This is a genomic window from Bradyrhizobium sp. CCBAU 45389 (assembly GCF_028128625.1).
In the GTDB taxonomy this organism is placed as follows: Bacteria; Pseudomonadota; Alphaproteobacteria; order Rhizobiales; family Xanthobacteraceae; genus Bradyrhizobium; species Bradyrhizobium liaoningense_B.
Window position 1 is genome coordinate 1 of record NZ_LBIY01000086.1, and the last position, 82,500, is coordinate 82,500.

The following is an 82,500-nucleotide window of genomic DNA, read 5'->3' on the forward strand; positions in this document are numbered from 1 at the left end:
ACACTGCTGGGGCCCGGCGTCACGCGACGCCGCGGCCAGCCGCGCGCCTAGCCTGTGCGGTAAAATACGCGCTTACAGATGACACCCGTGACCTGACTGACCGGATCATGCGCGGCAACGCACTTCAGTTCTTTCGGAAGGGACATCGAGAGAATGCGACCCAGCCGTGAAGGGTGGACAATCGCTTTGAAAGTTTGCCGATGTTCTGCGTCGGGCAACGACTTATAGCAACTGTGCGAAATCGCGTTTAGTCCTGGCGGCAAGATCGTGGTCGAGGAGCCGGGCTATGGCATCCCAAGTCACGGCGAACCTCGTTCACGGAGAGAAAGGCCGCGATGAAGTCGCAGCAAATTGGGTGAAATGATCGTGAACAAAACGTGTCGAATCATATGCCATGGCAAGAGAGATCAATAACTTAGAAGGCATCCGCGGCGTACAGAAACAAGGGCTTCCAACAGTCGGGATCGTTCATGCCACGAGCCTGGGAATTTCCTGTTCTACCAATCGCAACAATCGGGTGTTGCGCCTCCACGCAACCACCGGTGTTGCGCTATCGGCGCAGGTGACTCGGAAGGGTTGCCTTTGGGTGCCTCAAGCCTGCGCGCCTCTCTTGATCGGCGACACCTTCTTGGGATCGACCCAGTGGTCGATCCGGTCAGCCCAATGCTGCATCAGCTTCGTGCGCGAGCCGATTAGCGCGAGCGGTCCGTGCCTCTTGTACAGACCTTCCACAGTTGAGTTGTCGAGGTGCGCAAGCTGCAACTCGACGACATCGCCATCCCACGCCTTGGCGTCCTTGATCTCTTCATGGTGAGATAGGGTCGAGAAGGTAGTCCGGAAACCGTGGGCACAATGGTCAGTCTTGGTGTCAATACCAAGCAGACGCAAGCGCTTGTTGAGCGTGTTGTTTGATAGCGGCGCGTCCTTTGAACAGGAAAACGCGTACCGGCGATGGCCGGTCAGCTTCCGAACGCTGCGCAGGATTGCGAGTGCCTGCCGTGACAAAGGAACGACATGATCCCAACCGGTCTTCATCTTGGTGGCCGGAATAGTCCAGCGTTCGGCATCCCAGTCGATCTCGCTCCACTCCATTTCATTGACCATGCCGGGGCGGGGAATAGTCAGCGCATCGAAGCGTAGGGCAAGGCCAACAACGTCACCAAACCGCGCTCTCGTCCATGGTGCGATGATGAGCTTGAAGACGCGCGTCACGTCACGTGGCTCGGTAACGCCGGGACGCGGTGTCGAAATGTTCGCAATCATTTGCCCGCGCAGATTGCGGAATGGATTGTAGCCGTCGCCCTCGACATCGGCATAGTCGCAGATTTGCTCGCCGATGCTGCGCACGCGGTCGCGGGTTTCCAGCTTTCCCTCGGCTTCGTATGAGCGCATGAAAGCGAGTACGTCCGGACGCTTGATGTCCTGCCTGCAGAGCTTGCCGAAGCGATTCTTGACGTAACCAACGCGGATCTCAAGCACCTGGATAGTCTTAGGGTCGCGCACCGCGACGATCCTACCGCGTTTGACTTTCTCCACCTTCTTCTTCGCGAGCCACTCGTCGGCCCATTGCCCGAAAGGCCGGGCGGCCGCCTGCCTATGCTTGTCGAGCTGCTTCTCGGTGCTTGGGTCTTTGCCGTCCTTGAGCAGGACTTTTGCCTTGTCGCGCTCGCGCCGCGCGTCGGCGAGCGAGAACGTGCCATCCTTGCCGTTGCCGTAAGGGCCAATGGAGTAGGTTTTTTGGCGCCCATGTAAGCGGTAGCCCATGCGCCAAAGCTTGGAAGCGGCACTGCCGGGCCTGCTCTGGTCCGGCGTGACGAAGAGATAAAGGCCGCCGCCGGTCACGTCGGAAATCTTGGCGGGACTCCACGCGCCATTGTCGAATCGCGGTCCGGCAGCGCGGCAATCGACGTCGGTTCTGATCTGCTCGGGATTGAAGCGCTCGCCGTCGTTCTTGCGGGCCATCTGCTCAATTCCTTCGTTCGGAATAGCGAAAGTCACCGTGAACGTTTGTTCTCCCGACGTCAACACGATACCAACAAAAATACCAACAAATCGAGCGGCTGGGAGCGGACGAGAACAAAGGGTGACGAACACCGATGTGCGCGAAAAGGCCTCTTTTTCAAGGGCTTCCGAGCAGTGTGCGGACGGTTGCGAACGCTTTAGAACGGGCTTGAACAGCCTAGTTGGTGCCCCTGGCCGGAATCGAACCAGCACTCCTTGCGGAACTCGATTTTGAGTCGAGCGCGTCTACCAGTTCCGCCACAGGGGCCCTCGGTCGGCCCGGGAGGCGTCGCGAAGCCGGCGGACTATAGCCATGGACAAGGCGGGGTCAACCCGCGCCAAAGTGATCCCGGCCGTTCTCGACAGCCGCATGGGCTGGAGTTAGAGGCTTGAGAAGCGCGAGACATGCTACGAGGCCGCCGTGACCACCCAGAGTGCCGCAATACCTGCGTTCAAGCCGGCGGCGGCAAACCCTGCGCTGGCCGCCTCGCTGGCGGTCACCCTGATCGCGGTCGCCACGATCGCAGGCGCCTGGTTCTTCCAGCTCGTGCTGGAAATCCTGCCCTGCCCGCTGTGTCTGGAGCAGCGCTACGCCTATTACCTCGCGATCCCGCTCGGTGCGCTGACGGCGCTCGCGGCACGCGCCGGCGCACCGCGGCCGCTGTTGCTCGCGGGGCTCGCGATCCTCGCGCTGGCGACCCTCGCCAATGCCGGCCTCGGCACCTACCACTCCGGCGTCGAATGGGGTTTCTGGAAGGGCCCGACCGATTGCTCCGGCCCCGTCGTCAATCTCGGCAGCGCCGCTGATCTGCTGTCGAAGCTCGACACGGTGAAGGTGGTCCGCTGCGACGAGGTGCAGTGGCGCTTCCTCGGCCTCTCGCTCGCCGGCTACAACGTGCTGATCTCGCTCCTGATGGCCGCGATCGCCGCGTGGGGATTTGTGCGGACGGCGAAGCGCGCGTAGCAGCCGTAGTACCTAGCTGCCGTAGGGTGGGCAAAGCGAAGCGTGCGCACCATCTCCTCATGGCGAGGATCCCGTCAGAAAACGTGGGCACGGCGCTGCGCGCCCTTGCCCACCCTACGAGAGCTCGGGATGAGGAGAGTTAGCTAATCATCCACATCGTCTTGCGTGCGCCCGAACAGGTGCACGATGCCCGGCGTTGCGATCGTCACGAACACGAAACGCGACAGGTGATGGGCCCCGACGAAGATCGGGTCGATATGCAGCGTCAGGGCCAGCGCCAGCATCGCGTCCATGGCGCCCGGCGCGAAGGCGACGACCACGTCGGAGAACTTCACCTGCGTGGTGAGTGCGACGATGCCGACGAAGATCGCGGAGACGGCGATGGCCACGGCAAACGAGCCCAGCGCCGCGTTGATGTGGCCGGCGAGCGTCTTGATCCGCATCCGCGCGAAACGGCTGCCGATCAGCGCGCCGATGCCGACCAGCGCCACGCCGCGCACCCAGTCCGGCAGGCCGCCCTCGACCCAGCCCGTGCCATGGAGCACGCTGGAGGCGATCATCGCGCCGAACATCCAGCTTGCCGGAAACTTGACCAGCCGCAGGAAGAGCGCCGCGGCCAGGGAGGCTGCGACCAGCTCCACGAGGCCGAGCGGCGAGGCAATCGTCGTCGTCAGCGACGGCGCGGCCGAAGGGGCCACGCCCGCGAGTGCCAGCACCATCGGCAGCGCGGCGGTGAGGATGATGACGCGCATGGTCTGCACCACCGCGATGCCCGGCAGGTCGGCGCCCCGCTCGACTGCCAAGATCGTGATCTGCGACAGTGCGCCGGGGCTGCCGGCGAGGAAGGCCGAGGTGCGGTCCCAGCCATGGATGCGCTGGAGGTAATAGCTCGAGCCGAAGGTCGAACAGAACGTGGCGAGCGCGAGCAGGCCGATCGTGAGGGGATAGGCGCTGACCTGCTGGATCAGATGGCGCGAGACGACCGAGCCCAGCGAGATGCCGAGCAGCACGAGCACGGTCTGGGTCAGGATCGGCGGCAGCGTCAGCTGGCGGCCGGCAATCGCGGCGACGCCGACCGCGATCATCGAGCCCGAGATCAGGCCGCCGGGAAGATTGGCGAGGAGAAACACCAGACCACCGGCTGTGCCGATGACGAGCGTTTCCACCGTGCTCAGGATCTTGGCACGGCTCGGCCATTCGAACGGCAGGGAGGCGGTGATTTGCTTCACGCCGCCTTATCGCAAATCAGCGAGAGGCGCACAATTGCGGCCAGGTCATGCGCGCAATGCGCACGCCTCTCACGGATGCCGGCGAACCGTATTGTGCCGGATTTACTTCTTGTCGGCGGCGGGGGCGGCGGTGCCGGCCTTCGCTTCCTTCATGCACTCGCGGCGAAACTTCTTGCGCTCCTTGCCCTTCAGTCCCTTGGCGTCCGCCTGCTTGGAGCATTCGAGCGACTCGGCCGAGCGCTCCTTCGGCGCTGCCTTCTTGTCGGTGGTGGCAGCGGCATCGGTCTTGGCAGCCGGCGCTGTGGCCTGCGCGAAGGCAGCGCCGGAGGCGAGCAGGGAGACGAGGGCGGCGGCGGCGAGGCGAGAGGCGAGGGTCATGATGTTGCACTCTTCTTGCGAGAATTGCGAAGGGCTGGAACGTCGGCTTGCGATGCTGAACGCGACATGAATGATTTGAACGGCGCGATCACTATATTTTTGCGGCGAGAGCCATCGTTTCCTTGTCGCGAGCCGGTGGCACGCTAGGATAGCAATCCTCGTTTCACTTCCCCCCAAGGGAAGCGCAAGGGAAGACCAAGGAGGAGATCAGGGATGACCAATCAGACAAAATTGCTGTGTGCGATTGTGGCGTCAGGTGTCGTGGCATTGATGGCCGCCGCACCGGCGCAGGCGCTGACCTCGCAGGAGTGCAGCGCGAAATATCAGGCCGCCAAGAAGGACGGCTCGCTGGGCACCATGAAGTGGAACGACTTCCGCAAGGCCCAGTGCGGTGCCGATGCGACGCCCGCCGCTGCGCCGAGCGCGGCTGCTCCGGCTGCGCCTGCCGCTCCCGCCGAGCCGAAGCAGGCGAAGAAAGAGGCGGCTCCTGCTGCCGCGCCGACGCTGCCGGCCGGACCGGCGATCTATCCGAACGCGGTCGATCCGAAATACGCCAAGGAGCCCGCCGGCAAGGCGCGCCTGCACACCTGCGTCGACCAGTACAATGCCAACAAGACCACCAATGGCAATGGCGGCTTGAAGTGGATCCAGAAGGGCGGCGGCTATTACAGCGAATGCACCAAGAAGCTGAAGGGCGCCGCCTAAGCTTCGACAACGGGATACGATGGCCGGAGCACAGCTCCGGCCATTTTCGTTTGGTCCTAGTCCAGGAGCTTCTCGGCCGACTTCGCCACGAGCTGCGAACGCTTGCGCGGGCCGCGCTCGACGAACAGCAGGCTCTGGCCGAAGATGAAGCAGTAGAACAGGAAGGCCTGCGCCTCGGCCGCTTCGGCCTCTAAGCCGGTCGCGCGATAGAGTTCGGCGACGTGCTTGAGCCGCGCTGCATCCACGCTCGCTACTGCTGCTGCGGCGTTCTCGTCCGAGCGGGCCCATTGCCGGATCGCAAGCTCGATCGCCATGCCTTCCGGATTGAGCCGCTCGGAATAGAGCTGGATCACCGCCTTCAGCCGTTCGCGGGGCGCCTCGCCATCGAGGCTCGTCTGCTGCGCGATGGACGCCGCGCGCCCCTCGCGCCAGCGTTCCAGCATGGCCTGGAGCAGCGCGGCGCGGTCGGCGAAGCGGCGGTAGAAGCCACCCTTGGTGACGCCGAGATTCTTGGCGAGAACCTCGACCCTGACACCCTCGACCCCAGAGCGGGCGAGCTCGGCGAACCCCGCCTCGACCCAGACATCGCCCTTGCCGTCGCTCATGAAGGAAGCCTCACCGGTTCTTGATACGGTGCCGTATTGCTAACGCAGGACAGCCCTGATACGCTACCGTATCAAAAATCAAAGGGCAGGAGGATTGGCGATGGAGCGGGAGGCGACCTATCGCGGCACGGTCTATCCGTGGCAATGCGACCATGTCGGCCACATGAACATCATGTGGTATGTCGGCAAATTCGACGAGGCCAACTGGAATCTGTTCGCCCGCCTCGGCCTGACGCCGAGTTACCTGCGCAACTCAGGGCGCGGCATGGCCGCGGTCCAGCAGAACATCGCCTATAAGCGCGAGCTGCTCGCCGGCGACATCGTCGAGATCCACAGCCACCTGCTCGAGCTCCGCGATAAGTCGATCCGTTTCCGGCACGACATGAGGAATGCCGAGACCGGGGAGATTGCCGCGACGTGCGAGATCACGGGCGTGCATATGGACCGTCAGCTCCGCAAGTCCGCGTCGTTCGCCGATGCGATTCGCGAAGCGGCCTCGAAGCATCTTGCCGAACCAGCCGAGGCCTGAACCATGGCCGCCTTCGAGCCGAAAAATCCGGGCTATCGCGCGGCGACTGTCGCCATGTTCGACGCCCAGCCGGCGATGCGCACGCTCGGCATCGTGATCGTCCGTCTCGCGCCGGGCGAGGTCGAGCTGGCGATGCTGCACGCGCCGGCTCTCACACAGCAGAACGGTTTCATCCATGCCGGCATCATCACGGCTGGGCTCGACAACGCCTGCGGCGTTGCCGCCTTCACCCTGATGCCGCAGGGGGCCGACATCCTCACGGTCGAGTTCAAGACCACGCTGCTGGCACCCGCCCGCGGCGAGCGCTTCGTCTTCAAGGCCGAAGTGGTCAAGCCCGGCCGCACCCTCACTTTCTGCGAGGCAAAGGCCTTCGCCGAGCATGACGGCAAGACCACGCTGATCGCCACGATGACCGGGACGCTGATGGCGATGCTGCCTCGCCTTGCCGCTTCGCATGAACCGCGCGCGTCGCGCGCATAGCGGCGATTGACGAGCCTGGCCGCTCCGGACTGCTCCTATCCTGTTGCTGGCGTGCGCCCGCCTTGCGCTGCTTACCTGAACGCGTTGGTGACCTCATTCCAGGTACCGCTGGCGATTACACTGCTGGTGCGATGACATCGCCGCCGCGACACTCTATATGTTCGGTAACAATTCCCGGTCCTCAGCCGTATTTGCCGAAGATGGGACCGAAACGGGGCGAGATATGACTGGATTTGGGAATAGGGTGCCGACCAGGCGTGCGGCGCTGACGCTGATCGGGGCGGGCGCGCTTGCGGCGGGCGGCATCACTTCTGCGCTGGCAGCCGCCGGCGATGACGAGGTGCTGACCGAAACCAAGGTGCTGCGCGATCCCGACACGCCGGTCGCCGGCAATGCCGACGGCAACATCACGATCGTCGAATGGTCCGACTACAATTGCCCTTATTGCCGCAAGCTCGAGCCCGAGCTGCGCCAGGTCGTGCAGGATGACGGCAAGGTGAGGCTGGTGATGAAGGACTGGCCGATCCTCGGGCCGGTCTCGGTCACCGCAGCGCGGACCGCGCTCGCGGCCAAATTCCAGGACAAGTACCACCAGGCCCATGACGCCATGATGGGCGTCTCTTCGCGTCTGACCGAGCCGCGCATCAACGAGCTGCTCGCGACCGCCGGCGTCGACATGGACCGGTTGAAGCGCGATCTCACCGGCCATGCCAAGGACATCGACGCCATCCTCAAGCGCAACAACGAGCAGGCAGAGGCTTTTGGTTTTCGCGGCACCCCGTCCTTCATCGTCGGCAAGTACCGCGTGCCCGGCGTGCTCAGCATGACCGAATTCGAGCAGGTCATCGCCGACGCCCGCAAGGCCAAGATGAACTGACGCGCATCGTTGATCGCAGCCAACACAAAGGCGCCGCCGCGAACCCGCGACGGCGCCTTGTTCATGTCGCTCGAACGAAATTATTTGGACGAGATCCGGACCCAGTCCTTGTGCGCGCGATCGCGCAGCGCTTCCCAATCGGCCTTGGCGACATCCCAGTTCACGATGGTGCGATTGGTGGTCGCGACCTCGCCATTGGCGACCGACGAGGTCTGCATGGAGTCGTAGACGTAGACGCCGCCCGCAAGCAGCAGCGCGCCCAAGATCATTCCAAAAAAGGTTCTCATAGCAAGCCTCCGGTGTCGCGCCGATAACGTCGGCACCGCGCGATGGTTCCGCGGCCATGCGGCGCATCTAAGGAGAGGTTGTTCATTCTCCGTTCAGCCATGCCAGCAGCTCCGCATTGATCTCGCGCGGATAGGTGTGGCTGAGGTCGTCGATCTCGCGATAAGTGACATTGACGCCGGCCGCTGAAAGCGCGGCCTGGGTCTGTCGCGCGGTCTGCACCGGAAACATCCAGTCGAGCTTGCCGTGGGTGATGAAAACCGGCAGGCCCCGCATGCGCTCGGCGTCCGCCATCTCCGCCATCAGCGGATGGAAGGTGGCCGAGACCGGCGCAAGATGGGTGAAAGGCGAAGCACTCTCGAGACCGGTGACGTAGCAGAAGGTGCCACCGTCGCTCATGCCGGTCAGCAGCATGCGCGAGGCGTCGATATTCCAGCGGTTGCGGACGGTCTCGAGGATGCGCATGAGATTGGGCGTGTCGGCGTCGTCGCCCATCAGCGCCCAGGTCGGACCGGTCGCGGTTGGCGCCACCAGGATCGCGCCGAGACTGCGCGCGTCGCGCAGCCAGCTCCACAGAAAGCCGCGGCCGTTGCCGCTGCCGCCATGCAGCGCCATCACCAGCGGCATGGCGCGGTCGGGCCTGTAATATTCTGGGACATAGACCGAGAAGCCGCCGCGGCTGCCGAGCTCGTTGTGGTCGTGGAAGATGCCGGTGTGCTCGCTCGCCTCCATTTCCAACCGCGAGAGCAGATCGCCATTCTCGCGATTGGCGGCGTTGAGAAAGAAGCTGCTCACCGGCGGAAACTGCACCGCCAGCGGGTAGAGTGCCTCCAGCGCGCGGGGCGCGTGGCGCAGTGCGCGAAACACGGCGACGAGATCGCCATTGCCGCGCTCGACCTCGCGGATGCCGGCAAAGGCGGCGAGTGCCTCGTTGCAGGCGCGGTCGAGCCGTTCGCGCAGGCCGGCGAATTGCTCCGGCCATTCTCCGATCGCCGTGTGGGATGCCTGCAGCGCCTCGTCGGGTGTGCCGATCGCATTCATCACCGAGGCGAAGGCCGGCGGGTGCAGGTGCCGCTGGAAGAAGCCGAGCGCTTCAAGTGCATTGAGCAGCGGCGGCAGCACGGCCACGATGTCGTCGATCACGGCCTCGCTCATCGCGGCGTCCCTGGCTTGGGGTCAATGCAGCTTCGGTGCCTTCAAAAGCCTGAAGCGGTCGGTCGAGGTCACCGTGACGTCGAAGGTGACGCCCTCATGGTGCACGGTCAGCGGCACGTCGACGCCGGCGGCGCCGAGAGCCCACATCTTCCTGTAGAAGGCAGTCTGGCTCGTGACCTTGTCGCCGTTGACGGCGAGGATGACGTCGCCGGTCTTGAGTTCGGCGAGTGCGGCCGGGCCGTTGGCGGAGATGCCGATCACCACCACGCGGTTGTCGATTTCGGTCGAGTAGAGCCCGAGCCAGGGGCGCGCCGGCTTGTTGACGCGACCGTATTTGCGCAAGTCCTCCAGGATCGGCTTCAGCAGGTCGATCGGCACGATCATGTTGACGTGCTCGGCCTTGCCGTCGCGTTCACGCTCGAGCTGGAGCGAGCCGATGCCGATCAACTCGCCGCGCTCGTTGAGCAAGCCAGTGCCGCCCCAGTTCGGGTGCGCCGGATAGGTGAAGACGGCCTCATCCAGCAGATATTCCCAGTAGCCGGCGAACTCCTGCTTGGCCACGATCTGGCTTGCAACCGATCGCGTGCGGCCGCCGGCGCCGCCGACCACGACGCGGTCGCCGATGCGGGTATCCGCCGAATTGCCGAGCGGCAAGGGTTCGACGTCGAGATGACCGAGGGCTTGCACGAGGCCGAAGCCGGTGACGGAATCGAAACCGAGAGCATGCCCCTCGACGACGCGTCCGTCTGCGAGGTGCAGCCACACCGATTCCGCCTCGGTGATGAGATAGCCGATGGTCAGCACCAGCCCGTCGTCGATCACGACGCCGTTGCCGGCCCGTTCGGTGCCCAGCGTCTCGGCGCTGAATGCGTCCGGCGGGACGATGGCGTGCAGGCCGACGACGGACGCGAGCGCGCGGTCGAGATCGAAAGCGTAATCGCTCGCACGCGGCTGATTGGCCGGCGGCACTCTCCATTCGGTCAGGGCGGGCATGGAGTTCTCCTGCTGAGTGCATCGCGCCGCCATTGGCGCGGGACGACGCGCGAAGCACGCACAATTTAGGCCGGAGAGGGCCGTCTTGAAAGCCTCGCTCCTCAACAATTCCGGCGAACGCCGCAGGAAATCTTCGAAACGCTCGGAAACGCCTCGTGCACAGGGGGCGGGCAACCGCGCGATCCGGCACCGGCCGCATGGCTGCTGTCCGGCGAGGTGCTAGGCGGGCTGCAATGAAGCTGCTAACCATTGCCGCTTCGTTTGACCAAGGGATCACGGACCGAAGCATGGATAACCGCAGCGACATCTGGCGTGGCGTCGACACGATCAAGGCGCGTTTCATCGACCTCAGCGACAAGGTCTGGGGCACGCCCGAGGTGTGCTACACCGAGGCGCGGTCCGCCGCCGAACATCTCGCCGAGTTGCGTCATCAGGGCTTCCGCATCACCGAGAACGTCGCCGGCATACCGACCGCGCTGATGGGGGAGTGGGGCGAGGGCGGACCGGTCATCGCCTTCATGGGGGAATATGATGCGCTGCCGGGCCTCAGCCAGGAGGCGGGCGTTGCGGAACACCGTCCGGTTGAGACCGGCGGCCATGGCCATGGCTGCGGTCACAACCTGCTCGGCTCCGCCGCGCTGCTCGCTGCGACCGCAGTGAAGGACTGGCTCGCCGAGAACAAGGTGCCGGGCCGCGTGCGCTATTACGGCTGCCCGGCCGAAGAAGGCGGCGCGGCAAAGGCCTTCATGGTGCGCTCCGGCGCGTTCGAGGACGCCGACATCGCCATCACCTGGCATCCGCACAGTTTCTGGGAAGTGGCGGTGACGCCGTCGCTCGCGAACACGCGCGCCGACTTCATCTTCACCGGCCGCACCTCGCATGCGGCGGCCTCGCCGCATCTCGGCCGTTCCGCGCTCGACGCCGTGGAACTGATGAATGTCGGCGTGAACTACATGCGCGAGCACATGCCGAGCGATGCGCGCGTGCACTACGCGCTGCTCGACACCGGCGGCATCGCGCCCAATGTGGTGCAGGCGCATGCGCGCGTGCGCTACTCGATCCGCGCCCGCGATCTGCCCGGCATGAACGAACTGGTCGAACGCGTGTCCAAGATCGCGCAGGGTGCTGCGCTGATGACCGAGACCAAGGTCGAGATGAAGATCATCTCCGCGGTCTCCAACATCCTGCCGAACGCGCCGCTGGAGCAGGCGCTGCACCGGGTCATGGAAGAGCTCGGACCGCCGCATTTCGATGACGCGGACAAGAGCTTTGCCACAGAGATCCGCGCGACGCTGAGCGACAAGGACATCTCCTCGGTCTACTACGCGATCGGCATGGAGCCGACCGATCGGCCGCTGGCCGACTTCCTGGTGCCGCTCGATGCCAAGCGCAACCCGCTTGTCGGCTCGACCGACGTCGGCGACGTCAGCTGGGTGGTGCCGACCGTGCAGGTTCACGCACCCACGGTTGCAATCGGAACGCCCTTCCACACCTGGCAGGTGGTGGCGCAGGGCAAGAGCCCGCACGCGCACAAGGCCATGGTGCAGGCGGCCAAGGCGATGGCCGGGCTCGGCATCAAGGCCCTCACTGAGCCGAAGCTGATCGAGGCCGCGAAGGCGGACCTGGTGAGGCGGACGACCAAGACACCTTATGTCTGCCCGCTGCCCGACCACGTCGCGCCGCCGCTGACTATGTCCGTGGCGTAGAATTCCGTCTCGATACTTCGTCTGATCCGGCGAACAAATTTTCCGCAGTGCAGCGCGGTTTCCGGCGTGTTTCGGCGCCGGATTGCCGAACGCTTGGGCTGCGGAACACGGTTTTGCCCAACGGACAGCCAGAAGACCGTTTGCATACACACGGTCCCAGTTGACGTGCCCCCTAATCGGTGTGCCATCTACCGCCAGCCAAACTCGGCGGCCGCGTCTTGCGGCCGCCTGCATCCATACGGGAACCAGACGGGGGACAACCATGCTGGATAAAGAACTGCGTTCGATGATCGGTCAGGTGAAGGACGGGCGGATGGATCGCCGCGGCTTCATCAAGCGCCTCGCCGCGGTCGGTCTCACGGCTCCCCTGGCCAACCAGATCCTCGCGCTCGGCGGCGTCGCCATGGCCGAGGGTGCTTCCACCTACAAGCCGACCAAGCGCGGCGGCGGCGGTGCGCTGAAGCTGCTGTGGTGGCAGGGCCCGACCCTGCTCAATCCGCACTTCGCCACCGGCACCAAGGACCAGGACGGCTCGCGCCTGTTCTACGAGCCGCTGGCCTGTTGGGATCCGGACGGCAACATGAAGCTGGTGCTGGCGTCCGAAATTCCCTCGACCCAGAACGGCCTGCTCGCCGCCGACGGCAAGTCGGTGACGTGGAAGCTGAAGCCCGGCGTGAAGTGGCATGACGGCAAGCCGTTCTCCGCCGACGATGTCGTCTTCACCTGGGAATACATCATCGATCCCGCGACCGCCGCCGTCACCGTGGCGACCTATCGCGACATCACGGTCGAGAAGGTGGACGATCTGACGGTCCGTCTCACCTTCAAGAAGCCGACGCCGTTCTGGGCGGATGCCTTCGTCGGCGCAACCGGACAGGTTCTGCCCAAGCACCTGTTCGCCGAGTACAAGGGCTCCAAGTCGCGCGAGGCGCCGAACAACCTCGCGCCCGTCGGCACCGGCCCCTACAAATTCATTGAGTTCAAGCCCGGCGATCTCATCCGCGGCGAGATCAACAAAGACTATCACATGCCGAACCGGCCCTATTTCGACACGCTCGAGATGAAGGGCGGCGGCGATGCCGTCTCGGCCGCGCGTGCGGTGATCCAGACCGGCGAGTATGATTTCGGCTGGAACATCCAGGTCGAGGACGACGTGCTGCTGCGCCTGGAGAAGGGCGGCAAGGGCAAGACCATCTACGCCGTCGGCGGCGACACCGAATTCATCGCGCTCAACTTCACCGATCCCAACACCGAGGTCGACGGCGAGAAGTCGTCGATGAAGACCAAGCATCCGCTGTTCTCGGACCCTGCCGTGCGCAAGGCGCTGTCGCTGCTGGTCGATCGTGATTCCATCAAGAAGGCGATCTACGGCCGCGCCGGCCGCACCACCGCGAACTTCCTCAACGGTCCGGAAAAGTTCGTCTCCAAGAACACCTCCTGGGAGTTCAGCATCGAGAAGGCCTCGAAGATTCTGGACGATGCCGGCTGGAAGCCCGGCGCGGACGGCATCCGCGAGAAGGACGGCAAGAAGCTGAAACTGCTGTACCAGACCTCGATCAACGGCCCGCGCCAGAAGACGCAGGCGATCGTCAAGCAGGCCTGCCAGAAGGCGGGTATCGACGTCGAGCTGAAGTCGGTCGTGGCCTCGGTGTTCTTCTCGTCGGACGTCGCCAATCCCGACACCTACGCGAAGTTCTACGCCGACATCGAGATGTTCCAGATCCCGATGAGCCAGCCGGATCCGGCCCAGCACATGCGCCGCTATCATTCGAGCAACGTGGCGACGAAGGAGAACAAGTGGCAGGGCACCAACTTCCCGCGCTTCGTCAACAAGGACTATGACGCCGCGATCGATGCCGCCGATGGCGAGATGGATCCGGTCAAGCGTGCGGCGCTCTACATCAAGGCCAACGACATCCTGTTCCAGGAGACCGTGTTCGTTCCGGCACAGCACCGGCTCAAGGTGGAGGCGGCCTCCAACACGTTGCGCCCGGTGATCTCGGGCTGGGCCAACGAGACCGACAATCTGTTCGACTGGTACCGCGAGGAATGATCCCCCAGCTCTAGACGGGGCCTTCCCTCATGAGTCAATACGTCCTGCGTCGCCTCCTGATCGCGATTCCGAGCCTGCTCGGAATCTCGGTCGTGCTGTTCGTCGTGCTTGCGCTCGCCCCCGGCGACCCGTTCTCTGAACTGGCGACGAACCCGAACGTGCCGCCCGAGGTGCAAGCCGCACTTCGGGCCAAGTTCGGTCTCGACGATCCGATCCACCTTCGTTACCTGCACTGGCTCAACGCCATGCTGCACGGGGACTGGGGCTTTTCCTTCGTCAGCCGGATGGACGTCGACACGCTGATCCTCCAGCGCCTGCCGGCCACGCTCTACGTGATCGGCTCGGCGCAGATCCTGGCGCTGCTGATCGCGATTCCGGTCGGCGTCTATGCCGCGACAAAGCCTTATTCGCTGTTCGACCAGATCGCCAACACGCTCGCCTTCGTCGGCTTCTCGCTGCCGACCTTCTTCACCGGCATCCTGTTCATCCTGATCTTCTCGGTCACGCTGGACTGGCTGCCCTTCGTCTACACCACCGACATCAAGGCCACCGGCATCCATTGGGTGCTGGAGATGATCCGTCAGGCCATCATGCCGGTGGCTGTGCTCGGCCTGTTCCAGGCGGCGTCGATGACGCGCTTCGTGCGCTCGGCGATGCTCGACGTCATCAGGCTCGACTACGTCACCACGGCGCGGGCCAAGGGCCTCGGCCAGGCCACGGTGATCGTCAAGCACGTGATGCGCAACGCCATGATCCCCGTGGTCACGCTGATCGCGCTGCAGATGCCTGCGGTGTTCGGCGGCGCCATCGTCACCGAGCAGATCTTCCGCATCCCCGGCATCGGCTCGCTGCTGATCTCCTCCATCCTTTCCAACGACACGCCGGTGGTGATGGCCGTCACCTTCGTCTTCGCGTGCCTCGTGGTGCTGTTCAACCTCATCGCGGACGTCCTTTATGGCTGGCTTGACCCTCGCATCTCCCTCCGCTGAGCGGGGCGTCTACTCGCCCTGGCGCGAGACGTGGCGGCGCTACAGCCGCCACAAGCTCGCCGTCGTCAGCGCCTTCCTGCTCCTCGTTCTGGTGCTCGCCGTCGTGGTCGGGCCCTTCGTGTGGCGCGTGAAGATCAACGAGATCGACATCGTCGCGGGCATGCAGGGCCCCTCGCTCGCCCATCCCTTCGGCACCGACGATCTCGGCCAGGACATTCTGGCGCGCATGATCTATGGCGGCCGCATCTCGCTCGCGGTGGGGCTCGCCGCGATGCTGGTCTCGGTCTTCATCGGCACGCTGATCGGCGCGCTCGCCGGCATGTCGCGCGGCGCGCTCGGGCACGGATTGATGTGGCTCACCGACCTTTTCCTGTCGCTGCCGCAACTGCCGCTGCTGCTCCTGCTGATCTATCTCTTCCGCGACGGGCTGAAGCAGGTGTTCGGACCCGAAGGCGGCATTTTCATCCTGATCGTCCTCGTGATCGGGGGGTTGCGCTGGATGCCGGTGGCGCGGCTCGTGCGCGCGCAGTTCCTGTCGATCCGCGAGAAGGAGTTCGTCGAGGCGGCCCGCGCGCTCGGCGCCAGCCCGGTGCGGCAGGTGGTGCGGCATATCCTGCCCAACGCGGTCGGCCCGGTGATCATTGCCGGCACCATCGACGTCGCCGCCGCCATCATCGCGGAATCGACGCTGTCCTTCCTCGGTCTCGGCTTTCCACCCGACACTCCGACCTGGGGACGACTGCTGTATGACGCCAAGGACTTTCTCGACATCGGTCCGCACTGGGCGCTGTTCCCGGGCGGCGCGATCTTCATCGCTGTGGTCGCCATCAACTTCATCGGCGACGGTCTGCGTGACGCGCTCGATGCGCGACGGGTGATCTGATGGCGCCGCTGCTCGAGATCAAGGGCCTGAAAACCCACTTCTCCACCGATGACGGCATCCTGCAGGCCGTCGACGGCGTCGACATCTCCATCAACAAGGGCGAGACGCTCTGCGTCGTTGGCGAATCCGGTTGCGGCAAGACCGTGACCGCGATGTCGATCCTGAAGCTGATCGCGATGCCGCCGGGCCGCATCGCGGCCGGCCAGATCATCTTCGAGGGCCGCGATCTCGTGCCGCTGACCAGCAATCAGCTCGACGAGATCAGGGCCAAGGAGATCGGCTTCATCTTCCAGGAGCCGATGACCTCGCTCAATCCGGTGCTCACGATCGGCGAGCAGATCGCCGAGAGCCTGCGCCGGCATGAAGCGGTGACGAAGAAGCAGGCGCTCGAGCGCACCATCGAGATGCTGAAGCTGGTGCAGATCCCCAACGCCGAAGGCCGCGTGCACAATTATCCGCATCAGTTCTCCGGCGGCATGCGCCAGCGCGTGATGATCGCGATGGCGCTCGCCTGCAAGCCGAAGCTGATCATCGCCGACGAGCCCACCACGGCGCTCGACGTCACCATCCAGGCGCAGATCCTCGACCTCCTGCAGGACATGAAGGAGCGCTTCGGCATGGCGGTGATGCTGATCACCCATGCCATGGGCGTCGTCGCCGAGACCGCGCAGCGCGTCGTCGTGATGTATGCCGGCAAGGTGGTGGAGGAGGCGCCCGTCGACGATCTCTTCGGCGATCCCCGTCACCCCTATACGCAAGGCCTGATCCGCTCGATCCCGCGCATCGACCTCGACAGCGAGCACAAGACCCGGCTGGAGGCGATCGGCGGCTCGGTGCCGATCCTGATCAATCCGCCGGTCGGCTGCCGCTTCGCGCCGCGCTGCAAGTTCGCCATGAACGTCTGCATCGAGAAGGAGCCGCTGCTGCGCGAGGTCTCGCCCGGCCATCGCATGGCCTGTCACCTCGGCGATACACAGTTGGGAGCCGCGTCATGAGCGAACCCTTGCTCCGCGTCAGCGGCCTGAAGAAACATTTCCCCGTGCTCGGCGGCCTGTTGTCGCGCCAGGTCGGCAGCGTCTATGCGGTCGACGGCGTGTCGTTCTCGGTCAATCGCGGCGAGACGCTCGGCCTCGTCGGCGAATCCGGCTGCGGCAAGTCCACCACGGGCCGCTGCGTGCTGCGCTTGATCGAACCGACCGACGGCGAGGTCACCTTCGACGGCCAGGACGTGCGCAAGCTCGGCGGCAACGATCTGCGCGCGATGCGGCGGAACATGCAGCTGGTGTTCCAGGATCCGTTCGCCTCGCTCAATCCGCGCATGACGGTCGGCGCCATCCTCGGCGAGGCCTTCACCATCCACAATCTGGCCTCGTCCGCCAAGGAGCGGGAGGAGCGCGTCGCGGGTCTCTTGGTCAAGGTCGGCCTGAAGGCCGAGCACATGCGCCGCTATCCGCACGAATTCTCCGGCGGCCAGCGTCAGCGCATCGTGATCGCGCGCGCCCTCGCGGTCGAGCCGAAGCTGATCGTCTGCGACGAGCCGGTCTCGGCGCTCGACGTGTCGATCCAGGCGCAGGTCATCAACCTCCTGGAAGACCTCCAGGCCGAGCTGAACCTCACCTATCTCTTCGTCGCGCACGATCTCTCGGTGGTCGAGCACATCTCCGATCGCGTCGCCGTGATGTATCTCGGCCGCATCGTCGAGCTCGCCAAGGCCAGCGACCTCTACCGCAATCCGCAGCATCCCTACACCAAGGCGCTGCTGTCAGCGGTGCCGGTGCCCGATCCAAAGCTCAAGCGCGAGCGCATCCGCCTCAAGGGCGACGTGCCGAGCCCGATGAAGCCGCCGTCGGGCTGCCACTTCCACACCCGCTGTCCGATCGCCCAGCCGCGCTGCGCCGAAAGCGCTCCTGAGCTGAAGGAAGGGGCCGGCGGGCACTTCGTGGCGTGTCATCTGGCGTAATGGTGCAGCGCGCCATGCGCAGCAGGCGCCTTTACGCTGCCGCTTAATTTGATCCGGCAGGCGGGGAATAATTCGAACGGGCGAGTTGGCGGCGTCCTGCACGCCCTCCGCGTCGTAGCGTCGCATCGTCAGGAACTTTCTTGCCAAAGTCCGGCGCAAGTCCTTGTCTTCTCCTTACAAAAAAAAGGCGATCCGTCACGGATCGCGCTGAGGGAGGACATCATGACGAAGACGAGCAAGGACGGCGCGTCGACGCGCCGCCGTTTTCTCAGGACGGCCGCAGCCGGAGCGGCCGCCACTGTCGCCGCGCCAACCATCGCCCTGGCGCAGGGGCCGATCAGCATGCGTTGGCAGAGCACCTGGCCGGCCAAGGACATCTTCCACGAATACGCGCTCGACTACGCCAAGAAGGTCAACGACATGACCGGCGGCGACCTCAAAATCGAGGTGCTTCCCGCCGGCGCCGTGGTGCCGGCCTTCGGCCTGCTGGATGCGGTGTCGAAGGGCACGCTCGACGGCGGGCACGGCGTGCTCGCCTATCACTATGGCAAGCAGAACGCGCTGGCGCTGTGGGGCTCGGGTCCGGGCTATGCCATGGATGCCAACATGCTGCTCGCCTGGCACCGCTATGGCGGCGGCAAGGAGCTCCTCGAGAAGCTCTACGCCTCGATCGGCGCCAACGTCGTCTCGTTCCCATACGGACCGATGCCGACCCAGCCGCTTGGCTGGTACAAGAAGCCGATGACCAAGGTGGAGGATTTCCAGGGCCTGAAATTCCGCACCGTCGGCATCTCCATCGACGTGTTCACTGGCCTCGGCGCAGCGGTCAACGCGTTGCCGGGTGGTGAAATCGTTTCGGCGATGGACCGTGGCCTCCTGGATGCGGCCGAATTCAATAACGCTACATCCGATCGCGTCCTCGGCTTCCCGGATGTTTCCAAGATCTGCATGCTCCAGAGCTACCACCAGAACGCCGAGCAGTTCGAGATCATGTTCAACAAGACCAAGTTCGACGCACTGCCGGAGAAGATGAGGGCGATCATCGCCAATGCCGTCGACGCGGCCGGCCAGGACATGGCCTGGAAGGCGATCGACCGCTACTCCAGGGACTACGAGGAGCTGCAGACCAAGGACAAGGTCAAGTTCTACAAGACGCCGGACTCGATCCTCCAGAAGCAGTTGGAGGTGTTCGACCAAGTGGCCGAGAAGAAGTCGGCAGAGAACCCGCTGTTCAAGGAGATCGTCGAATCGCAACTGGCCTTCGCCAAGCGGGCGACGCAGTGGGAGCAGGATACGGTGGTCAGCCGCCGCATGGCCTACGCCCACTATTTTGGTCCCAACGCCAAGAAGAAGAGCTAGCAGGCTCATCGCACGATCGAAGCGTCATCCGGGACCACAACCCGGATGGCGCTTGTCTTGTCTCTAGGCAGCAGTAACGCAGGATTGGCGGTGGCAACGCACATGAGTCCGCAGCGCCTTCTGTACACCATTGACGGGATCAGCACGTGGACCGGCAAGGTCGCGGCCTGGCTGGTCGTGGGCCTGATGGCGCTGGTCTGCGCCGAGGTCTTCAAGCGTTACATCCTCAACATGCCGACCGCCTGGATCTTCGACGCCTCGAACATGCTGTATGGCACCCTGTTCATGATCGCGGGCGCCTATACGCTGGCCCAGAACGCGCATGTTCGCGGCGACTTCCTCTACTCCTCGATGCGGCCGCGCACCCAGGCGAGCCTCGACCTCGTGCTGTACCTCGCATTCTTCCTGCCCGGAATTGCCGCGCTGGTCTATGCGGGATGGGACTATGCGCTGGATTCCTGGCGCATCAACGAGCATTCCAACGTCACCGCCGAGGGGCCGCCGGTCTACCACTTCAAGTTCATGATTCCGCTCGCGGGCGCTCTGGTGCTGCTGCAGGGGGCAGCCGAAATCGCCCGCTGCGTGATCTGTCTCAAGACGGGCACCTGGCCGAGCCGGCTCGCCGATGTCTCCGAAATCGACGTCATCGAGGAGCAGCTTGCGCACAGCGAACATGTCGACGAAGAGGCGCGGAAGGCAGCGATCGCACGCGCGCAGGACATCGAGGAAAGCGCGCGGCAGCGCGGCATGGGCGGGGACCTGCAGGGATGATCAGCGATCCGGCACTCGGACTCTTGATGCTCTTCCTCATCGTGGTCGTGATCATGATGGGCTTTCCGACCGCCTTCACCCTGATGGGGCTCGGCATGTTCTTCGGCTTCTTCGCCTATCACCGGGCGGGCGAAGCATGGGGCGACAACCACATCTTCGACCTGATGGTTCAGCGCACCTATGGTGCGATGACCAACGACGTCCTGATCTCGATCCCTCTGTTCGTGCTGATGGGCTACGTCATGGAGCGCGGCGCGCTGGTCGACAAGATGTTCTACTCGATCCAGCTCGCCTTCCGCCGCGTGCCTGCCTCGCTCGCGGTGGCGACGCTGATCGTCTGCACGTTCTGGGGCATCGCAAGCGGGCTCGTCGGCGCGGTCGTGGTGTTGATGGGCGTCATCGCCTTCAATCCGATGCTGAAGGCCGGCTATGACGTCAAGCTCGCCTCCGGCGTCATCACCGCCGGAGGCACGCTGGGCATCCTGATTCCGCCCTCTGTGATGATCATCGTCTACGCGGCCGTGGCCGGACAGTCGGTGGTGAAGCTCTACGCGGCGGCGATGTTTCCGGGCTTCTTCCTGGCCTTCCTCTATCTCGTCTACATCGTCGGCTGGGCGCTACTCAATCCGAAGATTGCGCCGAAGCTTCCCGAAAGCGAAATCAGGGTTCCGGTCCGTCCATGGATCGTCACGCTGCAGCAAGCCTATTCACGCAAGGTTCTGCCGGCGCTCGTTGCGGCGCTGCTGGCGCCCCGCAGGATCGTCAATGCCGGCGTCGATGGCGCCCGCGTCACCTATTCGACGCTGGTGCAGAGCCTCGGCTACGCGCTGGTGCCGCTGGTGCTCACGCTCGCAACGCTCTGGGCCGCCTGGTGGTACGTCGTGATCCACCAGCAGGCCGACATTCAAACGCCGGTCGCGGCCGCGACGCAGCAACAGCCGCGCGCGGAGGAGACGCTCCAGCCGCTCGGCGCGGGCGCCCAGCAGCAGGAGAGCGCCGAAGAAAAGCTCGAGGAGCTCGGCGGCGCCGCCAGCCGGTCGGAGAGGGCCACGACCAACGGGCCCGAGGTGCTCCAGCAGATGGGCAGTGCCGAGCTGCGGGGCAAGACCACGGCCGCGCCCGTGGAGTCCGGACCGCCGCCTGAGTTCTATACTTACTTTGCCGTCGTCGTCGGCATCTGCGCGCTCATGCTGCTCTATTATTACTGGACCATGGAGGCCGAGCAGTTCGAGGTGTTGCGGCTTCTGGTCATGTCCGTGATGCCCCTCGGCATCCTGACGGTGGTCGTGCTCGCCGTGATCCTGTTCGGCATCACCACCGCGACGGAATCGGCGGCAGTGGGGGCGGCCGGCGCCTTCCTGCTCGCGTTCCAGGCCAGGACGCTGGACTGGAAGCGCACCAAGGAGGCGGTGTTCCTGACCGCCAAGACCACCTCGATGGTGTGCTGGCTTTTCGTGGGCTCGGCGCTGTTCTCGGCGGTGTTCGCGATCCTCGGCGGCCAGGCGCTGCTCGAAAGCTGGGTGCTCTCGCTCAACATGTCGCCGGTGCAGTTCATGATCCTGTCGCAGGCGATCATCTTCCTGCTCGGCTGGCCGCTGGAATGGACCGAGATCATCGTGATCTTCGTGCCGATCTTCCTGCCGATGCTGAAGCACTTCAACATCGATCCGGTCCTGTGGGGCGTGCTGGTCTTCGTCAACCTCCAGGCCGCATTCCTGTCGCCGCCCGTGGCGATGTCGGCGTTCTATCTGAAGGGCGTGGCGCCAAAGCACGTCACGCTCAACCAGATATTCTCCGGCATGATGCCCTACATGCTGATCGTGATCGTCTGCATGGTGTTCATGTACATCTGGCCCGGCCTGACGCTGTGGCTGCCGAACTATCTGTACGGAGGCTGAGCATCGAACGTCTCAGGGCTTCGCCGGCCTGGAATCCATGGGCGGCATGGATTCCCCGGCCGCTTCCTGGAGTAGGCGGAAAAATTCATTTCGGACTGTGAAGCATCTTACACCACATGGCTCCGATGGTGCTAGAATGGCCGCGCTACTTGCTTGAAGGAGGCCCCGATGCTGACACCCTTCAACAGGCCGTACTGGGAACAGAGCGCCCGTGACTGGACGATGAGGCTTGGCGCGCTCCTGCCCCAACCGCGGCAAAAGCCCGCCGAGCCCAAACCACAGCGGCCCCCATGGCGGCACTTCGACGATACCCATCATTGGGACGCGACCGCAGAGGAATGGGTCCCCAATCACGACAGGTGATCGCGCCGGGGCCGAGCCTGCCTGGACGCCTTCACCGGCGTTACGATGTTACGCATATTCATCCATGCAGCAGGCCATATTCCGAGAGGGCCTGCCTGAAAGTCTCCACCGACGTATGGTGATGCGCGAACAGCCCCGCCTCGCGCGCGCCGGCAACATTGGCCATGAGATCGTCGACGAACAGGACGGCCTGCGGCATCACGTTGAGCTCGGACAGGCAGCGGCGATAGCAGCGCGGGTCCGGTTTCGCCGTCTTGAACCGGGCCGAGGCGTAGATTTTCGAGCCGAACAGCGGACGCAGATCGGGCAGCAGCGTATCGATATGGTCGGCGACCAGCGTGGTATTGTTGGTCAGGACGGCAACATCGACGGTCTCGCGCAGGCGGCGGACGATCCCCAGCATCGCGGCATTCGCCTGCATCGAACGGCGCCGCGCCTCCACCCACTCGTCGAGCGACAGCGGGTAGTCCATGCGTTCGCCGAAGCCTCGCAGATAGTCCGCAGCATCGAGTGCGCCGGAATCGCCGAGCAGCTCGAAGCCGCTGTCCCAGATCGCCTCGTGGATGAACGCGCTGGTCGTCCCCGCCAGCTCTGCCAGGCAGGCGACGCGCTTTGCCCTGTCGTAGTCGCAGAGCACATTGTCCATGTCGAACAGGACGAGCTTGATAGGGTCAGTCACGGCAACACTCTCGGATCGGCCGAACATCCGGCCGCGACTGCAGTCATATCCTGCCCGAATACTGAGGACAAACCCGGGATGTCTCTACGGTTGTGGTGGGCGGCGCGGCGTCCGCCGCATCTGGTGAGAGGTCGATCCCGTCATGCGGTCCTCGCGGGCCAGGGCACGACCTGTCCCGACATCACCAACCGGTCACGGCCGCTGTCCTTGGCAGCGTAGAGCGCGCGATCAGCAGCCGCCACCAGCGTGCTGGAGTCCGCCGTGGTTTCCGATGGGAGGCTTGCCGCGGCGCCCACGCTGACGGTCACCAGGCGAGAGGGCGGGTTTTGCGCATGCAGCATGGCGAGATCGAGCAGCGCCCGGCGAATCGCTTCGGCTACTTCGGCGCAGCCGTCCGGGCCGGTGTTCGGCAACAACAGGGCGAACTCCTCGCCGCCGTAGCGGGCGGCAAGATCGGCGGGGCGCCTGGCGTGAGCGGATAGAATCCGGCTCAGCGCGCGAAGGCACCCGTCGCCCGCCAGATGCCCGTAATGGTCGTTGAACTTCTTGAAGTGATCGACATCGATCAGCAGGAGCGAAAGCTGCGTGCCGTCGCGCCGCGCGCGCGCCCATTCATCAGTGAGGCGTTCGTCGAACGCGCGCCGGTTGGCAAGGCCGGTGAGGCCATCGGTCGTTGCCAGCGAGGCGAGCTTGTCCTGAAGGTCCTTCTGCTCGGTCATGTCGCGCACGACTGCGACGACCCCGTCGATCTCGCCGCTGTCCGAGGCCAGGGTCACGTGCAGCGCTGCCTCCGCCCAGATCTCGCCCTTGTCCCGATGACGCTGGCGATAGACGAACCGCGCTTCCTCGGCCTCGCCATTCTTCAGCGCGGCAATGGCTTGCTCGACGCGTTCCAGGTCCTCCGGGTGAATGCCGGCGAGGGCCGAGGTCGCCAGCAATTCGTCGGCGGACCAGCCGGTGATGCGCGCGCATGCGGGAGAGACGTAGAGCAGCCGGTTGTCCAGGCCGATCCTGGTGACCATATCGCTGGACTGCTCGGCCAGCAGGCGGAAATTCGCTTCCTTGGCGACCAGGGCCTGCGCCATGCGCTGGCGCTGCACCAACTGCCGGACCAGGTAGGAGCCGATCAGCGCGATCAGCAGGACGAGACCGAGGACGAAGGTCATGCGCGCGATTGCCGCGCGGCGCCAGGGGGCAAGCACGTCGTCCTGGGACTTGCTCGCCAGCACCATCAGGGGATAGCGGCTGCTGCGCTGATAGTAACTCAGCCGCTGCACGCCATCGAGCGGCGACTTGAAATAGTAGACCGCCGCGGCGGGACGGCTTTTCCAGGTTTTGAACAAGGGCGCATTGGACAAGTCGCGTCCGACGAAGGCGCCGCTCTCGTCGCGGCTGCGCGCCAGCATGATGCCGTCATTGTTCAGCAGCGACGCCGAGCCGTTCGGCCCGACGTCGAAGCGCTCGTAGAATTTGACGAAATAGGCGACGTCGATCGTGAGCAGGGCGACGCCGGCGAAGCTGCCGTCGGGATGGTCGATCCGGCGCGACGCGGTGATGATCCACTGGCCGCCGGAGCGGCTCTTGATCGGCCGTCCGATCAGCGTGCCCTTTTCCGGCGAGCTGCGGTGCTGCCGGAAATATTCGCGGTCGCTGTTGTTGAGTCTGGAGAAATCGATTTGCTCGGTCGTGGCGAGCCAGCGGCCGGTATCGTCATAGACGAAGATGCCGCGGATGCGGTCCGATGACTTGCGGGTCGGCAGATAGGTCTGGAGCTTCGCGATCGTGTCGGGACCCATGCCGTCGAGTTCGAGACGGTGGACCAGCCCGACCAGGATCGTGTCGGCGAGCTCGAACGTATCGTCCGCGTGCTGGACCAGCGAATGCGCCAGGTTGGCGACGTCGATCTCGGCGTTCCTGAGATCGGCATTCCGCGCCTCCCATTCGCGCCAGGCGCTCAAGCCGAGGATTGCGACGCAAATCAGCGCGACGAAACCCGCCGCCCAGAGCGGAAGGCGCGTCTTGCCGAGTTCGCGGCTCGTGACCATGAGGCTTGCTCCAGATCGGCGCAAACCTCTCACTTTGGACTTAACGGCCTGTTGCAATATCCGCGATGATTGTGCGCGGTCCGTATTCAACCGGGCGAGGGTCGATAGATCTTGATCGACTCTCGTCGGCAGATGTTAACCACGCCGCCCCGGTGTGACGGTCTTGCCCGGCATCGGCCGCGTCATCCCTCCAGCGTGAAGCCAACGCGTAGCGTCACCTGGTAGTGGCGCACGGCATTGTTCTCGATATGGCCGCGCGTCTGCACCACCTCGAACCATTTCATCTCGCGGACGGTCTTGGCGGCGCGGCCGATCGCGTTCTTGATCGCATCCTCGATCGAGGTCTCGGATGATCCGACCAGTTCCAGGATCTTGTAGACGTGGTCCTTCTCGGCTGTGGGCATGAGACGTCTCCCCTTGTGCTGTGGCGGGCCCGGATACCGCTCCCGCGGTTTGGAGCGTCGGGCCTCCCCTGTGAACGGGCACCCGCGCGTCGGGTTCCGTGCCCGGCGATGGCCAGCATGCACCAGCCGAGGTGGAGCGGCCAGCACCCGCCTGCTAAGCGCTAGCCATGGATTCGGCCCGGCACGACAGGACGATCGGTGCTCTCTGCCTCTGCGTGACCGCGATCGGCTGGGCGCTGAACTGGCCGCTGATGAAGCTGCTGCTCCAGCAATGGCCGCCCTTGTTTGCCCGCGGGCTCGCCGGTGTCTGCGCCGCGGTCATTCTCGGGGCCCTGGCGCTGAGCCGGAAGGAGGCGTTTGCCGTACCGCGCGAGGCGATCCCGCGGCTGCTGTTTGCGACCCTCACCAACGTCTTTGCCTGGATGGGGCTCGGCACGGTCGCGATGAAATACGTGACCGTGAGCGAGGGGGCGTTGCTCGCCTACACCATGCCGATCTGGGCCATGCTGTTCGCCTGGCCGGTGCTGCACACGCGGCCCACGTTGCGGGATGTCTTCGGGCTCGTCCTCGGCGTCGCCGGCGTTGCGCTGCTGCTGAGCGGCAATGGCTTCGCGTTCGGCGCCGACAAGCTGCTGGGCATCGTCCTGGCGCTGCTCTGCGCCATCCTATTCGCGCTCGGCAATGTGCTCAACCGCAAGCCGCTGCCGATGCCGCCGCTGGTCGTCGTCGCCTGGCAGGTCGGGCTCGGCTGCGCCACCATGCTGCTTCTCGGCGTGCTCTTCGAGCATCCGGATGTCTCGGCGATCACTCCGCTGGGCTTCGGCTGCTTCATCTACATGACGCTGGTGCCGATGGGCCTCTGCTACGTCACCTGGTTCGAGACGCTGCGTCGCCTGCCGCCGACCGCGGCGTCGACCGGCATGCTGATCGTGCCCGTGATCGGCGTGATCTCGGCCGCAATCATCCTCGGCGAGCCGCTGGGCCTGCGTGAATGGGCGGCGATGGCGCTCACGCTCGGCGGCGTGACGCTGGCATTGCAGCGGGCCTAGAGACGCTGTTGTGCGGTTTGCGGCCGGGCCGGCGCAGGTTGTCCCCGGCTCCACAGCAATTTTAGCAGGAGAAGCAGCAGTGCCATCAGCGCGAAGCCGCCAATGGCGGGTGTGAAATGCCGACTGGGATCGACTTGTGCGGCCAGCCGCGCCGACTGTAGCAGTCCATAGGCGCCCGCGAGCAGGATCAACCCGTACATCCAGCTGCGCTCGCGCGGGCTCGCCAGCCCGGCGAGATCGGGCAGGATCAAGGCAAGACCGATCCCCAGCATCGGCAGGTCGTAATCATAGGCGTAAGGGCTGATCATCACCGACAGCATCACCGTGATGCCAAGTGCGAATCTGGACGACGTACCACGTGCCGTGCCGACGAGGACGGCGAGCAAGGCCAGCCCCGCAACGGTTACCTGTCCCCAGAAGGCGATACTTGCCGGAAGACCGGCTTTGGAGAGCGCCGCATAGGTCGAGATCATGCGATAGAGCGGATAGGAGCCCTGCTCGAGATAGCTCGCCGATTCCCTGATCGCGCCCAGCCAGGCCGCCCAGATCTGCCAGCCGAACAGGAGCGTGCAGAGCAGCGAGCTCGCCAGCACGACGACTGCTGCGGTCGCAAGCGCGACCCAGCGCCGCGTCGCCAGCAAATAGACGCCGACGACAATGGCAAGGTGCGGCTTGATCACCATGGCGCCGAGCGCAAGGCCCGCGAGAAGCGGCCGCCGTTCGAGGTTGAGGCAGACGAGCGCGATCAGCGCGCCGGTGAGAAAGCCGTTCTGCCCGGAGCCGATGGTGATCACCAGTGCCGGAAACAGGATCACCAGCGCTAGCGCGAAATTCGCGCCGGAGATCGTGCGCAACACTGCAAGATAGAGCGCGAGTGTTGCGGTCGTGAACAGGAGATAGGCGACGCCGACCGGCAGCAACGCGAACGGCGCGAGCAGGAGACCGTATTGCGGCGGATAGGTCCAGGGCATGAAGCCGGTCGTGCCGCCGGCGGCCTCCATCTGCATCTTCAAGAGGGCCCCGAAGTGATAGACTTGGTCGACGTCGCCGCGCCAGACGCGCTGCGCGACGATGTGGAAGGCGTCGAAATCGGCGAGCTCGCGGTCCGTCCAGCCGCCCCAGCGGGCGAACCAGAAGGTCTTGAACGCGATGACCGCCGCCAGCGCAGCCAGCACGAGACGCAGATAGGTCGCCCGCTTCGACGGCGAGAACTGAACCCCTTCCAGTGTTTCGGCAAGCATGGCGGCGGCAACCTCGTACCTGACGGATTGGCGACCGGCCGGGTAGGTCCGCAGATCCCTGAAAAGCTGCCATTGGAGGCTTAAGGGACCGTAACGAATGTTGAAGGAAGCCGCCCCTGGCGATGTGGGAACGCGAGAATCTGCCCGGGTTCGTCATCAGTCCTGTGCCGGATGACAGGCTTCCCGGCCGCGGCCGATCGGCGTGAGCGGTCGAGATGTCTTTGCGAAATCGCCCGCAGGCGCCCGATGGGTGCGCTTGCCCGTTCAGGGACAGGCAAGCTAATTTCGGTGAGGTTTCCTGGCATGTTCGATGTGCGGTGATGATCGACCGTTGGACGAAGGGCGCTCTGGTCGCGATCGGTCTGTCGGCCGTGCCTGCGCCTGTCGTCGCGCAGGACGATCTCGGTGATGCGCCCGGCACGATGTCGCTGCAAGTCACCACCGATCCCTCCACGATCGAGTGCCGCAGGCTGGAGACGGTCAATCCCGCCTCGCTTGCGTTCCTGACGCTGCGCCGGACCTTCAACGACGATTTCAACGAGCATCCGCTCGCGACAGGTCGCTGGGTACCGCATTATGCCGGCGGCGCGGCGTGGCCCGAGGCGCGCTATTGGGGCGGCGACGGCTCCGACTTCAAGCGCAAGACCAGCGCCAATGGCGAGCAGCAGATCTATGTCGATCCGCGCTACGCCGGCCGTGGGGCGGCGCCGCTCGGGCTCGATCCGTTCGAGGTGAAGGATGGTGTGCTGTCGATCGTGGCCAGCCGCACGCCGCCGGAATTGAGACCCGTGCTGTTCAACAACGAGTACATCTCCGGGATCCTGACGACCCAGGGCTCGTTCGCGCAGAAGCACGGTTATTTCGAGATCCGCGCCAAAGTCCCGGTCGGCCATGCGGTGTGGCCGGCGTTCTGGATGCTGGCGGATGACGGCGGCTGGCCGCCGGAGGTCGACGTGCTGGAAGGCCGCGGCGAGCGGCCTGGCAATCTCGTCATGACCACGCACTGGCGGATTCCGTCGACCCAGAAAATCCAGTCCTGCGGCTTCGATTTCGCAGTTGGCGATGCGTCGAGCACCTTCCACAATTACGGTGTGCTGTGGGCGGAGGATCGCCTGGTCTATTTCATCGACCGCAGGCCGGTCTCCGACATCAAGGTGCCGATCGGCTTCGACGATCCCATGTACATGATCGTCAACCTGGCGATCGGATCGAAGTTCTTCCTTGGCGTCGGACCGGTCGATGCGGAATCGCCGCCGCGCGTGGCATTCGAGATCGACAGGATTTCCGTCTATCAGATCGATATGGAGCAGGCGCGGAGATAACGATGTCAGCTGATGTCTCGCGGCGCGAATTTGCAGGGCTTGCGGGTCTCGCCGCGCTTGGCGCGGCAATGGACGCCAGGGCTGCGGAGACCACTCCGGCCGACCGACACGCACCCGCGCCTTTCCCGAAGGATTTCCTGTGGGGCACAGCGACCTCGTCCTACCAGATCGAAGGCGCCGTCAACGAGGACGGGCGCGGCAAGTCGATCTGGGACACCTTCAGCCACACGCCCGGCAAGATCGAGGACGGCTCGACCGGCGACCGCGCCAACGAGCACTATCACCGCTACAAGGAGGACGTCGCGCTGATCAAGGCGCTCGGCGTCAAGGCCTACCGTTTCTCGATCGCCTGGCCCCGCGTGTTCCCGGATGGATCGGGCCAGCCCAATCCGAAGGGGCTCGACTTCTATAACCGCCTTGTCGACGAGCTGCTCGCGAACGGCATCGAGCCCTACGCCACGCTGTATCACTGGGACCTGCCGCAGGCGCTGCAGGATCGCGTCGGCGGCTGGCAGTCGAGCGATACGGCGAAAGCCTTTGCCGACTATTCAGCTTACGTCGCCGCGCGCCTGACCGATCGCGTCAAGACCGTCTTCACCGTGAACGAGGTCGGGCGCTTCGTGAATTTCGGCTATGGCTGGGGCATCGATGCGCCCGGCCTGAAGCTGTCGACCGCACAGCTCAACCAGGCCCGCCATCACGTCGCGCTGGCGCACGGGCTTGCCGTGCAGGCGATCCGCGCCTCCGGGCGTGCCGGCACGAGAGTTGGTGCAGCCGAGAACATCGCCGCTTGTGTGCCGGCGATCGCGACGCCGGACAACATCCGCGCCGCCGAGATCGCGACGCGCGAACTCAATGCCGGCTTCCTCGGCGTGGTGCTGGAGGGCAAGTACACCGACGGCTTCCTCGCCTATGCCGGTGCGAACGCGCCGAAATTCACCGCGGAGGAGTTGAAGATCATCGGCACGCCGAACGATTTCGTCGGCCTCAACATCTACGCGCCGCAATACTATGTCACCGCCTCGGACCGCGCGCCGGGCTTCCACGTGCTGCCGTTCCCGACCTCGTTCCCGCACATGAATTCGGAATGGCTGCGGGTCGGCCCCGAGGTGATCTACTGGGCCCCGCGCCTTGCCGCGAAAATCTGGAACATCGAGACCATCTACGTCAGCGAGAACGGCACCTCGTCCGAGGACAGGATCGCTGCCGACGGCCAGGTCTACGACCTCGACCGCATCATGTTCCTGCGCAACTACCTGACCCAGATGCAGCGCGCGATCACGGAAGGCGTGCCGATCCGCGGCTACTTCCTGTGGAGCCTGATGGACAATTTTGAATGGATCTTCGGCTACGGCAAGCGCTTCGGCCTCTACCGGGTCGACTTCGAGACGCAGGCAAGGGTGCCGAAGCTGAGCGCGGCGTTCTATCGCGACGTGGTGGCGCGGAATGCGATTGGGGTATGAGACCGGCCTCTACGGATCCAGTTCCGTATCCCAGTACAGGTAGTCCAGCCAGCTGTCGTGCAGGTAGTTCGGCGGGAAGAGCCGGCCGTTGCGGTGGAGCTGGTGCACGGTCGGGGCGAACGCGGTCTGGCGCGGAAACATCTTGGCTTGCGCGGGCGTGAGGTTGCCCTTGCGCAGGTTACACGGCGAGCATGCCGCGACCACGTTCTCCCAGGTGGTCTGGCCGCCTTTGCTGCGCGGAATGATGTGATCGAACGTCAGGTCTTCGGGCGAGCCGCAATATTGGCAGTTGAAGCGATCGCGCAGGAAGACGTTGAACCGGGTGAAGGCAGGATGGGTGGTCGGCTTGACGAAGGATTTGAGCGAGACGACGCTCGGTAACTGCATCTCTAACGTCGGACTTCGTACCGCCTGATCGTAATGGGCGACGATGTTGACGCGGTCGAGAAACACCGCCTTGATCGCGTCCTGCCACGACCACAGAGACAGTGGGTAGTAACTCAGCGGCCGGAAGTCCGCATTCAGCACCAACACCGGCCAACTGCCTTGCGAGACATGTGCGTTCAAGTAACGCTCCCGGCCTCCAATGTACGCTGCGAAGCAGCATGTACTGACATACTACATGCAGCGTGACGGGATTGTGAAGCCCGTCGAGAGACTTATTCAGCCTCAGCCAATGCGGCGGCGGGGTGGCGAAGCGCCCAAAAACGCCGTGATTCGGGGAGGGCGGGCGAGGCCGGGACGGAACCGCCGGGCGGTCGCCGACGCCTCATTCCGGCACCCGCTCCAGTTTCTGCAGGCACCGCGTCGCACGCACCACGGCGGGCACTTCCTCGTCCGGAAAGCTCGCCTTCCAGTTGGTGACGCCGACCTCGCCGACATAGATGTCGCCCCTCGAATACAGCGCGATGCCGTGCGGCGCCAGGAATTTGCCGCTGGCAACGCCCGGACCTTCCTCGCCGCCGAGCCGCGCGATGCGTTTGCCCTGCGCATCGACGATCGACAGCCGCGGGCCGAGATTGGGCACGTTGCGGTTGATGTCGAGGCCGGGACCGAGCTCGCCGATCACGAAGGTCGGGCGCTTGGCCCCGCCGCAGCAGCACAGCGCGCAGGGCCGGTGCAAATTGTTCCACTGCGTCTCGTATTTGCCCTCGCCGTCGAACACCTGCACGCGATGGTTCTCGCGGTCGGCGACATAGACCCAGCCGTCGGCATCGGTCGCGATATTGTGCACGATGTTGAACTGGCCGGGATCGGTGCCCGGCTCGCCCCAGCTCTTGATCAGCTTGCCGTCGGGCGTGAACTTGTGCACGCGCGCATTGCCATAGCCGTCGGAGACGTAGATCTCGCCCTTCGGCGACAGCGCGGTGTGGGTGCAGCGGTGGAACGGCTCGCCGCTCATGAACGGCGCCGGCTTTGCGGGGATGCCGATCGTCAGCAGCACCTTGCCGTCGGTGGTGCATTTGCGCACGGTGTGGTCGCCGTCGTCGGTGCAATAGAGATTGTCGTCGCCGTCGATATGCAGGCCGTGCGCGCGGGAGAACAGGCCTTCGCCAAAACTGCGCAGGAAGTTGCCCTCGCGGTCCAGCACCACCATCGGATGGGCGCCGCGGTTGAACACGTAGACGCGGTCCTTGCTGTCGACCGCGACCGAGGCGACGTCGGTGAGCGTCCAGCCGTCGGGAAGTTTCGCAAAGTTTTCGACGACGCGGTAGCGGTGCTCGCCGGTGCCGAGAATGGCTGGCATTGATTTCTCCTCTTGTCATTCCGGGGCACGCGAAGCGTGAACCCGGAATCCATCGTACGGCGGTGTCGGGGATAAATGGATTCTCAGATGCGCAATTGCGCATCATAGCTCGCGCTTCGCGCGCCCCGGAATGACGGCTGTGTCTACGTCCGCCCCAACAATCCTTCCTCGATCGCCTTGATCTGCAGCGCGAGATATTTCGAGTTGATGCGGCATTGCGCGAGGCTGCCGGCGATGAACCAGAGGCCGGGCTGCTTCGTACGCGCATACATGTTGCGCAGTTCAAAACCCTCGCCGAAACCCCAGATCGGGCCGACGCGGTCGGCGATGCCGTCGCCGAACAGCTTTCGCACCAGGTACTCCTGCGGCTTGTAGCCGGTCGAGAGAACGATGAGGTCGGCGGCGATGGTCGAGCCGTCCTTCATGCGCGCGCCCTCGGCGACGAAGCTCTCGATGTCGGAAAACTGCCTGAGCTTGACCGCGCCCTCGACGATCAGGTTGGAGCATCCGACGTTGAAATAATAGCCGCCGCCGCGGGTGAGGTATTTGAACTGCCAGCCGGTGCCGGCCTCGCCGAAGTCGAGCTTGAAGCCGACGCGCGAGAGGCCGTCGAGCAGCTCCTTGTCGAGCGCCTTCGATTGCTCCGTCAGCATCACATGCGTCTTCTTCGCGAGCGGCGTCGGCATCGAGGCCGCGATCAGATCGTTGTCCTCGAGCGTGCCTTCATTGTAGGTGGCGTAAGCGAGCTGCGCCGACGGCTCGATATTGGTGACGAGTGTCGGCGAACGCTGCACCAGCGTCACCTCGGCGCCGCTGGAATAAAGATCCTGCGCGATATCATGACCGCTGTTGCCGGTGCCGAGGACGATGGCGCGCTTGCCTGTCCAGTTCTCGCCGTCCTCGTAGCGGCTGGAGTGCACCAGCGTCCCCTTGAAAGCGTCGAGGGTCGGAATGTCGGGAATATTGGCGATGCCGCTGACGCCGGTCGCCATGATCACGTGGCGCGGATGCATGGTGCGCTTGCTGCCGTCGGCGCGGCGCAGTCTGACGGTCCAGTGGCCCTTGGCCTCGTCATACGAGCCGCCCCCGAACTCGGTGCCGGTCCAGAAGTTCAGCTCCATGGCATCGACATAGGCCTCGAACCAGTTGGCGAGCTTGTCCTTGGGGATATAGACCGGCCAGTTCGGCGGAAACGGCATGTAGGGCAGGTGATTGACCTGCACCTGGTTGTGCAGGGTCAGCGCGTGATAGCGCTTGCGCCAATTGTCGCCGATCCGGATCCCACGATCGACGATCAGAGTGTCGACCCTCAGCTGCTTCAGCCGTGCCGCGATCGCGAGCCCCGCCTGGCCGCCGCCGACAACCAGCACGGCCGGATCGCGATCGGAATAGTCACGCGAGGCGTTGCGCAGATCGAGCCAGTTCGGCCCGCGGAAATCGCGCGAATAGGCCTGGCCGCGCGGGCGCGAGGTGCCGAGCTGCTCCTCAAAACCTTTCAATTCGTCGAGTGCGGTGAGCAGCGTCCAGGCCTTCAGGTAGTCGGCGTCGGCCGCATCAGGGACGAGCCGCACGATGCCGCTGCCGCGGCCGATCGCAGTCTCAAAATTGAAGATCGCCTCGATGTTGGCCGTACCGGCACGCGTCACCCAGCGCGGCGGCGCGCGGTTCGGAGCGATCTTGAAATTGGTCGGTACGGCCTCGGGCGCAAGTGCTGTCAGCGCCTGAGCGACTGCATCGCGGCCTGCGATCGTCTGCAGGTTCCAGCTCAGCGCCAGCACGTCGCGCCAAAAGCCGTCGCTGAGGAAGAGGCGCTCCAGCGCGGCTGGATCGGGCTTGCCGAGAGTCCGCTCGAACTCATCGAGCCAGGCCTGTGCGGAGACGGAAATATCCTGCGTCTTGTCCAGCATGCGCGACCTCATGGCCGTCTTCGCGGCGTTTCCTCTGAGGCTGACGCTATACTGGTTCGGCTGACGTCAAAAGCGCCTTACCCGAGCAGCGACAGCATATGGCCCTGCTCCGGCGGAATGCGGCCCTGCAGCGTGTCAAGATAGACCTGCCGCACCGCCTCGGGCCCGCGGCCCTCGACCACGGTCAGGCATCGCTCCAACATCGGCGCGAAGCCGGCCCAGGCCGCGCCAAGGCGCTGCTCGATGCCACCCGGACCCCATTCCTTGGCGCGCTTGCGGATGTGGTCGGGGGCGAAGAACCAGCGTGGCTTTGCGCCGGGCAGGACGCCTTCGTCGGCATCGGTCGCACGATGCGTCAAACCGACGCGCACCGAGCATTTCATCTGGTCGCCGAAATGCCGGTGCAGCGTGGCGCGCAGCGCGCTGTTGCCGGCCATGTCGACGAAGGCAACCGGCGCGTCTGACGGTAGCGACGTCACGCGGTCATAGGTGACGACCTCGTCATAGCAGCCGAGCGAGGTGACAAAGCCGGAATTGCCTGATGAGGTCAGGCCGATCACCTTGCGGCCGCGCGTGTGAAGCAGATGTGCGAGCCCGAATGCGGTCTTGCTCGATGCGCTCGACAGCAGCACGGCGCGCGCGCCGAAATCATCGTTCTCGGCGAGGAAGTCGTCGACCAGGAACGACAGCATGAACAGCGGCCGCAGAAGCGCCTGGTAGTCGCCCTGCCGCCCGGCGTAAGCGGGATCGCCGCCGACACGCGCATAGGCATTGTAGACGGGCGCCACGCCCTGCCGATGCGCGGCGCCGTCGCGCAAGCCGCGCTTGCTGACGTCGGTCGCCTCGATCACGAGATGCGTCGCCATCGGGAAATAGCCGAACAGCCTCTCGCCGACCGGCACGTTCGGGTGGTTCGAGGCGATCACCTCGCCAAGGCCCCACACCGGAATGTTGCCGAAGCTCGGTGGCGCGGGAAAGATCTGCCAGTATTTCAGCTCGTCGCCCATCACCGCATAGGTGATGTTGTTGGCGGTGAACGCAAAGCGCTCGACTTTGACGAGAAGTGCATCCTGCGGCAGCGCATCTGCCGTGGGAAGCCCGGTTGCGATCGTCTTGCAGGTTTCGAGATTGTCCCGTGCAACGATGAAGTCGGTGGCTGTCATGATGTCGATCCCGGCTCTGATCCGCACCGGCATCTCATCGACCATGCGCGCCCCGTTTGCAACCTCAACATAGTTTTAAACGCTGTTCGTTCGCCTCCGTTAGCGGTGGTTCGCCCAGTAGGGATCGCGCAGCTTGCGCTTGAAGATCTTTCCGGTCGCCTCGCGGGGCAACGCATCCAGGAACTGGACCTCCTTCGGCACCTTGAAGTTGGCCAATCGCTCGCGCAGAAAGGCATGCACCGCGGCGGCGGAGAGCTGCGCGCCGGTCTCCGGCTCGATGCAGGCGCACAGCCGCTCGCCAAATTCGGCGTCGGGGATGCCGAACACGGCGCAGTCGCGCACGCCGGGCATTGCGATCAGCACGTTCTCGATCTCTGCGGGATAGATGTTGACGCCGCCCGAGATCACCATGTCGCGCTTGCGGTCGCACAGGAACAGATAGCCGTCTTCGTCGAGATAGCCGACGTCGCCGACGCTGACGAGGCCGTCGCGCCCGGCCTCGGCGCGCGCCTGCGCCTTGCCGTGATAGTCGAAATCGGGCACCGCCGTCTGGCGCATGTAGATCTCGCCGACCTCATTGGCGCCGCAGATGCTGCCGTCGTCGCGAAAAATCTTGACGATGCCGCCTTCGATGGCGCGGCCGACCGTCCCCGGTTTCTTCAACGCCTCTTCGGCCGAGTGCCAGACCGGGATGCCGGTCTCGGTCGAGCCGAAATATTCGTTGATGACCGGTCCCCACCAATCGATCATGGCGCGCTTCACTTCGGGCGGGCAGGGCGCGGCGCCGTGCACGACGAAACGCAGCGACGAGAGGTCGTAGCGTTGTCTCACGGCCTCGGGCAGCCGCAGCAGCCGGACGAACATGGTCGGCACCATGTGGATATGCGTGACGTGGTGGCGCTCGATCAGGGCCAACAGCTCCTCGGCGTCGAACCGCGCCTGGAGGACGATGGTGCAGAAGCTGCGGAACGCCAGCATGCCGTAGGAGTGCGGCGCCGAGTGGTACATCGGGCCGTTGATCAGCACGACCTGGTTGTCCCGCGGCTTGATGCCATAGGCGATCGCACCGACGCGCTCGGAGGCGGCCGCCTGTTCGGGCTGCATCGGCATCCGCCGCACGCCCTTCGGCATGCCCGTGGTCCCCGACGTGTAGATCATTGCCGCGGCACGGCGCGGCGGCTCCTGCATTTCCGGATGACTGTCGCGCCAGCGATCCCAATCGGTGAGGTCCGCCGGGACTTGAGTCAGCTCGGGGGGAATGGCGAAGGTCGCGGCGAGCTCGGGCGGCGTCGCGACGACGAGCAGGCGGACATCCTCGGGCAGACCCGCGCGGATCTGCGGCAGCAGATCGGCATGGCAGACCAGGATATTCGCCCCGCTGTCGGTCAGGATGTAGCGGACCTCCTCGGCCTTGAGGTGCCAGTTGATCGGCACCACCGGGCTGCCCAGCGCGGCAGAGGCCGCGACCACCTCGAACAGCGCAAAATCGTTGCGCAGCATCATGGCGACCGGAGCGCCCTCGGCGAGGCCGAGCTCGCGAAGCCCGCTCGCCGCCCGCCTGATGCAGGCCTGGATCTCGTCATAGCCGATCCGGCGTTCGCCGCTGATGATCATGGCGTGTCCCTTTTTGCGCTCGAGTCTAGCGATCGTCCAGCACGTCGCCGAACCCGACCCAGCTCTTGCCGTTGAAGCGGCGGAGCTGAAGCTGCTGGAACGGCAGATAGTCGTCGGGGCCGGTGGTGACAGACATGCCCGGCAGCAGCAGCGGCAGCTTCACCTCCTTCAGCGAGGCCGCCTGGCGCATGATGTTGTCGCGGCTGAAATCATCCTTGCACGCCTTCAGCACCGTCATCAGCAGCGTCGCATAGTGATAGCCGGCCGCGTAGTTGGAGTTGGAGAGGTCCGCAGTCGGCATGTATTGCTTCATGAAGGCGAAGTACTCCTTCACGCCGGGATCGCTGGCCCATTGCGGGTCCATCGTGTCCTTCTGGTTGCTCGACGAGATCAGGCCGACCGCGTTGTCGAGCCCGGCCGGCTCGAGGAACGAGATCGACGAGGCCGATGTCGGCACGAAGAACAGCTCGGGCTTCCAGCCGATCTCGGCCACGCCCTTGATCATCTGCGAGGTGAACTTGCCGAGCACGACGCCGAACAGCACGTCGGCGCCCGACGCCTTCAGGGTCGAGAGCTGCGAGCTGATCGTCGGCGCGCTGGTCTCATAGGTCTGCTCCGCGACGATCATGCTGGCGCCTTTCTCGCCGAGCGCGCGCTTGAAGCCGGCGACATAGTCGCGGCCGAAATCGTCGTTCTGGGACAGGATGGCGATCTTTGCGCCGGGCTTGGTCCGCAGCACGTGCTTGGCATAGACCACACCCTCGGATTCGTAGGCGGCCATGCCGGGCATGGTCCACGGATATTTCTGCGGATCGGCCCATTTCGTCGCACCGGAGAGCACGAACAGCTGCGGCACCTTCTTGCCGTTGAGGTAGCGCTGCACGGCGCTGTTGGTGGCGGTGCCGAGCGAGCCGAACATCATCAGCACCTCGTCCTGCTCCACCAGCTTGCGGGTCTGCTCGACCGTCTTCGGCGGCGAGTAGGCATCGTCCAGCGTGATGAACTTGACCTTGCGGCCGTTGATGCCGCCCTCAGTGTTGACCTTCTCGAAGAACGCCTCCTGCGTCCGTCCGATCGCGCCGAAGCCGGAGGCCGGGCCGCTATAGGGCAGGGTCTGTCCGATGCGGATCTCGTTGCTGCCTTCGGCGCGGGCGATCCCGGTCGCGAGTGTCAGCAACGACAGGCCGATCAGTGCGGCTGCCAGCTTCATGATGTCCTCCCGTTTTTCTTTTCTACCAGTTCGAGACGTCAGGCGCTGGCGCGCATCAGGAAATCTTGCCGGGCCTGTTCGAACTCGCCCTTCATCCGGTCGACGAGCTCGGCGACCGGCGGCGCATCTAGGATCTGGCCGATGCCCTGGCCCGAGCCCCAGATGTCGCGCCATGCTTTCGATTTCATGTTGCCGCCGGAGCCGAAGTTCATCTTGGTTTTGTCAGCGGCCGGGAGATTGTCCGGATCGAGCCCCGCGGCGGCGATCGAGGGTCCCAGATAGTTGCCGTGCACGCCGGTGAACAGGTTGGTGTAGACGATGTCGTGCGCGGCATGCTGCGTCAGTGCCGACTTGTAGGCTTCGTCGGCGTTGGCTTCCTGCGTCGCGATGAAGCGCGTGCCCATATAGGCGAGGTCGGCGCCCAGCGTCAGCGCGGAGGCGATGCCGAAACCGTCGCTGATCGCGCCCGACAGCAGGATCGCGCCGTCAAACCATTGCTTGACCTCGCGCACCAGCGCGAAGGGCGACAGCGTGCCGGCATGTCCGCCGGCGCCGGCGCAGACCAGGATCAGGCCGTCGACGCCCTGCTCGGCGGCCTTGCGCGCATGCTTGACGTTGATGACGTCGTGGAACACCAGCCCGCCATAGGAATGCGCGGCCTCGACGATCTCCGCCGGCGGCCGCAGCGAGGTGATGATGATCGGCGCCTTGTGCTTCACGCAGGTTTCCATGTCCTTCATCAGCCGGTCGTTGGAGGCATGGCAGATCTGGTTGACGGCGTAGGGCGCGACCTTCTTGCCGGGATTGCGCGACTTGTATTCGCCGAGCTCGTCCTCGATCCGGCTCAGCCACTCGTCGAGCTTCTCGACCGGGCGGGCATTGAGCGCGGGAAACGAGCCGACGACACCCGCCTTGCACTGGGCGATCACCAGCTCCGGTCCGGAGACGATGAAGAGCGGCGAGCCGACGACGGGCAGCTCCAGATTGTTCTTGAGCAAGGCAGGCAGTGCCATCCGATCCTCCTGATAACGCGCGTCAACGGCCTGCCGGCCGATGGTGAGCGCTTCCATGTCGATTGTCGCGCTGGCGGGGTGTCCGCCGCCCAGCGCTTTGACCCCAATATAAGTTGGACGGCGGACAGGTGATCGTTCAATATTGAACAAGCGTATATTCAGATTTGTACGGAGCCGGCGGTGGATTGGGATCTCTGCAAGACCTTCGTCGCGGTCGCCGATACCGGCAGCTTCACGGCAGCGGCAAAGCGTCTGCACGCCAGCCATCCGACCGTCAGCCGCAAGGTCGCGGCGCTGGAGGCGCAGCTCGGCACAAAACTGCTGGCGCGCGCCGCGGATGGATTCGTGCTCACCGCCGATGGTCGGACGTTGCGCGAGCATGCCGAGGCGATGGCGGCTGCCGCGCTCCGGGCCGAGGCGGCGGTCGGCGCCGGCGGGCGCAAGGCGCGCGGCACGGTCAAGCTGTCGATCGGTGCGACGCTGGCCTCGCACTGGCTGATGCCACGGCTGCGATCCTTCCTCGGCGCGCATGATCACATCCGGCTCGAGATCATCACCCATCCGTTTCCGGCCAGCGTGCGCCGCCGAGAGGCCGATGTGGTGCTGCGGCCGGTCGACAGCGGCGAGGAAAACCTGGTCGGCCGCAAGATCGGCCGCCTCGGCACCGGCTTCTATGCCTCGCGCGACTATGCCGCCGGCCGCCCTCTGCCGGAGCGTAGCGGCGAGTGGAAGGGGCACAGCGTCATCGGCTTTGCCGATCAGGATTCCAACGCGCAGCTGGCGCGCTGGAGCGATACGATCACGCGCCAGGGCACCGTGGTGATGCGCTGCTCCTCGCAGGGCGACATGCTGGCCGCGGTGCGCGCGGGGATCGGCATCTCCGCGCTGTCCTGCTTCGTTGCGGAAAGCTATCCGGACCTCGTGCGCGTCGCGCCGCAGAAGCTCGTCAGTGTCGCCGACCTCTGGCTGCTCGCCCATCCCGATCTGGTCGAGCTGTCCGCGGTGCGGGCCGTGATCGACTTCGTGGCCGAATGCGCTCGCGCCGATCGCGAGCGGCTGCGGGGCTAGAGGTTTTCCGGAAAGGTCATGCGCAAAAAAATTCAGTTTCCGGCGAGCACGCCCTCGCGCTTCTTCACTGCGCGATAATAGCTCCACCACAGATGCGCGGCCGCGCCGCGCAGCGGGCGCCAGGGCTCGGCGAGCGGCGCCATCTGTTTTTCCGTCGGCCGCGCCTTGAGGCCGAGCCCGACCTTGATGCCCTCCTGCACGGCGAGATCGCCGGCCGGCCATGCATCGCCATGCCCGAGGCAGAACAGGAGATAGACATCCGCCGTCCACGGCCCGATGCCGGGCAGCGAGATCAGCGTGTGGTGCGCAGCGTCGGCGTCTTCCTCGGCGAGCACGTCGAGGTTGAGCCGCTGCGCATTGATCTCGCGCGCGAGATGCTTCAGCGTCTTGATCTTGGCGGCGGACAGGCCGAGCCGTCCCAGCCGGTCGGTGCGGGCGCGGCGCACGGCGTCATGGTCGAACGGATCGAACGCGGCCGACAGCCGTCCCCAGATCGCCGATGCGCTCGCGGTCGAAAGCTGCTGCCCGCAGACGATGTGCGCGAGCCCGGTAAAGCCCGGCTCGCGCCGCCGCAGCGCCGGCATGCCCGCGATCTCGAACACGGGCTTGAGGCGCGGATCGCGCTTGATCAGCGCATGGACGGCTTCTTCGAGGTCGGACTGGGTTTCGAGGTGGATGGTCATGGGGCTCGGTAAGCTCTCTCCGGCGTCATGGCCGGGCTTGACCCGGCCATCCATCTCCTATCGTAACAGAGTCATGGAAGATGGATTGCCGGGTCAAGCCCGGCAATGACGGATACACCGAGAACGCATGCCACCCGTTTTCCGATTTGCCCCCAGCCCCAACGGCCTGCTGCATCTCGGCCACGCCTATTCCGCGCTGCTCAACTTCGATCGCGCGCGAGAGACCGGTGGGCGGCTGTTGCTGCGGATCGAGGACATCGATGCGACGCGCTGCCGGCCGGAATACGAGACCGCGATCTACGAGGACCTCGCCTGGCTCGGCATTGCCTGGGAGACGCCGGTGCGGCGGCAGTCGGAGCATCTTTCCGACTATCGTGCCGCGCTCGAAAGACTCTCGGCGCTGGACCTCGTCTATCCCGCCTTCGAAAGCCGGGCCGAGATCGCAAGACTGGTGGCGGCGCGGGAGGCCGACGGGCCGTGGCCGCGCGATCCCGATGGCGCACCGCTTTATCCTGGTAATGGGAAGTCGCTCCCTGCCGACGAGCGGACACGACTGATCGCCTCGGGCGCGCCCTACGCGCTGCGGCTCGACATGGCGGCGGCCTGCCGCCGTGTCGACGGCCTGAGCTGGAACGAGCTCGGCGAAGGACCCGATGGCGAGCGCGGCGCCGTCCCGGCGCGGCCGGAGGCCTGGGGCGACGTAATCCTGGCCCGCAAGGAGACGCCGACCAGCTACCATCTGTCGGTGGTCGTCGACGACGCGCTCCAGGGCGTCAGCGAGATCGTGCGGGGGCAGGACCTGTTTCACGCAACCGCGGTGCACCGCCTGCTCCAGGTCCTGCTCGGCCTGCCGGAACCGGCTTACCGGCACCATGCTCTGATTCGTGACGGCGAGGGCCGGAAGCTGTCGAAATCCAGCCGTTCGACGGGGCTGCGCGAGTTGCGCGCTGCTGGCGCCACACCCGCCAGTGTCCGCCAGCTGGTGGGATTAGGTTAAGTTTCTCTGGGGGTTAGCGAAACGCTGCCGTGACTCCGGGGGTTCCCCCGTGCCATGCTCGGCCGACGGCCCGGGTTCGAAGCGGATACTTCGAAGGGGAATTATGGCGGCGAAAACGCGCGCAGTGCGCACTACGCGGACGTCCAGGCGACCGCCTCGGAAACGGTCCGGGGCGGCCGGGCGGTCGCGCAGGCGCGTCCCCAAGGCTGCCGCGCCAGATGTGGTCCAGGCGGCGCTCGCCGCCTTCGCCCACGAGGTCCGCACCCCCCTGACCGGCATTCTCGCGATCAGCGATCTGCTCGCGACCTCCGATCTCGGGGAGCGGGAGAGGCGCTGGGCCGACACCATCAAGGCGGGCGCCGAGCATCTGGCGAGCCTTGCCACGCTGTTCGTGGACGCTGCCCGAACGGGCAAGGGCGCCGGGAAGGGCGGCAGCACGCTGCGGCAGGATTTGTTCGACTTGCGGGCGCTCGCGCGCAGCACCGGCGATTCGCTCGCCGGGCGCGCCGCGGCCAAGGGGCTCCAGGCCCAGGTCGAGATCTCCGACAAGCTGCCGGGGCTGGTGGTCGGTGATCCCGTCCGCCTGCGCGCCGCGCTCGAGAACCTGATCGACAATGCCGTCAAGTTCACCGAGCAGGGCGGCGTGGCGCTCGCGGTGACGCCCTGGCGTCCTACCAAGACGAGCAAGGGCAAAAGCAAGGTCGGGGTCGCCTTCGCGGTGTCCGACAGCGGCATCGGCCTCACCATGGCCGAGATCAAGCGGCTGTTTCGCCCCTTCAGCCAGGCCAATGTCACCATCGCCTCGCGTTTCGGCGGCGCCGGCCTAGGGCTGTCCTCGGTGAAGCAACTGGCGCGCGCGATGGGGGGCGACATCTCGGTCGCGCCGCGCAATGGCGGCGGCGCCACCTTCACGCTGACGGTGTCGCTGGATGCGGCAGGGCCGGCCAGGTCGGGTAAATCGAAAGGCGAAGCCGAGATGGACACGGTCGCGGCGCTGCGCGTGCTCAGCGTCGAGGACAACCCGTTCGGCCGCGTCGTGCTCAACACCATCCTCACCGAGCTTGGCCATCATGCCGAGTTCATCGGGCGCGGCGAGGATGCCGTGAACCGGCTGGAGCAGGGCGCCTTCGATGCGGTGCTGATGGACATGGTGCTGCCGGGGATCGACGGCGTCGAGGCGATCAGGCGGATCCGCACCATGCCGGCGCCGCTGGCTCAAATCCCCATCATCGGGGTCTCCGGGCGCGGCGAGGACGAGGCGGCCTCGCGTGAAGCCGGCGCCGACGCCTTCCTGGTCAAGCCTGTGTCTCCGCGGGCTTTAGCGACTGCGCTGCTTGAAGCGACACGCCGTGAGGAAGCTGCGATTTGATGATCGCGGCGTTGAGCTCGCCGCCGTAAACGAAGATCGCGGCGATGAAATACAGGAACACCAGCGCGATGATCACCGAGGCGAGGCCTGCATACATCGTCACGTAATTGTTGGCGAAGCGCGCCAGATATTGTCCGAACACGATGCCTGAGATCAGCGACGCCACGATGGTGAAGACGATGCCGGGCATGATCTGGAAGAAGCTCCTCCGGCCCGCCGGCAGCCAGGCATGCAGGATCACCAGCGCCACCACCAGCGCGCCGATGGTGATGCCGTAGCGCAGCCAGGTGAGGATGCTTTCGTTGGATTCGACGAACAGCGGGATATGGCGCCGCGCCGCCTCGATGAAGAGCGGACCGAGCACGATCAGGAACGCCATGGCGAGCGCGGTGAAGGCCGCGACCAGCGTGTAGCCGATCGATTCCAGCCGCAGCCAGTACCAGCGCCGCATCTCCACCACTGCATAGGCACGGTTGAGCGCGACGCGGAGCGCCTCGACGCCGTTCGAGGCGAAGTAGACCGACAGCGCCGCGCCGATCGTCAGCACGCCGGTGCGGGTGGTGGTCAGCACGTCGTGGATTTCGCCCGAGATCGAATCGGCGACCTGCTTGGGCCAGACCTCGAGCATCAGGCTGGCGGCCTGATCGGCGAGTTCCTTGGAGCCGAAGAAGCCGGCGAGCGAGGTCAGCACGATCAGGAACGGGAACAGCGCCATCAGCGTCGACAGCGCGATATGGCTCGCGATCGCCCAGCCGTCGTCGGCCAGGAACGTGTAGAACGCGTCCTCCAGCACGCAGTAGATGTAGCGGATCGCTTTCACGGCTTGCTCCAGAGCAATGTTGCTCTCGCTCCGCTTGCGGCCCGAATTCGCCTCGCCCCGTTTGCGGGCTGCGAGCGCATTCCGGCCTTTCCGCGCAGGCGGGGAGAGGCGAAGAGAACGGGCCGCTCGCGCAAATCTGAAATCATCCAGCTAGCTTCTGATATTATTGGCTTAAAAGCCAGATCGGGAACGCCATGGCGGACCGCCGCACACGGTGTTATCTACCCTCAGATGGCATCTATCCTGAGTACTTTCATCCTGCCGATCGCGGTCGGCGCCGTGGCGTTGGTGCTGCTGCTCGGCCTCGTCAACATGATGCGCGGCGGCTCGCCAGATACCTCGCAGAAGCTGATGCGCTGGCGGGTGCTGCTTCAGTTCGTGGCGATCGTCATCGCCATGGCGGCAGTCTGGGCGATGGGACGCTGAACATGGTGGTATTGAATCGCATCTATACCAAGACCGGTGACGACGGCACGACGGCGCTGGGCTCGGGCGAGCGCCGTCCGAAATACGATCTGCGCATCGAGGCCTATGGCACGGTCGACGAGACCAATGCCGCAATCGGCGTTGTCAGGCTCCATACCCATGACATGCCCGAGTTCGACGCGATGCTCGGCCGTATCCAGAATGACCTGTTCGACCTCGGCGCCGATCTCGCGGTGCCCGAACGTGAAGGCAAGGCCGAGCGGCTGCGGGTGGTCGCGAGCCAGGTGGAGCGGCTCGAGCGCGACATCGACGCGCTCAACGACAAGCTCGCGCCGCTGACCTCCTTCGTGCTCCCCGGCGGCACGCCGGCTGCGGCCTACCTCCATGTCGCCCGCACGATATGCCGCAGGGCGGAACGCGTGATCGTGGAACTGACGGCCCGGCCGGGCGAGCCGGTCAGCGCGGCTGGCATCCAGTATATGAACCGCCTGTCGGACTTCCTGTTCGTGGCGAGCCGTGCCGCTAACCATAACGGAGCCGGAGACGTGCTCTGGGTTCCGGGCCAGAACCGCTGACCCATTTGGACGGCGCATTTCTAAGGTCTAAAAATTGGCCTCTTCGCGCGTTGACCGGGCCGGATCAGGCCTTTAGGTTCCGCGCCAGTTGATAACCCCCCTCCCAAATTGAGTGAAAGAGGATCGATGAAGGTCTTAGTGCCGGTAAAGCGGGTGGTCGATTACAACGTCAAGGTCCGCGTCAAGGGCGATGGATCGGGCGTTGAACTCGCCAACGTCAAGATGTCGATGAACCCGTTCGACGAAATCGCGGTCGAGGAAGCGCTGCGCCTGAAGGAAGCCGGCAAGGCGACCGAGGTCGTGGTGGTCTCCATTGGACCTGCGCAGGCGTCGGAGACGATCCGCACCGGTCTTGCCATGGGCGCCGATCGCGGCATCCTGGTGAAGGCCGAAGGCAATGTCGAGCCGCTCGCCGTCGCCAAGATCCTGAAGAAGGTCGCGGAAGAAGAGCAGCCCGGCCTCATCATTCTCGGCAAGCAGGCGATCGACGACGACTCGAACCAGACGGGCCAGATGCTGGCCGCGCTGCTCGGCTGGTCGCAGGCGACCTTCGCCTCCAAGCTCGAGGTCGAAGGCTCTGACTTCAAGGTCACGCGCGAAGTCGACGGCGGCCTGCAGACCGTCAAGCTGAAGGGACCGGCGATCGTCACCACCGACCTCCGTCTCAACGAGCCGCGTTACGCCTCGCTGCCGAACATCATGAAGGCGAAGAAGAAGCCGATCGCGGAGAAGACCGTCGCCGATTACGGCGTCGACGTCGCCGCGCGCCTCGAGGTTCTCAAGACCACTGAACCGGCGGGCCGCAAGGCGGGCGTCAAGGTCAAGGACGTCGCCGAGCTGGTGTCGAAACTCAAGAACGAAGCCGGGGTGCTCTGATGACGACGCTTCTGATTGCCGAACACGACAATGCGTCGCTCAAGGATGCGACCAACAAGACCCTGACCGCGGCTGCCGCGCTCGGTGCGGACGTCGAGGTGCTGGTGGCCGGCCAGAACGCCAAGGCTGCGGCGGATGCCGCTGCCAAGCTTGCCGGCGTGAAGAAGGTGCTGCTCGCCGACGGCGACCTCTACGCGCACGATCTCGCCGAGCCGCTGGCCGCGCTGATCGTCTCGCTGGCTTCCGGCTATGATGCGATCGTCGCGCCCGCGACCTCGCGCTTCAAGAACGTGATGCCGCGCGTCGCCGCGCTGCTCGACGTCATGCAGGTCTCGGAGATCATCAAGGTGGTCGCCCCCGATACCTATGAGCGTCCGATCTATGCCGGCAACGCCATCCAGACGGTGAAGTCGAAGGACGCCAAGAAGGTCATCACGGTCCGTACCTCCACCTTCGCCGCGGCAGGCGAAGGCGGCAGCGCGCCGGTCGAGACCGTGGCGGCGGCGGCCGATCCCGGCCTGTCGTCCTTCGTCGGTGAGGAGGTCGCCAAGAGCGACCGTCCCGAGCTGACCTCGGCGAAGATCATCGTCTCCGGCGGCCGCGCCATGCAGAGCCGCGAGAACTTTGCCAAGTACATCGAGCCGCTGGCTGACAAGCTGGGTGCCGGCGTCGGTGCCTCGCGTGCGGCGGTGGACGCCGGCTACGCCCCGAACGACTGGCAGGTCGGCCAGACCGGCAAGGTCGTGGCCCCCGAGCTCTATGTCGCCGTGGGCATTTCCGGCGCGATCCAGCATCTGGCCGGCATGAAGGACTCCAAGGTGATCGTCGCGATCAACAAGGACGAGGACGCGCCGATCTTCCAGGTTGCCGATTATGGCCTGGTCGCCGACCTCTACCAGGCGGTTCCGGAGCTGACGGCCGAACTCGGCAAGCTCGGCAAGTAAAACGCGTTCAAAACACCGGCCGGAGGTATAAACTCCGGCCGGTGTTTCATTTTTGAGGCGTTTTCTTTGGCGTGGGGCACGCCTTCGAAGCGATCCAATCTAGGTTTCGAGCCAAGGTTCTGATTAAATCAGGCTTCTGGTCAATCAGACCTCCCGGCTCAGGGGATAGGCAGGGCGCGCTATGCGCGCCGTTCCGGTGGATGACATTATGGCGGCAGTGATCAAGAAGGTCGGCGTGATCGGCGCGGGTCAGATGGGCAATGGCATCGCGCATGTTGCAGCGCTCGCCGGCTTCGACGTGGTGCTCAACGACGTTTCGGCCGACCGCCTCAAGTCGGGCATGGCCACCATCAACGGCAATCTGGCCCGCCAGGTCTCCAAGAAGGTTGTCACCGAGGAGGCCAAGACCAAGGCGCTGTCGCGCATCGTGGCCGCCGAGAAGCTCGACGACCTCGCCGACTGCGATCTCGTGATCGAGACCGCCGTCGAGAAGGAAGAGGTCAAGCGCAAGATCTTCCACGAGCTCTGCGCTATCTTGAAGCCCGAGGCGATCGTCGCCTCCGACACATCCTCGATCTCGATCACGCGCCTTGCCGCCGCCACCGACCGGCCCGAGCGCTTCATCGGCATCCACTTCATGAATCCGGTGCCGCTGATGGAGCTGGTCGAGCTGATCCGCGGCATCGCCACGGATGATGCGACCTTCGAGGCGGCCAAGGAATTCGTCGCCAGGCTCGGCAAGCAGGTCGCGGTCTCCGAGGATTTCCCGGCTTTCATCGTCAACCGCATCCTGCTGCCGATGATCAACGAGGCGATCTACACGCTGTACGAAGGCGTCGGCAACGTCGAGGCGATCGACGCGGCGATGAAGCTTGGCGCCCATCATCCGATGGGTCCGCTGGAGCTTGCCGACTTCATCGGTCTCGATACCTGCCTGTCGATCATGCAGGTGCTGCACGAGGGCCTCGCCGACTCCAAGTATCGCCCGTGCCCGCTGCTGGTGAAATACGTCGAGGCCGGCTGGCTCGGTCGCAAGACCCAGCGCGGCTTCTACGACTACCGCGGCGCCAAGCCGGTTCCGACCCGCTGATCCATTTCCCGGTGCCGTAGGGTGGGCAAAGCGAAGCGTGCCCACGCATTTTTTGCTGCAATGGTGAGATGGTGGGCACGGCGCAAGTGCGCCTTTGCCCACCCTACGGCGCCATTGGTCTCGGCTAGCATCCACTCTGTGACAATTCATGTCCCATTAACCGCTCGCCTCTAGGTTACAGCCGGTACGAGGGTTCGCGTAATGGATATGATGGCGATGGTCAGCACCATGCTGGCCGCTCAGCAAGGCGCGCTGCAGTCGAATATTGCGGCGACGCTGACCAATCAGAACTTGGACATGGAGAAATCCACAGTCCTGACGCTGCTCGGCGCCGGCCAGCCCTCGCTCGCCAATGTCGGCCCCGGCGTCGGCGGCAATCTCAACGTCACGGCTTAAAGCGAGGCGGCCGCTTTACCCGTCGCCGCCCGCAGCAGCTTGAGCGCGTCCTCGCTCGCCCACTCCGCCGGCCCCGCGATCGTCGCGATCTCGCAGCCTTGCGGGTCGACCAGCACCGAGGTGGGCATGCCCAGCGCCCGGCCTATGGCCTTAAGATCCTGAAAAACCTTGGCTTTCTGATCAGTGAAGTAACCGAGCCGGGTCAGATTGGCCTCTTTCAGGAAGGTCCTGGGCTTTTCGGGGTCGCGGGTGTCGATGTTGATCGCCACCACCTCGAAATTCGGGCCCGCCAGCTTGCCCTGGAGCTCGTCCAGCGCCGGCATCTCCTTCCGGCAGGGCACGCACCAGGTCGCCCAGAGGTTCACCAGCAGCGTCTTGCCGCGGAAATCGGACAGCTTCTTCGGCTTGCCGTCGGCGTCCTCGAAGGCCAGGTCAGGCAGCTTCAACGGCGCGGTCGCCATGGTCAGCGCCGCCACCTCGCCATGGGCGAGCGGAGCGATTTTTTGCGCCGTCGCCACCGCCGGCTTGCAGGTCGGATCGCCCGAAGGCGCCCGGCTCAGGCCCAGCCCGTACAGCGCGGCGAAGCCGGCCAGCCCGCCGATCGCCACCGTGGCGATGACGAGGGGGATCCGGCGCGTGGCGGAGGGCTTCTTGTCGAGCATATCGTTTGTCATCCGGTCGCAGATATGGCTATCAGGGGCCTCTTAATACGGCTGGCTGCGGCCAGCAAACGTGGCTAGCGACAGGCAAGGCGTGAGCAGGGGATCATGAGCAACAAGATGTGGGGCGGCCGGTTCTCGGAGCGTCCCGATGAGATCATGGAAGAGATCAACGTCTCCATCGACGTCGATCGTCACCTCTTTGCCCAGGACATTGCCGCGTCCAAGGCCCACGCCGCGATGCTCGCCGCGAAGGGCATCATCACGGCCTCTGATGCGAAAAATATCGGCAAGGGTCTAGACACGATTTTGTCAGAGATCGGCAAGGGCGGCTTCGAATTCAAGCGCGCGCTCGAGGACATCCATATGAATGTCGAGAGCCGCCTGTCGGAGCTGATCGGCCCCGCCGCCGGCCGCCTGCACACCGCGCGCTCGCGCAACGACCAGGTCGCGACCGACTTCCGTCTCTATGTCCGCGACGTTCTCGACGAGACCGATGCGGCGCTCGCCGCCTTCCAGCAGGCACTGGTCGAGCGTGCGCTGGAGCATGCCGGCACCGTGATGCCCGGCTTCACGCATCTGCAGACCGCGCAGCCCGTGACCTTCGGCCATCATCTGCTCGCCTATGTCGAGATGGCTGCGCGCGACCGCGGCCGCTTCCAGGACGCGCGCAAGCGGCTCAACGAGTCGCCGCTCGGCGCCGCCGCGCTCGCCGGCACCTCATTCCCGATCGACCGCCACGCCACTGCGAAGGCGCTTGGCTTCGACCGCCCGATGGCGAACTCGCTCGATGCGGTCTCCGACCGCGACTTCGTGCTGGAGACGTTGTCGGCGGCCTCGATCTGTGCCGTGCACATGTCGCGCTTTGCCGAGGAGATCGTGATCTGGACCTCGCCGCTGGTCGGCATGATCCGCCTCAGCGACAAGTTCACCACGGGCTCGTCGATCATGCCGCAGAAGCGCAACCCGGATGCCGCCGAGCTCGTGCGTGCCAAGACCGGCCGCGTCATCGGTGCGCTCAACGGCCTCCTGATCGTCATGAAGGGCCTGCCGCTCGCCTATCAAAAGGACATGCAGGAGGACAAGCAGGGCGCCATGGAGGGCTTTGCCGCGCTGTCGCTGGCGATCCGCGCCATGACCGGCATGGTCCGCGACCTCGTCCCCGACGAAGCCAAGATGAAGGCGGCCGCCGGCGAGGGCTATGCCACGGCGACCGATCTGGCCGACTGGCTGGTGCGGACGCTGAAGATGCCGTTCCGCGAGGCCCATCACGTCACCGGGCGGATCGTGGCCAAGGCCGCCGAGGGCGGCGTGGCGCTGCACGAACTGCCGCTGAAGGAGATGCAGGCGATCGAGCCGAAGATCACCAAGGACGTGCTCGGCGTGCTCTCGGTCGAATCGTCGGTGAGGAGCCGGACCAGCTTCGGCGGCACCGCGCCGAAGAACGTGGCGTCGCAGGCAAAGAGCTGGGCGAAGCGGCTGGAAAAAGAGCGGAAATAGGGCTGAGGGCAAAATTTCGCTTATGTTTCATGGTCATCCGGCTCTCGCCAGAGCGCGCCAATCTCTGTATGGTGCGGCCCGCGTAGTGGGGATTTCGTCGTGACGTCAAAGTTTCGCCCGGCCGGCTCGGGGTGGGCCATCATTGTCTTGAGCCTGACGGCGCTCGCGCTTGCCGGCTGCGGCCGCAAAGGGCCGCTCGACCTGCCGCCGACCGCCTCCAGCGCGTCCACGGCCAACGTCGCCGCGCCCACCGACACCGAGACCGAAGCCCAGAAGACGCCGAGCGTGTTCAACCCCACCTATGGTGCGGACGCTGCGCCGGCGGCTCCCAAGGGCAAGAAGAAATCGTTTATTCTCGACCCGCTCCTGGACGACAAGCCCGGCCGGTAGGCTGGAGTAACTGAGCCAACGCCATGAACCATTTCGAGTATCGCAACGGCGTGCTGCACGCCGAGGCGGTGAACCTGTCCGAGCTGGCCGCAACGGTCGGCACGCCGTTCTATTGCTATTCGACCGCGACGCTGGAGCGGCATTACCGCGTCTTCACCGAGGCTTTTGCCGGCGAGAAGGTGCTGGTCTGCTACGCCATGAAGGCCAACTCCAACCAGTCGGTGCTGCGCACGCTGGCGAAGCTCGGGGCAGGCGCCGACGTGGTCTCGGGCGGCGAGCTGAAGCGCGCGCTGGCCGCCGGCATTCCCGCCAGCAAGATCGTCTTTTCCGGCGTTGGCAAGACGGAAGACGAGCTGCGGGCGGCACTCGCCGCCGACATCCTCTGTCTCAACGTCGAATCCGAGCCGGAACTCGAGCTGCTGTCGCGCCTTGCGACCGAGACGAGCAAGACCGCGCGGATCTCGTTGCGCGTCAATCCCGACGTCGATGCCGGCACGCATGCAAAAATCTCCACCGGCAAGTCCGAGAACAAGTTCGGCATCCCGATCGTGCATGCCCGCGAGGTCTATGCCCGCGCTGCGAAGCTGCCTGGTATCGAAGTGACCGGCACCGACGTGCATATCGGCAGCCAGATCACCGATCTCTCCAGTATGGAGACCGCGTTCCGCATCCTCTCCGAATTCGTGCAGACGCTGCGTAGCGACGGCCACGACATCAGCCACGTCGATTTCGGCGGCGGCCTCGGCATTCCCTATTACATGGACCGCGAGGCGCCGCCGGCGCCCGCCGCCTATGCCGCCATGGTCAAGCGCGTCAGCCACAATCTCGGCTGCACGCTGATGTTCGAGCCGGGCCGCATGATCGTCGGCAATGCCGGCATCCTCGTCGCCAAGGTGATCTATGTGAAGCACGGCGACGGCAAGAACTTCGTCATCATCGACGCCGCGATGAACGATCTGATCCGCCCGACGCTGTATGAAGCCCATCACGACATCCTGCCGGTGACGCAGCCGGCGAAGGATGCCGCCACGATTACGGCCGACGTCGTCGGCCCGGTCTGCGAGACCGGCGATTATCTCGCGCTCGACCGCACGCTGCCGACGCCGAAGGCGGGCGATCTCCTCGCCATCATGACCGCCGGCGCCTATGGCGCCGTGCAGGCCGGCACCTACAACACGCGCCCGCTGGTGCCCGAGGTGCTGGTGAAGGGCGATCAGTACGCCGTCGTGCGCCCGCGCATCGAGGTCGAGCAGCTGATCGCGATGGACAAGCCCGCGCCGTGGCTGTGAGGCGGTGAGGGGCGGTAAGGCGGTTTAACAACTTCGGTGTCGTCCCGGCGAAGGCCGGGACCCATAACCCCAGGGATTGGTTGCGGCTTAAGCTGGTAACTCCGAGCCTTCGTAATCACGTCTGCCTGTGGTTATGGGTCCCGGCCTTCGCCGGGACGACGAGGAGAGTTTGGGGCACTACTTCCCCGCCAATCCGCCTTTCCCGCCAACCACCACCCCCGCCTTCTTCTCGATCGGCTTGATCGCCGCGGTGAAATCCGACTCCGCGCCTTCCGCGCTGATCACGGTCTCCCATAGCCGCCCGACTGCGTCGGCGACCTCCATCGACAGGCCGAGCTGCTTCATCTCCTCCAGCGCCAGCCGCACGTCCTTCACCATCAATCCCGTGGCGAAGCCGAAATCGAAGGTGCGCGGCAGGACCGAGCGCGGAAACTTGTCGCGGCTTGCGGTGTTCATGCCGGAGCCGGCATTGATGACGTCGATCATCACGGCGGGATCGAGCCCGGCCTTCACGCCCATCACGACGGCTTCCGAGGTCGCCACGATGGCGGTGGCCGACAGGAAATTGTTGGCGAGCTTCATGGTCTGCGCCGCCCCCGGCTTCTCGCCGATGAAGAACACTTTTCCGATCACGTCGAGCGCCGGCTTGAGCAGCTCGAACTCCGCCTTCGGCCCCGACACCATCACTGCCAGCGTGCCCTTTTCGGCGCCGCCGACACCGCCCGAGACGGGGCAGTCGATCTGCACGATGTTGCGCTTGGCCAGGAGGCCGTGAATCTTCGATGCCATCGCCGAGCCGACGGTGGAGAGATCGATGAAGCGCTTTGCACGCTTGCCCTCGATGACGCCGTTCGCGCCCGTGGCAACCTCGAGCGAAGCCTGCAGCGAGGGCAGGCTCGCCATCACGGTCTCGACCTGGTCGGCGACGTCCTTCGGCGACGACGCAGCGGTGGCGCCGCGCGCCACCAGCTTCCCGACGACCTCCTTGCGCGTGTCGAACACGACGAGCCTGTGTCCCGCCTCGATCAGCCGCCGCGCCATCGGGAAACCCATGTTTCCGAGCCCGATGAATCCGATGTCCATGGTGTTTCCCTTTTTCGTTTTCGTTGTTTGTCGGTCTGCGCGCGTCCATCCCCGGTGTCGTCCTGGCGAAAGCCAGGACCCATTACCCCAGGGAGGAGTCGTCAAGGGCGGTCGTAACCACCAGCCTTCGCATCACATCCGACGGTGGTTATGGGTCCTGGCTTTCGCCAGGACGACGGTGGTGAGGGACGGCGCCCCTCACCACAGAACCCTCACGCCTTGCCGTCGATCTCCGCGAACACCTCGCGCGCGATGCGAAAACTGTCGACGGCGGCGGGCATGCCGCCGTAGATGGCGACCTGCATCAGGATCTCGCGGATCTCGTCGCGGGTGACGCCGTTGGTGAGCGCGCCCTTCAGATGCGCGCGAAACTCGTGCTGGCGGTTGAGGATCGCGATCATCGCGATGTTGAGCATGCTGCGGGTCTTGCGCGGCAGCTCCTCGCGGCCCCACACCGTGCCCCAGCAATATTCGTTGAGCATCTCCTGGAACGGACGGTTGAAATCGTCGACGTTCTTCAGGGCGTTGTTGACATAGGCTTCTCCGAGTACCGCTTTGCGGACCTCGAGGCCCTTGTCGTGCATCTTCTTGTCCATGGCGTTTCCTTCGTTGTCCTCAGGTGGCGGCGCGGAAATTACGGGGTTGCGGCGGGCCAGTCACGTCCTCGTGTTATGCGGGAAAAGGGGTGTCTCCCGTACCAGAACGGATGCCTCAGTGCTGCCGTTGTGGTACGCTTCACTCTACCGGGCAACTTGGAGAGCTGATTGAACGGCGTCACCCCCGACCCGTCAGACCCTATCCGCGACGGCGACGCTCTGTCGCGGCTGAAGCTGGCGCAGGCCCTCGACAGGGCCATCTATGCCATCGCGTGGGAGCGTGCCTGGCCAAATCTCGCGCGGCTGCTGACTGTCATCGGCCTGTTCCTGGTGGTGTCCTGGGCCGGTCTCTGGCTGGCGCTGCCGTTCCTGGCCCGTGCCGTCGGTCTCGTCATCTTCGCCGGCATTGCGATCGCCGCGCTGTTCCCCCTGCTTCGGTTCCGCTGGCCGAGCCGCGAGGAAGCGCTGGGCCGGCTCGACCGCGGCTCCGGCATCCGTCACCGCCCGGCCACCACACTCACGGACACGCTGACCTCGCAGGACCCGATCGCGAAGGCGCTGTGGCAGGCGCAGCGCGAGCGCACGCTGGCCTCGCTGAAGCGCATCCGTGCCGGTCTGCCGCGACCGCGGCTCGCGCTCCATGATCCCTGGGCGCTGCGGGCGCTGGTCATGGTGATGCTGGTTGCGACCTTCTTCGCTGCCGGCGACGAGCGCGCGATGCGCGTCGGGGCCGCCTTCGACTGGAATGGCGTGCTGGCGCCGACGAACGTTCGCGTCGATGCCTGGGTCACGCCGCCGCTCTACACCGGCAAGCCGCCCGTCATCCTGTCGGCCGCCAACAAGGAAGCCGCCGCGCTGCCGGCGAGCGGTCCGCTCGCCGTTCCCGCCGGCTCGACCCTGATCGTGCGCTCCTCCGGCGGCAACCTCGATGTCGTCATCTCCGGCGGCCTGAAGGAGGTCGCCCCCACTGAAGCCACGCCCAAGGGCACCAACGAGAAGCATTTTGCCATCACCGCCGACGGCACCGCGCATGTCCGTGCGCCTTCCGGCCAGCCGCAATGGGCCTTTGCAGCGACGCCTGACCGCGCGCCGACGATCTCGCTCGCCAAGGATCCCGAGCGCCAGGCGCGCGGCGGACTCCAGCTCTCCTACAAGATCGAGGACGATTACGGCGTCACCGGCGCCGAGGCGCAAATCGGTTTGCGCGCTGCCGATGGCAAGGATGGCAGCAAGGACGACACCAAGGCCGCCGCGCGGCCGCTGTTCCCGCCGCCGCAATTCCCGCTGGTGCTGCCGAACGCGCGCACCCGCAACGGCGTCGGCCAGACCGTGAAGGACCTCAGCGAGGATCCCTATGCCGGTGCCGACGTCACGCTGACGCTCTCCGCCAAGGACGAGGCCGGCAACGAGGCGAAAAGCGAGCCGTTCAACATGCGCCTGCCCGAGCGCCTGTTCACCAACTCGCTCGCGCGCGCGTTGATCGAGCAGCGCCGCATCCTCGCGCTCGACGCCAACAGGAATTCCGACGTCTACGCCGCGCTCGATGCGCTGATGATCGCGCCCGAATTGTTCACCCCGGATGCCGGCTGCTATCTCGGCCTCCGGAGTCTCGCTGCCCAGCTCGAGGCGGCCCGCACCGACGATGCATTGCGCGACGTGGTGGCGAGCATGTGGGCGTTCGCGGTCACCATCGAGGACGACGGTGTCGCCGGCAGCGTCAACGCCGCGCTGCGCTCGGCGCAGGACGCGCTGAAGCGGGCGCTGGAACGCGGCGCCAGCGAGGAAGAGCTCAAGGTGCTGACGCAGAAGCTTCGCGAGGCGATGGCCGGCAAGGTGCGCGATCTCGCTCGCCGCGCCGAGCAGAATCCGCTCGGGCCCCGTCAGCCGTTCCCGGCCGAGGTCCAGCTCATTCTCGACAAGGCCGTCGAGTTGAAACAGAAGACCCAGAAGGCGACGCCAGATCAGCTCGAAGAACTGTCGAAGCAGCAGGACGCGTTGCGGGAGCAGCTTCAGGCCTATCGGAAGTCGGCAAGCAACCGGGCGAAGGCGGGCAACGACGGGGCCAACCAGTTTACGCGGGACCGGAAATGCGGAAGCTAGCACGCGCGCCAGTCTGCAGGGCGATCTCGATCGCCTGCCTCGCCTTCCTGTTGGGCGGCGTCTCGCCGGCCGCTGCCCAGCTGGATCAGGATCCCGATGCGCTGCTCGACAGCGCCGAAAAGGCGATGCAGGATTCCGGCGACAGCCTCAGGCAGAAGGAATCCGGCAAGAGCCTGAGCAACCAATCCGACGCCATCCAGAAGCTCGAGGAGTACAAGCGGGCGACGGAACGGAGCCAATCCTCCAGCCGTGATCGCAACGTCATCACGCAGCGCGATCTCGACGAGCTGCTGAAGCAGATCGAGAAGGCAGCGCGCGAGGGCAATAAAGAAGCCGCGCAGCGCATGCTCGAGCAGCTCGCGCAGATCATGGAAAATCTCCAGATGGCGCAGCCGGGGCAGTCCGGTGACAGCGACATGGAGCAGGCGCTGAACGAGCTCAGCGACATGATCCGCAAGCAGCAGCAATTGCGCGACAAGACGTTCAAGCAGGGCCAGGATTCCCGGCGCGACCGCTCCCGCGGCAAGCAGGGCGACCAGTCGATGTCGGACCTCCAGCAGGACCAGCAGGCGCTGCGCGATCGTCTGAAGAAGCTGCAGGACGAGCTCGCCAAGCGCGGCCTCACGCAGAAGGGTCAAAAGGGCCAGAAGCAGCAGGGTCAGAAGGGTCAGCAGGGTCAGCAGGGTCAGCAGGGCGAGCAGGGACAGTCCGGCCAGGATGGCGATCAGGACGGCGACCAGGGCGATGACGATGGCAGCCTGGATGCCGCCGACGGCGCCATGGGCGATGCCGGCTCGAAGCTCGGCGAGGGCAACGCGGATGGTGCCGTGGACTCGCAGGGCAAGGCGCTCGATGCCCTGCGCAAGGGCGCGCAGAAGATGGCCGAGGCGATGCAGCAGGGCGATGGCGACGGGCAGGGTGATGGTCCCGGCAACCGGGCCGGCCGCCAGCAGAGCGGCGGCAATCAGACCGACCCGCTCGGCCGGCCCCTTCACGGCCGTGAGTTCAGCGACGATTACACCGTCAAGATCCCCGGCGAGATCGACGCCCAGCGCGTCCGCCGCATCCTCGAAGAGCTCCGCCGCCGCTTAGGCGATCCCTCGCGCCCGCAGATCGAGCTCGACTACATCGAGCGGCTGCTGAAGGATTTTTGAGGCGATAGCCTCGATGCCTCCCCGATGTCGTCCTGGCGAAAGCCAGGACCCATTACCCCGGGGAGGCATTTGGCGAAGGCTGGTTGCCCGGTACGACGTCCATTTCCGACAGATAAATCACGCGGTATGGGTCCTGGCCTTCGCCAGGACGACACCGAATGTGTCGCGGCGACGTCGCGTCATAGAGGCATAGCCGACGTGACTGCGGCGATCGCCGACTACCCCTTCTTCGCCGCCAGCGCGTCGGCCACTGCGGTGCGGATGTCCGCCACCGAGAACGGTTTGGTCACGACGTCATGCACCAGCGCATTCAAATTCGAGGCGCGCTCGCGCTGGTCGGCAAAGCCGGTCATCAGCAAAATGGTGAGCTCGGGGAAGTCGCGCGCGGCGGACAGCGCCAGCGCGATGCCGTCCATCACAGGCATCTGGATGTCGGTGAGCAGGAGATCGAACGCGCCGCCCTCGCGGGTCAGGATCTCCAGCGCCTCGGCGCCGTCCTGTGCGGTCACGGTCTCGTGGCCGTCCATGGCGATGGCGCGCGCCACCAGCGTGCGCATCGAATCCTCGTCGTCGGCGATCAGGATTTTGGACATGAGACCAACCTTGGGACCAACCTTGGGACCAACCTCCCGTGCGACGACTATACGCTGCCGCCGGCGATGTCGCGCCGGTTGAAGAAGCGAACGTCGATATTGCGGCCTTCCGGCGGCGGCGAGGCCAGGCGGGAGCGGAAGAAGGCGCGCTCGCCGGGCTGCAGCACGGTCTGTTCCAGCACAGTATTCCAGGCGTAGATCTCCGCGCCCTGCGCGTCGCGCACGGCAAATCGCAGCCGCGGGATGTCGAGCGGCTTCTTGCCCTGGCCGACGATCACGCCCTCGATCACCAGCACCTGCTTACCTTCGACGGTCTCGCTGGAGAGCTTGACGTCCTTGAAGGCCAGTCCGCGCAAATTCACCTCGAGCCCGACCATCCTGTAGAACGCCGCCGTCTGCGGCAGCAGGCGCACCACGTCGCCGCGCCACATGATCAGGGCCAGCACCAGCGCGGCCATGGCGGCACAGGCGGTCGGCAGGCCGAAATAGGATTTTCGCGGAGCAACAGCGGGGACTGGACGCTTGACCCGCGCGCCGGGGCGGCTGAACAGGCTGCGGAACCAGGATTGGTGCTGTGCGCCGACGGCTTCTTCCTCGGCAGCCCGTGCCGCCGCTGACCACTCGTCCTCGATCTCCCGGGCGTTGTCGGCCGGCCAGTCGCCGGCGATCGAGGGGCTCTCGACCACCGGGGTGTCGGCGGCGTTATCGTCCTTGGCATAGGAGTTCCACTGCTCGGCCAGGTCGGACTGGTCGTCGGCCTGGCTGGCCGCGGCCATCGCCGGCACGGACGCCTCCTCGATGGCATCCTCGGCATAGGCGACCCAGGTCTCCTTGCAGCGGGAGCAGCGGACCGTCCGTCCGTTCGTCCCCAGGCTCGCGGGCTTGATCGCGTAGGATGTCGTACAATGGGGGCAGACGATATGCATGGACGAGCCTTGATGCATGGACTGGTCTTGATGACCCGGAGAGCCGGTTGCCCTGGATGCTACAAGGCGACCGTTAACGAACCGGAAACCATAACGGTCGCAAAAACCGTTGATCGCGCATGGCAGCGCGCCGCGTCGCTTCCATCGTCCCCTCTCGAACGGAGCTGAGCTTGGTTCGGTTCGAAAATGTCGGATTGCGTTACGGTCTGGGGCCGGAGATCCTGCGCGACCTCAGCTTCCAGATCCCCGCGCATTCCTTCCAATTCCTCACCGGCCCGTCCGGCGCCGGCAAGACTTCGCTGCTGCGCCTGCTGTTCCTGTCGCACCGGCCGACGCGCGGCCTCGTCAATCTGTTCGGCCACGATATCTCGCAGCTCGGCAAAGACGAGATCGCGGATTTGCGCAAGCGCATCGGCATCGTTCTGCAGGATTTCCGCCTGCTCGACCACATGACGACCTACGAGAACGTCGCGCTGCCGTTCCGCGTCATGGGGCGCAGCGAGTCGAGCTATCGCAAGGAGGTCATCGACCTCCTGCGCTGGGTCGGCCTCGGCGATCGCATGGATGCGTTGCCGCCGATCCTGTCGGGCGGCGAGAAGCAGCGCGCCGCGATCGCGCGCGCGGTGATCTCGCGGCCGCAGCTGCTGCTCGCGGACGAGCCGACCGGCAGCGTCGATCCGACGCTCGGCCGCCGTCTGCTGCGGCTTTTCATCGAGCTCAACAAATCCGGCACCGCCGTCATCATCGCGACCCACGACATCGGCCTGATGGACCAGTACGAGGCGCGGCGGCTGGTGCTGCACCAGGGACGGTTGCACGTCTATGAGTAGGACCGACGAGCGCGGCGTGCTGGTCGACCTCGGACAGGAGCGTCCGCAGCTTCCGGCCAAGGCGCGCAACATGTCGCCGATCGTGCCGCGCGCCTCGATCCAGGGCCGCGCGCTGGTCGCCGTCGTCGCCATCATGACGTTCCTGGCGTCGATGACCACGGGCACGGTGCTGCTGGTCAGCGCCTCCGCCGCGGAATGGCAGTCGGAGGTCGCAAGCGAGATCACCATCCAGGTCCGTCCGCAAGCGGGGCGCGATCTCGACCGCGACGCAGCGGCCGTGACCGAGGCGATGCGCGCGCAGGCTGGCATCGTCGAGGTCAAGCCGTTCAGCAAGGACGAGAGCGGCAAGCTGCTCGAGCCGTGGCTCGGCACCGGCCTGTCGATGGACGACCTGCCGGTGCCGCGCATGATCATCGCGCGGGTGCAGCCCGGCACGCCGCTCGATCTCGGCGCCTTGCGTGCCCGCGTGACGCAGGTGGCGCCAAGCGCCAGCGTCGACGATCACCGCGCCTGGATCGAGCGCATGCGCTCGATGACCAACGCCACCGTGCTCGCCGGCCTCGGCATTCTCGCGCTCGTCATCATCGCGACCATCATCTCGGTGTCGTTCGCGACCCGCGGCGCCATGGCGGCAAACCGCCCGATCGTCGAGGTCTTGCATTTCGTCGGCGCCGGCGACCGCTACATCGCCAACCGCTTCCTGCGGCATTTCCTCAGGCTCGGCCTCGAAGGCGGCGTGATCGGCGGCGGCGCCGCCATGCTGGTGTTCGGCTTCTCCGAGTCGATCGCCGGCTGGTTCTCGGGGACCCCGGTCGGCGACCAGTTCGCGGCCTTGCTGGGCACCTTCTCGCTGCGGCCGTCCGGCTATGTCGTGCTCGCGGTGCAGGCGGTCCTGATCGGCGCCATCACCGCGGTCGCCTCGCGCCAGACGCTGTTCGCGACGCTGAATGATATCGATTGAAGTTTCTTCGCCTCTCCCCGCTTGCGCGGAGAGGCCGGAATCCGCGCTGCAAGCGCGGATTCCGGGTGAGGAGGACTCTCCGCGACGCCGACTGCCTCCGTCCCCGCGGAGACTCCCCCTCACCCCAACCCTCTCCCCGCAAGCGGGGCGAGGGAGCACAGCACCGCCGCGGATCGAGTTGTGGTTCGTCGCTTTGATAAGCCTGACAAACCGGACTCCACTTCGCCTCAAAACGTCCTAAAATCATTCAGGGAAGGGATCACTGACATCGCATGACCTCGCCGACCGACGATCGATCGCCGAAACTGCCGCGCGGCTGGCTGCGCGCGACAATCGTGTCGACGATTGCGTTCGCTTTCGTCGGCGCGGCGGCGGGCTTCGTCGCGTTCCTGTCGCAGATGCGCGGCGCCGAGATTGCGCCCGACCGCAAGGCCGACGGCATCGTCGTCCTGACCGGCGGTTCCTCGCGGGTGTCGGATGCGATGGAGCTGCTGGCCGCAGGCTATGGCAAGCGGTTGCTGATCTCCGGCGTGCATCCGACCTCGACGGCAAACGACATCTCGCGGACCTTGCCGGAGAACCAGTCCTTCATGACCTGCTGCGTCGACCTCGATCGCACCGCGCTGACGACCCGCGGCAACGCCGCGGAGGCGCGGCGCTGGGCCGAGGGGCGGCACTTCAAGTCGCTGATCGTGGTCACCTCGAACTATCACATGCCGCGCGCGCTGGTGGAATTCTCGCATGCGATGCCGGAGACCACGCTGATCCCGTTCGTGGTGGTCGGCGATAAATGGCGCGAGGAGCCGTGGTGGACCTCGGCGTCCACCCTGCGGCTGCTGTTGTCCGAATATGTCAAGTACATCGCGGCCGAGCTCAGGGTGCGGCTGGAGGATTTCGGGATTGACCTTTCGCCCGAGATGTCGGAGCAGCCTGCAGGCCAGCAACCGAAGCGGCCCGCCACCGCCCAGGCCAATTGACTGGCAAACTGATCGGCAAACTAATCGGATCGTCGATGTTTCTGATTTTCCTGCGTTCGCTCGTGTTCAACGTGCTGTTCTATGCCGTGCTGGTGTGCCTCGCGATCGTGGCGCTGCCGACCTTCGCGTTGCCGCCGCGTGCCATGCTGACGGTCGCGCAATGGTGGGCGAAGGCGACGCTGGTCCTGATGCGCGTGATCTGCAACATCAAGGTGGAATTCCGGGGTGTCGAGAACATCCCGCAGGGGCCGCTGGTGATCGCAGCGAAGCACCAGTCGTTCTGGGAGACCTTCGTGCTGCCGGGCTTCTTCAACCGCCCGATCTTCATCCTCAAGCGCCAGCTCATGCAGATTCCGGTGTTCGGCCAGTTCCTGGTCAAGACTGGGATGATCGCGATCGACCGCAATGCCGGCGTGAAGGCGCTGCTGGACATGACGCGGCGGGCGCGCGAGGCGGTGCGCAGCGGAAAGCAGCTCGTGATCTTTCCGGAAGGCACGCGCCGCGCGCCGGGCGCTCCGCCCGACTACAAGACCGGCTTCGCTCAGATCTATTCGTCCTGCGGCGTGCCGTGCCTGCCGATCGCGCTCAATTCCGGCCTGTTCTGGCCGCGCCGTACCTTCATGCGCTATCCGGGCACGCTCGTCGTCGAGTTCCTCGCTCCGCTGCCATCAGGCCTGCCGAAGGATGAGTTTCTTTCCCGCGTGCAGACGGTGATCGAAGACGCGACCGTTCGCCTCGTCGAAGCCGGCCGCAAAGAGCAGGAGCAATTGATCGGCAGCGCGCCGAGCTACGCTCCCTCGGAGAGCTAAAGCATGATCCGGAAAAGTGCGAAGCGGTTTTCCGGAAAGATCATGCGCAAACAACAACCTAAAGCGCGATGACGATTCATCCAAATCTCATCGCGCTTTAGCGGCTCTCTCGATCTTCGGGAGCAGGCGCGTGCAGGGGATGCGCATCACCATGCAGCATCGTCGCGAGCTGATGCAATTGCGTGTCGCGAAAACCTTCGGCCTCGATGGCTTTCACCGTTGCCGTCACATAGTCGCGGTTGGCGCCGGACTGGCCATGGCCCTGGACGACGTGGCGGTGCTGGTCGGCAAGCGACAGGCGTCCGGCATATTGCACATGGCCGCGGTCGACGACATAGGCGAGCGCCGAGACGCGCTGGCGCGCATCGTTCTCCAGCCATACCGAGCGCATCACCTCGCGATAGACCGACGTCACCTGCTCGCGTTCGCGCAAATAGGCGACCACGTCGGCACGGTGCTTTTCGGCGACGCGGAAGGCGATGCCGCGGCAGGCGCCGCCACGGTCGAGCCCGAGCACCAGGCCCGGCTTCTCGGGCGTGCCGCGATGCACGAAGGAATAGACGCAGAGCGCGCGATGCTCGCCGACCAGCCGGGCCGGGACGCGCTCCTCGAATTCGAAGCCCGGCCGCCACATCAGCGAGCCGTAGCCGAACACCCAGAGGTCGCCCTTGGCATTCGTGACGGAGGGGAGGGTGATTTCGGACATTTCGGGCACGGCTACCAGAATGAAGGCTCCAAGCGAAGCGGATTCTCAGTCTTTCGTCGGGGGCCAGCCCCGCTTACATTTGCCTGAATCTGGGGCCAAAGGGTCGCCGCATGTCCGATATGACCGTTGCCACAGGCCGCCGCTCCCGTTGGGGCCTTTTCATCGCACCCGTTCTCCTGCTGATCCTCGCCGTCGCGTGGACCTGCTTCTGGTTCTATGCCGCGTCGCAGGCCGAGACCGCCGCAGATGCCTGGCGCGCGCAGGAGGCCAAGTCCGGCCGCATCTATGATTGCGCCAAGCGCTCGATCGCGGGCTTCCCGTTCCGCTTCGAGGTCCAATGTTCCGGCGCCAGCGTCGCCCTGGTCTCGCAGAATGCTAGCAAGACGCCGTTCACGGCCAGGCTCGACAACATCCTGGTCGTCGCCCAGGTCTATGATCCCAAGCTCGTGATCGCAGAGTTCTCGGCACCGGCGACACTGGTCGACGGGGTCACGCAGAACACCTTCGTGGTCAACTGGAGCAAGGGCCGCAGCAGCGTGTTCGGCCTGCCCGCCGTGCCGGAGCGCGCCTCCCTCGTGTTCGACGATCCCAGCATCAACCGCGTTGATGGCCCGGTGCAGGTGCCGCTCGCGCGCGCAAAACAGGTCGAACTGCATGGCCGCCTCGCGGACGGTTCGCCGGCGGATCATCCCGTGATCGAGACCGTGCTCCACGTCGCGCAAGGCAGTATCCAGGGCGTTCATCCCTTGCTCGCCGAGCCGTTCGAGGCCGACACGCGCGCCAAGATCACCGGCCTTTCCGACCTCACGCCAAAGCCCTGGCCGCAGCGCTTCCGCGAGATCCAGGCCGCGGGCGGCCATATCGAGATCGTGCAGTCGCGGATCCAGCAGGGCGAGATGATAGCGGTCGCGGCCGGCACGCTCGGCCTGTCGGCCAATGGCCGACTCGATGGCGAGCTGCAGATGACGGTGACCGGCCTCGAGCGCGTGATCCCGGCGCTCGGCATCGAGAAGCTGCTGGAAGAGGGCGTGCCGCAGGCAACGCTGGATCGCGTCGCGCCCGGCGTGAAGTCGCAGGACCTCAACAATCTCTTTGGTGCGCTCGACCGCGCTGTTCCCGGCCTCGGCAAGGTCATCAAGCAGAACGCCAACGCCGGCGTTGCGGCCGGCATCAACTCGATCGGCACCGAGAGCACGCTCGAGGGCAAGAAGGCGCGCAGCTTCCCGCTGAAGTTCGTCGACGGCGCGGTGCTGCTCGGACCGGTGAAGGTCGGCCAGATCCCGCCGCTATATTGATTGATGTGTCGTCATTCCGGGGCGATGCGTAGCATCGAACCCGGAATCCATTTCACCCCGTGCGCTGTGGCCCAATGGATTCCGGGCTCGCCCTTCGGGCGCCCCGGAATGACAGGAGCTACGGCTTCTTCTCGAGCTGCCCGTGCTGGCGGCCGAAATCGGCTGCCGCCGAATCCTGGCCGATCTCGACGATGCCGCGGCGGATGGCACGGGTGCGGGTGAAGTGATCGAACAGCGCCTCGCCGTCGCCGCGGCGGATCGCGCGCGTCAGCTTGGCGAGATCCTCGGTGAAGGTGCCGAGCATCTCCAGCACCGCTTCCTTGTTGGCAAGGAATACGTCGCGCCACATCGTCGGATCGGAGGCCGCGATGCGGGTGAAGTCGCGGAAGCCGCCGGCGGAGAACTTGATCACCTCGGACTCCGTCACCTGCGCCAGCTCGTCGGCGGTACCGACGATGGTGTAGGCGATCAGATGCGGCAGATGGCTGGTGATCGCGAGCACCAGATCATGGTGATCCGGCGTCATCACCTCGACCTTGGCGCCCATCGCCGCCCAGAAGGCGCGCAAGTGAGCGACGGCCTCCGTGTCGGTGCCCTCCGGCGGCGTCAGGATGCACCAGCGGTTGATGAAGAGCTCGGCGAAGCCGGAATCGGGGCCCGAATGCTCGGTGCCCGCGACCGGATGCGCCGGCACGAAATGGACCGTCTTCGGCAGGTGCGGTGCCATGTCCCTGACGATGGCGCCCTTCACCGAGCCGACGTCGGAGATGATCGCGCCGGGCTTCAGATGCGGCGCGATCTCCTGCGCCACCGGTCCGTAGGCCCCGACGGGAATGCAGAGGATGACGAGGTCGGCGTCCTTCACCGCTTCCGCATTGGTCGCCACCACCTGGTCGACAATGCCGAGCTCGATCACCCGCGCGCGCGTCTTCTCCGAGCGCGCGGTGGTGACGATCTCGGAAGCCAGGCCCTGGAGCTTCGCAGCGCGCGCGATCGAGCCGCCGATCAGGCCGAAGCCGATCAGGGCGACGCGCTGGAAGTGCGGGTTCACGCTCATTTGCCGGCCACGAAGTCGCGCAAGGCATCGACGACGAGGCGGTTGGCCTCTTCAGTGCCGATGGTCATGCGCAGGGAATGCGGCAGGCCGTAATTCTTCAGCGCGCGCAGCACGAGGCCGCGTTTGGTGAGGAAGGCGTCGGCATCGTCTGAGGTCCTGCCCTTGTCGGTCGGGAAGTGGATCAGCACGAAATTGGCAACGCTCGGCGTCACCTTCAGGCCGAGCCTGGTGATCTCCTCGGTGAGCCAGTTGCGCCAGGTTTCGGTGAACTGCTTCGACATCGCCTGATGCGCGGTGTCCTCGATCGCGGCGACCGCGGCATACATCGCCGGCGTCGACACGTTGAAGGGACCGCGGATACGGTTGACCGCGTCGATGATGTGCTCAGGCCCGAACATCCAGCCGATGCGCAGCGCGGCAAGGCCGTGGATCTTGGAGAAGGTGTGCGTCACCACCGTGTTCTCGGTGGTGGCGACGAGCTCGATCCCCATCTCGTAATCGTTGCGCGAGACGTAGTCGCAATAGGCGGCATCCAGCACCAGCAGCACGTGCGAGGGCAGGCCGGCGCGCAGCCGCTTGACCTCGTCGAACGGGATGTAGGTGCCGGTCGGATTGTTGGGGTTGGCGAGCCAGACCAGCTTCGTCTTCGGCGTCACCGCCTTCAGGATGGCGTCGACGTTGCAGGTGAGGTTGGTTTCCTCCGCGATCACGTTTTTGGCGGCGACCGCCATGGTCGCTATCGGATAGACCAGGAAGCCGTGGGTGGTGGAGATCGCCTCGTCGCCCTGGCCGAGATAGGTGTGGGCGAGCAGGTTGAGGATCTCGTCCGAACCCGCGCCGCAGATGATGCGGTTCGGATCGAGCCCGAACGAACGGCCGATCGCTTCGCGCAGCACGCGCGAGGTGCCCTCCGGATAGTCTTCCAGATGATCCGCCACATTCTTGAAGGCTTCGATCGCCTTGGGCGAGGGCCCGAACGGCGTCTCGTTGGCCGAGAGCTTGAACACCTTGCGGCCCGGCTCCGGCACCGGGGTCTTGCCGGGCGTGTAGGGCGCAATATCGAGAATGCCGGGGTTCGGCACGGGGCGGGACATCTTCAACTCCGGATAGGCTTTAGGCGGTACGCGATTTACGATTTCGACCCGGTCGGGGCCACCGTATAGCGCGTTGCGTGGCTGCCGACGAGGGCCGTGGAGCGCACCGAGGCCCCCGCTTCGATCAGGGCAGCCCTGATCTTGTCGATGCTGGTGTCGCTCGTGACCGAGACCAGCAGCGCCGCGCCGTCGAAGGCGGTATCGGGCACCGCCACGATGTCGGCAAGCGGCGACAGCGCCCGCGCGACCTCGGCGTTCCACCCGGAGACCCGCACGCTGAAGGTCTCGACCTCCGTCACCACGGCGCTGTCGGCGACGCGTGAGATCGCGAACACGGGCAGTGACGCCGGATGGTCGGCGCGCTCGACGAAGGGCATGCGCGCGATGATCTTCGGCGCGCCTTGTGCTTCCAATTCCAGCCACCACGGCGTGCGGCTGGACGTTGCCGAGACCAGCGCCAGGTCGCCCTTGGATTTCGCCACCGCCTCGACCGCGGCCTGCGCGCTGAAATGCGCGACGTAGGGCACCGTGAAGCCGAAATGGAAGCGCACGGAATCGCGCATCGCGGGCTCGCTCACCGAGATGTCGGCATGCACGGAGAACGGCGCCTGCACATAGGTGAAGGTCGAGATGATGACGCGCCAGATGCTCTCGACGGTGTCGAGCGGCAGGATGCCGCGATGACGCTGCACGATCTCGCGCATCATGGAGGCCTCGCGCGCGGGGCGGAACGCCGAGCCGACCTCCTGGGTCTGCTTCACCTGGATCAGGCGGTCGATGATGTCGCCGCGCTGCATCAGCAGGCGATGCATGCCCTCGTCGATCGCATCGATTTCCTTGCGCAATTCCTGCAATGATGGTGGCGCGGGCGGACGTTGGGACATATCTGACAGGACTGTTGAGAGGCGTTCCAATGCGGGCCAGCCGAGCCGGTCCGCTGCGATCGATGTCTTGATTAGGCAGTCAGGGCCGCGAAAGCAAAGAGAAATGACGGCCCTTTCGGCTGACGCGCCAGGGGACGAATTTGGCTCATCCGGGCCGCGACTTGACGAAAACCGTCCAAGCCGGTAGGTTTTTGCCTGTTCCGTGGTCATTTGAGCCGGCCGGCTTGCAGCCACGTTAAAAAACTCGCTAAACAGGCCGGGGACGCTTCCGATCCCGGCCGAACCTATCGTTCAGGCCGGGTTTTTCATGGCCTGATGTCAATGCGGTCTGAAGTCCGATCGCAAACGAGGTCGATGGTCAGATGGTTGGCGTCAAGTCGATTCCGAGCCCCGCGATCAGTGCCGACGATCGGTCGCACGAAGTGGATCATCCGAGCTCGCTCATCGCGCATTTCGGCACCGAGCAGCCGTTGCCGCTCGATTGCGGCGTCGATCTCGCCCCGTTCCAGATCGCCTACCAGACCTATGGTGAGCTCAACGCCGATCGCTCCAACGCGATCCTGATCTGTCATGCGCTGACCGGCGACCAGCACGTCGCCAATGTGCATCCCGTCACCGGCAAGCCCGGCTGGTGGGAGACCCTGGTCGGCCCGGGCCGGCCGCTCGATCCCGACAGGTACTTCATCATCTGCTCCAACGTGATCGGCGGCTGCATGGGCTCGACCGGGCCCGCCTCGATCAATCCCGCCACCGGCAAGGTGTGGGGGCTGGAATTCCCCGTCATCACCATTCCGGACATGGTGCGCGCGCAGGCGATGCTGATCGACCGGCTCGGCATCGACACGCTGTTTGCCGTGGTCGGTGGCTCGATGGGCGGCATGCAGGTGCTGCAATGGACTGCGGCCTATCCCGAGCGCGTGTTCTCCGCGCTGGCGATCGCCTGCTCGACGCGGCATTCGGCGCAGAACATCGCGTTCCACGAGCTCGGCCGCCAGGCCGTGATGGCCGATCCCGACTGGCACAACGGCGGCTATGCCGACCGCGGCATCCATCCGCATCGCGGCCTCGCGGTGGCGCGGATGGCGGCGCACATCACCTATCTCTCCGACGCCGCGCTGCACCGGAAGTTCGGCCGGCGCATGCAGGATCGCGAGCTGCCGACCTTCTCGTTCGACGCCGACTTCCAGGTCGAGTCCTATCTGCGCTACCAGGGTTCGTCCTTCGTCGAGCGCTTCGACGCCAACGCCTATCTCTATCTGACGCGCGCGATGGACTATTTCGACATCGCCGCCGACCATGACGGCGTGCTGGCGAAGGCGTTCGCCGGCATCCAGACCCGTTTCTGCGTCGTCTCCTTCACCAGCGACTGGCTGTTTCCGACCTCGGAATCGCGCGCGCTGGTGCATGCGCTGAACGCCTCGAGCGCGCGGGTGTCGTTTGCCGAGATCGAGACCGATCGCGGCCACGACGCCTTCCTGCTCGACGTGCCTGAGTTTTTCGACATCTCCCGCGCCTTCCTGCAATCGGCCGGCAAGGCGCGCGGACTGAATGGCGGGGGTAGCTAGGATGTCGGTGCAGGAAGTGCTGCCGCTGGGCGGCGTTGCGGCCGGGCAGTCCGGCCAGGCTCGCGCCGACCATCTGCTGATGGCCGAGATGGTCAAGCCGGGCTCGAAAGTGCTCGACGTCGGCTGCGGCGACGGCGACCTGCTTCAGCTGCTCGAGGCCCGCGGCATCGACGGCCGCGGCATCGAGCTGTCGCGCGAGGGCGTCAACCGCTGCGTCGCCAAGGGCCTCGCGGTGGTGCAGGGCGACGCCGACACCGACCTCGTCAACTATCCCGATGATGCCTTCGACTACGTGATCCTGTCGCAGACGCTGCAGGCGACGCGGCAGCCGAAGGTCGTGCTGGAGAATCTGCTGCGCATCGGCCGCCGCGCCATCGTGTCGTTCCCGAATTTCGGCTTCTGGAAGATGCGACTGCAGCTCCTGATCGGCGGCCACATGCCGCGCACGGAGAACCTGCCCGCGACCTGGTACGACACCGCCAATATCCACTTCTGCACCATCAAGGATTTCGTCGAGCTCTGCGACGCGATCAACGTCAAGATGGAGCGCTCGGTGGCGCTCGATCTCTATGGCCGCCCGGTCCCGCTGAACCTGCCCTGGTGGGTGTGGAACATGTTCGGCGAGCAGGGCGTGTTTCTGCTGAGCCGGGGTGAGGGGAAGTAGTTTCCCGTAGCCCGGATGGAGCGGAGCGCAATCCGGGGCAGGTCGCACCGCGCTCGAGAATCCCGGATTACGCTAGCGCTCCATCCGGGCTACGAGACGGAGCGTTTGGCGGCGCCTTCGCTCTAATGCGCCGCCAGCGACCTGGGATCACGCACCGGCCAGCGGCCGGCTTCCACCAGCGTCACGAACCGCTCCACGCTCGCGTTGAACAGCGCGGGCTCCTCGAGATTGAGCACGTGGCCCGATTTCGGAAACATCGCGAGCCCTGCGGCCGGCAGATGCTTCTTCAGGAACAGGCTGGCTCCGACGCAAGGATCGTCCTCGTCGCCGCAGATGATCAGCGCGGGCGTGGATGCCTTCCTGATCGCATCCGTCAGCGTGTAGATCGAGGGACGGCCGCCCTGGAAGCCGCGCATCGTGTTGGCCGACCCCTTCGCATCGTGCCGCGCCAGCGCGGCATAGAAATCGGCGTGGCCGCGCGGATCCTTCACCAGGAAGGGAATCCGGCTCGGCGCCTCGCGCGTGACCTTGGCGACCTCGGCTGAGCCCAGCGTCTCGAACTGCTCGGCATTGGCGCGGCACTGCTTGCGCCAGGCGTCGAGATTTTCGAGCTCCGAACCGGAGCCGACGCCGGCCAGCGTCATCGACAGCGCGCGATGCGGCGCGTTCAGGCCGATCTGCAGCGAGGAGTAGGCGCCCATCGAGAGGCCTACGAGATGCGCGCGCTCGATCTTGAGATGGTCGAGCACGGCGAGCGCATCGGTGTAGAAATGCGTGTAGGTGTAGACCTCGCCATCAGGCACGTCCGACGGGGTGTAGCCGCGCGCCGAATAGGTGATGCAACGGTGGCCGCGCGAGAAGTAGCGCATCTGCGGCTCCCAATTGCTGTAGTCGGCCGCGAACTCGTGCAGAAAAATAATCGGCGTTCCCTGGCCCACCTCTTCGAAATAGATGCGGACGTCATCCCATGTCGTGGCGTGGGGCATTAACTGTTTCCCTCTCTTCAAGCCGCCTTTTCAGGATCGCAGTTAATGCTGTTGTCTGCAATGCGGCAGCTTCAAACCAGCACCGGCGCAAAATCATCGCAGCTATTCGCCGACGTTGCGTCTTTTTCTCGCCACATCCGGAAGCTTTACGCCCCGGCGGATGTCGGCCACCGCACGGGCCGGCGGGAAAGAGGGGTGTCAACGAAGGATGAAGAATGTTTGAGTTGTTTGCGTTCCGCCTGTCGCGTTGTGTTGTCGCGCTGGCGGTCTTCTTCGCGGCGGTCGCCGCATTCGTTTCTCCGGCCTCGGCACGGCCGCATCATCGTCATAGCGCAGAGCGGCACACTCACGTGCACCACGCCAGACATCATCACTCCCGCCATCATGCACGCAGCTCGCGCTTCGAGCGCAGCGCGGCGCAGTTGCAGGCGGGCGGCTTCGCCGACACCCAGGCCAGCTATGATCCGAACGCCAACAGCGGCGGCATGGGCAATAACGGCATGGCTGCGAGCGGCGGCTTCGGTGGCGGCTCGGGCCTCGTGTCCGAGGCACGCCGTTATCTCGGTGGCAATCCGACCGGGCGCGGCAGCCTGTGGTGCGCGCGCTTCATGAACATGGTGCTGGAGCACAGCGGCCATCGTGGCACCGGCTCCGACATGGCCAGCTCGTTCGCGCATTACGGCACGCGCGTCTCTGGCCCGCAGGTCGGCGCCATCGCAGTGATGTCGCGCGGTCGCCGCGGCGGTCATGTCGGCATCATCACCGGCATCGACGCGCAGGGCAATCCGATCATGATCTCCGGCAACAACGGCAACCGCGTCCGCGAAGCGCCGGTCTCGCGCGGCCGGATCTATGCGTATGTGATGCCGAACTGAGGCGAGGTGCGTAGGGTGGGTTAGCTAGCGGTTGCGCGAAGCGCGGTCCGCTGGCGTAACCCACCTCTTCTCTTTCTGCGGAGATAGACAGTGGTGGGTTACGCCTTCGGCTAACCCACCCTACGAAGTTCACTGGTTGACAGCCTCGTGCTCACATGTGCGAGGCTGTCAGCTGCGCCACGAACCTTTTGCCGCTGCGGTGCGACGAAGCTAGCACTGGCCGAACCTTCGGCCCGGAGCGGCAGAGGATCATGGCATTCGCGAAGGTGACGGCGGCGGAGTTCTACGCACTGCTGGAGGGACGCGGTTCGGCAAGGTTTCGGCGCGTGCTGGCGCGTTACGAGTTTTTCGCGCCGGGAGGCGACTGCGCCGTGCATCACGGCTCGCTGTCCGTGCCAGGTGCGCTGCCGGCCTCGGCGGTCAACATGCTCGTGCTCGGCGATCTCTCGGCGGACGGCCTCCTCGATCTCGGAGAGGATGGTGCGGAGTGCGGCTGTTTCATCGTGCTGGGCAACGTTGCCTGCAGCGCATTTGCAAATGCTTACGGCAAGTGCGTCATGATCGACGGCAACCTCGAGGCCGACGAGATCATCGTCAATTCGTTCGAAGATTCGGCCCTCATGGTGACGGGACATCTCCGGACCTATTTTTATCACGGCATCGACATCTGGGCCGAGGTCGGGGGCCGCGCGGAGATGGAATATGGCGACGGCTATTGCCTGCCGATCGGATACACCGCGGCTGCGGCCGAGGCGATCGAGCCACGGCATGACCGCGATGCGTCGTTGCACAGGCTGAGCTTTGGAAACGGCGAGTCCGTCGATCCGCAGGACTTCCTCGATCGGCTGAAAAACGGCCAGCCGATTTTTCGGCCGCTTATGTAGCAGGCGCCGCTCACATCAGCTTGGGCTGCTCCACCGCAACCGCATCGCCCACCCCGATCTCACCATCGGCAATGACCTCGGCATAGATGCCGCAGTCCATATGGCCGAGATGGCGGGAGAGCGTCGGCGGGATCTCGAGATCGCGCTTTGCCGTCACCGGGTCCACATTGGTCGCCGGACAGCGCACGATGCGCTTGACCACCTTGAGCCGGGCCTCGCCGATCGCGAGCGTCTGGCCGACGAGGTCGAACTCGGACCAGGCCGGCCAGCCTTTCACGTAAAGATTGCCGCGGAAGCGCAGCGGGTGGACGGCAGTGCCGCCGAGCATGGCCTCGATGGCGCGGACGCTGTCGAGATTGATGATCGACACCACCTTGCGGGCGACGTCGGAAAAGCTGTGATCGCGGCCCGAGAGCACCTTCGGCGGCCCCTTCAGCTCCGGCTGGAAGTTCTCGGTGAAATAGCTCTCGATGGCGGCGCGCCCGGCGGCGGTCTCGAGATCGCCGCTGGCGACGATCTGGCCGTCCTTGCGGATGGTCAGGCGGTTGGTCGCGTCCTCGAAGCGACTGTCGAGCGAGGCCAGCCGCTCATTGCGCGCCAGCATCAGGAACAGGATTTTCGGCTTCCATTCGGGCGCCTCGGGATCGAACCCGCTCGGGCCGTTCTCGATGGCGTAGCGGCGGTCGGCAGGCAGGGTCTCCCCTCGCCGCAAGGGGGCGCGGGAGAGGGGCTCCGGTGTCAGGCCCTTGATCGGGTAGCGGAAGAGGCCGGTGATCTCGGCGGTCTGGCTGGCTGTCATGTCGCTACTTAGGGGATTCGACGCAACTCCGCCAAGCCGGCGGATCAGCGCACGAAATTGTGAAGTCGCCTCTTTCGCATCCGCAACCCGCTTCCCACATCTGCCTCAGGCCGGCGGCCACGCCGGTCCACGACGACCGTTACCGGTTGAGAAACGTCAATGCGGTAATTGGAAACCCAATGAAGATGCCGTTTGGGGTGCCTTAGAGGGCCCCAGGGGCAGGCCGAGGGAAAGAAAAGACATGAATATCGACAAATATACCGAACGCTCCAGGGGCTTCATCCAGTCCGCGCAGTCGCTCGCGGTGCGCGAGGGGCACCAGCAGTTTTCCACCCTGCACGTGCTGAAGGTCCTCCTGGACGACAATGAGGGGCTCGCGGCCGGTTTGATCGACCGCGCTGGCGGCAATTCCCGTGCGATCCTGAAGGCGACCGAGGAGGCCCTGAACAAGGTGCCGAAGGTCTCCGGCGGCGGTGCGGGCCAGATCTATCTGGCGCCCGAGCTTGCCCGCACCTTCGATGCCGCCGAAAAGGCCGGCGAGAAGGCTGGCGACAGCTTTGTCACCGTCGAGCGGCTGCTGCTTGGCCTTACGCTGGAGAAGACCAGCGAGGCCGGCGCGATCCTGAGCAAGGGCGGTGTCACTCCGCAAAACCTCAATGCGGCAATCGAGGCGCTGCGCAAGGGCCGCACCGCGGACTCGGCGACCGCCGAGAACGCCTATGACGCGCTGAAGAAATATGCCCGCGACCTGACCCAGGCTGCGCGCGACGGCAAGCTCGACCCGGTCATCGGCCGCGACGAGGAGATCCGCCGCACCATCCAGGTGCTGTCGCGCCGGACCAAGAACAATCCCGTCCTGATCGGCGAGCCCGGCGTCGGCAAGACCGCCATCGCGGAAGGGCTCGCGCTGCGCATCGTCAACGGCGATGTGCCGGAGAGCCTCAAGGACAAGAAGCTGCTGTCGCTCGACCTCGGCGCTCTGATTGCCGGAGCGAAATACCGCGGCGAGTTCGAGGAGCGGCTGAAGGCCGTGCTCCAGGAGGTGACCGGCAGCGAAGGCACCTTCATCCTGTTCATCGACGAGATGCACACGCTGATCGGTGCCGGCAAGGGCGACGGCGCGATGGACGCCTCCAACCTGCTCAAGCCCGCGCTCGCCCGCGGCGAGCTGCACTGCATCGGCGCGACCACGCTCGACGAGTACCAGAAGCACGTCGAGAAGGATGCGGCGCTGGCGCGGCGCTTCCAGCCGATCTTCGTCAGCGAGCCCTCGGTCGAGGACACCATCTCGATCCTGCGCGGCCTGAAGGACAAGTATGAGCAGCACCACGGCGTGCGGATCACCGATTCCGCGCTGGTCGCCGCCACGACGCTGTCCAACCGCTACATCACCGACCGCTTCCTGCCCGACAAGGCGATCGACCTCATGGACGAGGCCGCGGCGCGGCTGAAGATGCAGGTCGATTCCAAGCCGGAAGAGCTGGATTCGCTCGACCGTGAGATCATCCGGCTCAAGATCGAGCAGGAGGCGCTGAAGAAGGAAAGCGATCTCGGCTCGAAATCTCGTCTCGAGGCACTCCAGAAGGAGCTCGCCGAGCTCGAAGAGAAGTCTGCGGCGCTGACGGCGCGCTGGAGCGCGGAGAAGAACAAGCTCTCCAACGCCCAGAAGCTGAAGTCGGAGCTCGACGCCCTGCGCGTCGATCTGGCCGCTGCGCAGCGGCGCGGCGAATTCCAGAAGGCGGGCGAGCTGGCCTATGGCCGGATTCCCCAGCTCGAGAAGCAGCTTGCCGACATCGAGGCGCGTGAAGGCTCCGGTGAGGTGATGGAGGAGGCGGTGACCGCCAACCACATCGCGCAGGTGGTCTCGCGCTGGACCGGCGTGCCGGTCGACAAGATGCTGGAGGGCGAGAAGGAGAAGCTCCTGAAGATGGAGGAGCAGCTCGGCACCCGCGTCGTCGGCCAGGCCGAGGCCGTGCGTGCGGTCGCAACCGCCGTGCGCCGCTCGCGCGCGGGCCTGCAGGACCCGAACCGCCCCACCGGCTCGTTCATGTTCTTAGGGCCGACCGGCGTCGGCAAGACCGAGCTGACCAAGGCGCTCGCGGAGTACCTGTTCAACGATGAGACTGCGATGGTCCGCCTCGACATGTCCGAATACATGGAGAAGCACTCGGTCTCGCGGCTGATCGGCGCGCCTCCGGGTTATGTCGGTTATGACGAGGGCGGCGCGCTCACCGAAGCGGTGCGGCGCCGGCCCTATCAGGTCGTGCTGTTCGACGAGATCGAGAAGGCACATCCTGATGTCTTCAACGTCCTGCTGCAGGTGCTCGACGACGGCCGCCTGACCGATGGCCAGGGCCGTACCGTCGATTTCCGCAACACGCTGATCATCATGACCTCGAACCTCGGTTCGGAATTCCTGGTGAACCAGCCGGAGGGCGAAGACACAGCCGCCGTGCGCGAGCAGGTGATGGGAACGGTGCGGGCGCATTTCCGCCCCGAATTCCTCAACCGCGTCGATGAGATCATCCTGTTCCACCGCTTGCAGAAGAGCGAGATGGGCCGCATCGTCGAGATCCAGTTCGCCCGGCTGCAGAAGCTTTTGACCGATCGCAAGATCGTGCTGAGCCTCGATGCCGCCGGCCGCGACTGGCTCGCTGCCAAGGGTTGGGACCCTGCCTACGGCGCAAGGCCGCTGAAGCGGGTAATCCAGCGCTACCTGCAGGACCCGCTCGCCGAGATGATCCTCGGCGGCGACGTCAGGGACGGCGACACGGTCGCGATCTCCTCCGAAGGCAACGTGCTGACCTTCAACGGCAAGGCGCCGCAGACCGCGGAGATCGCCCAGTTCGAGGCGCCGGTGCCGAAGCGGAAGCTGAACTGAGCGCCATTCGTTGCCTGAAACGACAAACCGCCTCGGAGAGATGATCTCTCCGGGGCGGATTGTTTTGCGGCTCGTTGACGTCCTAGCCGATTGCGGACGCGGAGCCGGGCTCGGCCGGTCCAACCTCGTCGTCGTCCTCTTCAAGCTCGGACAGGATGTCGACGAGCTCGCGCACCCGTCCCTGCGCCAGCGGACGCAAATCGTTGATCATCGGCTCGTCATTGGCGAGCCAGGCCTGGGCCTCGGCGAGTTCCTCGACGGTCGCGCCGGTCCCGATGATCTCGGCAATGGTGACGTCGTCGGCCCGGTCCACGGTCTTGATGACATCGTCGCGTGAGAGGCGCGTCATGGGGCGATCCTCCTGCTGGTCGGCTTCCCATTGGTGTATAACGGGGAACCGGCGGGGCCGGTTCCAGGTCAGCAGGACTCCGCCGGCGGACGCTACTTCTTCACCGCCTTGTAGATCGCGTTCTCGATGTCGGAGGAGAAGTAGACGACGCCCGTCGCGCCGACCGCCACGCCGGTCGGAATGTGAGTCGGCAGGCCGCCGGGCGCGCCCGTCAGGCCGATCGGGAGATTGGCCGCGATCTCGGTCACTGTGCCGGTCTCCGGCGCGATCTCGATCAGCCGTTTGGCGCCGACTTCCGCCACGATCAGCTTGCCGTCGCTGCCGCGTGCGAGACCTTCGGGCATTTTCAGCTCCTTGGCGAGCACGGTCTTTTCACCATTGCTTTCGATCCTGGAGACGGTGCCGGCAAAGGCTTCGGTGACGTAGACCTCGCCACGCGTTCCGCCGACGAGTCCGACCGGGCCCTCGAGGTCGCCAATCAGCGTGGTGCGATCCTTGCCATGCTCGCCGCTGACGCGGACCAGCGACTTGGTGCCGAGCTCGGCCACCAGGATGCTGCCGTCCGCGAGCACGATGGCGTCGTGCGGCGCCTTGAAGCCGTGCAGCATGTCGCGCGTTGCGCCGGTCTTGCCGTCGATCACCTGCACCGTGCCGGTGAACCAGCTCGACAGGACCACGTCGTTGCCCTTCGCCGTCGCGCTCATCGGATATTCGAGCGTGACGTCGGCGGCATGCATGCGCGCCTTCTCGGTGACCTCGCCGGTCACCCCGTCCACCGTGCGATAGGCGAACACGTCGGCGACGTGGATCGTGTCCCTGCCATTCTCCGAGGTGACGCCGATGCCGCCGGGCAGGGCGAGCTTGCCGATGATGATCTGCCTGGCCTGGCCGGTCGCCGGATCGACCTCCTGGATGCCGTTGTCGGCCATGTTGGAGACGTAGATGCGGTCCTTGTCGTCGATGGCAAGGTTGTCCAGCGACGGCTTCAGCTGCGCGACCACGGTCTTGGCGCCTGATTTGGGATCGACCCGCACGAGCTGGCCGAGCGCGGTATCGACCACAAAGACATTGCCCTTGGAATCGAAGTTCACGGCGGCCGGCACCTTGAAGCCGTCGGCGACGACGGTCAGCTCGGCCTTGTCGACGTCGACCTTGGCGACCTGTCCCTTGAACCAGAGCGGACCATAGAGCTTGTCGTCCGGGCCGAACTCGAAGCCGTTGAGGCCGCCCATCTTCTCCATGATCTGGCGGGGCGGTTTGACGCCTTCGACGTCGATCTCGTAGAGCGTGTCGCCGAGGAAAACGGTCGTGGCGTAGAGCCTGCCGTCCTTGCGGAAGGCGAGCGAGTTGATGCCTGGGAGCCCGGAGGCGAGCTTCTTGATCGGTCCGTCGCCTTTGCGCGAATAGAGATCGCCGGCCAGGAAACCGGTCCAGGCCATGGTGCCGTCGGGCGCGAACGCGATGTCGTCGGCCATTCCGACCGGTGAGGGGATTGCAACCTTGGCGGTACCGCTGGCGATGTCGACCTCGTAGAGCATCGCGCCCGCGACGCTGCCGGCAAACAAATGGCCGGCCTTGTCGATCCCGAGCCCGTGCACGCCATGGAACGCCGAGCCCGGAACGAGCCTGGTCACCTCCCAGTTTTCCGCGGCGGATGCGCTCGTGACGGAGAAAACGGCGGCAATCAGGGCTGCGCAGGCGAGCCTGTTCTTCATGGCGAGACCTCCCATTTTTTGGAAAGTATTCGCCCGTCCTGCGGCTTTGGCAAACGAAACTTGAAATTGTAAGCGCCGTGAAGCGGCCCGCCTCGCAACGTTTTTCAGTTCGATCGTGCTTGAAGGATGTTTGGTCGCCGTCGGCCGGTGGCCGACTTAGCGGTTGGTGACCTGCAACGGCCCGCCGGTTGCGTCCGACATGCGGGCGATGGCAGCACCCCGGCCGCTCATCATGGCGTCGAGGCGGTCGCGCTCTTTCTCGAAGCCGGCGAGCATCGGGCCTTCCAGTGAACGGCCACGCGGCAGTTTCACGCGCATCGGGTCGACGAAACGGCCGTTGACCAGGATTTCGTAATGGACGTGCGGGCCGGTCGACATGCCGCTCGAGCCGACGAAGCCGATCACCTGGCCCTGCCGCACCTTCTTGCCGAGCTCCATGCCCTTGGCGAACGCCGACATGTGGCCGTAGGCGGTCTCGTAGCCGTTGGCGTGCTTGATGCGGATGTACTTGCCGTAGCCGCCTTCGGGGCCGGCCTTTTCGATCACGCCGTTGCCGGAGGCGAAGATCGGCGTGCCGTAGGCGGTGGCCCAGTCGACGCCGGTGTGCATCTTCACGAAACCGAGGATGGGGTGGCGGCGGCCGCCGAAGCCGGAGCGCATGATGGCGTTGTTGACGGGTTTCCTGACCAGGAACTTCTTCGCGCTCTTGCCGGTCTCGTCGTAGTAGTCGACGACGCCGTCGTCGGGGCTCTGGTAACGGTAGTATTTCTTGGTCTCGCCGCCGACGGTGAGCGAGGCGAACAGCACGTCGTTCTTTTCGCTCGACGTCACGCCCTCTTCTTCGCCGGCGTAGAAGACGTCGAAGGAATCGCCCGGCTGCACCTTGCGCTGGAAATCGACGTCGTAGGAATAGATCTTGATCATGTCCTCGATGACCGGCATCGGCACCTTGTTGCGCATCGCGGTCTCGTAGATGCTCTGGTAGAGCCGGACGCCAGTGCCGTCATCGTCGTCATCGTCGTCGCTGTTGGCGTTGGCCGCAGCGTCCGCGACGGTGTTCATGCTGGAGACGTCGACCGCGACGTATTTGCCGAGATCGGACAGCGCCGCGATCGCTTCCACCATGGTGTCGTTTGCAACCACGACGCGATAGGGCTGGAGGCGGGCGCCGGGGCTTGCGGGCGCCATCAGGATGCGGAGTTTTTCGCCTTCCTTCAGGCCGCCGTCGCGCCCCCGGGGGCCGAGGGTTGCGGTGATCGCCTTGATCTCGTCCGCGGTGGCGCCGAGATCGCGCAGCACGGAGCCGACGCTGTCGCCCTTCTTGACCAGATGGACGCGTTCGCCGTTGGGATTGCCGCCGGTAATCTGTTCCTTGGTCTTCGGCAGCAGCGTGACGTTTTCCGGCACCACGCGGGTCTCGAAGCCGGCATAGGGATCGGACGGCGACACCTCGGTGGCGTAGGCCATCTTGATGTCGGAGGGGCCGGTCGCGCCGGACACGTCGGCGGCGGCATTGGCGAGCGAAGCGTAGCGCACCCCGCCATTGCCGCGCCAGTTGGCGGCGTCGCGCACCCGCATCAGGATGTCGTCGAGCGCCACCACCGCGGAAATCTTGGCTTTCGGCAGCACCGGCGACAGGTCCTTGGTCACGAAAGAGACCTCGGCGTCGGGCTCGACGGCTTCCGGATTGTTCGGATCGTCCGATGCCGTCTTCGGATCGGAGCCGACGTCGGTGAGGAGACGCTGGGCGTTGAACGGCGGAATCTTCGCCGACAGATCGCTCGTCGTCATCGACAGATTGCCGGCGATCCGGACGAAGGGGCGCACCCGCATCACGTCGCGGTTGCCGACGCGGGCGACCGTCGAGACGCGCATGATGTTGCGCGAGGCCGTGGATTCGCTGGGCGGCGGCAGGCGGTCGCTCTTGTGCAGCGTGGCGGCGCGATCGGCTGCGCCGAACGCGCCACGCAGCGCACCCTCGACCCGTTCCGGAACCTTGGCGAAGGTCATCTCGCCGTCGAGCGACGCGAAAACGGCGCCGCCGATCAGGGCCGCGCCGCAAAGTCCGGTCAGAATTGTCCCGCTGAACCATTGTACCGAGACGCGACGGCGGTCGATGACGGCGGCCTCCGAACCATCGACGGACAGCGGCGGCTCGTGGCCGAGATCGATGATCCCGGTCTCACGCCCATAAGCGCCGCGTGACGTCCTGTGGTTCAACCCAAGTCCCCCAATCAACGACCCAAGAGCCCAATTCCACGAGCTCAATTCCAAGAGCCCAATTCCAAGAGCCCGGTTTCGAGCCCCTTCCTGACCGCCCTCTTCGAGGGGCATCGCAGGAATGGGCAAGCCGCACAGGCGTCCGCAGTCAGAAGGCCCCGATAATGGGCCGGCCGAAATTACGAACAGCTAAGCGGAAAAAGATCTCTCGATGTCTCTCGAATGTCCGAAGAAGGCTGCTTCATCGTCTGATCGCCTTCCTCCGACCTCACCAAAATCGCCGGCAGCCCCCACTGGCATCCCGCGATTCAAGCTTGTCTCTTATCAGAACGCCGCGGGATTGTGGCTCAAGTACGGCGCCTAATATGGAAAAAGTTTCCTGAACGGGCGGGCGCCGGGGACCGCCCGGGAAGGGCGCTCAGGACCGCTTCCGGAGCCCCTCCGGAGCCCGCCAGGGGCCAAACTTTTTTTCAGATTTTTTGCCGGGCCGGCTCGTTTGGCGCGTCCGGCGCCCCTCTAACCGACTGGAATCGTGGGAATTTTTTCGCTGATCCACTGTGCGACGATTTGTTGACGATTGGCGTTGACAGCCCGGAAGGTGGGGCCTATAACCCCAACCACTGAGCGCGGCGCCGCCGGGTCACTGACCAAGGCGAGCGAACGCGCCACTGATGCTCCTCACCTTGTTGAGTGAACACAACAGCCGACACCAGTCGGTTGGAGTTCATCCATCGTCGGTAAGGGTGTCGGAACCCTTCCTCTCAGGAAGGTTGGGACCTCTCCGGTTCCGGGCTGTTTGACAAGTGAAGATGAAGAAAGAGAAACGTGGACGGCGGAGTCCTTGCGGGTCTCGCTTCTGAAAAGCTTCGGCTTTTCTGATCGAGACCGGACGAAAGACTTCGGCGGTACACGTTTTAAAGGAAACACCATCGTTGCCAGCGATGTGAATCGCAGGCAGCTCGTCGACTTCGGTCGATGAAAAATGGTGGGACCTCGTCAAACGTTGTGATCAGCCGGTTCAAAGTTCAAGTCCAACTTGAGAGTTTGATCCTGGCTCAGAGCGAACGCTGGCGGCAGGCTTAACACATGCAAGTCGAGCGGGCGTAGCAATACGTCAGCGGCAGACGGGTGAGTAACGCGTGGGAACGTACCTTTTGGTTCGGAACAACACAGGGAAACTTGTGCTAATACCGGATAAGCCCTTACGGGGAAAGATTTATCGCCGAAAGATCGGCCCGCGTCTGATTAGCTAGTTGGTGAGGTAATGGCTCACCAAGGCGACGATCAGTAGCTGGTCTGAGAGGATGATCAGCCACATTGGGACTGAGACACGGCCCAAACTCCTACGGGAGGCAGCAGTGGGGAATATTGGACAATGGGGGCAACCCTGATCCAGCCATGCCGCGTGAGTGATGAAGGCCCTAGGGTTGTAAAGCTCTTTTGTGCGGGAAGATAATGACGGTACCGCAAGAATAAGCCCCGGCTAACTTCGTGCCAGCAGCCGCGGTAATACGAAGGGGGCTAGCGTTGCTCGGAATCACTGGGCGTAAAGGGTGCGTAGGCGGGTCTTTAAGTCAGGGGTGAAATCCTGGAGCTCAACTCCAGAACTGCCTTTGATACTGAAGATCTTGAGTTCGGGAGAGGTGAGTGGAACTGCGAGTGTAGAGGTGAAATTCGTAGATATTCGCAAGAACACCAGTGGCGAAGGCGGCTCACTGGCCCGATACTGACGCTGAGGCACGAAAGCGTGGGGAGCAAACAGGATTAGATACCCTGGTAGTCCACGCCGTAAACGATGAATGCCAGCCGTTAGTGGGTTTACTCACTAGTGGCGCAGCTAACGCTTTAAGCATTCCGCCTGGGGAGTACGGTCGCAAGATTAAAACTCAAAGGAATTGACGGGGGCCCGCACAAGCGGTGGAGCATGTGGTTTAATTCGACGCAACGCGCAGAACCTTACCAGCCCTTGACATGTCCAGGACCGGTCGCAGAGATGTGACCCTCTCTTCGGAGCCTGGAACACAGGTGCTGCATGGCTGTCGTCAGCTCGTGTCGTGAGATGTTGGGTTAAGTCCCGCAACGAGCGCAACCCCCGTCCTTAGTTGCTACCATTTAGTTGAGCACTCTAAGGAGACTGCCGGTGATAAGCCGCGAGGAAGGTGGGGATGACGTCAAGTCCTCATGGCCCTTACGGGCTGGGCTACACACGTGCTACAATGGCGGTGACAATGGGATGCGAAGGGGTAACCCCTAGCAAATCTCAAAAAGCCGTCTCAGTTCGGATTGGGCTCTGCAACTCGAGCCCATGAAGTTGGAATCGCTAGTAATCGTGGATCAGCACGCCACGGTGAATACGTTCCCGGGCCTTGTACACA

The 82,500-nt window shown here is 65.0% G+C and carries 75 protein-coding genes, 1 tRNA gene, 1 rRNA gene and 1 riboswitch (1 of these 78 only partly in view); of the genes, 42 read left to right on the forward strand and 35 right to left on the reverse strand.

The genetic code is table 11. The features are described from left to right. Positions 1-591: 591 nt before the first annotated feature. Positions 592-2,094: a tyrosine-type recombinase/integrase gene (locus XH79_RS16005; protein WP_271582240.1), complete on the reverse strand. Its 1,503-nt coding sequence runs from the start codon at positions 2,092-2,094 to the stop codon at positions 592-594. Between the two features lie 90 nt (positions 2,095-2,184). Further along, a tRNA-Leu gene (locus tag XH79_RS16010) sits at positions 2,185-2,269 on the reverse strand. Between the two features lie 153 nt (positions 2,270-2,422). Here XH79_RS16010 and XH79_RS16015 point away from each other — a divergent pair. Further along, positions 2,423-2,965: a disulfide bond formation protein B gene (locus XH79_RS16015; protein WP_271582241.1), complete on the forward strand. Its 543-nt coding sequence runs from the start codon at positions 2,423-2,425 to the stop codon at positions 2,963-2,965. A gap of 143 nt (positions 2,966-3,108) precedes the next feature. Here the strand turns inward: XH79_RS16015 and XH79_RS16020 are convergent, their stop codons facing one another. Together XH79_RS16020 and XH79_RS16025 are read right to left on the reverse strand one after the other, a co-directional pair. After that, positions 3,109-4,194 (reverse strand): AbrB family transcriptional regulator, encoded by a 1,086-nt coding sequence (locus tag XH79_RS16020; RefSeq protein WP_271582242.1) that lies wholly within the window; start codon positions 4,192-4,194, stop codon positions 3,109-3,111. A 102-nt stretch (positions 4,195-4,296) separates the two neighbouring features. Then, a complete protein-coding gene (locus XH79_RS16025; protein ID WP_212341140.1) occupies positions 4,297-4,572 on the reverse strand; it encodes a PsiF family protein in 276 nt (91 codons plus the stop codon). Positions 4,573-4,785: 213 nt separating this feature from the next. Between XH79_RS16025 and XH79_RS16030 the strand changes: the two genes are divergently transcribed. Then, positions 4,786-5,277: a hypothetical protein gene (locus XH79_RS16030; RefSeq protein WP_271582243.1), complete on the forward strand. Its 492-nt coding sequence runs from the start codon at positions 4,786-4,788 to the stop codon at positions 5,275-5,277. A 56-nt stretch (positions 5,278-5,333) separates the two neighbouring features. On the opposite strand, the gene XH79_RS16035 is transcribed toward XH79_RS16030, so the two are convergent. Continuing rightward, complete coding sequence (locus XH79_RS16035; RefSeq protein WP_271582244.1) at positions 5,334-5,882, reverse strand: TetR/AcrR family transcriptional regulator; 549 nt, start codon at positions 5,880-5,882, stop codon at positions 5,334-5,336. 100 nt (positions 5,883-5,982) lie between these two features. On the opposite strand from XH79_RS16035, the gene XH79_RS16040 reads away from it, so the two are divergent. The 3 genes from XH79_RS16040 (at position 5,983) to XH79_RS16050 (ending at position 7,768) form a co-directional block, all read left to right on the forward strand. After that, positions 5,983-6,411, forward strand: a complete 429-nt coding sequence (locus XH79_RS16040; RefSeq protein WP_212341137.1) for an acyl-CoA thioesterase — start codon at positions 5,983-5,985, stop codon at positions 6,409-6,411. 3 nt (positions 6,412-6,414) lie between these two features. After that, positions 6,415-6,891 (forward strand): PaaI family thioesterase, encoded by a 477-nt coding sequence (locus XH79_RS16045; RefSeq protein WP_212341136.1) that lies wholly within the window; start codon positions 6,415-6,417, stop codon positions 6,889-6,891. 223 nt (positions 6,892-7,114) lie between these two features. After that, a complete protein-coding gene (locus XH79_RS16050) occupies positions 7,115-7,768 on the forward strand; it encodes a DsbA family protein (RefSeq protein WP_271582245.1) in 654 nt (217 codons plus the stop codon). Positions 7,769-7,848: 80 nt separating this feature from the next. On the opposite strand, the gene XH79_RS16055 is transcribed toward XH79_RS16050, so the two are convergent. From XH79_RS16055 to XH79_RS16065, 3 genes are all read right to left on the reverse strand, one after another. Then, complete coding sequence (locus XH79_RS16055; RefSeq protein WP_271582246.1) at positions 7,849-8,055, reverse strand: hypothetical protein; 207 nt, start codon at positions 8,053-8,055, stop codon at positions 7,849-7,851. A gap of 82 nt (positions 8,056-8,137) precedes the next feature. Next, on the reverse strand, positions 8,138-9,208 hold the full coding sequence (locus XH79_RS16060) for a phospholipase (protein ID WP_271582247.1): 1,071 nt from the start codon (positions 9,206-9,208) through the stop codon (positions 8,138-8,140). Between the two features lie 21 nt (positions 9,209-9,229). Further along, the gene (locus XH79_RS16065; protein ID WP_212341129.1) at positions 9,230-10,201 is read right to left on the reverse strand and encodes a S1C family serine protease; all 972 of its coding nucleotides are present in this window, start codon (positions 10,199-10,201) and stop codon (positions 9,230-9,232) included. Positions 10,202-10,488: 287 nt separating this feature from the next. On the opposite strand from XH79_RS16065, the gene XH79_RS16070 reads away from it, so the two are divergent. From XH79_RS16070 to XH79_RS16110, 9 genes are all read left to right on the forward strand, one after another. After that, the gene (locus XH79_RS16070) at positions 10,489-11,907 is read left to right on the forward strand and encodes a M20 family metallopeptidase (protein ID WP_271582248.1); all 1,419 of its coding nucleotides are present in this window, start codon (positions 10,489-10,491) and stop codon (positions 11,905-11,907) included. 262 nt (positions 11,908-12,169) lie between these two features. Then, on the forward strand, positions 12,170-13,960 hold the full coding sequence (locus XH79_RS16075) for a peptide ABC transporter substrate-binding protein (RefSeq protein ID WP_212341125.1): 1,791 nt from the start codon (positions 12,170-12,172) through the stop codon (positions 13,958-13,960). A 29-nt stretch (positions 13,961-13,989) separates the two neighbouring features. After that, positions 13,990-14,949 (forward strand): ABC transporter permease, encoded by a 960-nt coding sequence (locus tag XH79_RS16080; protein WP_212341123.1) that lies wholly within the window; start codon positions 13,990-13,992, stop codon positions 14,947-14,949. Then, positions 14,915-15,832, forward strand: a complete 918-nt coding sequence (locus XH79_RS16085) for an ABC transporter permease (RefSeq protein ID WP_212341121.1) — start codon at positions 14,915-14,917, stop codon at positions 15,830-15,832. Before XH79_RS16080 ends, XH79_RS16085 begins: the two co-directional genes overlap by 35 nt. Then, positions 15,832-16,827 (forward strand): ABC transporter ATP-binding protein, encoded by a 996-nt coding sequence (locus XH79_RS16090; RefSeq protein ID WP_271582249.1) that lies wholly within the window; start codon positions 15,832-15,834, stop codon positions 16,825-16,827. Before XH79_RS16085 ends, XH79_RS16090 begins: the two co-directional genes overlap by 1 nt. Then, positions 16,824-17,792 carry an ABC transporter ATP-binding protein gene (locus XH79_RS16095; RefSeq protein ID WP_212341117.1) on the forward strand — a complete coding sequence of 323 codons (969 nt, stop codon included), beginning with the start codon at positions 16,824-16,826 and terminating at the stop codon, positions 17,790-17,792. The genes XH79_RS16090 and XH79_RS16095 overlap by 4 nt, the downstream gene beginning before the upstream one ends. Before the next feature lie 222 nt (positions 17,793-18,014). After that, entirely contained in the window at positions 18,015-19,151 is a 1,137-nt protein-coding gene (locus XH79_RS16100) for a TRAP transporter substrate-binding protein (RefSeq protein WP_212341115.1), read from the forward strand. 102 nt (positions 19,152-19,253) lie between these two features. Beyond that, positions 19,254-19,922 carry a TRAP transporter small permease subunit gene (locus tag XH79_RS16105; RefSeq protein WP_212341113.1) on the forward strand — a complete coding sequence of 223 codons (669 nt, stop codon included), beginning with the start codon at positions 19,254-19,256 and terminating at the stop codon, positions 19,920-19,922. Then, positions 19,922-21,820 carry a TRAP transporter large permease gene (locus XH79_RS16110; protein ID WP_212341540.1) on the forward strand — a complete coding sequence of 633 codons (1,899 nt, stop codon included), beginning with the start codon at positions 19,922-19,924 and terminating at the stop codon, positions 21,818-21,820. Before XH79_RS16105 ends, XH79_RS16110 begins: the two co-directional genes overlap by 1 nt. A gap of 421 nt (positions 21,821-22,241) precedes the next feature. Here XH79_RS16110 and XH79_RS16115 read toward each other — a convergent pair whose 3' ends face one another. The 3 genes from XH79_RS16115 to XH79_RS16125 all read right to left on the reverse strand — a co-directional run bounded on the left by XH79_RS16115 (position 22,242) and on the right by XH79_RS16125 (position 25,311). Continuing rightward, complete coding sequence (locus XH79_RS16115) at positions 22,242-22,889, reverse strand: HAD family hydrolase (RefSeq protein WP_271582250.1); 648 nt, start codon at positions 22,887-22,889, stop codon at positions 22,242-22,244. Positions 22,890-23,002: 113 nt separating this feature from the next. Continuing rightward, complete coding sequence (locus tag XH79_RS16120; RefSeq protein ID WP_271582251.1) at positions 23,003-24,907, reverse strand: sensor domain-containing diguanylate cyclase; 1,905 nt, start codon at positions 24,905-24,907, stop codon at positions 23,003-23,005. A gap of 182 nt (positions 24,908-25,089) precedes the next feature. Continuing rightward, complete coding sequence (locus XH79_RS16125) at positions 25,090-25,311, reverse strand: dodecin (protein ID WP_080135072.1); 222 nt, start codon at positions 25,309-25,311, stop codon at positions 25,090-25,092. 167 nt (positions 25,312-25,478) lie between these two features. Between XH79_RS16125 and XH79_RS16130 the strand changes: the two genes are divergently transcribed. Then, on the forward strand, positions 25,479-26,360 hold the full coding sequence (locus tag XH79_RS16130; RefSeq protein WP_271582252.1) for a DMT family transporter: 882 nt from the start codon (positions 25,479-25,481) through the stop codon (positions 26,358-26,360). Here XH79_RS16130 and XH79_RS16135 read toward each other — a convergent pair. Beyond that, entirely contained in the window at positions 26,357-27,601 is a 1,245-nt protein-coding gene (locus XH79_RS16135) for a glycosyltransferase family 87 protein (protein ID WP_271582253.1), read from the reverse strand. The two genes, XH79_RS16130 and XH79_RS16135, sit on opposite strands and share 4 nt — an antisense overlap. Positions 27,602-27,921: 320 nt before the next feature. Between XH79_RS16135 and XH79_RS16140 the strand changes: the two genes are divergently transcribed. Then, a complete protein-coding gene (locus XH79_RS16140) occupies positions 27,922-28,923 on the forward strand; it encodes a glycoside hydrolase family 16 protein (RefSeq protein ID WP_271582254.1) in 1,002 nt (333 codons plus the stop codon). Between the two features lie 2 nt (positions 28,924-28,925). Further along, entirely contained in the window at positions 28,926-30,386 is a 1,461-nt protein-coding gene (locus tag XH79_RS16145; protein ID WP_271582255.1) for a GH1 family beta-glucosidase, read from the forward strand. Positions 30,387-30,395: 9 nt separating this feature from the next. Here the strand turns inward: XH79_RS16145 and XH79_RS16150 are convergent, their stop codons facing one another. From XH79_RS16150 to XH79_RS16180, 7 genes are all read right to left on the reverse strand, one after another. Further along, complete coding sequence (locus XH79_RS16150) at positions 30,396-30,953, reverse strand: HNH endonuclease (RefSeq protein ID WP_027522133.1); 558 nt, start codon at positions 30,951-30,953, stop codon at positions 30,396-30,398. Positions 30,954-31,155: 202 nt separating this feature from the next. Beyond that, entirely contained in the window at positions 31,156-32,133 is a 978-nt protein-coding gene (locus XH79_RS16155) for a peptidyl-alpha-hydroxyglycine alpha-amidating lyase family protein (RefSeq protein WP_271582256.1), read from the reverse strand. Positions 32,134-32,276: 143 nt separating this feature from the next. Further along, positions 32,277-34,040 carry a flavin-containing monooxygenase gene (locus XH79_RS16160; protein WP_271582257.1) on the reverse strand — a complete coding sequence of 588 codons (1,764 nt, stop codon included), beginning with the start codon at positions 34,038-34,040 and terminating at the stop codon, positions 32,277-32,279. Positions 34,041-34,117: 77 nt separating this feature from the next. Then, complete coding sequence (locus tag XH79_RS16165) at positions 34,118-35,203, reverse strand: DUF2855 family protein (protein ID WP_271582258.1); 1,086 nt, start codon at positions 35,201-35,203, stop codon at positions 34,118-34,120. Positions 35,204-35,302: 99 nt separating this feature from the next. After that, a complete protein-coding gene (locus XH79_RS16170) occupies positions 35,303-36,850 on the reverse strand; it encodes an acyl-CoA synthetase (RefSeq protein ID WP_271582335.1) in 1,548 nt (515 codons plus the stop codon). Continuing rightward, on the reverse strand, positions 36,843-38,027 hold the full coding sequence (locus XH79_RS16175) for an ABC transporter substrate-binding protein (protein ID WP_271582259.1): 1,185 nt from the start codon (positions 38,025-38,027) through the stop codon (positions 36,843-36,845). The genes XH79_RS16170 and XH79_RS16175 overlap by 8 nt, the downstream gene beginning before the upstream one ends. 38 nt (positions 38,028-38,065) lie before the next feature. After that, positions 38,066-39,040, reverse strand: a complete 975-nt coding sequence (locus XH79_RS16180; RefSeq protein ID WP_271582260.1) for an NAD(P)H-dependent flavin oxidoreductase — start codon at positions 39,038-39,040, stop codon at positions 38,066-38,068. A 180-nt stretch (positions 39,041-39,220) separates the two neighbouring features. Here XH79_RS16180 and XH79_RS16185 point away from each other — a divergent pair, with 180 nt between their 5' ends. After that, positions 39,221-40,108, forward strand: a complete 888-nt coding sequence (locus XH79_RS16185; RefSeq protein WP_271582261.1) for a LysR family transcriptional regulator — start codon at positions 39,221-39,223, stop codon at positions 40,106-40,108. A gap of 32 nt (positions 40,109-40,140) precedes the next feature. Here XH79_RS16185 and XH79_RS16190 read toward each other — a convergent pair whose 3' ends face one another. Beyond that, a complete protein-coding gene (locus XH79_RS16190) occupies positions 40,141-40,791 on the reverse strand; it encodes a DNA-3-methyladenine glycosylase family protein (RefSeq protein ID WP_271582262.1) in 651 nt (216 codons plus the stop codon). A gap of 127 nt (positions 40,792-40,918) precedes the next feature. Here XH79_RS16190 and gluQRS point away from each other — a divergent pair, with 127 nt between their 5' ends. Then, a complete protein-coding gene (gene gluQRS, locus XH79_RS16195; RefSeq protein WP_271582263.1) occupies positions 40,919-41,788 on the forward strand; it encodes a tRNA glutamyl-Q(34) synthetase GluQRS in 870 nt (289 codons plus the stop codon). 103 nt (positions 41,789-41,891) lie between these two features. Beyond that, positions 41,892-43,157, forward strand: a complete 1,266-nt coding sequence (locus XH79_RS16200; RefSeq protein ID WP_271582264.1) for an ATP-binding protein — start codon at positions 41,892-41,894, stop codon at positions 43,155-43,157. Here the strand turns inward: XH79_RS16200 and XH79_RS16205 are convergent. Then, on the reverse strand, positions 43,084-43,977 hold the full coding sequence (locus tag XH79_RS16205) for a YihY/virulence factor BrkB family protein (protein ID WP_212341090.1): 894 nt from the start codon (positions 43,975-43,977) through the stop codon (positions 43,084-43,086). The two genes, XH79_RS16200 and XH79_RS16205, sit on opposite strands and share 74 nt — an antisense overlap. A gap of 231 nt (positions 43,978-44,208) precedes the next feature. Here XH79_RS16205 and XH79_RS16210 point away from each other — a divergent pair, with 231 nt between their 5' ends. The 6 genes from XH79_RS16210 (at position 44,209) to XH79_RS16235 (ending at position 48,284) form a co-directional block, all read left to right on the forward strand. Next, positions 44,209-44,403 (forward strand): twin transmembrane helix small protein, encoded by a 195-nt coding sequence (locus XH79_RS16210; protein ID WP_183246976.1) that lies wholly within the window; start codon positions 44,209-44,211, stop codon positions 44,401-44,403. Positions 44,404-44,405: 2 nt separating this feature from the next. Next, complete coding sequence (locus tag XH79_RS16215) at positions 44,406-44,978, forward strand: cob(I)yrinic acid a,c-diamide adenosyltransferase (protein ID WP_271582265.1); 573 nt, start codon at positions 44,406-44,408, stop codon at positions 44,976-44,978. Positions 44,979-45,104: 126 nt separating this feature from the next. Next, complete coding sequence (locus tag XH79_RS16220; RefSeq protein ID WP_212341089.1) at positions 45,105-45,854, forward strand: electron transfer flavoprotein subunit beta/FixA family protein; 750 nt, start codon at positions 45,105-45,107, stop codon at positions 45,852-45,854. Further along, positions 45,854-46,798 carry an electron transfer flavoprotein subunit alpha/FixB family protein gene (locus XH79_RS16225; protein ID WP_271582266.1) on the forward strand — a complete coding sequence of 315 codons (945 nt, stop codon included), beginning with the start codon at positions 45,854-45,856 and terminating at the stop codon, positions 46,796-46,798. The genes XH79_RS16220 and XH79_RS16225 overlap by 1 nt, the downstream gene beginning before the upstream one ends. A gap of 208 nt (positions 46,799-47,006) precedes the next feature. Next, entirely contained in the window at positions 47,007-47,888 is an 882-nt protein-coding gene (locus XH79_RS16230; protein WP_212341085.1) for a 3-hydroxybutyryl-CoA dehydrogenase, read from the forward strand. 201 nt (positions 47,889-48,089) lie between these two features. Next, positions 48,090-48,284, forward strand: a complete 195-nt coding sequence (locus XH79_RS16235; protein ID WP_271582267.1) for a hypothetical protein — start codon at positions 48,090-48,092, stop codon at positions 48,282-48,284. Here XH79_RS16235 and tlpA read toward each other — a convergent pair. Beyond that, on the reverse strand, positions 48,281-48,946 hold the full coding sequence (tlpA, locus tag XH79_RS16240) for a thiol:disulfide interchange protein TlpA (RefSeq protein WP_212341083.1): 666 nt from the start codon (positions 48,944-48,946) through the stop codon (positions 48,281-48,283). The genes XH79_RS16235 and tlpA overlap by 4 nt on opposite strands. A 105-nt stretch (positions 48,947-49,051) precedes the next feature. Between tlpA and argH the strand changes: the two genes are divergently transcribed. From argH to lysA, 3 genes are all read left to right on the forward strand, one after another. Beyond that, a complete protein-coding gene (gene argH, locus XH79_RS16245; protein ID WP_271582268.1) occupies positions 49,052-50,443 on the forward strand; it encodes an argininosuccinate lyase in 1,392 nt (463 codons plus the stop codon). 99 nt (positions 50,444-50,542) lie between these two features. Beyond that, the gene (lptM, locus tag XH79_RS16250) at positions 50,543-50,833 is read left to right on the forward strand and encodes an LPS translocon maturation chaperone LptM (RefSeq protein WP_212341078.1); all 291 of its coding nucleotides are present in this window, start codon (positions 50,543-50,545) and stop codon (positions 50,831-50,833) included. Positions 50,834-50,856: 23 nt separating this feature from the next. Further along, the gene (gene lysA, locus XH79_RS16255; protein WP_271582269.1) at positions 50,857-52,122 is read left to right on the forward strand and encodes a diaminopimelate decarboxylase; all 1,266 of its coding nucleotides are present in this window, start codon (positions 50,857-50,859) and stop codon (positions 52,120-52,122) included. A gap of 177 nt (positions 52,123-52,299) precedes the next feature. On the opposite strand, the gene XH79_RS16260 is transcribed toward lysA, so the two are convergent. After that, a complete protein-coding gene (locus XH79_RS16260; protein ID WP_271582270.1) occupies positions 52,300-53,205 on the reverse strand; it encodes an NAD(P)-dependent oxidoreductase in 906 nt (301 codons plus the stop codon). Positions 53,206-53,417: 212 nt separating this feature from the next. Further along, positions 53,418-53,801 carry a carboxymuconolactone decarboxylase family protein gene (locus tag XH79_RS16265; protein WP_008567285.1) on the reverse strand — a complete coding sequence of 128 codons (384 nt, stop codon included), beginning with the start codon at positions 53,799-53,801 and terminating at the stop codon, positions 53,418-53,420. A 168-nt stretch (positions 53,802-53,969) separates the two neighbouring features. Between XH79_RS16265 and XH79_RS16270 the strand changes: the two genes are divergently transcribed. Continuing rightward, positions 53,970-55,901 (forward strand): TIGR02302 family protein, encoded by a 1,932-nt coding sequence (locus XH79_RS16270; RefSeq protein WP_271582271.1) that lies wholly within the window; start codon positions 53,970-53,972, stop codon positions 55,899-55,901. Then, the gene (locus XH79_RS16275) at positions 55,889-57,055 is read left to right on the forward strand and encodes a DUF4175 family protein (protein ID WP_271582272.1); all 1,167 of its coding nucleotides are present in this window, start codon (positions 55,889-55,891) and stop codon (positions 57,053-57,055) included. The genes XH79_RS16270 and XH79_RS16275 overlap by 13 nt, the downstream gene beginning before the upstream one ends. A 218-nt stretch (positions 57,056-57,273) precedes the next feature. Here XH79_RS16275 and XH79_RS16280 read toward each other — a convergent pair whose 3' ends face one another. Further along, a complete protein-coding gene (locus tag XH79_RS16280) occupies positions 57,274-57,648 on the reverse strand; it encodes a response regulator (RefSeq protein WP_271582273.1) in 375 nt (124 codons plus the stop codon). A gap of 47 nt (positions 57,649-57,695) precedes the next feature. Continuing rightward, positions 57,696-58,574 (reverse strand): MJ0042-type zinc finger domain-containing protein, encoded by an 879-nt coding sequence (locus tag XH79_RS16285; protein WP_271582274.1) that lies wholly within the window; start codon positions 58,572-58,574, stop codon positions 57,696-57,698. Between the two features lie 170 nt (positions 58,575-58,744). Between XH79_RS16285 and ftsE the strand changes: the two genes are divergently transcribed. From ftsE to XH79_RS16305, 4 genes are all read left to right on the forward strand, one after another. Next, positions 58,745-59,404, forward strand: coding sequence for a cell division ATP-binding protein FtsE (gene ftsE / locus XH79_RS16290; RefSeq protein ID WP_018646542.1), 660 nt, complete (start codon positions 58,745-58,747; stop codon positions 59,402-59,404). Continuing rightward, the gene (locus tag XH79_RS16295; protein WP_211411780.1) at positions 59,397-60,365 is read left to right on the forward strand and encodes a cell division protein FtsX; all 969 of its coding nucleotides are present in this window, start codon (positions 59,397-59,399) and stop codon (positions 60,363-60,365) included. Before ftsE ends, XH79_RS16295 begins: the two co-directional genes overlap by 8 nt. Before the next feature lie 272 nt (positions 60,366-60,637). Then, on the forward strand, positions 60,638-61,342 hold the full coding sequence (locus XH79_RS16300; protein WP_212341070.1) for a YdcF family protein: 705 nt from the start codon (positions 60,638-60,640) through the stop codon (positions 61,340-61,342). Positions 61,343-61,377: 35 nt separating this feature from the next. Beyond that, complete coding sequence (locus XH79_RS16305) at positions 61,378-62,151, forward strand: lysophospholipid acyltransferase family protein (protein WP_212341068.1); 774 nt, start codon at positions 61,378-61,380, stop codon at positions 62,149-62,151. A 97-nt stretch (positions 62,152-62,248) separates the two neighbouring features. Here the strand turns inward: XH79_RS16305 and XH79_RS16310 are convergent, their stop codons facing one another. Beyond that, on the reverse strand, positions 62,249-62,857 hold the full coding sequence (locus XH79_RS16310) for a gamma-glutamylcyclotransferase (protein WP_271582275.1): 609 nt from the start codon (positions 62,855-62,857) through the stop codon (positions 62,249-62,251). Between the two features lie 110 nt (positions 62,858-62,967). Here XH79_RS16310 and XH79_RS16315 point away from each other — a divergent pair, with 110 nt between their 5' ends. Beyond that, positions 62,968-64,152 (forward strand): DUF2125 domain-containing protein, encoded by a 1,185-nt coding sequence (locus XH79_RS16315; RefSeq protein WP_271582276.1) that lies wholly within the window; start codon positions 62,968-62,970, stop codon positions 64,150-64,152. Positions 64,153-64,270: 118 nt separating this feature from the next. Here XH79_RS16315 and XH79_RS16320 read toward each other — a convergent pair whose 3' ends face one another. The 3 genes from XH79_RS16320 to XH79_RS16330 are packed head-to-tail and all read right to left on the reverse strand — an operon-like array spanning position 64,271 to position 67,187. Further along, a complete protein-coding gene (locus XH79_RS16320) occupies positions 64,271-65,209 on the reverse strand; it encodes a prephenate/arogenate dehydrogenase family protein (RefSeq protein WP_271582277.1) in 939 nt (312 codons plus the stop codon). Continuing rightward, complete coding sequence (locus tag XH79_RS16325; RefSeq protein ID WP_271582278.1) at positions 65,206-66,303, reverse strand: pyridoxal phosphate-dependent aminotransferase; 1,098 nt, start codon at positions 66,301-66,303, stop codon at positions 65,206-65,208. The genes XH79_RS16320 and XH79_RS16325 overlap by 4 nt, the downstream gene beginning before the upstream one ends. A gap of 35 nt (positions 66,304-66,338) precedes the next feature. Continuing rightward, positions 66,339-67,187 carry a chorismate mutase gene (locus XH79_RS16330; protein WP_212341062.1) on the reverse strand — a complete coding sequence of 283 codons (849 nt, stop codon included), beginning with the start codon at positions 67,185-67,187 and terminating at the stop codon, positions 66,339-66,341. A 192-nt stretch (positions 67,188-67,379) separates the two neighbouring features. After that, a riboswitch (SAM riboswitch) is annotated at positions 67,380-67,459 on the forward strand. A gap of 90 nt (positions 67,460-67,549) precedes the next feature. On the opposite strand from XH79_RS16330, the gene metX reads away from it, so the two are divergent. Both metX and metW read left to right on the forward strand, forming a co-directional pair. Continuing rightward, the gene (gene metX, locus XH79_RS16335) at positions 67,550-68,752 is read left to right on the forward strand and encodes a homoserine O-acetyltransferase MetX (RefSeq protein ID WP_271582279.1); all 1,203 of its coding nucleotides are present in this window, start codon (positions 67,550-67,552) and stop codon (positions 68,750-68,752) included. 1 nt (position 68,753) lies between these two features. Next, a complete protein-coding gene (metW, locus tag XH79_RS16340; protein WP_271582280.1) occupies positions 68,754-69,416 on the forward strand; it encodes a methionine biosynthesis protein MetW in 663 nt (220 codons plus the stop codon). A gap of 122 nt (positions 69,417-69,538) precedes the next feature. Here the strand turns inward: metW and XH79_RS16345 are convergent, their stop codons facing one another. Beyond that, positions 69,539-70,402: an alpha/beta fold hydrolase gene (locus XH79_RS16345; RefSeq protein ID WP_271582281.1), complete on the reverse strand. Its 864-nt coding sequence runs from the start codon at positions 70,400-70,402 to the stop codon at positions 69,539-69,541. Positions 70,403-70,617: 215 nt separating this feature from the next. Here XH79_RS16345 and XH79_RS16350 point away from each other — a divergent pair, with 215 nt between their 5' ends. After that, positions 70,618-71,277 carry a TIGR02594 family protein gene (locus XH79_RS16350; protein WP_271582282.1) on the forward strand — a complete coding sequence of 220 codons (660 nt, stop codon included), beginning with the start codon at positions 70,618-70,620 and terminating at the stop codon, positions 71,275-71,277. Between the two features lie 251 nt (positions 71,278-71,528). Continuing rightward, positions 71,529-72,161 carry a hypothetical protein gene (locus XH79_RS16355; protein WP_271582283.1) on the forward strand — a complete coding sequence of 211 codons (633 nt, stop codon included), beginning with the start codon at positions 71,529-71,531 and terminating at the stop codon, positions 72,159-72,161. Positions 72,162-72,171: 10 nt separating this feature from the next. Here the strand turns inward: XH79_RS16355 and XH79_RS16360 are convergent, their stop codons facing one another. Continuing rightward, on the reverse strand, positions 72,172-72,960 hold the full coding sequence (locus tag XH79_RS16360; RefSeq protein WP_271582284.1) for an MOSC domain-containing protein: 789 nt from the start codon (positions 72,958-72,960) through the stop codon (positions 72,172-72,174). 241 nt (positions 72,961-73,201) lie between these two features. Between XH79_RS16360 and clpB the strand changes: the two genes are divergently transcribed. Further along, positions 73,202-75,841, forward strand: a complete 2,640-nt coding sequence (gene clpB, locus XH79_RS16365) for an ATP-dependent chaperone ClpB (RefSeq protein ID WP_271582285.1) — start codon at positions 73,202-73,204, stop codon at positions 75,839-75,841. 82 nt (positions 75,842-75,923) lie between these two features. On the opposite strand, the gene XH79_RS16370 is transcribed toward clpB, so the two are convergent. From XH79_RS16370 to XH79_RS16380, 3 genes are all read right to left on the reverse strand, one after another. Beyond that, entirely contained in the window at positions 75,924-76,190 is a 267-nt protein-coding gene (locus XH79_RS16370) for a hypothetical protein (protein ID WP_271582286.1), read from the reverse strand. A gap of 92 nt (positions 76,191-76,282) precedes the next feature. Next, a complete protein-coding gene (locus tag XH79_RS16375; RefSeq protein WP_271582287.1) occupies positions 76,283-77,905 on the reverse strand; it encodes an SMP-30/gluconolactonase/LRE family protein in 1,623 nt (540 codons plus the stop codon). Positions 77,906-78,061: 156 nt separating this feature from the next. Further along, positions 78,062-80,125, reverse strand: coding sequence for a M23 family metallopeptidase (locus tag XH79_RS16380; RefSeq protein WP_271582288.1), 2,064 nt, complete (start codon positions 80,123-80,125; stop codon positions 78,062-78,064). 1,032 nt (positions 80,126-81,157) lie between these two features. Between XH79_RS16380 and XH79_RS16385 the strand changes: the two genes are divergently transcribed. Continuing rightward, positions 81,158-82,500: ribosomal RNA gene (locus tag XH79_RS16385) — 16S ribosomal RNA — on the forward strand; it runs 146 nt beyond the window's last position.

Bases quoted from the DNA above. Each gene is read 5' to 3' on its own strand.
- XH79_RS16235 (WP_271582267.1), top strand. From the start codon at position 48,090: ATGGATATGATGGCGATGGTCAGCACCATGCTGGCCGCTCAGCAAGGC.
- XH79_RS16280 (WP_271582273.1), bottom strand. From the start codon at position 57,648: ATGTCCAAAATCCTGATCGCCGACGACGAGGATTCGATGCGCACGCTG.
- XH79_RS16200 (WP_271582264.1), top strand. From the start codon at position 41,892: ATGGCGGCGAAAACGCGCGCAGTGCGCACTACGCGGACGTCCAGGCGA.
- XH79_RS16095 (WP_212341117.1), top strand. From the start codon at position 16,824: ATGAGCGAACCCTTGCTCCGCGTCAGCGGCCTGAAGAAACATTTCCCC.
- XH79_RS16045 (WP_212341136.1), top strand. From the start codon at position 6,415: ATGGCCGCCTTCGAGCCGAAAAATCCGGGCTATCGCGCGGCGACTGTC.
- XH79_RS16135 (WP_271582253.1), bottom strand. From the start codon at position 27,601: ATGCTTGCCGAAACACTGGAAGGGGTTCAGTTCTCGCCGTCGAAGCGG.
- XH79_RS16075 (WP_212341125.1), top strand. From the start codon at position 12,170: ATGCTGGATAAAGAACTGCGTTCGATGATCGGTCAGGTGAAGGACGGG.
- XH79_RS16350 (WP_271582282.1), top strand. From the start codon at position 70,618: ATGTTTGAGTTGTTTGCGTTCCGCCTGTCGCGTTGTGTTGTCGCGCTG.
- XH79_RS16190 (WP_271582262.1), bottom strand. From the start codon at position 40,791: ATGACCATCCACCTCGAAACCCAGTCCGACCTCGAAGAAGCCGTCCAT.
- XH79_RS16175 (WP_271582259.1), bottom strand. From the start codon at position 38,027: ATGAAGCTGGCAGCCGCACTGATCGGCCTGTCGTTGCTGACACTCGCG.
- clpB (WP_271582285.1), top strand. From the start codon at position 73,202: ATGAATATCGACAAATATACCGAACGCTCCAGGGGCTTCATCCAGTCC.
- XH79_RS16165 (WP_271582258.1), bottom strand. From the start codon at position 35,203: ATGACAGCCACCGACTTCATCGTTGCACGGGACAATCTCGAAACCTGC.
- XH79_RS16330 (WP_212341062.1), bottom strand. From the start codon at position 67,187: ATGTCCCAACGTCCGCCCGCGCCACCATCATTGCAGGAATTGCGCAAG.
- XH79_RS16230 (WP_212341085.1), top strand. From the start codon at position 47,007: ATGGCGGCAGTGATCAAGAAGGTCGGCGTGATCGGCGCGGGTCAGATG.
- XH79_RS16315 (WP_271582276.1), top strand. From the start codon at position 62,968: ATGTCCGATATGACCGTTGCCACAGGCCGCCGCTCCCGTTGGGGCCTT.
- XH79_RS16300 (WP_212341070.1), top strand. From the start codon at position 60,638: ATGACCTCGCCGACCGACGATCGATCGCCGAAACTGCCGCGCGGCTGG.
- XH79_RS16030 (WP_271582243.1), top strand. From the start codon at position 4,786: ATGACCAATCAGACAAAATTGCTGTGTGCGATTGTGGCGTCAGGTGTC.
- XH79_RS16260 (WP_271582270.1), bottom strand. From the start codon at position 53,205: ATGGACATCGGATTCATCGGGCTCGGAAACATGGGTTTCCCGATGGCG.
- XH79_RS16375 (WP_271582287.1), bottom strand. From the start codon at position 77,905: ATGAAGAACAGGCTCGCCTGCGCAGCCCTGATTGCCGCCGTTTTCTCC.
- XH79_RS16155 (WP_271582256.1), bottom strand. From the start codon at position 32,133: ATGCCAGCCATTCTCGGCACCGGCGAGCACCGCTACCGCGTCGTCGAA.
- XH79_RS16100 (WP_212341115.1), top strand. From the start codon at position 18,015: ATGACGAAGACGAGCAAGGACGGCGCGTCGACGCGCCGCCGTTTTCTC.
- XH79_RS16345 (WP_271582281.1), bottom strand. From the start codon at position 70,402: ATGCCCCACGCCACGACATGGGATGACGTCCGCATCTATTTCGAAGAG.
- XH79_RS16115 (WP_271582250.1), bottom strand. From the start codon at position 22,889: ATGTTCGGCCGATCCGAGAGTGTTGCCGTGACTGACCCTATCAAGCTC.
- XH79_RS16370 (WP_271582286.1), bottom strand. From the start codon at position 76,190: ATGACGCGCCTCTCACGCGACGATGTCATCAAGACCGTGGACCGGGCC.
- XH79_RS16025 (WP_212341140.1), bottom strand. From the start codon at position 4,572: ATGACCCTCGCCTCTCGCCTCGCCGCCGCCGCCCTCGTCTCCCTGCTC.
- tlpA (WP_212341083.1), bottom strand. From the start codon at position 48,946: ATGCTCGACAAGAAGCCCTCCGCCACGCGCCGGATCCCCCTCGTCATC.
- gluQRS (WP_271582263.1), top strand. From the start codon at position 40,919: ATGCCACCCGTTTTCCGATTTGCCCCCAGCCCCAACGGCCTGCTGCAT.
- XH79_RS16160 (WP_271582257.1), bottom strand. From the start codon at position 34,040: ATGCTGGACAAGACGCAGGATATTTCCGTCTCCGCACAGGCCTGGCTC.
- XH79_RS16105 (WP_212341113.1), top strand. From the start codon at position 19,254: ATGAGTCCGCAGCGCCTTCTGTACACCATTGACGGGATCAGCACGTGG.
- XH79_RS16060 (WP_271582247.1), bottom strand. From the start codon at position 9,208: ATGAGCGAGGCCGTGATCGACGACATCGTGGCCGTGCTGCCGCCGCTG.
- XH79_RS16295 (WP_211411780.1), top strand. From the start codon at position 59,397: ATGAGTAGGACCGACGAGCGCGGCGTGCTGGTCGACCTCGGACAGGAG.
- XH79_RS16360 (WP_271582284.1), bottom strand. From the start codon at position 72,960: ATGACAGCCAGCCAGACCGCCGAGATCACCGGCCTCTTCCGCTACCCG.
- XH79_RS16265 (WP_008567285.1), bottom strand. From the start codon at position 53,801: ATGGACAAGAAGATGCACGACAAGGGCCTCGAGGTCCGCAAAGCGGTA.
- XH79_RS16065 (WP_212341129.1), bottom strand. From the start codon at position 10,201: ATGCCCGCCCTGACCGAATGGAGAGTGCCGCCGGCCAATCAGCCGCGT.
- XH79_RS16040 (WP_212341137.1), top strand. From the start codon at position 5,983: ATGGAGCGGGAGGCGACCTATCGCGGCACGGTCTATCCGTGGCAATGC.
- XH79_RS16320 (WP_271582277.1), bottom strand. From the start codon at position 65,209: ATGAGCGTGAACCCGCACTTCCAGCGCGTCGCCCTGATCGGCTTCGGC.
- XH79_RS16275 (WP_271582272.1), top strand. From the start codon at position 55,889: ATGCGGAAGCTAGCACGCGCGCCAGTCTGCAGGGCGATCTCGATCGCC.
- XH79_RS16090 (WP_271582249.1), top strand. From the start codon at position 15,832: ATGGCGCCGCTGCTCGAGATCAAGGGCCTGAAAACCCACTTCTCCACC.
- XH79_RS16120 (WP_271582251.1), bottom strand. From the start codon at position 24,907: ATGGTCACGAGCCGCGAACTCGGCAAGACGCGCCTTCCGCTCTGGGCG.
- XH79_RS16130 (WP_271582252.1), top strand. From the start codon at position 25,479: ATGGATTCGGCCCGGCACGACAGGACGATCGGTGCTCTCTGCCTCTGC.
- XH79_RS16305 (WP_212341068.1), top strand. From the start codon at position 61,378: ATGTTTCTGATTTTCCTGCGTTCGCTCGTGTTCAACGTGCTGTTCTAT.
- XH79_RS16215 (WP_271582265.1), top strand. From the start codon at position 44,406: ATGGTGGTATTGAATCGCATCTATACCAAGACCGGTGACGACGGCACG.
- argH (WP_271582268.1), top strand. From the start codon at position 49,052: ATGAGCAACAAGATGTGGGGCGGCCGGTTCTCGGAGCGTCCCGATGAG.
- lysA (WP_271582269.1), top strand. From the start codon at position 50,857: ATGAACCATTTCGAGTATCGCAACGGCGTGCTGCACGCCGAGGCGGTG.
- XH79_RS16055 (WP_271582246.1), bottom strand. From the start codon at position 8,055: ATGAGAACCTTTTTTGGAATGATCTTGGGCGCGCTGCTGCTTGCGGGC.
- metW (WP_271582280.1), top strand. From the start codon at position 68,754: ATGTCGGTGCAGGAAGTGCTGCCGCTGGGCGGCGTTGCGGCCGGGCAG.
- metX (WP_271582279.1), top strand. From the start codon at position 67,550: ATGGTTGGCGTCAAGTCGATTCCGAGCCCCGCGATCAGTGCCGACGAT.
- XH79_RS16355 (WP_271582283.1), top strand. From the start codon at position 71,529: ATGGCATTCGCGAAGGTGACGGCGGCGGAGTTCTACGCACTGCTGGAG.
- XH79_RS16070 (WP_271582248.1), top strand. From the start codon at position 10,489: ATGGATAACCGCAGCGACATCTGGCGTGGCGTCGACACGATCAAGGCG.
- XH79_RS16225 (WP_271582266.1), top strand. From the start codon at position 45,854: ATGACGACGCTTCTGATTGCCGAACACGACAATGCGTCGCTCAAGGAT.
- XH79_RS16180 (WP_271582260.1), bottom strand. From the start codon at position 39,040: ATGGCACTGCCTGCCTTGCTCAAGAACAATCTGGAGCTGCCCGTCGTC.
- XH79_RS16210 (WP_183246976.1), top strand. From the start codon at position 44,209: ATGGCATCTATCCTGAGTACTTTCATCCTGCCGATCGCGGTCGGCGCC.
- XH79_RS16285 (WP_271582274.1), bottom strand. From the start codon at position 58,574: ATGCATATCGTCTGCCCCCATTGTACGACATCCTACGCGATCAAGCCC.
- XH79_RS16145 (WP_271582255.1), top strand. From the start codon at position 28,926: ATGTCAGCTGATGTCTCGCGGCGCGAATTTGCAGGGCTTGCGGGTCTC.
- XH79_RS16325 (WP_271582278.1), bottom strand. From the start codon at position 66,303: ATGTCCCGCCCCGTGCCGAACCCCGGCATTCTCGATATTGCGCCCTAC.
- XH79_RS16085 (WP_212341121.1), top strand. From the start codon at position 14,915: ATGGCTGGCTTGACCCTCGCATCTCCCTCCGCTGAGCGGGGCGTCTAC.
- XH79_RS16125 (WP_080135072.1), bottom strand. From the start codon at position 25,311: ATGCCCACAGCCGAGAAGGACCACGTCTACAAGATCCTGGAACTGGTC.
- XH79_RS16050 (WP_271582245.1), top strand. From the start codon at position 7,115: ATGACTGGATTTGGGAATAGGGTGCCGACCAGGCGTGCGGCGCTGACG.
- XH79_RS16140 (WP_271582254.1), top strand. From the start codon at position 27,922: ATGATCGACCGTTGGACGAAGGGCGCTCTGGTCGCGATCGGTCTGTCG.
- XH79_RS16035 (WP_271582244.1), bottom strand. From the start codon at position 5,882: ATGAGCGACGGCAAGGGCGATGTCTGGGTCGAGGCGGGGTTCGCCGAG.
- XH79_RS16080 (WP_212341123.1), top strand. From the start codon at position 13,990: ATGAGTCAATACGTCCTGCGTCGCCTCCTGATCGCGATTCCGAGCCTG.
- XH79_RS16220 (WP_212341089.1), top strand. From the start codon at position 45,105: ATGAAGGTCTTAGTGCCGGTAAAGCGGGTGGTCGATTACAACGTCAAG.
- XH79_RS16310 (WP_271582275.1), bottom strand. From the start codon at position 62,857: ATGTCCGAAATCACCCTCCCCTCCGTCACGAATGCCAAGGGCGACCTC.